At 70.8% G+C, this 108,995-nt stretch carries 116 protein-coding genes, 1 tRNA gene and 3 pseudogenes (1 of these 120 only partly in view); 58 read left to right on the top strand and 62 right to left on the bottom strand.

Annotated elements, in window-relative coordinates; genetic code table 11:
- Positions 1-1,025, bottom strand: the 5' portion of a protein-coding gene (locus AVL59_RS45100; RefSeq protein ID WP_067316049.1) for a M1 family metallopeptidase. Its footprint begins 370 nt before the window's first position; only the first 1,025 of its 1,395 coding nucleotides appear in the window; its start codon is at positions 1,023-1,025; its stop codon lies off the left edge, out of view.
- 70 nt (positions 1,026-1,095) lie between these two features.
- Between AVL59_RS45100 and AVL59_RS45105 the strand changes: the two genes are divergently transcribed.
- Complete coding sequence (locus AVL59_RS45105) at positions 1,096-1,596, top strand: hypothetical protein (RefSeq protein ID WP_067316051.1); 501 nt, start codon at positions 1,096-1,098, stop codon at positions 1,594-1,596.
- Between the two features lie 161 nt (positions 1,597-1,757).
- Here the strand turns inward: AVL59_RS45105 and AVL59_RS45110 are convergent, their stop codons facing one another.
- Complete coding sequence (locus tag AVL59_RS45110) at positions 1,758-3,314, bottom strand: M4 family metallopeptidase (RefSeq protein ID WP_208870662.1); 1,557 nt, start codon at positions 3,312-3,314, stop codon at positions 1,758-1,760.
- Positions 3,315-3,768: 454 nt separating this feature from the next.
- Between AVL59_RS45110 and AVL59_RS55405 the strand changes: the two genes are divergently transcribed.
- On the top strand, positions 3,769-3,906 hold the full coding sequence (locus AVL59_RS55405) for a hypothetical protein (protein ID WP_237281822.1): 138 nt from the start codon (positions 3,769-3,771) through the stop codon (positions 3,904-3,906).
- Positions 3,906-4,199, top strand: a complete 294-nt coding sequence (locus AVL59_RS45115) for a hypothetical protein (protein WP_067316054.1) — start codon at positions 3,906-3,908, stop codon at positions 4,197-4,199. Before AVL59_RS55405 ends, AVL59_RS45115 begins: the two co-directional genes overlap by 1 nt.
- A 39-nt stretch (positions 4,200-4,238) precedes the next feature.
- Here AVL59_RS45115 and AVL59_RS45120 read toward each other — a convergent pair whose 3' ends face one another.
- Complete coding sequence (locus tag AVL59_RS45120; protein ID WP_067316056.1) at positions 4,239-4,913, bottom strand: pentapeptide repeat-containing protein; 675 nt, start codon at positions 4,911-4,913, stop codon at positions 4,239-4,241.
- Positions 4,914-5,041: 128 nt separating this feature from the next.
- On the opposite strand from AVL59_RS45120, the gene AVL59_RS45125 reads away from it, so the two are divergent.
- The 3 genes and pseudogenes from AVL59_RS45125 to AVL59_RS45135 all read left to right on the top strand — a co-directional run bounded on the left by AVL59_RS45125 (position 5,042) and on the right by AVL59_RS45135 (position 8,810).
- Positions 5,042-6,202, top strand: coding sequence for an NAD(P)-binding protein (locus AVL59_RS45125; RefSeq protein ID WP_067316057.1), 1,161 nt, complete (start codon positions 5,042-5,044; stop codon positions 6,200-6,202).
- 49 nt (positions 6,203-6,251) lie between these two features.
- Complete coding sequence (locus tag AVL59_RS45130) at positions 6,252-7,235, top strand: zinc-binding dehydrogenase (protein ID WP_067316059.1); 984 nt, start codon at positions 6,252-6,254, stop codon at positions 7,233-7,235.
- 67 nt (positions 7,236-7,302) lie between these two features.
- Positions 7,303-8,810 (top strand): annotated as a pseudogene (locus tag AVL59_RS45135) (MFS transporter).
- A gap of 28 nt (positions 8,811-8,838) precedes the next feature.
- Here the strand turns inward: AVL59_RS45135 and AVL59_RS45140 are convergent.
- Entirely contained in the window at positions 8,839-10,245 is a 1,407-nt protein-coding gene (locus tag AVL59_RS45140; protein ID WP_067316061.1) for an NAD(P)/FAD-dependent oxidoreductase, read from the bottom strand.
- Positions 10,242-10,919, bottom strand: coding sequence for a rhomboid-like protein (locus tag AVL59_RS45145; protein ID WP_237281823.1), 678 nt, complete (start codon positions 10,917-10,919; stop codon positions 10,242-10,244). The genes AVL59_RS45140 and AVL59_RS45145 overlap by 4 nt, the downstream gene beginning before the upstream one ends.
- Positions 10,920-10,929: 10 nt before the next feature.
- Between AVL59_RS45145 and AVL59_RS45150 the strand changes: the two genes are divergently transcribed.
- From AVL59_RS45150 to AVL59_RS45160, 3 genes are read left to right on the top strand one after another with little or no spacing between them, the layout of a single operon-like run.
- Complete coding sequence (locus tag AVL59_RS45150; protein WP_372450412.1) at positions 10,930-11,823, top strand: aminoglycoside phosphotransferase family protein; 894 nt, start codon at positions 10,930-10,932, stop codon at positions 11,821-11,823.
- A 60-nt stretch (positions 11,824-11,883) separates the two neighbouring features.
- A complete protein-coding gene (locus AVL59_RS45155; protein WP_067316063.1) occupies positions 11,884-13,014 on the top strand; it encodes a right-handed parallel beta-helix repeat-containing protein in 1,131 nt (376 codons plus the stop codon).
- A gap of 59 nt (positions 13,015-13,073) precedes the next feature.
- Positions 13,074-14,102, top strand: coding sequence for a methyltransferase (locus tag AVL59_RS45160; RefSeq protein ID WP_067316064.1), 1,029 nt, complete (start codon positions 13,074-13,076; stop codon positions 14,100-14,102).
- 89 nt (positions 14,103-14,191) lie between these two features.
- Here the strand turns inward: AVL59_RS45160 and AVL59_RS45165 are convergent, their stop codons facing one another.
- The 7 genes from AVL59_RS45165 to AVL59_RS45195 form a co-directional block, all read right to left on the bottom strand.
- Positions 14,192-14,515 carry a TcmI family type II polyketide cyclase gene (locus AVL59_RS45165; protein WP_067316066.1) on the bottom strand — a complete coding sequence of 108 codons (324 nt, stop codon included), beginning with the start codon at positions 14,513-14,515 and terminating at the stop codon, positions 14,192-14,194.
- A 22-nt stretch (positions 14,516-14,537) separates the two neighbouring features.
- A complete protein-coding gene (locus AVL59_RS45170; protein ID WP_067316067.1) occupies positions 14,538-15,017 on the bottom strand; it encodes an SRPBCC family protein in 480 nt (159 codons plus the stop codon).
- A gap of 1 nt (position 15,018) precedes the next feature.
- Entirely contained in the window at positions 15,019-15,276 is a 258-nt protein-coding gene (locus AVL59_RS45175) for an acyl carrier protein (RefSeq protein WP_067316069.1), read from the bottom strand.
- Between the two features lie 19 nt (positions 15,277-15,295).
- Entirely contained in the window at positions 15,296-16,543 is a 1,248-nt protein-coding gene (locus AVL59_RS45180; protein WP_067316070.1) for a beta-ketoacyl synthase N-terminal-like domain-containing protein, read from the bottom strand.
- Positions 16,540-17,820 carry a beta-ketoacyl-[acyl-carrier-protein] synthase family protein gene (locus tag AVL59_RS45185; RefSeq protein ID WP_067316072.1) on the bottom strand — a complete coding sequence of 427 codons (1,281 nt, stop codon included), beginning with the start codon at positions 17,818-17,820 and terminating at the stop codon, positions 16,540-16,542. Before AVL59_RS45185 ends, AVL59_RS45180 begins: the two co-directional genes overlap by 4 nt.
- Positions 17,817-18,257 (bottom strand): cupin domain-containing protein, encoded by a 441-nt coding sequence (locus tag AVL59_RS45190; protein WP_067316074.1) that lies wholly within the window; start codon positions 18,255-18,257, stop codon positions 17,817-17,819. The genes AVL59_RS45185 and AVL59_RS45190 overlap by 4 nt, the downstream gene beginning before the upstream one ends.
- An 87-nt stretch (positions 18,258-18,344) precedes the next feature.
- Complete coding sequence (locus tag AVL59_RS45195) at positions 18,345-19,430, bottom strand: SchA/CurD-like domain-containing protein (protein WP_067316075.1); 1,086 nt, start codon at positions 19,428-19,430, stop codon at positions 18,345-18,347.
- 200 nt (positions 19,431-19,630) lie between these two features.
- Here AVL59_RS45195 and AVL59_RS45200 point away from each other — a divergent pair, with 200 nt between their 5' ends.
- On the top strand, positions 19,631-21,280 hold the full coding sequence (locus AVL59_RS45200) for an FAD-dependent monooxygenase (protein ID WP_067316077.1): 1,650 nt from the start codon (positions 19,631-19,633) through the stop codon (positions 21,278-21,280).
- Positions 21,281-21,352: 72 nt separating this feature from the next.
- Here the strand turns inward: AVL59_RS45200 and AVL59_RS45205 are convergent.
- A tRNA-Thr gene (locus AVL59_RS45205) sits at positions 21,353-21,426 on the bottom strand.
- 216 nt (positions 21,427-21,642) lie between these two features.
- Here AVL59_RS45205 and AVL59_RS45210 point away from each other — a divergent pair.
- From AVL59_RS45210 to AVL59_RS45220, 3 genes are all read left to right on the top strand, one after another.
- On the top strand, positions 21,643-22,779 hold the full coding sequence (locus AVL59_RS45210; RefSeq protein ID WP_067316084.1) for an ABC transporter ATP-binding protein: 1,137 nt from the start codon (positions 21,643-21,645) through the stop codon (positions 22,777-22,779).
- Positions 22,780-23,031: 252 nt separating this feature from the next.
- Complete coding sequence (locus tag AVL59_RS45215; protein ID WP_067316085.1) at positions 23,032-23,493, top strand: hypothetical protein; 462 nt, start codon at positions 23,032-23,034, stop codon at positions 23,491-23,493.
- An 84-nt stretch (positions 23,494-23,577) separates the two neighbouring features.
- Positions 23,578-24,309, top strand: coding sequence for a nucleotidyltransferase family protein (locus AVL59_RS45220; RefSeq protein WP_067316087.1), 732 nt, complete (start codon positions 23,578-23,580; stop codon positions 24,307-24,309).
- A 74-nt stretch (positions 24,310-24,383) separates the two neighbouring features.
- On the opposite strand, the gene AVL59_RS45225 is transcribed toward AVL59_RS45220, so the two are convergent.
- The 6 genes from AVL59_RS45225 to AVL59_RS45250 all read right to left on the bottom strand — a co-directional run bounded on the left by AVL59_RS45225 (position 24,384) and on the right by AVL59_RS45250 (position 30,757).
- On the bottom strand, positions 24,384-26,039 hold the full coding sequence (locus AVL59_RS45225; RefSeq protein ID WP_099053236.1) for a DoxX family membrane protein: 1,656 nt from the start codon (positions 26,037-26,039) through the stop codon (positions 24,384-24,386).
- 123 nt (positions 26,040-26,162) lie between these two features.
- Positions 26,163-27,104, bottom strand: a complete 942-nt coding sequence (gene rlmB, locus AVL59_RS45230; RefSeq protein ID WP_067316091.1) for a 23S rRNA (guanosine(2251)-2'-O)-methyltransferase RlmB — start codon at positions 27,102-27,104, stop codon at positions 26,163-26,165.
- A gap of 89 nt (positions 27,105-27,193) precedes the next feature.
- On the bottom strand, positions 27,194-28,597 hold the full coding sequence (gene cysS, locus AVL59_RS45235; RefSeq protein ID WP_067316092.1) for a cysteine--tRNA ligase: 1,404 nt from the start codon (positions 28,595-28,597) through the stop codon (positions 27,194-27,196).
- 71 nt (positions 28,598-28,668) lie between these two features.
- A complete protein-coding gene (gene ispF, locus AVL59_RS45240) occupies positions 28,669-29,193 on the bottom strand; it encodes a 2-C-methyl-D-erythritol 2,4-cyclodiphosphate synthase (protein ID WP_067316094.1) in 525 nt (174 codons plus the stop codon).
- Positions 29,183-29,935, bottom strand: a complete 753-nt coding sequence (ispD, locus tag AVL59_RS45245) for a 2-C-methyl-D-erythritol 4-phosphate cytidylyltransferase (protein ID WP_067316095.1) — start codon at positions 29,933-29,935, stop codon at positions 29,183-29,185. The genes ispF and ispD overlap by 11 nt, the downstream gene beginning before the upstream one ends.
- Before the next feature lie 339 nt (positions 29,936-30,274).
- Entirely contained in the window at positions 30,275-30,757 is a 483-nt protein-coding gene (locus AVL59_RS45250) for a CarD family transcriptional regulator (protein WP_003953493.1), read from the bottom strand.
- Between the two features lie 639 nt (positions 30,758-31,396).
- Here AVL59_RS45250 and AVL59_RS45255 point away from each other — a divergent pair.
- Entirely contained in the window at positions 31,397-32,104 is a 708-nt protein-coding gene (locus tag AVL59_RS45255) for a DUF461 domain-containing protein (protein ID WP_067316097.1), read from the top strand.
- Between the two features lie 112 nt (positions 32,105-32,216).
- Here the strand turns inward: AVL59_RS45255 and phoP are convergent, their stop codons facing one another.
- Together phoP and phoR are read right to left on the bottom strand one after the other, a co-directional pair.
- Entirely contained in the window at positions 32,217-32,888 is a 672-nt protein-coding gene (gene phoP / locus AVL59_RS45260) for a two-component system response regulator PhoP (protein WP_018568744.1), read from the bottom strand.
- A 5-nt stretch (positions 32,889-32,893) separates the two neighbouring features.
- A complete protein-coding gene (gene phoR / locus AVL59_RS45265) occupies positions 32,894-34,147 on the bottom strand; it encodes a two-component system sensor histidine kinase PhoR (protein ID WP_067316099.1) in 1,254 nt (417 codons plus the stop codon).
- 233 nt (positions 34,148-34,380) lie between these two features.
- Between phoR and phoU the strand changes: the two genes are divergently transcribed.
- Together phoU and AVL59_RS55410 are read left to right on the top strand one after the other, a co-directional pair.
- On the top strand, positions 34,381-35,070 hold the full coding sequence (gene phoU / locus AVL59_RS45270; RefSeq protein WP_067316101.1) for a phosphate signaling complex protein PhoU: 690 nt from the start codon (positions 34,381-34,383) through the stop codon (positions 35,068-35,070).
- Positions 35,071-35,258: 188 nt separating this feature from the next.
- Positions 35,259-35,414 (top strand): hypothetical protein, encoded by a 156-nt coding sequence (locus tag AVL59_RS55410; protein ID WP_237281824.1) that lies wholly within the window; start codon positions 35,259-35,261, stop codon positions 35,412-35,414.
- A 76-nt stretch (positions 35,415-35,490) separates the two neighbouring features.
- Here AVL59_RS55410 and AVL59_RS55415 read toward each other — a convergent pair.
- The 4 genes and pseudogenes from AVL59_RS55415 to AVL59_RS45290 all read right to left on the bottom strand — a co-directional run.
- Positions 35,491-35,773 (bottom strand): annotated as a pseudogene (locus AVL59_RS55415) (SDR family oxidoreductase); the annotation flags it as partial.
- Between the two features lie 60 nt (positions 35,774-35,833).
- Positions 35,834-36,280, bottom strand: coding sequence for a PaaI family thioesterase (locus AVL59_RS45280; protein ID WP_067318533.1), 447 nt, complete (start codon positions 36,278-36,280; stop codon positions 35,834-35,836).
- Positions 36,281-36,401: 121 nt separating this feature from the next.
- Entirely contained in the window at positions 36,402-37,031 is a 630-nt protein-coding gene (locus AVL59_RS45285; RefSeq protein ID WP_159400220.1) for a hypothetical protein, read from the bottom strand.
- 23 nt (positions 37,032-37,054) lie between these two features.
- The gene (locus AVL59_RS45290) at positions 37,055-37,375 is read right to left on the bottom strand and encodes a GYD domain-containing protein (RefSeq protein ID WP_067316106.1); all 321 of its coding nucleotides are present in this window, start codon (positions 37,373-37,375) and stop codon (positions 37,055-37,057) included.
- Positions 37,376-37,675: 300 nt separating this feature from the next.
- Here AVL59_RS45290 and AVL59_RS45295 point away from each other — a divergent pair, with 300 nt between their 5' ends.
- The gene (locus AVL59_RS45295) at positions 37,676-38,191 is read left to right on the top strand and encodes a hypothetical protein (RefSeq protein ID WP_159400221.1); all 516 of its coding nucleotides are present in this window, start codon (positions 37,676-37,678) and stop codon (positions 38,189-38,191) included.
- A gap of 93 nt (positions 38,192-38,284) precedes the next feature.
- A complete protein-coding gene (locus AVL59_RS45300) occupies positions 38,285-38,674 on the top strand; it encodes a hypothetical protein (RefSeq protein WP_067316110.1) in 390 nt (129 codons plus the stop codon).
- A gap of 778 nt (positions 38,675-39,452) precedes the next feature.
- Here the strand turns inward: AVL59_RS45300 and AVL59_RS45305 are convergent.
- A complete protein-coding gene (locus AVL59_RS45305; protein WP_067316111.1) occupies positions 39,453-39,674 on the bottom strand; it encodes a hypothetical protein in 222 nt (73 codons plus the stop codon).
- Between the two features lie 897 nt (positions 39,675-40,571).
- Positions 40,572-41,333, bottom strand: a complete 762-nt coding sequence (locus AVL59_RS45315; protein WP_067316114.1) for a phosphoglyceromutase — start codon at positions 41,331-41,333, stop codon at positions 40,572-40,574.
- 163 nt (positions 41,334-41,496) lie between these two features.
- Here AVL59_RS45315 and AVL59_RS45320 point away from each other — a divergent pair, with 163 nt between their 5' ends.
- Entirely contained in the window at positions 41,497-42,750 is a 1,254-nt protein-coding gene (locus tag AVL59_RS45320) for an MDR family MFS transporter (RefSeq protein WP_067316116.1), read from the top strand.
- A gap of 86 nt (positions 42,751-42,836) precedes the next feature.
- Here AVL59_RS45320 and AVL59_RS45325 read toward each other — a convergent pair whose 3' ends face one another.
- Together AVL59_RS45325 and AVL59_RS52900 are read right to left on the bottom strand one after the other, a co-directional pair.
- Positions 42,837-43,046, bottom strand: a complete 210-nt coding sequence (locus tag AVL59_RS45325; protein ID WP_067316117.1) for a hypothetical protein — start codon at positions 43,044-43,046, stop codon at positions 42,837-42,839.
- A 795-nt stretch (positions 43,047-43,841) separates the two neighbouring features.
- Positions 43,842-44,261 (bottom strand): hypothetical protein, encoded by a 420-nt coding sequence (locus AVL59_RS52900; protein WP_159400222.1) that lies wholly within the window; start codon positions 44,259-44,261, stop codon positions 43,842-43,844.
- A 51-nt stretch (positions 44,262-44,312) separates the two neighbouring features.
- Here AVL59_RS52900 and AVL59_RS52905 point away from each other — a divergent pair, with 51 nt between their 5' ends.
- On the top strand, positions 44,313-44,492 hold the full coding sequence (locus AVL59_RS52905; RefSeq protein WP_159400223.1) for a hypothetical protein: 180 nt from the start codon (positions 44,313-44,315) through the stop codon (positions 44,490-44,492).
- 31 nt (positions 44,493-44,523) lie between these two features.
- Positions 44,524-45,216 carry a DUF2637 domain-containing protein gene (locus AVL59_RS45335; protein ID WP_067316121.1) on the top strand — a complete coding sequence of 231 codons (693 nt, stop codon included), beginning with the start codon at positions 44,524-44,526 and terminating at the stop codon, positions 45,214-45,216.
- Between the two features lie 48 nt (positions 45,217-45,264).
- On the opposite strand, the gene AVL59_RS45340 is transcribed toward AVL59_RS45335, so the two are convergent.
- The gene (locus AVL59_RS45340; RefSeq protein WP_067316122.1) at positions 45,265-45,714 is read right to left on the bottom strand and encodes a DUF2000 domain-containing protein; all 450 of its coding nucleotides are present in this window, start codon (positions 45,712-45,714) and stop codon (positions 45,265-45,267) included.
- A gap of 49 nt (positions 45,715-45,763) precedes the next feature.
- Between AVL59_RS45340 and AVL59_RS45345 the strand changes: the two genes are divergently transcribed.
- The gene (locus tag AVL59_RS45345; protein WP_067316124.1) at positions 45,764-46,573 is read left to right on the top strand and encodes an AraC family transcriptional regulator; all 810 of its coding nucleotides are present in this window, start codon (positions 45,764-45,766) and stop codon (positions 46,571-46,573) included.
- On the opposite strand, the gene AVL59_RS45350 is transcribed toward AVL59_RS45345, so the two are convergent.
- From AVL59_RS45350 to mshA, 3 genes are all read right to left on the bottom strand, one after another.
- Complete coding sequence (locus tag AVL59_RS45350) at positions 46,543-48,186, bottom strand: glycosyl hydrolase family 28-related protein (protein ID WP_208870557.1); 1,644 nt, start codon at positions 48,184-48,186, stop codon at positions 46,543-46,545. The two genes, AVL59_RS45345 and AVL59_RS45350, sit on opposite strands and share 31 nt — an antisense overlap.
- Positions 48,187-48,298: 112 nt before the next feature.
- Positions 48,299-48,823: a type III secretion system chaperone family protein gene (locus AVL59_RS45355; RefSeq protein ID WP_067316126.1), complete on the bottom strand. Its 525-nt coding sequence runs from the start codon at positions 48,821-48,823 to the stop codon at positions 48,299-48,301.
- Positions 48,816-50,153, bottom strand: coding sequence for a D-inositol-3-phosphate glycosyltransferase (gene mshA, locus AVL59_RS45360; RefSeq protein WP_067318536.1), 1,338 nt, complete (start codon positions 50,151-50,153; stop codon positions 48,816-48,818). The genes AVL59_RS45355 and mshA overlap by 8 nt, the downstream gene beginning before the upstream one ends.
- Positions 50,154-50,335: 182 nt before the next feature.
- Between mshA and AVL59_RS45365 the strand changes: the two genes are divergently transcribed.
- From AVL59_RS45365 to AVL59_RS45375, 3 genes are all read left to right on the top strand, one after another.
- Positions 50,336-51,187 carry a class I SAM-dependent methyltransferase gene (locus tag AVL59_RS45365; RefSeq protein WP_372450410.1) on the top strand — a complete coding sequence of 284 codons (852 nt, stop codon included), beginning with the start codon at positions 50,336-50,338 and terminating at the stop codon, positions 51,185-51,187.
- Positions 51,188-51,447: 260 nt separating this feature from the next.
- Positions 51,448-52,533 (top strand): C40 family peptidase, encoded by a 1,086-nt coding sequence (locus AVL59_RS45370; protein WP_067316128.1) that lies wholly within the window; start codon positions 51,448-51,450, stop codon positions 52,531-52,533.
- 399 nt (positions 52,534-52,932) lie between these two features.
- On the top strand, positions 52,933-54,231 hold the full coding sequence (locus tag AVL59_RS45375; protein WP_067316130.1) for a PP2C family protein-serine/threonine phosphatase: 1,299 nt from the start codon (positions 52,933-52,935) through the stop codon (positions 54,229-54,231).
- Positions 54,232-54,291: 60 nt separating this feature from the next.
- On the opposite strand, the gene AVL59_RS45380 is transcribed toward AVL59_RS45375, so the two are convergent.
- The 4 genes from AVL59_RS45380 to AVL59_RS55805 all read right to left on the bottom strand — a co-directional run bounded on the left by AVL59_RS45380 (position 54,292) and on the right by AVL59_RS55805 (position 56,223).
- Entirely contained in the window at positions 54,292-54,639 is a 348-nt protein-coding gene (locus AVL59_RS45380) for a DUF2516 family protein (protein ID WP_067318540.1), read from the bottom strand.
- Positions 54,640-54,745: 106 nt separating this feature from the next.
- On the bottom strand, positions 54,746-55,339 hold the full coding sequence (locus AVL59_RS45385; RefSeq protein WP_067316132.1) for a hypothetical protein: 594 nt from the start codon (positions 55,337-55,339) through the stop codon (positions 54,746-54,748).
- An 86-nt stretch (positions 55,340-55,425) separates the two neighbouring features.
- Positions 55,426-55,917, bottom strand: coding sequence for a helix-turn-helix domain-containing protein (locus tag AVL59_RS45390; protein WP_067316134.1), 492 nt, complete (start codon positions 55,915-55,917; stop codon positions 55,426-55,428).
- A 174-nt stretch (positions 55,918-56,091) separates the two neighbouring features.
- The gene (locus tag AVL59_RS55805) at positions 56,092-56,223 is read right to left on the bottom strand and encodes a hypothetical protein (protein ID WP_257785116.1); all 132 of its coding nucleotides are present in this window, start codon (positions 56,221-56,223) and stop codon (positions 56,092-56,094) included.
- A gap of 156 nt (positions 56,224-56,379) precedes the next feature.
- Here AVL59_RS55805 and AVL59_RS45395 point away from each other — a divergent pair, with 156 nt between their 5' ends.
- A complete protein-coding gene (locus tag AVL59_RS45395) occupies positions 56,380-57,228 on the top strand; it encodes a nitroreductase family deazaflavin-dependent oxidoreductase (protein WP_067316135.1) in 849 nt (282 codons plus the stop codon).
- On the opposite strand, the gene AVL59_RS45400 is transcribed toward AVL59_RS45395, so the two are convergent.
- From AVL59_RS45400 to AVL59_RS45420, 5 genes are all read right to left on the bottom strand, one after another.
- Positions 57,225-59,264, bottom strand: a complete 2,040-nt coding sequence (locus tag AVL59_RS45400) for a HelD family protein (RefSeq protein WP_067316137.1) — start codon at positions 59,262-59,264, stop codon at positions 57,225-57,227. The two genes, AVL59_RS45395 and AVL59_RS45400, sit on opposite strands and share 4 nt — an antisense overlap.
- Positions 59,265-59,304: 40 nt before the next feature.
- Positions 59,305-59,931: a TetR family transcriptional regulator gene (locus AVL59_RS45405; RefSeq protein ID WP_067316139.1), complete on the bottom strand. Its 627-nt coding sequence runs from the start codon at positions 59,929-59,931 to the stop codon at positions 59,305-59,307.
- 195 nt (positions 59,932-60,126) lie between these two features.
- The gene (locus AVL59_RS45410; protein ID WP_079147301.1) at positions 60,127-60,834 is read right to left on the bottom strand and encodes an HAD family hydrolase; all 708 of its coding nucleotides are present in this window, start codon (positions 60,832-60,834) and stop codon (positions 60,127-60,129) included.
- A gap of 49 nt (positions 60,835-60,883) precedes the next feature.
- Positions 60,884-62,122 carry a GNAT family N-acetyltransferase gene (locus AVL59_RS45415; protein ID WP_067316140.1) on the bottom strand — a complete coding sequence of 413 codons (1,239 nt, stop codon included), beginning with the start codon at positions 62,120-62,122 and terminating at the stop codon, positions 60,884-60,886.
- Between the two features lie 71 nt (positions 62,123-62,193).
- On the bottom strand, positions 62,194-62,787 hold the full coding sequence (locus AVL59_RS45420; protein WP_067316142.1) for an RsiG family protein: 594 nt from the start codon (positions 62,785-62,787) through the stop codon (positions 62,194-62,196).
- A gap of 160 nt (positions 62,788-62,947) precedes the next feature.
- On the opposite strand from AVL59_RS45420, the gene dtd reads away from it, so the two are divergent.
- The gene (gene dtd / locus AVL59_RS45425; RefSeq protein WP_067318544.1) at positions 62,948-63,373 is read left to right on the top strand and encodes a D-aminoacyl-tRNA deacylase; all 426 of its coding nucleotides are present in this window, start codon (positions 62,948-62,950) and stop codon (positions 63,371-63,373) included.
- A gap of 44 nt (positions 63,374-63,417) precedes the next feature.
- On the opposite strand, the gene ygfZ is transcribed toward dtd, so the two are convergent.
- From ygfZ to AVL59_RS45440, 3 genes are read right to left on the bottom strand one after another with little or no spacing between them, the layout of a single operon-like run.
- Positions 63,418-64,383: a CAF17-like 4Fe-4S cluster assembly/insertion protein YgfZ gene (gene ygfZ, locus AVL59_RS45430; RefSeq protein ID WP_067316143.1), complete on the bottom strand. Its 966-nt coding sequence runs from the start codon at positions 64,381-64,383 to the stop codon at positions 63,418-63,420.
- A gap of 10 nt (positions 64,384-64,393) precedes the next feature.
- Positions 64,394-64,831: a Fur family transcriptional regulator gene (locus AVL59_RS45435; RefSeq protein ID WP_067318546.1), complete on the bottom strand. Its 438-nt coding sequence runs from the start codon at positions 64,829-64,831 to the stop codon at positions 64,394-64,396.
- 16 nt (positions 64,832-64,847) lie between these two features.
- Positions 64,848-65,423: a heme-binding beta-barrel domain-containing protein gene (locus tag AVL59_RS45440; protein ID WP_067316145.1), complete on the bottom strand. Its 576-nt coding sequence runs from the start codon at positions 65,421-65,423 to the stop codon at positions 64,848-64,850.
- Between the two features lie 288 nt (positions 65,424-65,711).
- Between AVL59_RS45440 and AVL59_RS45445 the strand changes: the two genes are divergently transcribed.
- Positions 65,712-66,074, top strand: a complete 363-nt coding sequence (locus AVL59_RS45445) for a DsrE family protein (protein ID WP_067316147.1) — start codon at positions 65,712-65,714, stop codon at positions 66,072-66,074.
- A gap of 18 nt (positions 66,075-66,092) precedes the next feature.
- On the opposite strand, the gene AVL59_RS45450 is transcribed toward AVL59_RS45445, so the two are convergent.
- Positions 66,093-66,356, bottom strand: coding sequence for a DUF3099 domain-containing protein (locus AVL59_RS45450; protein ID WP_067316149.1), 264 nt, complete (start codon positions 66,354-66,356; stop codon positions 66,093-66,095).
- 217 nt (positions 66,357-66,573) lie between these two features.
- Between AVL59_RS45450 and AVL59_RS45455 the strand changes: the two genes are divergently transcribed.
- From AVL59_RS45455 to AVL59_RS45470, 4 genes are all read left to right on the top strand, one after another.
- The gene (locus AVL59_RS45455) at positions 66,574-67,311 is read left to right on the top strand and encodes an LmeA family phospholipid-binding protein (protein WP_067316150.1); all 738 of its coding nucleotides are present in this window, start codon (positions 66,574-66,576) and stop codon (positions 67,309-67,311) included.
- 413 nt (positions 67,312-67,724) lie between these two features.
- Entirely contained in the window at positions 67,725-68,564 is an 840-nt protein-coding gene (locus AVL59_RS45460) for a sulfurtransferase (RefSeq protein ID WP_067316152.1), read from the top strand.
- Positions 68,565-68,608: 44 nt separating this feature from the next.
- On the top strand, positions 68,609-68,896 hold the full coding sequence (locus tag AVL59_RS45465) for a DUF1416 domain-containing protein (protein WP_028421436.1): 288 nt from the start codon (positions 68,609-68,611) through the stop codon (positions 68,894-68,896).
- 519 nt (positions 68,897-69,415) lie between these two features.
- Complete coding sequence (locus AVL59_RS45470; protein ID WP_159400224.1) at positions 69,416-72,055, top strand: hypothetical protein; 2,640 nt, start codon at positions 69,416-69,418, stop codon at positions 72,053-72,055.
- A 34-nt stretch (positions 72,056-72,089) separates the two neighbouring features.
- On the opposite strand, the gene AVL59_RS45475 is transcribed toward AVL59_RS45470, so the two are convergent.
- The 3 genes from AVL59_RS45475 to AVL59_RS45485 are packed head-to-tail and all read right to left on the bottom strand — an operon-like array spanning position 72,090 to position 74,470.
- Positions 72,090-73,313 (bottom strand): hypothetical protein, encoded by a 1,224-nt coding sequence (locus tag AVL59_RS45475; protein ID WP_067316156.1) that lies wholly within the window; start codon positions 73,311-73,313, stop codon positions 72,090-72,092.
- A gap of 4 nt (positions 73,314-73,317) precedes the next feature.
- A complete protein-coding gene (locus tag AVL59_RS45480) occupies positions 73,318-73,572 on the bottom strand; it encodes a MoaD/ThiS family protein (protein ID WP_067316158.1) in 255 nt (84 codons plus the stop codon).
- 46 nt (positions 73,573-73,618) lie between these two features.
- On the bottom strand, positions 73,619-74,470 hold the full coding sequence (locus AVL59_RS45485) for an alpha/beta hydrolase (protein ID WP_079147302.1): 852 nt from the start codon (positions 74,468-74,470) through the stop codon (positions 73,619-73,621).
- A gap of 170 nt (positions 74,471-74,640) precedes the next feature.
- Between AVL59_RS45485 and AVL59_RS45490 the strand changes: the two genes are divergently transcribed.
- From AVL59_RS45490 to AVL59_RS45550, 12 genes and pseudogenes are all read left to right on the top strand, one after another.
- Positions 74,641-75,420 (top strand): winged helix-turn-helix transcriptional regulator, encoded by a 780-nt coding sequence (locus AVL59_RS45490; protein ID WP_067316161.1) that lies wholly within the window; start codon positions 74,641-74,643, stop codon positions 75,418-75,420.
- A gap of 97 nt (positions 75,421-75,517) precedes the next feature.
- On the top strand, positions 75,518-76,540 hold the full coding sequence (locus tag AVL59_RS45495; protein ID WP_079147303.1) for a LacI family DNA-binding transcriptional regulator: 1,023 nt from the start codon (positions 75,518-75,520) through the stop codon (positions 76,538-76,540).
- 112 nt (positions 76,541-76,652) lie between these two features.
- Positions 76,653-77,678, top strand: a complete 1,026-nt coding sequence (locus tag AVL59_RS45500; protein ID WP_067316165.1) for a S1C family serine protease — start codon at positions 76,653-76,655, stop codon at positions 77,676-77,678.
- A gap of 31 nt (positions 77,679-77,709) precedes the next feature.
- The gene (locus AVL59_RS45505) at positions 77,710-77,958 is read left to right on the top strand and encodes a hypothetical protein (protein ID WP_067316167.1); all 249 of its coding nucleotides are present in this window, start codon (positions 77,710-77,712) and stop codon (positions 77,956-77,958) included.
- A gap of 106 nt (positions 77,959-78,064) precedes the next feature.
- Positions 78,065-78,799 (top strand): response regulator transcription factor, encoded by a 735-nt coding sequence (locus AVL59_RS45510; protein WP_067316169.1) that lies wholly within the window; start codon positions 78,065-78,067, stop codon positions 78,797-78,799.
- Complete coding sequence (locus tag AVL59_RS45515) at positions 78,796-80,259, top strand: sensor histidine kinase (RefSeq protein ID WP_067316171.1); 1,464 nt, start codon at positions 78,796-78,798, stop codon at positions 80,257-80,259. The genes AVL59_RS45510 and AVL59_RS45515 overlap by 4 nt, the downstream gene beginning before the upstream one ends.
- Before the next feature lie 253 nt (positions 80,260-80,512).
- A pseudogene (locus tag AVL59_RS50170) lies at positions 80,513-80,812 on the top strand (hypothetical protein); the annotation flags it as partial.
- Between the two features lie 739 nt (positions 80,813-81,551).
- On the top strand, positions 81,552-82,274 hold the full coding sequence (locus tag AVL59_RS45530) for a hypothetical protein (RefSeq protein WP_067316176.1): 723 nt from the start codon (positions 81,552-81,554) through the stop codon (positions 82,272-82,274).
- A 126-nt stretch (positions 82,275-82,400) separates the two neighbouring features.
- Positions 82,401-82,832, top strand: coding sequence for a DUF2690 domain-containing protein (locus tag AVL59_RS45535; RefSeq protein ID WP_067316178.1), 432 nt, complete (start codon positions 82,401-82,403; stop codon positions 82,830-82,832).
- Between the two features lie 26 nt (positions 82,833-82,858).
- Entirely contained in the window at positions 82,859-83,278 is a 420-nt protein-coding gene (locus tag AVL59_RS45540) for a DUF2690 domain-containing protein (protein WP_067316180.1), read from the top strand.
- Positions 83,279-83,297: 19 nt separating this feature from the next.
- Positions 83,298-83,675 (top strand): hypothetical protein, encoded by a 378-nt coding sequence (locus tag AVL59_RS45545; RefSeq protein WP_067316182.1) that lies wholly within the window; start codon positions 83,298-83,300, stop codon positions 83,673-83,675.
- The gene (locus AVL59_RS45550; protein WP_067316184.1) at positions 83,675-84,742 is read left to right on the top strand and encodes a peptidoglycan recognition protein family protein; all 1,068 of its coding nucleotides are present in this window, start codon (positions 83,675-83,677) and stop codon (positions 84,740-84,742) included. The genes AVL59_RS45545 and AVL59_RS45550 overlap by 1 nt, the downstream gene beginning before the upstream one ends.
- A gap of 78 nt (positions 84,743-84,820) precedes the next feature.
- Here AVL59_RS45550 and AVL59_RS45555 read toward each other — a convergent pair whose 3' ends face one another.
- Entirely contained in the window at positions 84,821-85,588 is a 768-nt protein-coding gene (locus tag AVL59_RS45555; protein ID WP_067316186.1) for a D-Ala-D-Ala carboxypeptidase family metallohydrolase, read from the bottom strand.
- A gap of 255 nt (positions 85,589-85,843) precedes the next feature.
- Here AVL59_RS45555 and AVL59_RS45560 point away from each other — a divergent pair, with 255 nt between their 5' ends.
- The 5 genes from AVL59_RS45560 to AVL59_RS45580 all read left to right on the top strand — a co-directional run bounded on the left by AVL59_RS45560 (position 85,844) and on the right by AVL59_RS45580 (position 92,013).
- On the top strand, positions 85,844-86,662 hold the full coding sequence (locus tag AVL59_RS45560) for a helix-turn-helix domain-containing protein (protein WP_079147305.1): 819 nt from the start codon (positions 85,844-85,846) through the stop codon (positions 86,660-86,662).
- A gap of 338 nt (positions 86,663-87,000) precedes the next feature.
- Positions 87,001-87,927 carry a mycothiol synthase gene (mshD, locus tag AVL59_RS45565; RefSeq protein WP_067316190.1) on the top strand — a complete coding sequence of 309 codons (927 nt, stop codon included), beginning with the start codon at positions 87,001-87,003 and terminating at the stop codon, positions 87,925-87,927.
- A gap of 293 nt (positions 87,928-88,220) precedes the next feature.
- On the top strand, positions 88,221-90,452 hold the full coding sequence (locus tag AVL59_RS45570) for an RNA degradosome polyphosphate kinase (RefSeq protein ID WP_067316192.1): 2,232 nt from the start codon (positions 88,221-88,223) through the stop codon (positions 90,450-90,452).
- A complete protein-coding gene (locus tag AVL59_RS45575; RefSeq protein ID WP_067316193.1) occupies positions 90,433-91,581 on the top strand; it encodes a CHAD domain-containing protein in 1,149 nt (382 codons plus the stop codon). Before AVL59_RS45570 ends, AVL59_RS45575 begins: the two co-directional genes overlap by 20 nt.
- A gap of 18 nt (positions 91,582-91,599) precedes the next feature.
- Positions 91,600-92,013, top strand: coding sequence for an NUDIX hydrolase (locus AVL59_RS45580; protein ID WP_067316195.1), 414 nt, complete (start codon positions 91,600-91,602; stop codon positions 92,011-92,013).
- Between the two features lie 64 nt (positions 92,014-92,077).
- Here AVL59_RS45580 and AVL59_RS53415 read toward each other — a convergent pair whose 3' ends face one another.
- Entirely contained in the window at positions 92,078-92,251 is a 174-nt protein-coding gene (locus AVL59_RS53415) for a hypothetical protein (protein ID WP_167549317.1), read from the bottom strand.
- Positions 92,252-92,406: 155 nt separating this feature from the next.
- On the opposite strand from AVL59_RS53415, the gene AVL59_RS45585 reads away from it, so the two are divergent.
- Entirely contained in the window at positions 92,407-93,288 is an 882-nt protein-coding gene (locus AVL59_RS45585) for an SCO4651 family lipoprotein (protein WP_067316196.1), read from the top strand.
- 95 nt (positions 93,289-93,383) lie between these two features.
- Positions 93,384-93,548, top strand: coding sequence for a hypothetical protein (locus AVL59_RS52910; protein ID WP_208870559.1), 165 nt, complete (start codon positions 93,384-93,386; stop codon positions 93,546-93,548).
- 9 nt (positions 93,549-93,557) lie between these two features.
- On the opposite strand, the gene AVL59_RS45590 is transcribed toward AVL59_RS52910, so the two are convergent.
- A complete protein-coding gene (locus AVL59_RS45590) occupies positions 93,558-93,863 on the bottom strand; it encodes a metal-sensitive transcriptional regulator (RefSeq protein WP_067005312.1) in 306 nt (101 codons plus the stop codon).
- A gap of 206 nt (positions 93,864-94,069) precedes the next feature.
- On the opposite strand from AVL59_RS45590, the gene AVL59_RS45595 reads away from it, so the two are divergent.
- Genes AVL59_RS45595 through AVL59_RS45605 form a run of 3 tightly spaced genes read left to right on the top strand, consistent with a single transcriptional unit; the run spans position 94,070 to position 95,950 of the window.
- Positions 94,070-94,690, top strand: coding sequence for a DUF47 domain-containing protein (locus tag AVL59_RS45595; RefSeq protein ID WP_067316198.1), 621 nt, complete (start codon positions 94,070-94,072; stop codon positions 94,688-94,690).
- Positions 94,691-94,697: 7 nt separating this feature from the next.
- Complete coding sequence (locus AVL59_RS45600) at positions 94,698-95,696, top strand: inorganic phosphate transporter (RefSeq protein WP_067316200.1); 999 nt, start codon at positions 94,698-94,700, stop codon at positions 95,694-95,696.
- 53 nt (positions 95,697-95,749) lie between these two features.
- A complete protein-coding gene (locus AVL59_RS45605; protein WP_067316202.1) occupies positions 95,750-95,950 on the top strand; it encodes a DUF5988 family protein in 201 nt (66 codons plus the stop codon).
- 106 nt (positions 95,951-96,056) lie between these two features.
- On the opposite strand, the gene pstB is transcribed toward AVL59_RS45605, so the two are convergent.
- The 4 genes from pstB to pstS all read right to left on the bottom strand — a co-directional run bounded on the left by pstB (position 96,057) and on the right by pstS (position 100,218).
- On the bottom strand, positions 96,057-96,833 hold the full coding sequence (gene pstB, locus AVL59_RS45610) for a phosphate ABC transporter ATP-binding protein PstB (RefSeq protein WP_067316204.1): 777 nt from the start codon (positions 96,831-96,833) through the stop codon (positions 96,057-96,059).
- Between the two features lie 49 nt (positions 96,834-96,882).
- Positions 96,883-97,944, bottom strand: a complete 1,062-nt coding sequence (pstA, locus tag AVL59_RS45615) for a phosphate ABC transporter permease PstA (RefSeq protein WP_067316206.1) — start codon at positions 97,942-97,944, stop codon at positions 96,883-96,885.
- On the bottom strand, positions 97,941-98,948 hold the full coding sequence (gene pstC / locus AVL59_RS45620) for a phosphate ABC transporter permease subunit PstC (protein ID WP_067316207.1): 1,008 nt from the start codon (positions 98,946-98,948) through the stop codon (positions 97,941-97,943). The genes pstA and pstC overlap by 4 nt, the downstream gene beginning before the upstream one ends.
- Before the next feature lie 139 nt (positions 98,949-99,087).
- Entirely contained in the window at positions 99,088-100,218 is a 1,131-nt protein-coding gene (gene pstS, locus AVL59_RS45625; protein ID WP_067318548.1) for a phosphate ABC transporter substrate-binding protein PstS, read from the bottom strand.
- Positions 100,219-100,540: 322 nt separating this feature from the next.
- On the opposite strand from pstS, the gene AVL59_RS45630 reads away from it, so the two are divergent.
- Entirely contained in the window at positions 100,541-102,100 is a 1,560-nt protein-coding gene (locus AVL59_RS45630; protein ID WP_067316209.1) for an FAD-binding oxidoreductase, read from the top strand.
- A gap of 35 nt (positions 102,101-102,135) precedes the next feature.
- Here the strand turns inward: AVL59_RS45630 and AVL59_RS45635 are convergent, their stop codons facing one another.
- From AVL59_RS45635 to AVL59_RS55420, 5 genes are all read right to left on the bottom strand, one after another.
- Positions 102,136-102,876: a hypothetical protein gene (locus AVL59_RS45635; protein WP_067316211.1), complete on the bottom strand. Its 741-nt coding sequence runs from the start codon at positions 102,874-102,876 to the stop codon at positions 102,136-102,138.
- Between the two features lie 16 nt (positions 102,877-102,892).
- Positions 102,893-103,597, bottom strand: a complete 705-nt coding sequence (locus AVL59_RS45640; protein ID WP_067316212.1) for a phosphatase PAP2 family protein — start codon at positions 103,595-103,597, stop codon at positions 102,893-102,895.
- 228 nt (positions 103,598-103,825) lie between these two features.
- The gene (locus AVL59_RS45645; RefSeq protein WP_067316214.1) at positions 103,826-104,827 is read right to left on the bottom strand and encodes a C40 family peptidase; all 1,002 of its coding nucleotides are present in this window, start codon (positions 104,825-104,827) and stop codon (positions 103,826-103,828) included.
- A gap of 92 nt (positions 104,828-104,919) precedes the next feature.
- Entirely contained in the window at positions 104,920-105,690 is a 771-nt protein-coding gene (locus AVL59_RS45650; RefSeq protein ID WP_067316216.1) for a trypsin-like serine peptidase, read from the bottom strand.
- Between the two features lie 173 nt (positions 105,691-105,863).
- Complete coding sequence (locus AVL59_RS55420) at positions 105,864-106,073, bottom strand: hypothetical protein (protein WP_237281977.1); 210 nt, start codon at positions 106,071-106,073, stop codon at positions 105,864-105,866.
- 318 nt (positions 106,074-106,391) lie between these two features.
- Here AVL59_RS55420 and AVL59_RS52915 point away from each other — a divergent pair, with 318 nt between their 5' ends.
- Together AVL59_RS52915 and AVL59_RS45665 are read left to right on the top strand one after the other, a co-directional pair.
- On the top strand, positions 106,392-106,592 hold the full coding sequence (locus AVL59_RS52915) for a hypothetical protein (RefSeq protein ID WP_159400227.1): 201 nt from the start codon (positions 106,392-106,394) through the stop codon (positions 106,590-106,592).
- Between the two features lie 109 nt (positions 106,593-106,701).
- Complete coding sequence (locus tag AVL59_RS45665) at positions 106,702-107,214, top strand: hypothetical protein (RefSeq protein ID WP_067316220.1); 513 nt, start codon at positions 106,702-106,704, stop codon at positions 107,212-107,214.
- A 79-nt stretch (positions 107,215-107,293) separates the two neighbouring features.
- On the opposite strand, the gene AVL59_RS45670 is transcribed toward AVL59_RS45665, so the two are convergent.
- On the bottom strand, positions 107,294-108,007 hold the full coding sequence (locus AVL59_RS45670) for a hypothetical protein (RefSeq protein ID WP_067316222.1): 714 nt from the start codon (positions 108,005-108,007) through the stop codon (positions 107,294-107,296).
- 251 nt (positions 108,008-108,258) lie between these two features.
- Here AVL59_RS45670 and AVL59_RS45675 point away from each other — a divergent pair, with 251 nt between their 5' ends.
- Positions 108,259-108,909: an FMN-dependent NADH-azoreductase gene (locus tag AVL59_RS45675; protein ID WP_067316224.1), complete on the top strand. Its 651-nt coding sequence runs from the start codon at positions 108,259-108,261 to the stop codon at positions 108,907-108,909.
- Positions 108,910-108,995: the final 86 nt, after the last annotated feature.

A 108,995-nucleotide genomic window follows, 5' to 3' on the forward strand; every position in this document is an offset into this window, starting at 1 on the left:
AAGCCCTCGTTGAGCCACATGTCCCGCCAGGACTTCGGGGTGACCGAGTCGCCGTACCACTGATGGGCGAGCTCGTGCACGAGCGTGCTGGTGTCGAACTGGTCGGCGGGGAAGACGGGCCGGTTCTGGGTCTCCAGGGCGTAGTCGGCGTCGCCCGGGCGGTCGACGATCGCGCCGGTGGAGGAGAAGGGGTACGGCCCGAAGTTGGTCTCCTCCCAGTCGATGATGTCGGGGATCTTCGCGAGCACCTTCGCGCTCGCCTTGGCCTGGGTGGGGTCGACGGCGGTGACGATCGGCAGGCCGTGGGGGCCCTTGGTGCTGGTGATGTCGTAGTGGCCGATGGCGACCGTAGCGACGTAGCTCGCCATCGGCTGGGCGGTGTGCCAGGCGAAGGTCGTACGGCCCCCCTTGGTGCTCTGGCTCGTCAACTCGCCGTTGGAGACGGCCTGGAGGCCCTCCGGGACGGTGACCGTGATGTCGTAGGTCGCCTTGTCGGAGGGGTGGTGGTTGCCGGGGAACCAGGCCATGGAGCCGACCGGCTCGCCGAGGCCGAGCGCGCCGTCGGCGGTGGGCAGCCAGCCCTCCTTGGCACCGTCGGAGTCGGTGAGGGTCTTCGGGGTGCCCGAGTAGCGGACGGTGGCGCTGAAGGTCTCGCCCTTGCGGAGGTCGTCGTGAGGACGGACGGTGAGCTCCTGGCCCGTGCGGTTCCAGAGGGCGGGCCTGCCCTCGACGGTGACCGAGTCGACGTCCAGTCCGGCGAGGTCGAGGTCGAAGGCGGTCAGGTCCTTGGTGGCGCGGGCGGTGATGACCGCCTTGCCGGTGAGGTGCCGGCTGCCGGGGGTGTAGTCGAGGGTGAGGGCGTAATGGCCGACGTCGTAGCCGCCGTTGCCCGCCTTCGGGAAGTACGGGTCGTATACACCGGCGCTGCCCGGGGTGCCGTGGACTCCGCCGTCGCACGCGGTGCCGGTGAGGGCGAGGGCGAGCAGGGCGGCGGCGGAGGGGACAAGGCGCGCGGATCTGGACATGTCAGTGATCTTAGGCGGGCCGGGTACACCGTGGCGGGGCCGGGCCGGTCGGCGTGACACCATCTCCTGCGTGCTCGACATCGGCTACGCCCTCTCCAACCGCTTCCCGGACCCGCCGCAGACCGACTACCGCCGTGCGGACGTCCACGCGCTGCGGCACGACCTGTTCTGCGGGGACGTCTATCTCGCGGACACCGAGACGGACCGGGAGCTGTCCACAGCCTGGGGATGGGTGCCGGTGCTGGACTTCGCGTGGGCGCTGTGCGACATCGTGGAGCGGCTGGACCGGGATCCCCTGGGCTCGCGTGCCTCGCGGCCGCAGCTGGCGGAGCTGGACTTCACCGAGTCCACCGACCGGATGCTCTTCGAGCGCCGCTTCGGCTGGGTGGACGTCGAGGCCGACTGGATGCCGGCCGAGGAGTCCCCGCTCACCTTCCCCCACGCCGAGCTCCGCCGTGAGTCCCGCGACTTCCTGCACGACCTGCTCGCCGACCTGACCGACCTGCACGAGGACCTGGCGGAGAACCCGGCGATCTGGACGCTTCAGGCCCGCTTTCCGCGGGTGGCCTGAGCGCGCGATCAGGACTCCGCCCGGCGGTGGAGGAGAGGGGGCTCCGACTCCGCTCCTGCCAGGGTCATGGAGCTGGTGCCGTGATCCTTTCGCCGGAACGCGACGGTGTGCCGGCCCACCCGTGACGGGCGGCCGGCCACCGCAGTGCCGTGGGCGCGGGGCTACTTGACGTTGACCGCCTTCCAGGCCGCCGCCACCGCGTTGTACTCCGCGCTGCCCGACCCGTACAGGTCGGCCGCGGCCTGCAGGGTGCCGGTGCGGGCGCCCGCGTAGTTGGTCGTCGAGGTGAAGTACGTGGTCAGGGCCTTGTACCAGATCTGGTCGGCCTTGGCCCGGCCGATGCCGGTGACCGTGGAGCCGTCATAGGTCGGCGAGTTGTAGGAGACCCCGTTGATCGTCTTCGCGCCGCTGCCCTCGCTCAGCAGGTAGAAGAAGTGGTTGGCGACGCCCGACGAGTAGTGCACGTCGAGGCGGCCGACCGACTTCGACCAGTAGTCGGCGGAGCCGCCGTCCTTGCTGGGCTTGTCCATGTAGCGCAGCGGGGTGCCGTCGCCGTTGATGTCGATCTTCTCGCCGATGAGGTAGTCACCGACGTCGGAGGAGTTGTTCGCGAAGAACTCCACCGACGTGCCGAAGATGTCGGAGGTGGCCTCGTTCAGGCCGCCGGACTCACGGCTGTAGTTGAGCTTCGCCGTGGCCGCGGTCAGGCCGTGGCTCATCTCGTGGCCGGCCACGTCGAGCGAGGTGAGCGGGTCGGTGTTGTTCGTGCCGTCGCCGTACGTCATGCAGAAGCAGCTGTCGTCCCAGAAGGCGTTGACGTAGGCGTTGCCGTAGTGGACACGTGAGTAGGCGGCCTTGCCGTCTCCCGCGATGCCGTTGCGGTTGAACGCGCTCTTGTAGAAGTCCCAGGTGACGGCGGCGCCGTAGGCGGCGTCGACGCCGGCGGTCTGGCGGTTGTTCACGGTGCCGTCGCCCCAGACGTCGTCGGCGTCGTGGAAGAGGGTGCCGGTGCCGGACGTACCGCCGTTCAGGTCGTAGGTCTTGTGGCCGCCGCGGCCGCCGTCGACGAGGTCGTAGCCTCCGGAGGCGGAAGCGGTGGTGCCGAGCGTGACCGTGCCGCTGTACCGGCTGGTGCCGGTGCCGGTGTCGATCGCCTCGTAGGAGTAGATCTTCTTGCCGGTCTGCGCGTCGGTGATGACGTGCAGCTCGCTCGGGGTGCCGTCGTGCTGGACGCCCTTGACGACGGACTCGTAGGCGAGGACCGGTTTGCTGCCGGTCGCCCAGATGACCTTGCGCGAGGTGGCGGCGGTGGCCCTGGCGGAGTCGGAGGCCTTGAGGGCGGTCTTCTTCGCGCTCGCGGGGGAAACGGCCGCGGCGGTGGTCGGCACGGATATCCGGGCCTTGGCCGCCTTGTCGACGCCCTTGAGCGAACCGTTCTTCGCCACATGGGTGACCAGGTCGCCGCCGAGGACGGGCAGACCGGCGTACGTGCGCTCGTAACGGGTGTGGACCGTGCCGTCGGCGTCCTTGACCACGTCCCGGACGACCAGCTTCTCCTTGGCACCGAGGCCGAGTTCGCGCGCCGCCGCACCGGCGTTGTGCTGGGCCGACGCGAGGGCCGTGGCACGGGCCGACGCGCTGAGCGGGAGGGCGGCGGCGCCGGGGGTGTGCGTGGGGGCGGCGGTGGCGGCGCCGTTCTGCAGCGCGAGCACGACCATCGCGGCCGAGCCGACCAGGGCGGCGGCGCGGACGGCGGTCTTGCGGGAGGTGCGGGGAGCGTGGGGCTGCTGTCTCACTCGATCTCCTTCGGGCTGGTCTCCGTGGGGTTGGAGACACAGGCGGGACACAGGGGATGCACAGAGTTGCGGCGGCGAGGAGAGAGTGACATCGAGAACGGCCTGTTTGACAGGGCGCCGACAAGACTTTACGTGTTTGTATCCGAAAGACGTACCGCGGAATCCGTTATACGGACGCCAGGGTTGCGCTCAACTTCCTTTTAAAACAGCGCACTTGAGCCCCATGGCGCCACTCGCACGCCACTCCGCCCGCACCACGGCCCGCGCCGCCCACACGGCCTGCCCATGCCGGAGCCGGCGCTCCTGGAACAAATGCGCGTGGTGCGAACTTTCGGCGGCCCAGCTCGTTGATCACGTCGGACAGAAAGGAGAGCTGATGGTCGGCTCGTCGCATGAGGCGCTGCACCGGATCTTCCAGAAGGACCCGGCGCTGCTGACCCGCGCGTTACAGAGTGTGCTGCAGGTGCCGTTTCCCGAACCGCGGGAGATCGCGGCGCTGTGTGGAGGGATTTGATGACGGCGATCCAGTACTTCTGGCGGCACCCGCTGGCCGAACAGGTACGCGAGGAAGGCCGTGAAGAAGGCCGCGAGGAAGGCCGCGAAGAAGGCGGCGAAGAAGGCCGTGAACAGGGGCGGGCCGAGGCCAAGGCCGAGATGATCCTCCACATTCTGGAGTGGCGCGGCATTGAGGTGACCGACGCTGTCCGTGAGCGAGTGGAGGCCTGTGCGGACCTGGGCCGGCTTGAGGTCTGGGCACAGCGGGCGGTGCACGCCACGGACGCGGCAGAGCTCCTGGCCGGGGAGTAGGCCGAACCTGCTGCCCCAAGCCGAGGACGGCGGCGGACGTCACATCACCCGGATCCCCAGCTCCGCCGCCAGCACCGGTGCCAGGTCCAGCAGTTGCCCCGTGCTGATCACCGCGCCCGAGAGCCGGTCGAGACCGCGCACGATCTCCAGCGGAGCGGCCCCGCGCAGGTCCACGTCCTTCAGTGTCGCGCCGCCGAAGTCGGCCTCCTTCAGGGCGCAGTCGACGAACTCCACCCGCTCCAGGCGGGCACCGGCGAAGTCCGGCTCGACCAGGACGCAGGACTCGAAGACGACGTCCTTGAGCTGAGCCTCGCGGAGATTGAGATAGTCGATCTTGCCGCCCCGGATCACCACCCGCTCCAGGACGGCGCCGTGCAACTGGGTGCCGCCCAGGCGGGGGTCGACCAGCTCGACGTCGCGGAACGTGGACTCGGCCAGATTCGTGCCGACACCCCGCAGGCCGGTGAGGACCGAGTCCAGCACCCGGGCCCGGCCCAGGGCCGTCTCGTCCACCGCGCAGCCCGTCAGCGCGCAGTCCATGAAGCGGGCGCCCGCGCCGTCCTGCCCGGCCAGGTCCGCCTCCTGGAACTCCATCCCGTCGTAGTCGCCGTCCGGCTCCAACTCGCCGTCCGCCCACGGTTCCAGCGGCGGCAGCCGCACCTCCGGCCGCCGCGCCGACCGTACGCCTGCCTCGCCCGTCGCTCTCCTCGCCATGCCCCCATGCTGCACCCCGCCACTGACAATCGGCCCTGACCTGCGAACACGCCAGCGATGTCACATTCCGGGGCCCTCCAGCGGTCGTACCTGGGAAACATCCGCACAGCCGAGGGAGACACTCACCCATGCACCACATCACCGTCGTCGGCGGCGGCTTCGCCGGACTCACCGCCGCCATCACCGCCGCCGAGGCAGGCGCCAAGGTCGCGGTGTACGAGGCGCACCACACCCTGGGCGGCCGGGCCCGCACCGCCGAGGGGCCGTACCGCGCGAACGAAGGACCGCACGCCCTCTACAACGGCGGCCCGCACTGGACCTGGCTCAAGCGGCGGAATCTGATCGGGCCGCTCGCCCCGATCCCGCCGCTGGAGGCGACCCGGCTGCGGCTGCGCCATCACGGCGTCCTGCGCCGCACCCCGCCCTTCGCCATGCTCAAACTGCTGCGCCCCGGCGGCCGCCAGGCCCCGGTCGACGCCGACTTCCTGAGCTGGGCGACCGGCATCGCCGGCGAGGAGGGTGCCCGCGCGGCCGCCCACTACGCCGCTGTCGCCCTCTTCCACCACGATCCCGGCGCCCTGTCCGCCGCGTTCGTGCAGGAACGCCTGCGCCGGGCCACCAAGCTGCCGCCGGAGGCGCACTACCCGCGCGGCGGCTGGGCGAGCATCATCGGCCGGATGGCCGCGCGGGCCTGGAAGCTCGGCGTCAGGATCGAGACGGCGTCACGGGTCGACGAACTGCCCGCCGGCGCGCCCGTGGTCGTCGCCACCTCTCTTCCCGCCGCCCGCCGGCTGCTCGGCGACGACTCGCTGACCTGGCCCGGCGGCCGCACCGTGCTGCTCGACCTCGCGCTGCGCACCCGGCGCGGTGACCCCTACATCATCTCCGACCTGGACGCGACCGGCTGGCTGGAACGGTTCACCGGACCGGACCGAACCCTCGCGCCCGTCGGCGAGCAGCTGATCCAGGGTCACTTCCCGATCGGGCCGGGCCACAGGCGCGCCGACGGGCTCGCCCGGGCGGAGGAGTTGCTCGACCTGGGCTTCGAGGGCTGGCGGGACCGGGTCACCTGGCGGCGGGAGGCCGTGGCGGACGGCCGTACGGGAGCCGTGGACCTGCCGGGCCGCAGCTGGCGGGACCGGCCCGCCGTGGACCGCGGCGACGGTGTCTACCTCGCCGGCGACCAGGTCGCGGCGCCGGGCGTGCTGTCGGAGGTGTCCTTCAACAGCGCGATCACCGCGGTGGCACTGATCCTCGGCCGGCCCGCCCTTGACCTCAAGCACGCTTGAGGTCGAAGAGTGGGCCTCCTAGGACACGGACACGACCACGGGGGATCCCATGCATGCCGTCCGCCTGTACGCCTTCGGGCCCGCCGAGAACCTGACCTACGAGGAGACGGAGGATCCTGTCCCGGGGCCCGGTGAGGTGCGGATCGCGGTCGCCGCGGCCGGGGTGCATCTCCTCGACACCGCCCTGCGCGAGGGGCAGCGGGGCCCGCTGCCCGAACCGCCCGTCCTGCCCACCGTCCCCGGCCGCGAGGTCGCCGGGGTCGTGGACGCCCTCGGCGACGGCACGGACGGGGCCTGGCTCGGCAAACGGGTGGTGGCCCATCTGGGCTTCGCGCCCGGAGGCTACGCCGGACTCGCCGTCACCGGCGCCGAACGCCTGCACGAGATTCCGGAGAGCCTGGACTTCGCCGAGGCCGTGGCCATGATCGGCACGGGGCGCACGGCGCTGGGCATCGTGTCCTTCGCCGAGCCGGGCGAGGACGACGTGGTCGTCGTACCGGCGGCCGCGGGCGGCATCGGCACGCTGCTCGTGCAGTACGCGAAGAACGCCGGAGCCATGGTCGTCGGCCTGGCGGGCGGGCCGGAGAAGACCGCCCGGGTGCGCGCGAACGGCGCCGACCTCGCCGTCGACTACACCGGCTCCGGCTGGCCCGCCGAGGTCCGCGCCCGTCTGGGCGCGCGGGAAAAGGGGCACGCCACGATCGTCTACGACGGCGTCGGGGGCGACATCGCCCGGGAGGCGGTCGCCCTGCTCGGGCCCGGCGGCCGCCACCTCGTCTTCGGCTGGTCGGCGGAGGGGATCGGGGAAGACAGGCAGGGGTACTTCGCCGAAGGCGTCTCGGAGTCGGTCCTCGGCCCGGCCATGCTCCAGCGGGCGGGCGGTCTGCGCGCGCTCGAACTGCGCGCCCTCACCGAGGCCGGCGCGGGCCGCCTGCGCCCGGCCGTCACCCGCTTCCCGCTCGCCGAGGCGGCGAGGGCACACCGCGCGCTGCAGACGCGCGGCACGACCGGGAAGGTGGTGCTGGAGCCATGAGGCACGAAAAAGCCCCGCACACCCGGATGCGATACGCCCCGATCCATGGTCTTCTGTCCAGGTGAGCATGGGCCGAAAGGGTGAGCCTCCGCCGGTGCCGCCCGGAGCCGAAGTCGCCGATCCCCGCCGCTGGTGGGGCCTGGTCGTGATCGCCCTCGCCCAGCTGATGGTCGTGCTGGACGCGACGATCGTGAACATCGCGCTGCCGTCGGCACAGCACGCCCTCGGCATGTCCGACGGCAGCCGGCAGTGGGTCATCACCGCCTACACGCTGGCCTTCGGCGGGCTTCTGCTGCTGGGCGGCCGGATCGCCGATCTCGTCGGCCGTAAACGGACCTTCGTCACCGGGCTCATCGGCTTCGCCGCCGCCTCCGCGCTCGGCGGCGCGGCGACCAGCCCGGGCATGCTCTTCGGCGCCCGTGCCCTGCAAGGTGCCTTCGCCGCCGTCCTCGCGCCCTCCGCACTCTCCCTGCTGACCACGACGTTCACCGATCCCCGGGAGCGCGGCAAGGCCTTCGGCATCTACGGCGCCCTCGCCGGCAGCGGCTCGGCGATCGGGTTCATCGTCGGCGGTCTGCTCACCGAGTATCTGAACTGGCGCTGGTGCCTGTACGTCAACGTGCCCATCGCCGCCCTCGCGGTCCTCGGCGCCCTCGCCCTGTTGCGCGACCGCCCCGGCCACGGCGGGGCCCGCCTCGACATACCCGGCGCGGCGCTCGGCTGCGGCGGACTCGTGGCGATCGTCTACGGCTTCAGCGAGGCCGAGCCGCGCGGCTGGACCGACCCGCTGGTGCTCGCCCTGTTCGCGGCAGGAGTGACCCTGCTCGTCGCCTTCGTATGGTGGCAGACCCGGGCCCCGAGCCCGCTGCTGCCGCTGCACATCCTCGGGGACCGCGATCGCGCGGGCTGCGTCCTGACCATGATGCTCGCGGTCATCGGCATGTTCGGGCTGTTCCTGTTCATGACCTACTACTTGCAGGTCATCCTCGGCTACTCGCCGGTCCGGGCCGGCCTGGCCTTCCTGCCGCTCACCGCCGCGATCGTCGTCGGCTCCACCCAGATCTCGGCGCGCCTGCTGAGCCATGTGGCCCCGCGCACGCTCATGGTGCCCGGCATGCTCCTCGCCGCGTCCGGACTGCTGCTGCTCACCCGGATGACGGTCCACTCCTCCTACTCCGCCGAGATCCTGCCCGCCCTGCTGCTGATGGGCCTCGGCATGGGGCTGACCTTCATGCCGGTGTTCGCCACCGCCACCTCGGGCGTCGCCCCGCGGGACTCCGGCGTCACCTCGGCCACCGTCAACACCGCCCAGCAGGTGGGCGGTTCGATCGGTACGGCGCTGCTCAACACCGTCGCCACCACGAGCAGCGCCGCCTACATCACCGCCCACCTGCGCAGCCCGTCCGAGAAGGCCACGGTGATCCCGGCGGGCGTGGTGCACGGCTACACGGTCGCCATCTGGTGGGCGGCCGGCGTCATGCTGCTGGCCGGACTGGTCGCGGGCCTGATGGTGACGGCCCGGGCCCCGGGCACGGCGCACGGGCCGGGGCACCGGTACCGGAGTCGGTCGGCTGACCCGCCCGGCCCGGCGCCCGACGGTGCCTCAGTGGCGTCCCGCCACCCGGTCCGCGACCCGCGCCAGCCGTGAGGACTCCCCGCCGGGGTGGAGGCGTTCGCGCTGGTCCGCCGCGCGATAGGTGGCGTACATGCCCTGCACGCCGAGCCAGCGGAAGGGTTCGGGCTCCCACTTGCGGACCTTGTGGTTCACCCAGGGCAGTTCCGTCAGTTCGGTGCGCCCTCCCTGGCCGGAGTCCTGCTGGACCAGGTCGCGCAAGGTGCGGGCGGCCAGGTTGGTGGTGGCGACGCCCGAGCCGACGTAACCGCCCGCCCAGCCGAGGCCGGTGGCCCGGTCGAGGGTGACCGTGGCGCACCAGTCGCGCGGCACGCCGAGGACGCCGGACCAGGCGTGCTCGACGCGCAGGCCCGCGAGGGCGGGGAAGAAGCGGGTCAGGATCTCGCGCAGGGCCTCGATCGTCTCCGGCTGGGTGCGGCCGTCGTTGTCGGTGCGTGAGCCGAAGCGGTACGGCACCCCGCGCCCGCCGAGCGCGATCCGCCCGTCGGCCGTGCGCTGCGCGTACATGTAGGCGTGCGCCATGTCGCCGAGCGTCTCGCGGCCGTCCCAGCCGATCGCGGCCCACTGCTCACCGGTGAGCGGCTCGGTGGCGATCATCGAGGAGTTCATCGGCAGCCAGGTCCGCCGCTGGCCCTTCAGGGAGGCCGTGAAGCCCTCCGTGCAGCGCAGGATGTAGGGGGCGCGGACCGTGCCGTAGGGGGTCACGGCGTGCTTGGGGCGGATCTCGGTCACCGGCGTGGACTCGTGGATGGTCACGCCGAGCGCCTCCACGGCCGCCGCGAGGCCCTTGACCAGCTTCACCGGGTGCAGCCGGGCGCCGTGCGGGGTCCAGGTCGAGCCGACCGCGCCGGCCACCCTGATCCGCTCGGCGGTCTGCCGGGCGCCGTAGAGCTCGCGGTCCTTCTCGCCGTAGGACAGCTCGTGCTCGTGGAACGCCTTGAGCCGGGCGAGCTGCGCGGGTGTGGTCGCCACCTCCAGCACCCCGCCCCGGTGCACGTCGGCGTCGATGCCCTCCGCCTCGGTGACCGCGACGACCTCGGCGACGGTGTCGTTCATCGCCTTCTGCAGGCGCACGGCGGCCTCGTGGCCGTGCAGTTTCGCGTACCGGTCCCGGCCCGCGATGCCGTTGTACAGCCAGCCGCCGTTGCGGCCGGAGGCGCCGTAGCCGCAGAACTTCTGCTCCAGGACGGTGATACGGAGGAAGGGGGCGGCCTTCTTCAGGTAGTACGCGGTCCACAGTCCCGTGTACCCGCCGCCGACGATCACGACGTCGGCCGACGCGTCCCCGGACAGCGGCTCCCGTTCCGCCGGGAGGCCGTCGTCCGCGTACCAGAAGGAGATGCCGCCGTTGACGACACTGCTTGCCGAGCTGCTCATGCGCGGACGTTAACCCACAGCGTGGCCAGTGTCTCCTTCGGATTCCATGCTTTTCCGCGGCCTCTGACCAGGGGGTAACACGCCAGCCCGATCAGTACGGACAGGAAGTGCCCGAAGTCGGTGAAGGTGCGGCTGGTGGTCAACGGGACCGTGTAGAACGCGAGCAGGGCCACCAGGTACGGATAGCGCCAGGGCGCGGCGATCCGGTAGGCGAGCACCGCCATCACGCCCGCCAGCGCGTAACTCACCCCGATGTCCAGGGTGTTGACCGCCGCGTGCGGGGCATGGCCGTTGCGGATCGCCATGAGCAGGGCCAGCTCGCTGATCAGCGTGGCGAACACATGCGCGGCCGCGCACACCGCGAGCCATCGCGGGGTGCCGAGCCAGCGCTCGGCCTGGGCGTGGAAGAGGGTGTACAGGACGGCGTACGGCACCCAGTGTCCGCCGTCGATCCACATCGCGCTGGTGAACAGCACCCGGACGGGGTTCCGTGACAGTTCGTGGATGTTGGTGGAACGCCGCCGCAGGAAGTGCTGCTCGAACTCCGGCGACATGTGGTGCAGGGCGACGGTGGTGAGGAACAGGATCAGCAGCCACACATAGGTGCCCGGCGCGCTGCGGACGTACGCCGCCGCGGCCCGCGGCCCCTGTCGAAATCCGATGATCCGGTTCACAGATGTCAGTATGGTCGGCAAGATGATCGAGGTGCCCGGCGAGCTGTCCGCTTCTCACGAGAAATTCAACGGCGACGCGGGACGGGCCTTCGTCGCCGACCTGCCCCGGCGGGCCGAGGAGTTCCTTTCGCGCTGGAAGCTGCGGGTGGACGGGCCCGTGATGTACGGGCGGGCCTCGCTGGTCCTGCCGGTCACCCGGGCCGACGGCGGCCGGGCCGCGCTGAAGCTGCAGTTGCTGGACGAGGAGAGCGCCGGCGAGCCGCCGGCCCTGCGGGTGTGGAACGGGGACGGCGCCGTACGGCTGCTGGAACACGACGAGCCGACCTGCACCCTGCTGCTCGAACGGCTCGACGAGAGCCGCGCGCTGTCCGGGCTGCCGGACGCGCGCGAGGCCGTTCTGGTCATCGCCGGACTGCTGGCCCGGCTGACGTCCGTACCGGCCCCGGCGGGACTGCGCGGGCTGGACGGCATCGCGCGGGCGATGCTGGAGCAGGTGCCCTGGGCACTCGGGAGGATCCCGGACGCGGACGGGCGCCGTGTGGTCGCGGACTGCGCGGCGGCGGTGCGCGAGGTGGTGTCCGAGCCCGGCGACCGGCTGCTGCACTGGGACCTGCACTACGACAACGTGCTGGCCGCGGACCGGGAGAAGTGGCTGGCCATCGACCCCAAGCCGCTGGCCGGCGACCCCGGCTTCGACCTGCTCCCCGCGATCCACAACCGCTACGATCCCGCCGAGACCGGCTGGCGCTTCGACGCGCTGACGGACTCACTGGGCCTGGACCGGGAGCGGGCGCGGGCGTGGACGCTCGGGCGGGTGCTGCAGAACTGCCTGTGGGACCTGAAGGACGGCGACCCCCTGAGCGCCGTGCAGCTGGAGATCGGGCGGACGCTGCGCGGCCGCTGACACGCCGCCGGATGGCCTATCCGGCCTACCAAGGGATTAATCGGTCATAGCGTACGAGATATGAAGAGATGTCACATCGCATATCTCGCGTGCACCGCTGCCCTGGTCGGCTCGGGACTGGGTGCGGCCCCCGCGGCGGCCGCCCAGAGGATGCTGGTGGTCCGGCCGGGAGAGTCGATCCAGAAGGCGGTGGACGCCGCACAGCCCGGGGACACCGTTCTGGTGCTCGCCGGCACCTACCACGAGAGCGTCAAGATCAGCACCCCCTGGGTGACGCTGCGGGGCGTGGGCTCCGCGACGGTGATCGAGCCGGACGCGACGAAGGCCCCGGCGAAGGCCCCGGCGAAGACCTCGACGAAGACCTCGGCAAAGGACTCGGCAAAGGACTCGACGAAGGACGCCGACAGCTGCGCCGAGGGCGGCAACGGCATCTGTGTGGTGGGCACCAAGACCAAGAACATCGAGGGCGTCACCGTCGCCGACCTGATGGTGACCGGCTTCAGCCGGACCGGTGTGTTCGGCATGGCGACGGACCGCATGCGGGTGCACGGGGTGTACGCCTACAAGAACGGCGTGTGGGGCATCGCCCAGGAGCGGTCGGTGCGCGGGGTCCTGCGGTACAACTACGCGCGCGACAACGGCGACGCGGGCCTGTTCCTCGCCAACACCGTCAAGGAGGAGGCGGGCGCCTACGACTCCGGGCAGACCCGGGTCGAGTACAACCGCCTCGAGGACAACCGGATCGGGATCACCGTCCGCAGGCTGCGCAACCTCACCGTGGCGGGCAACTACGTGACCGGCAACTGCGCCGGGGTGTTCGTCGTCGGCGACGAGAACCAGCCCAAGGCCGGCGACCTGACCGTGGCGAGGAACCGGGTCACCGGCAACAACAAGTCCTGCCCGAAGACCGAGCGGCTGCCCGCGCTGCAGGGCTCCGGCATCGTCCTGACGGGCACCGAGAAGACCCGGGTGACCCGGAACCTGGTCGCCGACAACTCGGGCACGTCCCCGCTGTCCGGCGGCATCGTGCTCTTCAAGAGCTTCGTGGGCGTGACCAGCGACCAGAACCGGATCGACACGAACGCGATGGAGAACAACTCCCCCGCCGACCTGGTGAACACGGACACGGGCAAGAACAACGCCTTCGAACGCAACTCCTGCCGGGCCTCCAAGCCCGCGGGCCTTTGCTGACCGCCCGACCACTGCCCCTGCTGGACCGACGCAGGCCGAAAGAGAAGAGAGGGCGGCAGATGAAGTCCGCCGAAACAGCCCCACCGCCACCCATGCGGCTGCGCGAACTCGTGTTCGGCGCCGCCTGTGCCGCCGCCGTCCGGGCCACCGCCCGGCTGGGCGTCGCCGACGCCCTCGGGGACGCCCCGATGACCGTCGAGGACCTCGCGGCCGCGGTGAAGACCGAACCGAAGCCGCTGCGGCGGCTGCTGCGGGCCCTGTCCTGCAACGGCGTCTTCGCCGAGCAGCGGGACGGAACGTTCACGCACACCGACATGTCCCGGCTGCTGCGCGAGGACGACCCCGACAGCCTGCGCGCCATCGCCCTGTGGTGCACCGAACCATGGACCTGGGACGCCTGGCCGCGCCTCGACGAGGCCGTGCGCACCGGAAAGAACGTCGTGGAGGACCTCTACGGCAAGGAGTTCTTCGCCTACCTCAACGAGGACGCCCCGCAGTCCGCGGACGTCTTCAACCGCGCGATGACCCGCTCCAGCGAGCAGTCGGCGCGGGAGGTCGCGGCCCTGCTGGACCTGTCCGGGGCCAAGTCGGTCGCGGACATCGGCGGCGGCCAGGGGCACGTGGTGGCCTGTCTGCTGGACAAGTACCCGATGATGCGGGGCAGTCTGCTCGATCTGCCCCGGGTGGTGGAGAACGCGCTGCCCAGACTGCGCGAGGGCGGCGATCTCGCCGACCGCATGCGGATCGTGCCCGGCGACGTCCGCGAGGCGATCCCGGTCGAGGCCGACGTCTACATCATCAAGAACATCCTGGAGTGGGACGACGAGAGCACGTCCCGCACGCTGCGGGGCGTCGTCGAGGCGGGCGGCCCCGGCACCCGGGTCGTCGTCATCGAGAACCTGGTGGACGACACCCCCTCGATGCGCTTCAGCACCGCCATGGACCTGCTGCTCCTCCTCAACGTCGGCGGGGCCAAGCACACCACCGAGTCCATGGTGAGCAGGCTGACCTCGGCGGGCCTGCTGGTGGACGACGTGCGGCCGGTCAACCCGTATCTGCACGCGTTCGACTGCCACGTGCCCGGGTGACGGGGTACCCGGGCCGCAGTGCACCGGCCGCCGGGCCCGCAGTGTCGCGGGCCCGGCGGCCGGTGGCCGTCCGGGGGATGCCGTACGGCTCAGTCGCGCTCCCAGACGTAGAAGCGGTGTGCCATCGCGTCCTTGGGAGACTTCCAGGTCTCGGGGTCGTACGCGCTGACGTACGCCGACAGGCGCTCGCTGATGTCCCGGAACTCGGGGTGATTCGTCACCTTGGCGATGGCGGGTCCGGGCTCGCGCTCGGACTCGACGAGGTGCATGTACACATCGCCGAACTGGAAGAGGCTGCGCCGGGTGACCCCGACGAGGCGGGGCAGCTCTCCGCGGTCGGACTCCGCGAACACCTTGGCGATGTCGGGGGCGGAGCCCGGTGCCATACGGGCGACGATCAGGGCCTGGTGCATGGGACTCGCTCCTTCGTCCGACTCAGTCGGCCAGGGCCGGCGCGGGCCGGTGACCGGCGGCCGCCTTCTCGATCTTGTCCCGGATGAGGGCCATCTGGACCTTGGAGTTCCGGTTGATGTTGTCGGTCATCCAGTCGTCGTCGACCGGGGCGTCCGGCTTCATCGCGAAGTCCTGCGTCCAGAGCATCCGGACGCCGGCGGGCACCTCCTCGTACTGCCACACGATGTCCATGTGGGCGAAGGGGCCGGTCTCGACGCGGCGGGCCTTGACGGTGAGCTTGTCGCGGTCGGGCTCGCGCTCGGAGACCCAGCTCCAGACGGTGCCGTTGTCGTCCGGGTGCATGGTCAGCCGGAACGTCGTCTTCATCCCCTCCCGGGAGAGGACCTCGACGGACGCGTACTCGCTGAACAGCTGGGGCCAGCGCTCCAGGTCGTTGGTCATGTCCCAGACCAGGTCCAGCGGTGCGGCGATGGTGATCTCGTTCTGGGTGTGTCCTGCCATCTCAGGCTCCTGCCATCAGTGTGCTGTTGACGAGGTCGAGGAACTGCCGGGGCGTCTTGCAGCGCTCCGCGTCCGGGGGCATCGGGGTACCGTGCGCGTTCTCCAGCTCGCCCACGATGCCGAGCAGGCCGAGCGAGTCGACGCCGAGCGAGTCGAAGCCGGACTCGCCCAGCTCCAGCAGCGCGTCCGGGACGACGGTGACCCCGGCGGCCTTCTTCATCAGCGCGGCCAGTTCTTCCACGGTGATCTGTGCGGTCATGCGATTACCTCCTGTGCTGCTAGGCGTTGCCGGCGCCGCGCCGCAGCACGAGCGCCGAGTTCGACCCCATGAGCCCCCGGCTCAGCACCAGCGCCGTACGCAGCTCGGCGACGCGGGCGCGGCCGGTCACGAGGTCGAGGTCGTGGCAGACGTCGAAGACGTTCGGCGTGGGCGGGATCAGTCCGTGCTCCATCGCGAGCACGGCCGCCGCGGCATCCAGCACGGGCGCCGCGCAATAGCCGCGGCCGATACCGGTCTTCGGCGCCGTGACCGGCACCCGGGTGCCGTGCGCGCCCAGGGCGTCGGCGAGCGCGAGTGCCTCGGCCCGGTCCGCCTCCACCACCCCGAGGGCGTCGGCGAAGACGACGTCGACCTCCTCGGGCGCGCAGCCGGCGTCCTCCAGCGCCTGCCGGATGGCGTGGGCGAGGCCCTCCCGGGACTCCGTCCAGCGGGAGGCCCCGGTGAAGGTGGCCGCATGCCCGGCGACCAGGGCGCGGATGCCCGCGCCGCGCTCCCGGGCGACCTGTTCCGCCTCCACCACGAGCATCGCGCCGCCCTCGGCGGGCACGAAGCCGCAGGCGGCCTCCGTGAACGGGCGGTAGGCGCGGGCCGGGTCGTCCGCACCGCTCAGCTCCTCGTAGCCGAGCTGGCAGACCACCGAGTACGGGGCCAGCGGGGCCTCGGTGGAGCCGGCCACGATCACATCGGTGCCGCGCCGCACCGCCCGGGCCGCGTGCGCGAGGGCGTCCAGGCCGCCGGCCTCGTCGGAGGCGACGACCGAGCAGGGGCCCTTGAACCCCCGGCGGATGGAGACCTGGCCGGTGCTCGCCGCGTAGAACCAGGCGATGGACTGGTACGGCCCGACGAACCGGCTGCCCTTGCCCCACAGCCGCTGGAGCTCGCGCTGGCCGAACGCGCCGCCGCCGGACCCTGCCGCGGTGACCACCCCGATGGAGTACGGCTCCCCGGAGGTGTCGGCCTGACCGAGCCGGGCGTCCTCCAGCGCGAAGTCGGCCGCCGCCATGGCGAAGTGCGTGAACCGGTCGGTCTGGACGAGGAACCGCTCCTCGATCGTCGCCGCCGGATCGAAGGCGCGTACCTCGCCGGCCACCTTCAGCGGAAGGTGCTCGCAGCCCTCGCGGGTGACCCGGTCGAGGACGCTGAGGCCTTCCTGGGTGGCTTTCCAGAAGGTGTCGGTGCTGGTGCCGTTGGGCGCGACCACCCCGATGCCGGTGACGGCCGCGCGTCGGTCATGCGGTTCGCTCATCGTGTCCTCTCCCTCGTCCGGTCCCTCGTTCTGGTCAGGACCACCGCGGACTGGAAGCCCCCGAAGCCGCTGCCCACGGACAGGACGCTGGTCAGCTTCCGTTCACGGGCGACACGCGGGACGTAGTCCAGGTCGCACTCGGGGTCGGGGGTCTCGTAGTTCGCGGTCGGGGGTACGGCCTGCTTGGCGAGGGCCAGCACACAGGCGACCACCTCGATCGCCCCGATCGCCCCGAGGGAGTGCCCCACCATCGACTTGATGGAGCTCATGGGGGTGTCGTAGGCGTGGTGGCCGAGCGCCCGCTTCACGGCCGCCGTCTCGTGACGGTCGTTCTGCCGGGTGCCGGAGCCGTGCGCGTTGACGTAGTCGATGGCCGTCGGGTCGAGGCGGGCGTGGTCGAGCGCCAGGCCTATCGCCCGGGCCATCTCCAGGCCCTCGCTGGTCAGGCCGGTCATGTGGTAGGCGTTGCCGAAGGTGGCGTAGCCGCCCAGTTCGCAGTACACGTGCGCGCCGCGGGCCCGCGCGTGTTCCAGCTCCTCCAGGACGAGCACCGCACCGCCCTCGCCCATGACGAAGCCGTCACGGTGGTTGTCGAAGGGCCGGGAGGCGTGTGCGGGGTCGTCGTTGTTCGGGGAGGTGGCCTTGATCGCGTCGAAGCACGCCATGGTGATCGGGGAGATCGGCGAGTCCGACGCGCCGGCTATGCAGATGTCGGCACGGCCCTCCTCGACCGTGTGGAAGGCGTATCCGACGGCGTCCAGGCCCGAGGTGCAGCCGGTGGAGACGGTCTGCACCGGACCCTGGGCGCCGAATCGTTCCGCCACCGCGGAGGCGACCGTACTGGGCGAGAACGCCCGGTGCAGATGCGGCTCCGCCTCCCGGTGGTCGACGTCCCAGCGCTCCCCGCGATGGCTCACCAGGACGTAGTCGTGCTCCAGGCGTGTGGTGCCGCCGACCGCGGTGCCCAGCGACACCCCGACCCGCCAGGGATCCTCCCGGCCCAGGTCGAGACCCGAGTCCAGGACCGCCTCCTCCCCGGCGACCAGGGCGAACTGGATGTACCGGTCCGCCCGGGCTACCTGGTCCGCGTCCAGGCCGTGCCTCGCCGGGTCGAAGTCGCACTCGGCCGCGATCCGCGACCGGAGCCCTGTGGGATCGAAGAAGGTTATGCCCCGCGTCGCGGTCCGGCCATCGGCGAGCAGATCCCAGAATGCCGGTACGCCGATGCCGCCCGGAGCAACGATGCCTATGCCAGTGACCGCCACGCGCCGGGTCATGACAGAACCTGACCTCGGTCGTGGGCGGCACCCGCCGGCGCCGGTTCGGTGACCACCGCGGCGGCGCCGATCACCTCGGTCTCCTCGGTGTCGACATGGCCGAGCTGGGGCCGCGGGGCCAGCGGGCCCAGGTGGAAGACGATCCGCGCCTCCACCTTGCCGACGTTGCGGAACCGGTGCCGCATGTGGGCCGGGATCATCAGGCCCTGCTCGGGCCGCAGCGTGTGCGGCTCATCGTCCAGGTCCACCTCCAGCTGCCCGCAGACGACGTAGACGAACTCCTCGGAGTAGGGGTGGTAGTGCTCACCGATGCGGTCACCGGGCTGCACGATGGCCACGCCCATGAAGCCGCTCGTGGAGCCGACCGTGGCCGGGGTGAGCATGGCGCGCAGGTCGCCACCTCGCCGGACGTTGGGCTCGACCTCGCTGAGGTCCACGATTTTCGGACGGGGTTTGATGGACAACGTTTCCTCCGTTGAGTGTGTCGCGCTGACGCTTGGCGGTTGGGGGACCCGGCCGCCGGATCAGGCGTCCGGCGAACGGCGGTCGGTGATCAGGTCCATTCGGGCGGGCTCGGCGTCGAGCAGCTCCCGCACCTGTGCGGCCACCCGGGCGTCCCGCGGCAGCGCCTCGATGTCCCGCCCGCCGCGCACGTCGACCAGCCGCATCACGATGTCGTCGCGCTGGAAGACCGTGCTGCGCAGGATCGGGCTCGCCGGCTCGTCCGCGGCCGCCGAGTCGGCCTGGGCCAGCAGCTCGGCCAGCCGCATGCCACCGCCGGGCCGGGCCGGGTAGCACAGCGCCTGCCGCATCCCCTCCGGCTCGTCGTGCGCGCTCACGTGGTGCACGGCCGGCAGCGCCGCCCGGGTGAAGAAGACCCGCGCCGACTCCTGGTCGTTCAGATCCCGCTCCTGCTCCAGGTACGGGTTGATCGCCTCCTCCACGGCCCGCACCTCCGGCTGCCGGGCCACGTGCCGCAGCGCCGCCAGCAGGTCACCGCGCACCTCGATGGCCCGCACCACCCGGTTGCCGTGCATGAACAGCGAGGTCCGGCACAGCCGCGTCGTGTCGTCCACCCGGGCCTCGGGCGAGGCGTACTCCGAGAGGATCTTCGCGACCTTCTGCTCGCTGCCCGGCCTGACCGTGAAGGTCAGCGCGTGCCGGATCACGCCGTCGCCGATGCGCGGATGAGCCTGCAGCCGGCGGTCGTCGGACCGTGTGTGCGCGGCGGCGCCGCCGGTCTCCCGCACGATGTGGAAACGCAGTGACCGGGTGTCACGCACACACGAGTGCAGCGGCTGCACCATCTGCACGTGCTCCTCGCTGTTCACCCAGGTGAGGAACGGCGGAGCACTCTCCCACTCGCTCGTGATGAGCCATTGGGATGGATTCTCGATGGACTGGCAGAGTTGGTCGCTGACATGGCCGGGTACGGACGCAACCTGGTTGCAGAGCTGCTCGTACGCCTCCAGGAACTGCTGCTGCGCGCCGTCGTACACGTCGACCAGCAGCACGACCCTGAGCCGGGAGCCGTCGAACACGGACTGGGAGACACGCTTCGACACCTCACGGGCCGGCGTTCCTGAAAGACGTTCAGACGTCGTGGTCATCCTGCACACATCTCCTTCGCGGGGGCTGAGGCGCCGCCGGCCGCGCGTGACGCGACGCGGCGTTCCTTGATCCTGTGCCGGTCCCCACAAGCCCGCGACTCGTATGAACCACGCGGGTGATTGGGCACGCGGGGCACGCGCCACCGGGCAAGAGAACTCACAGGCGCCCCACACGCTCACCCATGCCTCTGGAGACTTCGATGCATCAAAAAGCCGACCACCGGGTCCCCGTCCTCATCGTGGGCGGCTCCCTGGTGGGCCTGTCCATGTCCGTGTTCCTGGGCCGTCTCGGTGTGCGGCACATGCTCGTCGAGCGGCACTCCGGGACCTCGATCCACCCCCGCGGGCGGGGCAACAACGTGCGGACGATGGAACTGTTCCGGGGGGCCGGCATCGAGCCGGACATCAGGGCGGCGGCCTCACTGCTCGCGGACAACCACGGCATCCTGCAGACCCCGACCCTCGTCGGCGACGCGGGCGAATGGCTGTTCAAACACATCGACCCCGGCGGCGGACTGGCCCGCTTCAGCCCCACCGGCTGGTGCCTGTGCAGCCAGAACGACCTCGAACCCGTCCTCCTCGACAGCGCCCGGGAACTCGGCGCCGACCTGCGCTACTTCCACCAGATGGAGTCCTTCGCCCAGGACGCCGACGGAGTGACGGCGACCGTCCTGGACCGTGCCACCGAGGAGCGCTACACCGTCCGCGCGGACTACCTCGTCGCCGCCGACGGCCCCCGCAGCCCCGTCCGGCAGGCCCTCGGCATCGGCCAGACGGGCCCCGGCGACCTCTTCGCCAACGTCAGCGTCACCTTCCGCTCCGCCGCTCTCGCCGAGGTCGTCGGCGACCGCCGCTTCATCTGCTGCTACCTCACCCATCCGGACGCCGACGGCGCCCTGCTCCCCGTCGACAACAAGGAACGCTGGGTCTTCCACGCCCCCTGGCACCCCGAGCACGGCGAGACCCTGGAGGAGTTCACCGAGGAACGCCTCCAGAGCCACATCGGCCGGGCCGTGGGCGTCCCCGGCCTCGACGTGGAAATCACCGGAAAGGCGTCCTGGCGCGCCGCCGAACGGGTAGCGGACCGGTACGGGTCCGGCAGGGTCTTCCTGGCCGGCGACTCCGCCCACGAGATGTCACCCACCGGCGCCTTCGGCTCCAACACCGGCATCCAGGACGCCCACAACCTGGCCTGGAAACTCGCCGCCGTCCTGGACGGCTGGGCGGGCCCCGGCCTGCTGTCGAGCTACGAGGCCGAGCGCCGCCCGGTCGCCCTCGCCACCAGTGCCCGTGCCTCCGCCCGCTCCGTCGAACACAGCCACCCCGGATTCGCCCCCGCCCCCGGCATCGGAGCCGGAAACCGCGGCGGCATCCTCAACGTCGTCCTCGGCTACCGCTACCTCCAGGGCGCCGTCCTCGACGCCGACCGCGATCAGCCGATCGTCCCCGACAGCCTGGACCTGACCGGCCGGCCCGGCACCCGCGCCCCGCACCTGTGGCTGCGCCGGGCCGCGCACCGCCTGTCCACTCTCGACCTGTACGAACGCTCCCTGGTCCTGCTCACCGACGCCCCGGACGACGCGGGCTGGCACGCGGCGGCCCGCCGCATCGCCGACACGGACGGCGTACGCCTGGACGCGTACCGCATCGGCCCGGGCGCCGACGCGGACCTGACCTACGACACCGAGAACGCCGAGGACGCCGACTGGGCCGACCTCCACGGCACCACCGCCGACGGGGCGGTCCTGGTACGGCCGGACGGGTTCGTGGCATGGCGGGCGCGCGGAGCCGTACCGGATCCGGAAAGGACCCTGCGGCAGGTGCTGGGGACGCTTCTGGGCACCAGCTGACCTGCGGAGACGATGCGCGAAGACACGGAAGGCCACCCGCGTGCCGAGGTGCGGGTGGCCTTTTTCGTGGGGAGCCCCCTGTCGGATTCGAACCGACGACCTTCGCTTTACAAGAGCGGCGCTCTGACCAGCTGAGCTAAGGAGGCATGCGCACACCGGGGGTGTGTGCCTGTGCAGTGTACCCACGTCCGGGACGGCCCCTGTCGAAAATTTCCGCGAAGTTCACAGGGCTCCGGGTACTGACATACGAGGTGAACGCCAGGTACCGTCCTGACCCAGTTCACTCGCGTGGACTACGCCAACCACCTTCCTACAACGGATCGTCCGGCACGTTCCTGCCGGTAGAAGGGGGCCCATTCGCCATGGCCACTGTCACGTTCGACAAGGCGACCCGGATCTACCCGGGTTCCACCAAGCCCGCCGTCGACCAGCTCGACATCGCGATCGAGGACGGCGAGTTCCTCGTCCTGGTCGGCCCGTCCGGCTGCGGAAAGTCCACCTCCCTGCGCATGCTCGCGGGCCTGGAGGACGTCAACGGCGGCGCCATCCGCATCGGTGACCGCGACGTCACGCACCTGCCGCCCAAGGACCGGGACATCGCCATGGTGTTCCAGAACTACGCGCTCTACCCGCACATGACGGTCGCCGACAACATGGGCTTCGCGCTCAAGATCGCCGGCGTCAACAAGGCGGAGATCCGGCAGAAGGTCGAGGAGGCCGCGAAGATCCTCGACCTCACCGAGTACCTGGACCGCAAGCCGAAGGCCCTCTCCGGCGGTCAGCGCCAGCGTGTCGCGATGGGCCGCGCGATCGTCCGCGAGCCCCAGGTCTTCCTCATGGACGAGCCGCTGTCCAACCTGGACGCCAAGCTGCGTGTGTCGACGCGTACGCAGATCGCGTCCCTCCAGCGCCGCCTCGGCATCACCACCGTCTACGTCACCCACGACCAGGTCGAGGCCATGACCATGGGCGACCGGGTGGCCGTGCTCAAGGACGGCCTGCTCCAGCAGGTCGACTCGCCGCGGAACATGTACGACAAGCCCGCGAACCTCTTCGTCGCCGGCTTCATCGGCTCCCCGGCCATGAACCTGGTCGAGGTCCCGGTCACCGACGGCGGCGTGAAGTTCGGCAACAGCGTCGTCCCCGTCAACCGGGACGCCCTGAAGGCCGCCACCGACAAGGGTGACCGCACGGTGACCGTGGGTGTCCGGCCCGAGCACTTCGACGTGGTCGAGCTGGGCGGCGGTGCCGCCGCGTCCCTCTCCAAGGACAGCGAGGACGCCCCGGCCGGTCTCGCGGTCTCCGTGAACGTGGTCGAGGAGCTGGGCGCCGACGGCTACGTCTACGGCACCGCCGAGGTCAGCGGCGAGGTCAAGGACCTGGTCGTCCGGGTCAACGGCCGCCAGGTGCCGGAGAAGGGCTCCACCCTGCACGTCGTGCCGCGGCCGGGCGAGACCCACGTCTTCTCGACCTCCACGGGCGAGCGACTCTCCGACTGACCTGCCCGATCCACCCGATCTGCCCGATCTACCCGATCCGGCTGATCCGCCTGACCAGCGCGCATGCGCCAGGTTGACGAAAGGGGCCCCGCGAACCACCGCGGGGCCCCTTTCGCTGCCGACCCATACCCCGGCACAGCGATCATTTCGGGCGGCACACGTCAACCCCTTACCCAGAAAAGGACGAAGCTTCATCCCCCATAAGGGTGACTAAATGTCGCCAAATCATCACCGGGCGCTACCCTCACACGCGTGAAGCACTCCACCAACCCTCAGACGCGACGCGGCCATCGGGGCGGCCCTGCCCGCCGGATCGGCCGCACTCTCGCCCTTGTCCTGCCCGTCGTCCTGGTGCTCTCGGGAACCCTCGCGGTCACCCGGGTCAACTGGACGGGCAGCCCCTCCAGCTCGGTGCTCACCGCCTCGGACGTCTCCTCGGCGGAGGTCTCCTCCAAGGCGGCCTCCCGCGCCCCGCAGGACGTGCTGCGCGACCAGCTGATGACCGAGCTGCAGGAAAAGAACCCCGGGGTGGTCCTCACCGACCTCCAGCGGGAGATCAACGGACGCCCGTCGCTCGCGAAGCACTGCTCCTCCATCGCCCGAGCCCTGGGCAGGGCCGCGGTGCGCATGTACGGCGCCTCGCGGGCCCAGTCCTACGCCCGCCCCGTCTGCGACACGTCCTTCGCCTCCGGGGTGCTGGCCGCACACAGCTAAGCGCGGTTGGGAAGTAGGTAACGGCTCCTTAAGGAGCCTGTTGCGGTCGGAATCCCGGCAGGGGCGCCACGTACAGTTCGGGGCATGACCCATCCGAACGCCGCGTTGCGCCCCACGCAAGCCGTCGTCCTGGCCGGTGGCCAGGGCTCACGGCTGCGTCCCTACACCGACGACCGGCCCAAGCCGATGGTCGAGATCCCCGGTACGGGCACTCCGATCATCGGCCACCAGTTGGCCTGGCTCGCCGAAGAGGGCGTGACGGACGTGGTGGTCTCCTGCGGCCACCTCGCCGAGGTCCTGCAGAAGTGGCTGGACTCGGCCGATCTGCCCCTGTCCGTCACCACCGTGGTGGAGACGGAGCCCCTCGGCCGCGGCGGCGGCCTCAAGTACGCCGCCGCGCATCTCCCCCGCCCAGACCGGCCCTGGTACGCCACCAACGGCGACATCTGGACCCGCTTCTCCCTGCGGGACATGGCCGACTTCCACACCGAGCGGGACGCCGTCGCCACGTTGGCGCTGGCCCGCCCGCGCATTCCCTGGGGTGCGGTGAAGACCGACGGGTTCGGGCACATCACCGACTTCATCGAGGCGCCTCCGTCCACGTCCGAGATCAACGCCGGCGTGTACGTCTTCTCGCCCGAGTTCGCCTCGATGCTGCCCGAGCGGGGGGATCATGAGCGGACCACGTTTCCCCGGCTGGCCCGGGAGCGGAAGCTTGCGGGGTTCCCGATTCCGCAGGGGGCTTACTGGCGGGCCATCGACACGGCGAAGGACCTGACCGAAGCGGCCAAGGAACTGGCGGCTTCGGGGCGGTAGGCAGGTCACACCCTCCGAACGCCAAAGGGCCCCGTACCTTCCGTGGTACGGGGCCCTTTGATGCCTTGCCCGGGCTAGCCCAGCAAACCGCCGACCAGTCCCTCCTGGCCGGACGAGGTGCTGCCGCCCGATGAGGTGCTGCCGGTGCCGCCGGTGCCGCTGCCGGTGCTGGACGGGCCCGCGGTCGTGCTGGGGGCGCCGCCGCCCGACGGGGTGGAGCGGCGGGGCGGGACCTGGCCCACGGTGCCCTGGGTCTGGCTGGGCGTCGTGGTGGTGGCACCGGCGCCGTGGCTGGCGCCCGGCGTGGTGACCGCCCCGGAGGGGCTCGCGCCCGCCGTGGCGCCGCCCGTGGGCGCGCTGGAGGCCGACGGGACCTCGCTGTGCCGCCGGCCGGACTTCTCGGGCGCCGGCGAGCCCGGCAGGTTGTTGCGGGGAGCCTCGCCGGGGCCGGGGACGACCACGCGGCTGGAGTCGCGTACCGCGCCGCCCAGCAGGGAGCCGACGAGCAGGGTGAGACCGACGGTGACCGCCGTGATCAGGGCGCCGCGGCGCAGGACGTAGCGGCGCAGTTCCCAGATGTCGGAGCGGGGGCCGAGCGTGCGCCAGGCGCTGCCCGCGAGGCGGCCGTCGACGGAGTAGACGGGGGCACCGGCGATGATCAGCGGGGACCAGGCGGCCAGGTAGATGATGTCGGGGGCGTCGTAGGCGGGGACCGTCTTCCAGCTGACGGTGACGATGAGGGCGGCCGAGAGCAGGGCGCCGACGACCGCGGCGACGCGCTGCCAGCAGCCGAGGACCGTCAGGACGCCGACGACGACCTGGAGGAAGGCGATGACCAGGCCGGAGCCGACCGGGTGGTGCAGGGCCCACTGGCGCAGCGGCTCGGCGACCTCCCACGGGTGCAGCGTGTTGAGCCACTTGACCATGGAGCCGCGCTTGCCGCCGTCGAAGTAGACGGGGTCGCACAGCTTGCCCATGCCGGCGTAGATGGAGATGAAGCCGAGGAAGACGCGCAGGGGGAGGAGGACCACGCCGAGGTTGAGACGGCGGCCCGGGTAGTAGGCGTGCCGGGCCGGGTCGTCGCCGTGCCGGGTCGCCGCGCGTTCGCGGGGCTCCTCCAGGGGGTCGTCGTACTCGTCGTACTCGTCGTACCCGTCGTACGGCTCGAACCCGTCGGCCGGGTGGGCCGGTTCGTCGTAGGCGTCGGAGACCGTGCGCATGTGCGGCAGCAGCCGGGTGCCGTCGTCGGAGGCGGTGCGCTGGTGGCCGACGACGGGGGTCTCGACGGTCTGGTCGAAGGCGTCGTAGCCGTCGCCGTATCCGGGCTCGACGCGCGGGATGACCTGGGTGGCGCCGGACTCGGCGGGCTCGTCGGCGTGGCGGACGCTACTGCCCCGTACGGCCTGGAGGAGGCGGTGGGCGCCGGTGTCGTCGGGGGCGGACTTGCCGCTCCACACGACGGGACGGCGGCGGCCGGGCGCGGCGGCACCGGCCCGGCCCGCCGTGCCCACGACCGGCATGCGGGCGGTGTCCTGGGTGGCGCTCAGATGTCGGGCGATCCGCGGGGATTGGCTCCGCTTGGCCGTCGCGCCCAGCTGCACGCGGAAGCTGGCGTGATTGACGATGACCTGCGCCGGATCGCTCGGCACCTTCACCATGCTCAGCGCGGGAGCGTCGTCGTATCCCGACGAGCGGTCCCCCGTGGGTGTGCGGGGTGTTCTGGTGTCCACACGTCTCTAACCGAGTGATGTGGAGTTAGGACACTGCTTTGACCGGGCGGATGTGTCCGGACCGCGTCAAAGCCGCCCAGAGCGCCAGAATTACCCCGCACGGGTGAGGTTACGGACGTGTGTTCAAGCCCGTCGGCGCGCCGCCTCGTAGAGCACGATCCCCGCCGCCACACCGGCGTTGAGCGACTCGGCGCCGCCCGGCATCGGGATGCGTACCCGAACGTCGCACGTCTCGCCGACCAGGCGGGACAGGCCCTTGCCCTCGCTGCCGACCACGATGACGACGGGGCCCCCGAGGGCGTCCAGCTCGCCGAGTTCGGCCTCGCCGTCGGCGGCCAGGCCGACGACCGTGATACCGGCCTTCTTGTACGCCTCCAGGGCCCGGGTCAGGTTGGTGGCGCGGGCGACCGGGGTGCGGGCGGCGGTACCGGCGGAGGTCTTCCAGGCGCCGGCGGTCATGCCCGCCGAGCGGCGCTCGGGGACGACGACGCCGTGGCCGCCGAAGGCGGAGACGGAGCGGACCACCGCGCCGAGGTTGCGCGGGTCGGTGACCCCGTCGAGCGCGACGATCAGCGGGTCCTCGCCCTCGTCGTAGGCGGCCGCGGTGAGGTCCTCCGGGTGCGCGTACTCGTACGGCGGGACCTGCAGGACCAGGCCCTGGTGGTTCAGGCCGTTCGTCATGCGGTCCAGCTCGGGGCGCGGGGCCTCCATGAGGTTGATGCCGCCGCGCTCGCCGGCGAGCTGGAGGGCCTCGCGGACGCGCTCGTCGTTGTCGATGAACTGCTGGACGTAGAGGGTGCTCGCGGGCACGCCCTCGCGCAGCGCCTCGACCACCGGGTTGCGGCCGACGACCAGCTCGGAGGACGACTTGCCGCCGCGGCCCCGGGCCACGGGGCGGCGTACGGCCTGCTTCGCCTTGGCGTTGGCGATGCGGTTCTTCTTGTGGCCCTTGCGCATCTCGGCGGGCGGGGTCGGACCCTTGCCCTCCAGGCCCTTGCGTCGCTGGCCGCCACTGCCGACCTGCGCGCCCTTCTTGCCGGACATGCGGCGGTTGTTCGCGGCCATGACCTACCTGTCTTCGTGAGCTTTCGTACGTACGTCTTATGCAGTGTGCCGCCCGGAGGGCCGGGCGGCACAATCGATCAAGAGGGGAGCTAGCGGGAGCCGAGGGTCCAGCGCGGTCCCTGGGGGCTGTCCTCGATGACGAGTCCGGCCTGGCCCAGCTGATCGCGGATGGCGTCGGCCGTGGCCCAGTCCTTGCGGGCGCGGGCGGACTCGCGCTGGTCGAGAACCAGGCGTACGAGGCTGTCGACCACGCCGTGCAGGTCCTCGCTCCGGTCGGCGCCGCCGCCGGCCCAGAACTCGTCGAACGGGTCGAGGCCGAGGACGCCGAGCATGGCCCGCACCTCAGCGAGCCGGGCTACGGCGGCCTCCTTGTCGTCGGCGGCCAGCGCGCTGTTGCCCTGCCGGACGGTGGTGTGGACGACGGCGAGCGCCTGCGGGACGCCCAGGTCGTCGTCCATCGCCTCGGCGAAGGCGGGCGGCACCTCGGGCGAGGGGTCCACGACTCCCCCGGCCAGCTCCGCCACCCGCTGCGCGAAGCCCTCGATGCGCGCGAACGCCGACTCGGCCTCGCGCAGGGCTTCCTCGCTGTACTCGATCATCGAGCGGTAGTGCGGGGTGCCGAGGTAGTAGCGCAGCACGATCGGGCGCCACACCTTGACCATCTCGCTCACGAGGACCGAGTTGCCCAGCGACTTGGACATCTTCTCGCCGCTCATGGTGACCCAGGCGTTGTGCACCCAGTACCGGGCGAAGTCGTCGCCGAACGCCTTGGCCTGGGCGATCTCGTTCTCGTGGTGCGGGAAGATCAGGTCGAGGCCGCCGCCGTGGATGTCGAAGGCGCTGCCCAGGTACTTGTGCGCCATGGCCGAACACTCCAGGTGCCAGCCCGGACGCCCCCGGCCCCACGGGGTCTCCCAGGCGGGCTCGCCCGGCTTGACCGCCTTCCACATGGCGAAGTCGCGCGGGTCCCGCTTGCCGGTGATGCCCTCCTCGGCGGGCTGGCGCATCTCCTCCAGGTCCTGCTTGGACAGCTCCAGGTAGGACGGCCAGGAGCGGACGTCGAAGTACACGCTGCCGTCGGCCTCGTAGGCGTGTCCGCGCTCGATGAGGCCGCGCATCATCTCGATCATCTCGGTGACGTGGCCGGTGGCGCGGGGCTCGTAGCTGGGCGGGAGGCAGCCGAGGGCGGTGTAGCCGTCGTCGAAGGCGCGCTCGTTCTCGTAGCCGATGGACCACCAGGGGCGGCCCTGGTCGGCCGCCTTCCAGATGATCTTGTCGTCGATGTCCGTCACGTTGCGGATGAACGTGACGTCGTAGCCGCGGTAGGCGAACCAGCGGCGCATGATGTCGAAGTTGAGTCCCGAGCGGATGTGCCCGATGTGCGGTGCGGCCTGCACGGTGGCGCCACACAGGTAGATCGAAACACAACCCGGCTTGATCGGGGTGAAGTCACGGATCTGCCGGGCGCTGGTGTCGTACAGGCGAATGGTCACCACTCCAGAGTAGTGGGCAGAGGGCGGTGGGTTGCACCGGTCCGGGTCAATCCGGTTCCGGCCTCGGGCCTTCAGGCGGTCCGGGCCACCAGCGCGGTGGCGACGGCCATCAGTCCTTCGCCCCTGCCGGGGAACCCGAGTCCGTCGGTGGTGGCACCGGAGACCGACACCGGGGCGCCGGCCGCCTCGGTGAGGATCTTCTGTGCCTCGTCCCGGCGCTTGCCGATCTTCGGGCGGGGGCCGACGACCTGGACCGCGATGTTGCCGATGGTGAACCCGGCCTCGCGGACGATCCGGGCGGCCTCGGTGAGCAGGGTGACCCCGGAGGCGCCGGACCACTCGGGGCGCCCGGTGCCGAAGTGCTGGCCGAGGTCGCCGAGCCCGGCGGCGGAGAAGAGCGCGTTGCAGGCCGCGTGGGCGACGACGTCGGCGTCGGAGTGCCCGGCCAGGCCGGGTCCCTCGCCCTCCCACTTCAGGCCGGCGCACCACAGCTCGCGGCCTTCCTCGAAGGCGTGGATGTCGGTGCCGATGCCGACCTGGGGCAGCGGCGGGAGGCCATCCGGCGGCAGCCGGAGACCGGATGCCTCAGAAGCCATCGTTGAGCCTCCTGCGGGCCAGGACCGCCTCGGCGAGGACCAGGTCGAGGGGGCGGGTGACCTTGAAGGCCTCCTCGTGGCCGGGGACGGTGACGACGCCGAGGCCCAGCTGCTCGACCATGCTCGCGTCGTCGGTGACGTCCTCGGTGACGGTCGCATGGGCGCGGACCAGGGTCTCCCGGTCGAAGCCCTGGGGCGTCTGCACGGCGCGCAGCCGGGCCCGCTCGGGCGTGGCCACGACCGGCTCGGGCTCGCCGGGTCCGGCCGCGGGCTCGACCTCCTTGACGGTGTCGGCGAGCGGCAGCGCGGGGACGACGGCGGGGGCGCCCTCGCGGACGGCCTCGATGACCGCGTCGACCGTGTCGACGGGAACGAGCGGGCGGGCCGCGTCGTGGACGAGGACGATGCCGTACTCGGGCGGCAGGGCGTCCAGGCCGAACCGGACCGACTCCTGGCGGCTGTCCCCGCCGGGGACGACCAGGAAGTCGGTGCGCTCGGGCAGTGCGTGCGCGTCGAGCAGGGACTTGACCTCGGCGGTGCCGTCGGGCGGGGCCACGACGACGACCAGGGAGACGTGGCGGGAGGCGGCGAGGGCGCGGACCGCGTGGATCAGCATGGGCGTGCCGTTCAGCGCGCGGAGCGCCTTGGGGGCGCCCGGGCCGAGACGTACGCCCCGGCCGGCGGCGGGAATCACGGCGGCGACGGGGATCTGCGCGGGTGAAGGGCGCGAATCGTCAGACATCGGTTCCTGTCAGGTTTGTGTGCTCGACCTACGTGGGTATGGCCTGGGGGAGTGCCGGGCGCGACGCCCTGACCGGACCCTTCCGTGACCCTGGTCGAGCCAATTGCCCGGGCCCGGCACACCAAGTATCGGGGGACTTCCCCCGAGGTGAACGGCAGGCGTTACGGCGGCCCGTCGAGGCGGCCGTACGGCAACCGGAAATCCGGCAACCGCTATTCCACCGGCATTTCCGGGGACGAACATGCCGCAGCGCCCGGCGACAGGGTCAGTGTCATCGGGCACCGCGGCATTTTCACTGTGCTGAGCGCGCTGCGGGCAGCGAATGCCGCCTGTCGCGCGTCAGGAGGCGAGCACCTCGTCGAGCAGGGCCTCGGCCTTGTCCTCGTTGGTGTTCTCCGCGAGAGCGAGCTCGCTCACCAGGATCTGACGGGCCTTGGCGAGCATGCGCTTCTCACCGGCGGACAGTCCGCGCTCGCGCTCGCGACGCCACAGGTCACGCACCACTTCCGCGACCTTGATGACATCGCCGGAGGCAAGCTTCTCCAGGTTTGCCTTGTAGCGACGGGACCAGTTCGTGGGCTCCTCTGCATACGGTGCGCGCAGCACCTCGAAGACCCGGTCGAGCCCGTCCTGACCGACCACATCACGCACGCCCACGAACTCAGCATTGTCCGCCGGCACACGCACCGTCAGATCACCCTGGGCGACCTTCAGCACCAAGTAGGTCTTGTCCACGCCTTTGATCTGGCGAGTTTCGATGGCCTCGATCAGCGCGGCCCCGTGATGGGGATAGACCACGGTGTCGCCAACCTTGAACGTCATGTGACAGGTACCCCTTCCGTGGCTATCCAGGGTAACACGGATACGGCGTCTTCTGAATGGCGTTTTCGCAGGTCAGGGCATATCTCGGGGCTTGACAACAGCGACTCGAACGTGCTTCGAGGGGCCTGCGGAAGCAGGAATTCGCAGGTCGGAGGGGCTCTTCGGGCGAGGTGAAACGCGTACGTTACACGCCTGCAGAACCGTCCCCAAGTGGATGAACGTCCCGATTTGTCCGCTTCCAAGCGTACGACTTCCGCTACTCCGTTCGGTGACGCCGAGCCGGACTCGAGACGATTCCAGAATTGATCACAGGAGCCCGGAAGGGCGGTGGGTGATCAATATCCGGGGTGGCCGCGCATTCCTTCACGGAAATTTTGCGGGGCGTGTTGCGGGGATGCCGACTGCGGCCTTGCGGGCGCGTTATGTGAATGGACGACGAGTGCCCGGGCAAAGTGACTCATGGGTCACTTGTGGCGGGCGGGGTACGGGCGATGTACGCCCAGCCGGAGGGAAGCCAGGGGCTTGGGGGAGGGTCGGGTGCGGACGCTCGGGAACGGCTCGGTAACCTAAGGCCGCTGACAGACACTTAGGGTGGCTTTATAGAGGAGCCGCCCCTGCGTTCAAGGAGTTGCCGCCGCCGTGAGCAGCAGCCTTCGACGCGGCGCCCTCGCCGCCTCCGCCATCGTCTTCTCGATCGCCTCGCTCGCCGCCTGCGGCGCCGGCAACAACTCCCAGACCCTGGAGATCACGCCGGACAACGCGGCGACCAGCGTCGGCGCCATCAAGATCCAGAACGCCACGATCATCACACAGCCCGATCCGAAGGCGTCCGGCCCGGCCGTCATCTCCGCGACCGTCTTCAACACGGGCACGACGTCCGAGACCCTGCAGTCGGTCGCCGTCGCCGGCAGCGGCGAGACCGTCAAGCTCTCCCCCGCCAAGGGCCAGAGCTTCACCATCCCGGCGCACAGCTCGCTGATCATCGGCGGCAAGGACAACGCCGCCGCCGTGATCGCCAGCGGCCGTGAGGCGGTCCAGGACGGCAACGCCCAGCAGGTCACGTTCACCTTCAGCCAGACCGGTCCGGTGAACCTGCGCGCCTTCGTGGTCCCCGCCGCCGGCTACTTCACCGGCTGGGGCCCGAGCGAGATCCCGTCCGCCCCGGCCACCACCTCCGCGAGCCCGGGCTCGGCCGGGGCCGGCAACGGCAAGCCGGGCAAGGGCGACAAGCACTCCCCCTCGGCGAGCGCGACCGCAACCGCGACCGCAACCGCGACCGCCGGCGACAAGGCGACCACCGGCGCCACCCCGAGCGACTCGGCGTCCCAGTCGGCCGCCGGCCACTGAGCATCCGCGAAGCGGCCTCACGCACGAGGGCGGCACCCCACACGGGGTGCCGCCCTTCGTCGTGAACCGTGCGCTCGGGCCTGCGGCCCGACGCGGACCCGGTTTCGTCGGCCTACGGCTCGAACTTGTAGCCGAGACCGCGGACCGTCACCAGGTAGCGCGGCGCGCCCGGATCCGGCTCGATCTTGGCGCGCAGGCGCTTGACGTGAACGTCGAGGGTCTTGGTGTCGCCCACGTAGTCGGCGCCCCAGACACGGTCGATCAGCTGCATACGGGTCAGGACACGGCCCGCGTTGCGCAGCAGCATCTCCAGGAGGTCGAACTCCTTGAGGGGGAGGTCGACCTTGGAGCCGGAGACCGTCACGACGTGCCGGTCGACGTCCATGCGGACCGGACCCGCCTCCAGCGCGGCCGGCGTCACCTCCTCCGGCTCACCGCGGCGGCGCAGGACGGCCCGGATGCGGGCGACCAGCTCGCGGGACGAGAACGGCTTGGTGACATAGTCGTCGGCTCCTATTTCGAGGCCGACGACCTTGTCGATCTCGCTGTCCTTGGCCGTCACCATGATCACGGGGACGTTGGAGCGGCCACGCAGCTGGCGGCACACCTCCGTGCCGGGCAGCCCCGGCAGCATCAGGTCGAGGAGGACGAGGTCGGCGCCGTTGCGCTCGAACTCGTCGAGTCCGTCGGGGCCGGTCGCCGCCACGGCGACCTCGAAGCCCTCCTTGCGGAGCATGTACGACAGGGCGTCGGAGAAGGACTCCTCGTCCTCGACGACGAGCACTCGGGTCACGGAAGGACCTCCGGGGCGGGAAGCGGTTCGTACGGGGATGTCTCGGTGGGGCCGCCCGCCTCGTCGTCGAGGTCGGGGTGCTGCTGTGCGCGGTCGCGGGCGACACCCGCCTCCGGCAGTCTGAGGGTGAAGGTGGAGCCCTGGCCTTCGGCGCTCCACACCGTGACCTCCCCGCCGTGCGAGGCGACCACGTGCTTGACGATCGCGAGACCCAGACCGGTGCCTCCGGTGGCCCTGGAACGGGCCGGGTCGACGCGGTAGAAGCGCTCGAAGATGCGCTCCTTGTCCTTGTCGGTGATGCCGATGCCCTGGTCCGTGACGGCGAGTTCGATCATGTCGCCGCCGGACGCGCTGATCCGGCGGGCGGCTATGCCGACGCGGGTGCGGGCCGGGGAGTAGTTCACGGCGTTCTCGACGAGGTTGCCGAGGGCTGCGGCCAGCTGGCCGCGGTTGCCCCAGACGTGCAGGTCGGCGGTACCGCCGGCGGCCATGGTGATCTGCTTCGTACCGGCCTGGTGACGGCAGCGGTCGATGGCCTCGGCGACCAGCTCGTCCACCCGGACGGGCTCGGCGTCCTCCAGCGGGTCGTCGTTCTGCACCCGCGAGAGGTCGATCAGTTCCTGGACCAGGTTGGTCAGCCGGGTCGCCTCGATCTGCATACGGCCCGCGAAGCGCTGTACCGCCTCGGGGTCGTCGGAGGCGTCCATGACGGCCTCCGAGAGCAGGGAGAGCGCGCCGACGGGTGTCTTCAGCTCATGGCTCACATTGGCCACGAAGTCACGCCGTACGGCCTCGATCCGGCGGGCCTCGGTGAGGTCCTCGACCAGCAGCAGGACCAGGCGGGAGCCGAGCGGGGCCACGCGCGCGGAGACGGCGAGGGCCTCGCCCCGTCCGGTGCCGCGCCGGGGCAGATCCAGCTCGACCTGGCGTATCTCGCCGTCACGTCTGGTGTCCCGGGCCATCTGGAGCATGGGCTCGATGGCGAGCTTGCCGCCGCGCACCAGCCCGAGGGCGTAGGCGGCGGAGCTGGCCTTGACGACGGCGTCGGCCTCGTCGAGGACGACGGCCGAGGAGCGGAGCACCGACAGAACGGTGTCCACTCCGGGCGGGAGTACGGGATCGGTGTGCAAAGAAGTCCTGGTCGGTCGCTTCTGGTCGCGTTCGCTCCAGCGGAACGCCAGCATGGCGATGACGCCGGTGAGCACCCCGGCGATCGCTGCCGCTGCGGCGACCGCCGCGTTCACGTCCATGCATCCAGGTTAGGCATGGGGTACGACATGACCACAGCCGTCGAGGTGCGACCTCGGACACTCGTCGCCCAGAGTTCACCTTGGAGCCAGTATTGGTTCATTTGGGGTGGCAGAAACGGTCGCGTCCGGAGCGGAACGTGGGAGCGTGGGGTTCGCACCGCTGGTTTGGCCACGGGGCGCGTGGTGTCACGGCCCCCGGAACCCCGAAGCACAACGTACGAGAGGGAACCCTGATGCGGGACGCGTACCACGAGGAACTTGACTCGATCGGCGACGGTCTGGTGGAGATGGCCCGGCTCGTCGGGTCGGCGATCGGACGCGCCACGACCGCCATCCTCGACGCCGACCTGAAACTGGCCGAGAGCGTGATCGAGGCGGACCAGAAGGTCGACGAGCTCCAGCACGACCTGGAGGCGCGGGCCATAGCCCTGCTCGCCCGCCAGCAGCCGGTGGCGACGGACCTGCGTATCGTCGTCACGTCGCTGCGCATGTCCGCCGACCTGGAGCGCTCCGGCGACCTCGCCCAGCACGTGGCGAAGCTCGCCCGGCTGCGCTTCCCCCAGCGCGGCGTCCCGCAGGACCTGCACGCCACGATCCTGGAGATGGGCCAGCTCGCGCAGCGCCTGATGGCGAAGGCCGCCGAGGTGATCATCACGAAGGACGTCGACCTCGCCCTCCAGCTGGAGCAGGACGACGACGCGATGGACCTCCTCCACCGCACCCTCTTCCAGCACCTGATCGACGACCGCTGGAAGCACGGCATCGAGACGGCCGTCGACGTGACCCTGCTGGGCCGCTACTACGAGCGGTACGCCGACCACGCGGTGGCCGTCGCCAAGCGCGTCGTCTTCCTGGTCACGGGTGAGCACGCGGACGAGCTGCAGGCGGACATCCACCCGGTCACCGGGGTCGACGGCGCCTGACCGGCCCTCCGGACCGACCGGCCTCCGGGTCCCCCCCCGGCTCAGAAGTCCCGCGAGCCCTCCGAGCCCTCGGGGGGCTCGCGGAATTCCGGTCGGGGCGCGCGGGCGCATCGATGCGCCGTTGATGCGCCCAGCGGAACGGGCATGCAATGGGCGAGGGCACCAGCCCCCGTGTCGAGGAGGGACCCATGGCCGAATCCCCCAGCACCACGCCCGACCCCGCCCAGGACCGCCAGACCGACCAGCTCACCGAGATCAGGAGCCTGCCGCTCGTAGGCGCGTGCGGCTGCGGCTCCGGCTGCAGCTGCGGGTGCCAGTCGGGCGCGCCCTGCCAGTGCGGCTGACCGTACGAAGGCCGGGGGCCGGTGTGGACGCGACACGGTTCACACCGGCCCTCGTCGTCGCGCGCCCCCTCGGCCAGGCGGCGATGACGGCCACCGTGGTGCGCCCGCCGTCCACGTCGGGCACGGCACCGTGGACGAAGGCGGCCTCCTCGCTCGCGAGAGGGACCGCGGCGTGCCCGACGGCCCGCGGCGTGCCCATGCCCCCCGGCCGGGGTGCCGTTCACCATCACCTCTCCGGGGTGCGCCCGGCCCGGCACCCGCTCCTGGATCACGCCGGGAGAGACGGCGTTGACGCGCACACCCCGCGGGCCGAACTCGGCGGCCCAGGCCCGGGTGAGGGTCTCCACCGCGCCCTTGGACCGGACTTCCGGGTCCAGGCTACGGGGGGGGCGGCGCCGCTCACAGCGGGGCGAATGACGTCAGGCCGCGGTTTCCGCGCCGTCGAGGGGGATGACCCGGGCCGTGGCGCTGGCGGTCGCGACCACCACATCGTCCGCGTCGGACAACGAGGCCTCCAGGAACGCGATGTCCCCTACCCGGTGCACCACGCGGCCCCTGCCGAGGATCCGGCCGGGCCGCACCGGCCGGAGGAAGGACGCGTTGAGCTCCATGGTGGACTGGAACTGGTCCGGCCCGAGCGTGGCGAGCAGGGCGGGGCCGACGGTGTCGTAGAGCATCGCGGAGAGAAAGGCCCCGAGGACGTTACCCGTGGGGTTGGTGCACTCCTCGCTCGCGGTGAAGGCCACCTGGACCGTGCCGTTCTCCACGTCCGTCTCGAGGAGTTCCGTCCCCAGGGCGACAGCGGCGCGGGGCAAGGGGACGCGTCCCTGCAGCGCGTCCCAGAAAGACGGGCATCGTCCGTTCATCACGCCTCCCTGGACGCGGTCCGACACCACCGATCCCTCCCCTCCTTCGCCCACGGGCTGCCGGTCACCGACCGGATACCACCCGAATGACCGGCGGCCCGCCCGGGGACGGCGACCGCCGTCAGGCGTGGTCGTGACCGCCCGCCGTCTTGGTCACCGCGCCGATGAGCGGCTGGAGTCCGCCGACCAGCGACTGGTAGTCCTTGGCGCGACCGTCCGACCACTGGGCCAGGCCGACCACCGCCAATCTGCCCGTCCCCGCGAAGGACTGCACCAGCCCGCTGTCCGCCGGCAGCGGGCGCAGACCGGATCCGGCGGGCGGCAGCAGCACACCGACCTCGTAGTCCATGGGGTTCGACCCCAGCGTGGTGACCAGATGGACGGCGTCCCGAGGGTCCTTCATCCCGAACACGACGATCGTGTACTCGTTGTTCGCCGCGTCCTTGTACAGCGCCCCTACGACACCCCGGCAGCCCTTGCTCCGCCGGATCAGCGCGGTCAGGTTCGGGCCGACCATGCCCGAGCCCGTGCAGTTCGGGCCGCCGGACTGCTTGACCGTGGTGAAACCGTCGATGCGTGCGGGGAACGCCTGATCAGCGGTCACCATGCGCTGCGTGGACGGCTTCGCCGCCCGGGAAGCGGTGGTCGCCGTCGGCCGGACCGAGGGCGCGGCCGACGTATGCGCTGCGGCCCGGTGCCCCGCGCTCAGCCAGAAACCCGCCCCTGCCACCACGGCCACGGCACCGAACACGGCCGCCACCTAACGGGACGGGTTCACGCACCGGGAGCCCGGAAGGCGACCTGCCGACGAACCGCCTCGTCGATCTCATCGAGCGTCAGGAGCGGGGTGGCCCGGGTGTGGAGAGCGCCGCTGGCTTTGACGGTGAGACTGACGGCCGCCATGGTGACCGCGTCGGGGAAGTCGACGATCAGCACGATGTCGTCCTCCCCGAAGGCGAAGTACATGGCCTCGACCTCCCCGCCGAGGTCGGCGACGATCTGGTCGACGGCGGCACTGCGGCCACTCGCGCCTTCCCTGAGCAGCCCCTTCGTGCCCTCGGGCGTGTAGGAGGCCTGGATGAGGAACTTCGGCATAGGGATGCTTCCTGCCCGTCACTTGTCCGGTACGCACAAGGGCCTTCCCGCTGCCGCGCCGGGCGCCTCTCCCCGAACGGACGAATTCACTCGTTGGAAGCCGAGCCCCGGACCTGAGCAGGGGCATGAGCCTCGGCCTGCGTTCCGCGCCGGCTACGCCTCGGGAATTCCGCGGCCGCATGGCTCATGATCGAAATGCGGGCGGCGTCGCACGCCTCGACGATGGCGGTGAAGGGCGGAGCGCGAAGCTTGTGACAGCCGAGCACTCCGCCGAGTCATGCGTCAAAGAAAGAGGAAACCATGACGGCAGCGACGGAGACTCCCACTCGAGAAAAGGCCGGTGTGGGCCAGGAAGAGTTCGGGGAGGAATCCGCCTTCGGTCCGCTCCTGTTGGCAGCGATGCTGTCCCGCCGCGAGGAACGCGGTGAGGAGCCGATCATCGAACACCCGCTCCTTCTCGCCGCGCTCATGCGCCACCGCCGTGAGGAGCGCGGTGAAGAGCCGATCATCGAGAACCCGCTTCTCCTCGCGGCGCTCATGCACCACCGCCGTGAGGAGCGCGGTGAAGAGTCCATCATCGAACACCCCATCCTCCTCGCCACGCTGATGCGCCGCCGCCGTGAGGAGCGCGGCGAATCAGTGATCCAGAACCCCCTCCTGCTCGCAGCGCTCATGCGCCGCCGTGAGGAGCGCGGTGACGAGTCCATCATCGAGAACCCGCTTCTCCTCGCCGCGCTCATGCGCCACCGCCGCGAGGAGCGCGGCGAATCAGTGATCCAGAACCCCCTCCTCCTCGCCGCGCTCATGCGCCGCTAATGGGAAATGGCGACACCCCTGCCCTCCGATGCTCGCAGTCGTCGGCATCGGGGGGCAGGACCCATAGGGCAACCGAAGACTTGAGGAACCACAATGGCAGCTGAGTCCGGCGGACAATCGGAACGGGATCCCCTGGAGGCCTTCATCGACGAGGTCTTCGAGGAAATGGTGCGCGATGCCGGATTCCCGCATACCGGCAGCGGTGTCAAGCTTGGCAAGGACCCACTGGCGGGAGCCCTGATGGAAGCGGCCGTGGCGTCCCTGTCCCGGCCGCCCTCCCATTCCTCCGAACTGGAGAGGATGCTCTTCGCGCAGACCCTCGCGACCGCGCTGGCCGACTCCCTCGCACCCGCTCTGGCAGAAGTGCTGGCCTCGGAGATCATGAAGGTGCTGACCCACCACGCGGCCGCCCAGAGCGGCACCCATGAATCCGTCGGCGGATCCGGCCGCGGCCACCGCTCTTCCGGCGGCGAACATTCCTGACCGAACCACCACCCCGCCAACTGACGCCCCTGCCCAGCGACAAGCCCCCTGCCAGCGGAGAGACCGCGGGCAGGGGGCTTGGTCAGGCAGGCCGGCGGCAGCGCCGCTCGACTCGCTCCGAGCGGTTGTCATGGGTCGTTGTCGGGCGCTGTCGTAAGGCGATGAAAGGCACGTCGCGCCGCTACGTCCATCAAGGTGAGTGGACCGAGCGCGGCCGGCGTGCGCGACCTTGCGCGCGGAGGACAGGGCGCATGAGCGGCGGCATCCGCGCCCGACGCGCACGCGGGTCAGTACATCCGGCGCGCTTCCCGTGCACGCCCAAGTCTGCCGGCGCCTGCTCGGGGGCGCGTACAAGCCCGTTCCGGTCTCGTCACGGGAAGACCCCGGCACACACTCTGCGTCTCGTCTCGTCTCGTCCGAACGACGATGAACGGGGCTGGCTGAGACGGAAACTGAGACGGCCGCACTCCTCTGCGGCACGGAATACGGCCCGCGGCCAGTTGCCGGAGCCACCGTCATTCGTGGAGCTAAGCCGCCTTGGGCCGCGCCGCACGTATGCCCGGGGCGACGTCCTGCGCGTCCTCGAGCGGCAAGGTCTCGTCCTCCCCGAAGTCAGGGGCCTGGAAGGGGTTGGTCGTCGGAGGCGGCGATGCCGCGGTGGAGCGGCGGGGTTGCACATCCGGGGCGGAGAACAGCGACGTCAGATCGATGGGAGGACTCTCTTTCGTGTCAGGTCCCGGAAGGGGCCTGGGTGTGCCGTGACCCGGGCACAGCGGTCCTACAGCTTGGTCATCTTGGCGTACGGGCTCAAGATCCGCATCTGCGCCGAGCCGAAATCCACGAGCGCCGCGATTCCGTCCTCGATGCCGATCACTCGGCCGAGGCCGTACACGTCGTGGGTGACCTGGTCGCCCACGGCGAAGTGCTTGGGAGCCGGTGTGACCGGGGCCTTGAAGGGGCTGGTGGGCAGATGACGCTTCGGCGCAGCAGGCTTTGTCATGGTTCAGTATGAGCCTACGTGCATCCCGTTCGCTGTGGCCGTCGGCACAGATCCAGACGGCGACAGCCGCTGCATGCCACTGACCTGGGGTTTCGAGACCCGGTGGGGCGAAACTGGACCGTAAGTCTCCTTCCCTGACCGTGGCTGACAAGCCCCGACGACCGGCCCGTGCCGGCCAGGAGCTTCCTGGACCTCACCTTGGGAAGCCTGGGTGCCTCACCCCTGGAGCCGGCCGACGAGGTGTACCGCCGCGGGCGGCACGCCGCGGGACGTCCCGCTCCCCGGACCGGTCGCCGATGCCGGGAGGTGCGGAGGCGGGCTCTTCCAGTTGCCGTTGGGGTGTGCTCAGCGCTTTCTAGAAGAGCGGGTGGAACGGCCCGTTCTTCCAGGAGGAGCGCACCATGGCGCAACCGGTAAGTCGGCCGACGATCAGCGCGGAACAATTCAGCCGAGTGTGTGACGAGATCAGGAACATGGCGGCGCCCGAGAAGGACGCTCAGTCCATCCGGGACTGTGCTCTGCGCGTCGTGCAGACTCTGGGGCTGGCGCTGTCCACGGATGACCTGAGCGGGCTCCTCGCCGAACTCATGGCCCCTGGGGCGGCCCCACGCCCACGGAGCCCTCAGTACACCCGAGAGGCCATCCTGGACATGCCTGACGAACAGCCGGGAGAGGATGAAGGTCCGGTCAGGTAGGGGGACGTCACGGCCGACTGGACCCTCGGCTCGCCGGAGGGCGGGTGAAGAAGAGCAGCAGCGACGTCGCGGACGACAACCCGGTCGGCCGGCTCCTCGAATACGTGTAACAGCCCGGAGCATCAGCTTGCGACGGCCCCAGCACAGCGACAAGCCCCCCACCCGCAGAGAACCCGCAGGCGGGGGGCTTGATCAGTGGGGCTTACTTCTTCTTGCCCTGGTTCTTGACCGCCTCGATCGCCGCCGCGGCAGCCTCGGGGTCGAGGTACTTGCCGCCGGGGGTGACCGGCTTGAAGTCGGCGTCGAGTTCGTAGTACAGCGGGATGCCCGTCGGGATGTTCAGGCCCGCGATGTCCGCGTCCGAGATGCCGTCCAGGTGCTTGACCAGGGCGCGCAGGCTGTTGCCGTGGGCCGCGACCAGGACCGTGCGGCCGGTCAGCAGGTCGGGGACGATGCCGTCGTACCAGTACGGGAGCATGCGGACGACGACGTCCTTCAGGCACTCCGTGCGCGGGCGCAGCTCCGGCGGGATGGAGGAGTAACGCGCGTCGGCGGCCTGGGAGAACTCGGAGTCGTCGGCGAGCGGGGGCGGCGGGGTGTCGTAGGAGCGGCGCCAGAGCATGAACTGCTCCTCGCCGAACTCGGCCAGCGTCGCCGCCTTGTCCTTGCCCTGCAGGGCGCCGTAGTGGCGCTCGTTCAGACGCCAGGAGCGGTGGACCGGGATCCAGTGGCGGTCCGCGGCCTCCAGGGCCAGCTGGGCCGTGCGGATCGCGCGCTTCTGGAGCGAGGTGTGGACCACATCGGGCAGCAGGCCGGCGTCCTTGAGCAGCTCACCGCCGCGGACCGCCTCCTTCTCGCCCTTCTCGTTGAGGTTGACGTCCACCCAGCCGGTGAACAGGTTCTTCGCGTTCCACTCGCTCTCGCCGTGGCGGAGGAGGATCAGCTTGTACGGTGCGTCGGCCATGCCCAAGAGCGTAATCCACGCATTCGGCCCCCCAGAGGCCACGCCCATCAGCCGGACAGTTGACGGCATCTGTTAATTGAGTGGCCGCGGTCAACCACATGATCGTAAGGTGCGCATGCCGCTTGAGCCGCTTACGTCACCGTGCATCCGTGGGGGTCCCGTCATGTCCGTCGCCCGTCTTCGACGAGCCGCCCGGGAGAGCGTCTCCGGGCTCCCCCGTGAGTTCTGGTGGCTGTGGACCAGCACCCTCGTCAACCGTCTCGGCGCCTTCGTCGCCACCTTCATGGCGCTCTATCTGACGCTCGACCGCGGATACTCGGCCTCGTACGCCGGTCTCGTCGCCTCCCTGCACGGGCTCGGCGGGGTCGTCTCCGCGCTGGGGGGCGGGGTGATGGCCGACCGGCTCGGCAGGCGGCCCACCCTGCTGATCGCGCAGACCTCGACCGCCGTCTCCGTCGCGGCGCTCGGCTTCGTGCACGACCCCGTCGCCATCGCCGCCGTCGCCTTCCTCGTCGGCATGGCCTCCAACGCCTCCCGGCCCGCCGTGCAGGCGATGATGGCCGACATCGTCCGGCCCGAGGACCGGGTGCGGGCCTTCTCCCTGAACTACTGGGCCATCAACCTCGGCTTCGCCGTCTCCTCCATGGCCGCCGGGTTCATCGCCGAGTTCAGCTATCTCGCGGGGTTCCTGATCGAGGCGGGGATGACGCTGGTCTGCGCGGTCGTCGTCTTCCTCAAGCTGCCCGAGTCGCGGCCCACGGCCACCGCCGAGCAGGCGGAGGCCGGCATCGGCCTCGGGACCGTGCTGCGTGACGGGCGGTACATGGCCGTCGTCGCGCTGTCCTTCCTCGTCGCCCTGGTCTTCCAGCAGGGCTCGGTCGGACTGCCGGTGGCCATGGGGCGGGCCGGGTTCTCACCGGCCGACTACGGTCTGGCCATCGCCGTGAACGGCATCCTGATCGTCGCCCTGCAGATCCCGGTCACGCGCTTCATCGAGCACCGCGACCCGCGCACCCTGCTGGTCGCCTCCTCGCTGCTCGCGGGCTACGGCTTCGGGCTCACCGCCTTCGCCGGGTCGGTCGGCGTCTTCGCGCTCACCGTGTGCGTGTGGACGCTCGCCGAGATCGTCAACGCTCCGACACAGACCGGGCTCGTCGTCCGGCTGTCGCCCGTGCACGGGCGCGGCCGCTATCAGGGCATGTACACGCTGTCGTGGTCCGTCGCCTCGCTGGTCGCGCCGTTGATGTCCGGCGCCGTGATCGACCGGTTCGGGGCGGAGTGGCTGTGGGCGATGTGCGCGGTGGTGGGGACGGTCGCGGGCGTCGGATACGGGGTGCTCATGCGGCGGCTGCCGACGGAACCCTCGACCCCGGCCGCCCCGAAGGCCGACGCCGAGCCCGAGGTCCGCGCCGCCTGAGAAGCCAGGGCGTCCATGGGGCATGGCCGAGCCCCCTACCGGGGAATTCTCCGTCGGTAGGGGGCTCGGTGCGGCGATCGGAGTGATCAGAAGGAGGCGCTGACGCCGACCTGGTGGAACTGGCCGAGGGTTCCCAGCGCCTCGCCCTTGACGGCGTCCAGCTGGGAGAGCAGGCCGGCGCTGCTGAGGGTCGTGGACCCGGCCACGACACTGGCCTCGGGGCTCAGGCCGCCGGAGACGTTGTCGAGTTCGGCCTCGGAGATCTCGAGGGTCTGAACCTGGTGAGCGGAGTTCATGGGGAAACTGCCCTTCGCATGGATGGTTCACAAGGGGAGCGGCCCCGCTGGGGACAGACGGTGGGCCGCGACCGCGGGCGGGCGCCAGCCCTTTCAGGACACCTTGGCGTGATCCCTGCGGCGCGAGCGATCAAATCACGGAGCGCGCCCGGCATCCAGGCAACCGCCGTTCACACCTGCCCGGTTGACAGCGTCGGTGACTCACCCGTGCGGGCGCGGTCACGCGTTGGGGGCAGTTTCTCCACACGCCGTGCCACACAGGCAGGCCACAGGTATTGCCACTGCCACGCCGACCAGGACAACTCCGTACCAACGGAACCCACCCTGCGCGCAGTTGCGTACACGCTGTGCAGATTCCGTTCACGGATGGATCCGCGCCCCCTTCTGCACCTCTTCCACCCCATGGGAGGTGACACCGCGGCGTCGAGCGTCACGTTCCCGCGCCCCACCGCGCGGCGCGGCTCCACCGGCCCGCAGACCGTCCGGCGGTACGGCCCGGCGCCTGTGGGACGAAGTGGGGGCGGTCTACGCGTGGCCGACCGAGAGGGGGCGTCCCCCTGTCGAGCGGTCGGCTCCATTCCGGGCGCCGAGAGGGCGGCAACCGGCGCGCACGCCGGCTCCGGCTCGGCGGCTGTCCGCCTCGGGACCGGAGTCCGTGCCTCGGGAGGCGGCCCGAGGGGAGCGGCACCGCTCCGGCGCTTGTGTGGTCAGTGATCGATTCCGGAGTGAGGATCCCTCGGCCCCGCACCGAGAGCATCACGGCGCGGGGCAGGGAATGGAGGCATGGCCCGGTCGTCAGCGGCCGATGGCCTTGTCGAAAACGGAACCCGATTGGCCGAAAACAGACCCGGACTGGCCGCCGCCAGGCGCGCTGTGGCCGTCAGGCGTGGCCTGAGGGCTGCTCCCGAATTCAGCTCCGAAATTACCCATACCCATGTCGTCGTTGTCGTCGGCCAGGGCGTGGCCCGCGCCTCCGAGCAGAACGGTCCCGGCGAACGCGACGGCGGCCAGCACGGTACGTGCACGCATGCGCATCTCCTTTTCAGTCGGTGTGTACTCGCCCAGAGGTATGCCGCCGGCCCACTTGCGAGAAGCACCGACATGCATATAAGCACCCGAATAGGCCACGGCGGCGTGAGCGGAGTGCGCGGTGCCGAGTGCGCGCCGCCGCACAACGCGCGCCCTCGGGACCGACCATTTGATTTCGATATTCATGGAATGTTCCCCCGAATGCCCGACACCCCGGCGTCCGGTCCGCTTCGTTAGGTGACCGTGACGCGACTGGACTGGCACGCAGCAGAAGATCATCCGACGACCGCACTTCACTGGGACGGAGATGCGGGCCTCAAGTCATGCTCCGACCTGCTCCACGATTTCCTGAATAAAATCAACAGAATGGAAACCGAATATCGGCGGGCGATGGCCGATTTGTACGGAGCCTCCTGAGGGAGAGCGCGGAGGATCCGGAGGATTATCGATGGACAGGATTTACGACGAGACCGGTCTGTACGACACCACCGGTCTCTACGACCCGGTCTGGAACGTCCCCGAACCGGACATCGCGCCGCCGAGCGACTGGGACCCGGTCGAGGAGCTGGCCCAGATACTGTCCACGACGTCCAGTGTGAGCCCCGCGCCCACCCCGCCGGACATTCACTCGGACACTCACTCGGACACTCCCTCCCGCCACCGCAGCAGCCGCCGGCGACTCCGTCAGGAATCCCATCTGCACGACAGCGGCCGGCGCGCCACGCACGTCACGCTGCTGATCACCATGGTCTCGCTGTGCGCGGTGTGCATGCTGGGATGGTCCGTCTCCTATTCCTATGGGCAACTGCGCGGGATCGCCTCGACCGTGCTGCCCGTGAGATTGGCGCAATGCTGGCCGCTGACGGTGTACGGGCCGTGGTTCGTGGCCGCTCTCTCGGTTCTGCGGGCCACCGTCCAGCGGCGCAGTGCGCGACGTTCCTGGTGCGTTGTGGTGACCGCCTCCGCGATGGCCGTGGCGTTGTGCGTCAGTAACGCCTCGCACGCCGTGCTTTCGTCGGTGATCTACGGAATTCCACCGGTCACCGCTCTGGTGTGCTTCGGGGAACTCGTCGGCCAGATCTCGGCCAAGAGCCGGCCCCGGCACGCCACGCATACCGAGCGCCCGATTTCCAAGCCGTGAAAGCCGTGAGGGCGTGAAAGCCGCGGAGAAGCGACGGCTTTCATGGCCTCACGGATGCATCCGCGCCCCCTTCAGCACCTTGCCCACCCCGTTCCGCGGCCCGTACACCGCCAGCCCGACCAAGTCCAGACCGGCCGTGGTCACCGCCCGCACCGCGGCGCGGTTGTCGCGGTCGTTGCCCGTCGCGAAGAGGTCGGAAGTGAACACCGCGCACGGCAGGGCCCGCGTCAGTGCCCGGCCGTGCGCCGCCGTCAGGATCTCCTTCGTGCCCTCGAAGACCAGCACCGGCTGGCGGAACATCGGGAGGTAGGAGACGCCGTCCGCGTCCTCGTAGGGGGCGCCGATCACCTCGGGGACCTGGCTGCCCAGGCCGCTGACCAGGAACGCCGTCACGTTCAGGCGCTGCCAGGGCTCCAGGTCCTCGCGCAGCAGCACGGCGATCTTGGTGTCGAAACGGATCGGCTCGGCCGGGGTGTCAGGGCGCTGTTCGGTGTTCATGGAGTGAGACTGCCGGTCGTCGTACGCCGTCGTCTTGTACGTTTTTTGCGTGGCCGCCGCAGTCCAGCCCGAGGTCTCCGCCTGGCGCCCGCGCATCCCGGGTGTCGTGGAGGTCTTCCACGCCCACTTCACCGAGTACGCCTACCCGATGCACGTCCACGACGCCTGGACGCTGCTCATCGTCGACGACGGGGCCGTACGGTACGACCTGGACCGGCACGAGCACGGGACCCCGCACGACACCGTCTCGCTGCTGCCGCCGCACATCCCGCACAACGGCTCCCCCGCCACCCCGCACGGCTTCCGCAAGCGGGTGCTGTACCTCGACGGCAGTCATCTCGGGGACGAGCTGATCGGTCCCGCCGTCGACGGGCCCGACCTCCGGGACCCCGTACTGCGGCAGCGGGTCGGGCAGGTGCACGCCGCGCTCGGGCGGCCCGGTGACGAGCTGGAGGCGGAGAGCAGGCTGGTCCTCGTCGGGGAGCGGCTCAGGGACCATCTGCGGCGCCGGGAGAGCGGCACCGGCCGCCCCGACCCCGCCCTCGCCCGTTCCCTGCGCGAACTGCTCGACGCGCAGGTCACCGAGGGGCTCGCGCTCGCCGACGCCGCGCGGCTGCTGCACGCCCATCCCGCCCATCTGGTCAGGGCGTTCAGCGCGGCGTACGGCATCGCGCCGCACCAGTACCTGACCTCCCGCCGGGTCGGCCGGGCCCGCCGGCTGCTGCTGGACGGGCTGGCGCCGGGCGAGGTGGCGGCGGCGACCGGGTTCTGCGACCAGGCCCATCTCACCCGGCACTTCAAGAAGCTGGTGGGGGTGACTCCCGGGCGCTACCGGAACAGTGCGCGCTGGGCGTCGTAGAGGTTGCGCGGGCGTACGGCGTCCGTGGCGCCGTACAGCTCCAGGCGGGAGTGCAGATCGCCGGTGAAGTCGGGGACGTCGGTCTGGTCGAACTCCCGGACCTCGTTCAGGCCCACCGTCGCCGACCAGGGCGCCAGGCCGTCGATCTTCATCAGGCCCGCGCGGCCGTTGGTGACCCTGATGTTCCAGTGGGTGAAGCGGGCGCCGAACAGGGGGCCCGCGCTTGCGTCTCCGCCGTGGCGGCCGTCGTTGTTCACCGTGATGTCGGTGCGCACGTCGGCGAAGGGCAGGCCGCGGTGCGAGTCGAAGGTGCCCGTCCGCATGTCGCCGCGGGACCAGACGTTGTGGGAGGACAGGCCCTCCACGTTGATGCCGTGGAGCTGGGTGTTCGGCGGCGCGGGGACCGTGCGCTCCTCGATCGTGAAGTCCTCGACCAGGTTGTCGTGGGAGCCCTCGCGGCAGAAGTAGGGGTGGTGGGAGCCCCGCCCGGCGACGCGGGTGCGGCGCAGGGTGCAGGCGGAGGCGGCGACCAGGCCGAAGCCGTTGTCGACGTGACGGACCGTGACGTCGTCCACCCAGCAGTCGTAGGCGCATTGGAGGACGACACCGTTGTAGCCCTTGTCGAGCAGGTGCGGGGACTGCGGGGTCTGAACCGCCTCCAGGGTGAGGCCCTCCACGCCCGAGCCCGTCAGTTCCTGGACGTGCGTGGTCAGCCGGGGGTCCCACTCCGGGCGCGCATCGAGCGGGAGCGGGCGTTCGAGGGTGACGCGGCGGCCGTGGACGCGGGTGACGCGGACGGGCCATTCGTAGGGGACGTAGGAGGTCAGCTTCGTCTTGTCGTCCCAGGAGTAGGCCGCGGGGCCGGGGCCGCCGCCCGCCATGTGCTGGAGGAGGGTGTGGGCCCTGTCGTCGTCCAGGCGCAGCAGGATCAGCTGTCCCGGCTTCAGCGCGGCCGCGTCGGCGACCGTGACCGTCCATGAGCCCTGGCGGGCCGGCTCGACGGTCGTGAGGGTCGTCCACTCGTCCCGCTTGTTGCCGGTCCAGCCCTCGAAGGGCCAGGACCTGGCGCGGATCGCCGCCACCAGGGAGTCCAGGCGGGCCCTCGGAGCGAGCCAGATCAGACCGCCGGCCCAGGACCAGGACGACTTGTCGCCGCCGTAGCGGGAGCCGTAGACGCCGATCAGCTCGGTGAGGTTCTTCGTGGCGTACAGGGTCGTACGGCCGCTGCCGGCGCCCCGCAGGACGACGTTCGAGTCGCCGACGCGGATCAGGTCGTCGATGAGGAAGGTGCCGGGCGGGATGGTGACCGTGCCACCGCCGGCCCTTCCGGCGGCGGCGATGGCACGGTTGATCGCGGGGGCGCAGTCCGTGGCGCCGTCGGGCACGGCGCCGAAGTCGGTGACGTCGGCGACGACCCGGCCGCGGCCCGTGGTGCGGCAGCCCGCCCGGCCGACGTAGGGGATCTGCGGGTGGGTGAACGGGGTGCGGGTGAACTCCCGCCACAGGGACGGCACTCGCGTTGTCGCCGCTGCCGCCGGACCGGTCGCCGCGCCCAGGGCCACGGCGGTGGCGCCGGCGAGGAGTGTCCGTCTGCTGATGCGCCCGTGGTTCATGTCCAGCCGCCCCTTCATATTCATGGATATGAACGACGTTCAGGAATGCGTTGGCGGCGAGCATGCCACCACCCCGGGGCGGAGGGAAGGGGTCGTACGAGCAGACGTCCGGTCAGTCGGCCGGTCGTTCAGCCGGGCGGTCAGCCGGACGCTCGATCAGATGCTTGAACGCATCCAGGTTCCGCGTCGGCTCCCCCCGGGACACCCGCCACGCGTACTCCCGGCGGATCGCGGAGGCGAAACCCAGCTCCAGCAGGGTGTTGAAGGCGCCGTCGGCCGCCTCCAGGACCTGGCCGAGGAGCCGGTCGATCTCCTCGGCGGTGACGGCGGCGAGGGGCAGACGGGCGGTGACGTAGATGTCGCCGAGGCGGTCGACGGCGTAACTCACGCCGTACAGCTTGAGATTGCGCTCCAGCAGCCAGCGGTGGACGCCCGCCTCGTTCTCGTCGGGGTGGCGGATGACGAAGGCGTTGAGGGAGAGGGTGTGGCGGCCCACGAGGAGGCTGACGGTCGTGGAGAGCTTGCGGGTGCCGGGGAGTCTGACGACGTAGTTGCCGGGCTCCGGGCTCTCCCACTCCAGTTCGGCGTCCTTCAGGACACCCTCGACGACCTGCGCGCCCTTGTCCACGTCACCCATGCTGGGAGCGTACGCGACGGCGGTGCGCCTGGGTCGCGGCCGTGTACGCGTCGGCGGTGGCGGCCGCCGACGCGTCCCAGCCGAAGGACCGCGCGTGCCGGGCGGCGGCCGCGCCCATGCTCGCCGGCAGGGACGGCTCGTCGGCGAACCGGCGCAGCACGCGCGCGTAGTCCGCCGGATCGTGGCCCTCCACGAGGAAACCGGTGACGCCGTCGCGCACGGCCACCGGCAGGCCGCCGACCGCCGCGGCGAGCACCGGCGTCCCGGCCGCCTGCGCCTCTATGGCGACCAGGCCGAAGGACTCGCTGTAGGAGGGCATGACGAGGACGGACGCGGCCCGGAACCAGTCGGCGAGCTGCTCCTGGCCGACCGGCGGGCGGAACCGTACGACGTCGGCGACGCCGAGCCGGGCGGCCAGCTTCTGCAGGCCCTCGGGCTTGGCGAGGCCGCTGCCGCTCGGGCCGCCGACGACGGGAACGACGATCCGGGAGCGCAGCTCGGGACGCTCGTCCAGCAGGACGGCCACGGCCCTGAGCAGGATGTCCGGGGCCTTCAGGGGCTGTATGCGGCCCGCGAAGAGCGGGATCAGGGCGTCCTGCGGGAGGCCGAGGCGGTGGCGGGCGGCGGCGCGGCCGTCGGCGGGGCGGAAACGGTCGAGGTTCACGCCGGGATGGACCACGGCGACCTTGGCCGGGTCGGCCCGGTAGTGCCGGACGAGTTCGCCGGCCTCTTCGGCGGTGTTGGCGATGAGCCGGTCGGCGGCGGCGACGATCTGGGTCTCGCCGATGACGCGGGCGGCGGGCTCGGGGGTGTCACCGTCGGCCAGGTTGGCGTTCTTGACCTTGGCCATGGTGTGCATGGCGTGCACGAGCGGGACGCCCCAGCGCTGGGCGGCGAGCCAGCCGACGTGGCCGGAGAGCCAGTAGTGGGAGTGGACGAGGTCGTAGTAGCCGGGGCGGTGGCCGGCCCAGGCCTGCATCACGCCGTGGGTGAAGGCGCACAGCTGGGCCGGGAGGTCCTCCTTGGCGAGACCCTCGTAGGGGCCCGCGTCGACGTGCCGGACCAGGACGCCGGGGGCGAGCTGGACCGTGGGCGCGAGGCCGCCCGCCGTGGCCCGGGTGAAGATCTCGACCTCGATGTTGATCGCGGCCAGACGCTGGGCCAGCTCCACGATGTAGACGTTCATGCCGCCGGCGTCCCCGGTACCGGGCTGGTGGAGCGGCGAGGTGTGCACGGAGAGCATGGCGACGCGGCGGGGCCTGCGGTGCAGCCTGAGCCGCGAGGGAGCCACCGGAGAGCGTCGCCCGAGCCTGCTGACGTACTGGCTCACGTGGCGTTCCTCCTTGCTGCGGGCAAGCCGACCGGAGGACCGTCCACGCCCTCCGAGCAGGTCCAACAGCGAGCGGGTGGCCTCCATTTCCCCCGTAAGCGGTTTTACCAAATCATGACCATGTATCGCTCAACCGTTCGACACCGAACGTGTGTATCCGGCCCCCGCATACCCTCGTAGGCATGACAGCCCGCGCGACGCCCCTCCCCCATTCTCGGCCTCGCTCGACCGGGGGGACCCCCGTCGTGGGAACGGTGACGCGCGGGACGACCAACCCCAATCGACTGCGGCGCATGGACCGCTGGATCGCGGCCGTGCACGGCGCCGAGCTGCGGCGCGCCGAGGATCCGGTGGCGGTCGACCTCGGCTACGGGGCGGCGCCCTGGACCGCCGTCGAACTGCTCGGCCGGCTGCGCACGGTCGCCCCGCGCGCGCGGGTGGTCGGCATCGAGATCGAGCCGGAGCGGGTCGCGGGGGCGAGGCCGTACGAGCGGGAAGGGCTGACCTTCCGGCACGGCGGCTTCGAGATGCCCGTGACCGGGAGCCCGGTGCTCGTGCGGGCCGCCAATGTGCTGCGGCAGTACGACGAGGACGAGGTCGCCGCCGTGTGGCAGCGGTTGTGCGCGCGGCTCGCCCCGGCCACGGGCGCCTCGCGCGGGGGGCTGCTGGTCGAGGGGACGTGCGACGAGATCGGGCGGCGGCACGTGTGGGTGGCGCTCGGCCCGGAGGGACCGCGGACGGTGACCTTCGCGACCCGTCTCGGCTCCCTGGAACGCCCCTCGGACCTCGCCGAACGGCTGCCGAAGGCGCTGATCCACCGCAATGTCCCCGGCGAGCCGGTGCACGCCTTCCTGCGCGACTTCGACCGCGCCTGGGCCGCCGCCGCGCCCTACGCCTCCTACGGCGCCCGTCAGCGCTGGATCCGCGCGGTGCGGGACCTGCGGGCCGACTGGCCGGTGACGGACTCCCCGGCGCGCTGGCGGCAGGGGGAAGTGACCGTGGCGTGGGGGGCGTTGGCACCGGGCGTCCGCTGAGCGGCCGGCCGACGGGAACGGTACGCGCCCGTCGTACGTCACATGGGCGAGGTGATCGCCGCGGGCGGCGGGGGTAGGGACAAGCGCGCACGGAGGACGGCTGGAAGGGCGAGGGAAGCGCACGGAAAGGGCGGGGGCGGCGCGCCGTGGGGACAGGGCGAAAATCCGACTTCCGACGACCTCTGTCGCTTTGCGCCCGTCCGTGGCACGATCCCTCAGGCGACCGTAAGTTACTGACGGTAAATCAGTTTGGGGGACGTATGGGTACGGGCAAGCGTGGCCTGCTCGCGGCTGCCGTGACCGTCGTGTGCGCGGTGACCGTGCTGGCCGCGCCCGGCGCGGCGTTCGCCGCCCCGAAGCCCACGCCGAGCACGAGCGCGACGCCGGACCCGTCCGCGACTCCCCCGCCCGGCAAGGACCTTGAGAAGGTCCGCGAGAAGCTCGACAAGCTGTACCACGACGCGGCCGTGGCCACCGACGCCTACAACGCGGCGGAGGAGGCGGCGAAACAGCAGTCGGCCCGGATCGTCGAGCTGGCGAAGAAGATCGTCGAGGGCCAGAAGAAGCTGGACGGGCTCAAGGACCAGGCGGGCGCGGCGGCCCGGGCGCAGTACCGCGACGGCGGACTGCCGCCCACGGCCCAGTTCCTGCTCAGCGACGACCCGCAGCAGTTCATCGACGGCGCCGGGACGGTGCTCAACGGCCAGCGGGCGACCAGCAAGCTGATCACCGAAATGACCCGCACCCAGAAGGACTTGCAGGACTACGCCGACGACGCCTCCACCCAGTGGCAGAAGCTGGAGGCGGGCCGCAAGGCCAAGGCGGCCGCCAAGAAGAAGATCACGCAGCAGATCACCGAGGCGGAGCAGCTCGAATCCCGGCTGGAGAAGAAGGAGAAGGAGCGGCTCGCCGAACTGGAGCAGGAGGCCGCCCACAAGGCGCAGACCGCCTGGCTGGACACGGGCATCCTCAAGGAGATCAACGGCAAGGCCTCCGAGCAGGGCAAGAAGGCGGTCGAGTTCGCCACGGCCCAGCTGGGCAAGCCGTATGTGTGGGGCGCCGAGGGGCCCCGGTCCTACGACTGCTCGGGCCTGACCTCCCAGGCCTGGGACGCGGCCGGACACCCCATCCCGCGCACCTCGCAGGAGCAGTGGAAGCAGCTCAAGCACGTCGACATCGAGGACATGCGCCCCGGCGACCTCATCATCTACTTCGACGACGCCAGCCATGTCGCGATGTACGTGGGCGACGGCGCGATCATCCACGCCCCGCGACCGGGTCGGACGGTCACGGTCGCGGGCGCGGGCTCGATGCCGATCCTGGGGGTTGTACGGCCGGACGCGTGAGGCCGTCGTACGGCCGAACGCATGAGGCTGTCGTACGGCCGAACGCATGAGGCTGTCGTACGGCCGAACGCATGAGGCGTCATACGGCCGGACGCGTGAGCCAGGTCATGTGACGCCCCGCACCACCGGCTCCGCGCGCCGCCGAAGCCCCCGCCGTGTGACCCACCGCACGCCCAACCCCCGGCCCAAACCGGGGCGGTACGTGAGCTTCGTCATCCCCGATCCCGCGGCGGCCTGTCCAACTGCGGTATAGAACGCGGCATATGACAGGGGCCTGCACCGGAGCGACGCGGCTCACACCATTCCATCGGGGCGGGCACTACCGCTATGGTCCCGGTCGGTGGGTCGAGGTCCCTCGCCCCCACCATGCCCTCGGGGGGAGGGAAGGAACCCAAGACGATGCCCGTACCCGTACCGCGGCAGAGAGCTATCCCGGCCGTGGAAGGTGGTCAGGCGCAGGCCGCTGTCCAAGGCGGCCCCCTCAAGGAAGAGGCTCACCGCAAAGCCACGGCCACCGGCGCGAACAGCGCCGCTCTCACCCTGCTGCTGATCGAGGACGATCCGGCCGGTTCGCCGATCGTGCCCGAACTGCTGGACTCCTCCGGCAAGCCGATCCGCGTGCGCACCGCCCGCAACCTCACCGAGGCCGAGCGGCTGCTCACCGACGACGTCCACTGCATCCTGCTGGACCTCGCGCTCCCGGCGCCCGGCGGCAGCGGGGACGACGACGAGCTGGCCGTGCTCAAGCACGTGCTGGAGCTCGCGCCCCGGCACGCCGTGCTCGCGCTGACCGCCTCCGGCGACGCCGAGCGTGCGGCCGAGGCCGTGCGCGTGGGCGCCCAGGACTACCTGTTCCGGGACGAACTGGACGGCCGGCTGCTCAGCCGCGCCATCCGCTACGCGGTGGAGCGGAAGCGTTCCGACACCGCCGAGCGGCGGCTGGCCGAGGGCCGGCTGCGCGCCCAGGAGAACCGCCGCCTCGAGCGCGGGCTGCTGCCCACGCCGCTGCTGGAGGGCTCCTCGCTGCGCTTCGCCGCCCGCTACCGCCCCGGCCGCTCCCGGGCCCTGCTCGGCGGCGACTTCTACGACGCCGTCCGCACCCCGGACGGCACCGTGCACGCCATGATCGGCGACGTCTGCGGCCACGGCCCGGACGAGGCCGCGCTCGGCGTGGAGCTGCGCATCGCCTGGCGGGCGCTGACGCTGGCCGGGCTGTGCGGGGACGAACTGCTGAGCACGCTCCAGGAGGTGCTGGAGCACGAGCGCGCGGACGAGGAGATCTTCGCGACGCTGTGCACGGTGGACATAGCCCCCGACGGCCGCCGGGCGGGCCTGTGCCTGGCCGGCCACCCGTCCCCGCTGGTCGCCCGCCCGGGCCGCACCGCCAGGCTGCTGCCGTACGACAAGAACGGCCCCGCCCTCGGCCTGCTCCCCGGTGCCCGCTGGCCGCGGATGCAGGTGGAGCTGGGGTCCGAGTGGAGCCTGATGCTCTACACCGACGGCCTGATCGAGGGCCGGGTCGGCACGGAAGGGGACCGTCTGGGCCAGGACGGCATGGTGGACATGATCCGCCGCCAGCTCTCCGAAGGGCTGCGGGGTGAGGATCTGCTGCGGGCCGCGGTGAGTGAGGTGCGCAACCTCAACGGGGGCGAGCTGACCGACGACGTGGCGGTGGTTCTGCTGGACCGGACGTCCTGAGCCGGGGCTCGCCACACGCCCGCACCCGGCGATCGACGAGCAACCCCACGGCGGGAGCCGCTAGCGGCCGCCGTTCCACGGCCCGTAGGGGCCGTCGCTGCTGCTTCCGCCGCGGCGGCGGCCGAAGCCGCTGCCGCCGCCGACCTGCTTGAGCGCGGGGCGCACGTCCACGATGTAGACGATGCTCGCGACCACGCCGGCGATCGGCAGGATGGACAGGAGCGAGAACAGATAGCTGACGATCAGCGCGATGCCGAGGATGATCAGCCAGAAGACCTTGTTCTGCTTGTCGGCCGCGCGGAAGGCGTCCTCGCGCCGGAACGCGGCGTCGAAGAGCCCGAAGGCGGCCAGGGCCATCATGACGATCTTCAAGATCCCCATGAACCCCGCGAAGCCCAACATCAGCATGCTGTCCACCGCCCGCTCTCTCCCGGTCCGTACGCCGCCACGGTACCCGTAGAACGGGCCGGCCACCCCAAAGGTGCCCGGCCCGTATCCGCCTGGTCCGCCGTGCTCACTTGGCCGGCGGGGTCGTCTTCTTCGCGCCGGTCGCCTTGCGAGGCGCCGGGGCCTTCTTCGCCACGGGCTTCTTGTCCGCGGGCTCGGCCTTGGCCTCGGCCGGCTTCGGCTGCTCCTTGGCCTCGGCCGGCTCGGGCTTGCCCTCGACGGCGATGGCCAGCTCCTCGATCTCCTCGGCGGTCTCGCCGCGCCAGGACTTCACGGCCTGCTCGCCGTGCTCGGCGACCTTCTCGTAGGTCTCACGGGCCTTGACGGCGTACTCGGCGGCGACGCCGACACCGCGCAGCGCGAGGTCCTGGGCGTTCTCGCCGAACTTCTTCAGGTCGACGTCGAGGGTGCCGATGAACTCGTTGACCTTGGTCTGGAGGGTCGCCTGAGCCTCCTTGGCCCGGGCGGCGGCCTTCTCCTGCACGGCCTTCGGGTCGGTGTGGCGCACGGCCTCGATCCGGGCCGGGGCCTCGGCGCGCAGCTGCTCGACCAGAGCCGGCACCTTCTTGGCCTGCTGCAGGGCGAGGTCGGCGGTGCCGGCGGCGAAGTAGAGCGGGGTCGGGTCGCTGAGGGTCTTGCGCAGGTCGTCGGTGATGGCCATGGTGATGGTCCTCCCGGATTCGCGTTCGGCTGAGGTTGGTGTGGTCCGCGGTGTCGGCGGCCGGGGCTGAATGGTCCAGATCCGGCTTATCCGGCCGTCCGCCGCGGACCGGCATCACTGCCGCCGGCCGTGCGGGTGCCGCGTACGACGGTGTCGCTCGGGACATCGGTGTCGTCGGGCGCTTCCTCCGCGGCCCCTTCACCGAGGTCCTCCACCGCTTCGCCGACCCCGAATCCGTTCTCTTTGCGGAAGGACTCGTAGATCTGGAGCAGCACCTGCTTCTGCCGCTCGTTGAGCGTGGGATCGGCGAGGATGACCGCTCTGGTCTCCACCTCGTCCCGGTCCCGTTCGGCGTCGAGGATGCCGGCGCGGACGTACAGCGTCTCGGCGGAGATGCGCAGCGCCTTGGCGACCTGCTGGAGCACCTCCGCGCTGGGCTTGCGCAGCCCGCGCTCGATCTGGCTCAGGTACGGATTGGACACCCCGGCGGCATCGGCGAGCTGCCGCAGCGAGAGCTGGGCGTTGCGCCGCTGCTCGCGCAGGTACTCACCGAGATTGCCGACGTTGAGCGATGCCATGTCTCCACCTTGCACCATCGCCGCTAACTATTGCAAGCACATGCTTGCAATAGTGCGCCACGCCACGCGAGGGATTCACCCGCTCGCCGCAGGCCCCGCCGTCCGTCGCGGGTCATGGCGTCGGTGACGGCGCCGTGGATCGCCGCGTGCAGCATGAGGTTGTCGGCGGGCAGCTCACGGTGAAGGCGGGACCGGCGACAGACGGTGCCGTAGCGGCCGGATGCCGATGTCCATGACCTGCTCACGGCCGAGCAGATCGGCGAGGGTGGGGGTGGGGATCTCCTGGAACCCGGTGGCGTCAGCCATGAGGGGGACGGTAGCGTCACGGCATGACTGCCGGGTCGGCCATGGGCCGTGAGCGAGTTGGGTGCCCGGCCTCTGAGTGAGGTCCGCGCGGGCGAGGAGCCCGCCGCTTTCTCTGCGCACTGAAGCAAGCGACCAGCCGCAGAGAGAGAAGACAGAGTGCCCAACGCGTTCAATCAGAAGATCATCGACGAGTTCCGCGCCCACCACGGCCGTATGAGCGGCTACTTCGAAGGCGCCCGCCTCATCCTGCTCACCACCACCGGCGCTCGCACCGGCACCCCGCACACCACCCCGGTCGGATATCTGCCCGACGGCGGCGACCGGATCCTGGTCATCGCCTCGGCCGGCGGCTCGCCCCGCCACCCCGACTGGTACCGCAACCTCCTCGTCCGCCCCGAAGCGACCGTCGAGAGCGGCGTGTTCACCTACCGGGCCCGCGCCGAGGTGCTGGCCGGCGAGGAGCGCGAGCGGGCCTTCGCACGGGCGGTGGAGACCGACCCGGGCTGGCAGGCGTACCAGGAGAAGGCGGGCGGCCGGGTGATACCCGTCGTCGCGCTGTACGAGATCGCGCAGGGCGGGCCGCCCGACATCGCCGCGGACTCGCCCGGCGAGGCGATCCGGCTCGTCCACGACGTGTTCCGGCGCGAACTCGACCTGATCCGCAAGGAGATGGCCGCGGGCGACGGCTCCACCCTCGGCGCCCAGCTCCGTGTCAACTGCCTCACCCTCTGCCAGGGACTCCACAACCACCACACCGGCGAGGACACCGTCCTGTTCCCCTTCCTCGCCGACCGGCATCCGCGTCTCGCGCCCACCCTGGAGCGGCTGCGCGAGGAGCACGTCCGTATCGCCGATCTCGTGGCGGAGCTGCGCCGCGCGGTGTCCGGCGCGCACCCCGACCCGGCCGCCGCCCGCGCCGAGGTGGACCGGCTCACGGCCGAACTGGAGGCCCATCTGACCTACGAGGAGGAGCAGTTGGTGCCCCTGCTGGACCGAGGCCGCTAGAACGGCAGCGGCCGCCCGTGGACGACGTCCAGCCGGGAGACGGCGCGCGTCAGCACCACGTACAGCCGGTGCGCGCCCCGCTCCTCCGCCTCGGCGACGGCGGCCGGTTCCACGGCGACGACGTGGTCGTACTCCAGGCCCTTGGCCAGACTCGCCGGCACCACGGCCACCCGGGCGCCCAGGTCCTCGGGTCCGGCCGTCCGGATGCCGGCCGCGGTGAGCGCGTCCCGCACCCGGGCCACGTCCGCGTCCGCGGCGACCACACCGACCGATCCCTCGCGTTCCAGCGCGTCCCGTACGGCCGTCACGGTCGTGCCGGGCACGTCGTCGGTCGGCCGGATGCTCAGTTCGCCGTCCGGGCGCAGGGACCGGGCGGCGGGCACGGCCACGTCCAGCCGTGCCAGCAGCCGGTTGGCCAGCTCGACCACCGCGGCGGGCACCCGGAACCCGATGGTCAGCGGCACCACGGCCGCGTCCGGCTTGCCGAGGTGGCGCAGCTGGACGTCCCAGTCGCGGGCGGCCCACGGGGTGGTGCCCTGGGCGAGGTCGCCGAGCACGGTCAGCGAGCCGAAGGCGGCTCGGCGGGCGATCGCCCGGCACTCCATCGGCGAGAGGTCCTGCGCCTCGTCCACGACGATGTGGCCGTACCCCTCGGGGTGTTCGATCAGCCCCGACAGCTCGTCCAGGAGCACGAGGTCGGCGGCCGACCAGCGGGCGGACTTGTACGAGCGCGGCGGGCGCGGCCACCGCAGCGCGGCCTGCTCACCGGCGTCCAGCAGTCCGTCGGCGACCCGCGCCAGCGCCTCGCCGTCGCCGAGGAGTTCGGCGAGGACCTCCTCGGGCCGGACCTTCGGCCACACCACGTCGAGCCGGGCGGTGAGCGGCCGCATCCGCTCGACCTGGCGCAGCCAGGCGTTCGGCGGCGGCCCCGACCGCCGCTCCACCTGCTCCTGCAGCAGTCGCACCACCCGGGCACGGACCCGCTCGCGCCCGATCGCGTACGGCGGCTCCTGAGCACGCACCTCGTCGACGATGCCGGCCAGCTGCCCGGCGGTGACCCGCAGCCAGTAGGAGCCGTCCCGTACGGCGAGGTCGGTCACCCCCTCGGCGCTCACGCGCGCGTACAGCGCCCGGCGCAGCACCTCGGCCATGCGGGCGTCGTGCTTGACGGTGGCCGCGGGGACGGGGTCGGTACCGGTGGCCGGGTGGCGGGCGATCTCGTCCAGGAGGGTGGACTGGCGGACCCCGGTCTCGCCGAGGGAGGGCAGCACCTCGGCGATATAGGTGAGGAAGGTGCGGTTGGGGCCGAGGATCAGCAGGCCGGAGCGCTGGATGCGCTTGGGGTGGGTGTAGAGCAGATAGGCGGCGCGGTGCAGGCCGACGGCCGTCTTTCCGGTGCCCGGGGCGCCCTGGACGCACACGGAGACGGTGAGGTCGCCGCGCACGAGGTCGTCCTGCTCGGGCTGGATGGTGGCGGCGATGTCCCGCATCGGTCCGACGCGGGGCCGCTCGATCTCCCGCGCCACGATGTCGCTCGCGCACGACTCGCCCCGGCCCAGGCGCTCGTCCTCGAACCCGGTGAGGTCGGCGGACTCGCCCCGGCTGCCGGGCGCCCAGCCGAAGCGCCGGCGGACCTCGACGCCCTGCGGCTCGCGCGCGCTCGCCTGGTAGAAGGCACGGGAGACGGGGGCCCGCCAGTCGACGACGAGCGGCGGGGCGGCCGGGTGCTCGGTGATCCGGAGCCGGCCGACGTGGTAGTTCTGCCCGCCGTGCCCGGGGTCCGCGTCGGCGAAGTCCAGACGGCCGAAGAACAGCGGTCCCTCGGGCAGTTCGCGCAGCGCTTTGGCCTGGCTGCGCAGCCGGTGGCCGAGGACCTCGGCGTCGGCGCCGGAGGCGGAGACGTCCTCGCCGATGACGACCTGTTCGGCGGCGCCGTCGACCATGGCGGCGAGGGCGGCGCGGCAGGTGTCGTGATGGGCGCGTTCGCCGTGGAGGGTGGCCTGGATGTCCTCGGGGGCGGGGTGGAGTGACGTCATGACCCCACCGTACCCAGAAAACGTAACCAGGTTAAATTTATTACCGGGTATCACCTGCTCGGCCCGTGAGCCCGGGGAGCCCCGCCGCCAACCGCCCGAAGGCCCGCTCGGCCGCCTCCACCGCGTCCGGCCGTACGCCCTCCACGTCCTCCCCCGCCGCGATCCGCCGCCAGTTCTCCAGCGCGAGGATCCGCTGCACGGCGATGATCTGCCCCGCGGCCAGCCGTGCGTCCAGACCGCCGCCGAGGGCCTCGGCGAGCGCCTCCTCCGACCGCTCCAGATACCCGTACAGCCGCGCCACCAGGGCGGGCGTGCCGTACAGCAGGGTGTGGAAGGCGAGCACCGCCGGATGGCTGTTCAGGCCGGTGACCGGATCGCACTCGTCCAGCCCGGCGAGGAAGTTCCGGCGCAGCGCGTCCAGCGGCTCGGCCGCTCCCGCCACCACCCGCGCGGCCTCCGTCTCGTGGTCCGCGAACCGGTACAGGACCAGGTCCTCCTTGGCGGGGAAGTACCGGAAGAGGGTCGGCTTGGAGATCCCGGCCGCGGCGGCGACCTCCGCGACCGACACCGCGTCGAAGCCCCGCTCCAGGAACAGCCGCACGGCGGTGTCCGACACGTCCTGGTACATCCGCTGCTTCTTACGCTCACGCAGGCCCATCTCTCCCATAGGGCGAGCCTACGCAGGGGCGGGCCGCACCCCGGCAGGCGCCGGAGGCGAGCGGGGCCCGGACGACCACCGCTCCAAGGCGTGCGCCGCTCGTCGGGCGGCAGACCGCCCAGCTCGACCTCGTCCCCGTTCAGCAGCGCGTTCCGGAACTCCGCCACCAGCTCGTTCGGAGTACGGCGCACGCCAGGCCCCCGGTCAGAGGTTCCCTGACGGGGTCCGGCCGGAGCGGGTCGCCCTGAGGGCCGACAGAACCGGCTCGAACGATCTCACGATCGCCGAGGCACCGGCCTGCCGCAGGAGGTTCTCCTCGTCCTGGTTGCGCGCGTGGCCCAGGAACGGCACACCTGCCGTCTGCGCGGCGCGCAGGTCCGCCGGTGTGCCACCGATGACCAGCGCATCCGCGGGCGCGGTGCCCATCGCGTCCAGTGCGCGATCGAGGCGATACGGGGCGTCCTGGGTGCGGCCGTGGATGTGCGGGCCGAAACAGGAGATCAGACCACGGCTGTCGAGATAGGCCCGGACCGCCCGTGCAGAGGTGTCGGTGGCTATGGCCATGCGGGCGCCGATAGCCGTCCAGGTGCGGATCAGGGGATCGGCGTAGGCGGTCGGCATCGCCGAGGACACGGCCCGCAGCTCCTCCCGGGCGAGCAGTTCCTCCAGCTCGGCCCGCAGGTCGGTGCCCGGCGGGAGACGGTGCGCGGCGCGCAGCACCACCCGGGGGTCGCGCGTCTCCCGTTCGGCGTCGGTCAGCAGGCCGGACAGGCCCTGCCGCTCCAGCGGCGCCACCAGCGCGGCGGCCGCCCGCTCCGCTTCGTGCCCGGCGAACAGGCGGCAGATCGGCCCGTCGAAGTCCCATACGACGACACGAGCCGGTGCGATCAGTTCGGTCAGCTCAGGGGTCACCAGGAAAGTGTCGGGTCCGTGGTGACGATTTCCCAGAGGGCGTCGAACGCTAGAACACGTCCGGGCACCAAGGGCGCCTGGAGCCGCGCAGCAGCGCGTCCGCCGTGCGGACGGCGCCCGCCCGCTCCTCCCGTACCCGGCCGAGCGCGGCCAGCCGCGACGCGGACTCGTCGCCCAGCCACAGCGCCGCCAGCTCGGACACGTCGAGGACCAGATCGGCGTCCCGGGTGGTCACGGCGCAGGAGGCCCCGTCGGGGGACGCCTCCAGCAGATACCGGCCCTGGGCGAGACCGGCCCCGTCCACGACCTCCAGCACCAGCGAGCCCGTCGCCTCGTACGCACGCGCCTGAAGGGCCCGTACGACGTCCAGGATCCGCACCCACAGCCAGTCCGCGTGGTCGGTGACGCGGGCCGCGCGCGGGTCGGGCAGGAAGAAGGGCAGCAGGTCGTCCGGGCCGCGCCAGCCGCTCTTGACCTTGGTGATCCAGTCGATGGAGCACAGATACCGCCACAGGGCGCGCTCGGCCTCCGGGGTCGCGGCGATCAGCCAGTTGACCTCGGCGGTGTCGTGCGGCTGCTTGTGGTGCCAGGTGTCGTCCGACTCGTACGACACCATGCCCTGCACCTCGCCGGAGGCCGAGCGGTAGACGGCGTAGAACGGCTCTTTCCAGGTGCCGCCGAAACGCACGACGCCGGTGTTCACCTGCCACCACAGCTCGTTGCGGCTGACCGCCCCGGGCTGTGCGCGGCGCACCCGCTCATACAGCTCGGGGCCGAGCTTGCGCACGTCCTCGCCGTCCACGAGGTCGATCCGGCTGCCGTCCTCGGGACCGGACCAGCGGGGGTCGAGGCCCGCGCGGGGGACCTCGACGGACCACTGGGTCGTCCAGGTCGCCGGGCCGAAGCCGAAGCGGCCGTAGATCGGGTACTCGGCGGCGATCAGGGTCGCGACGACGTCACCGCGCTCCTTCGCCGCCGCCAGGTCCCGGCCCATCATCCGGCTCAGCAGGCCGCGGCGGCGGTGCGTGGCGGTGACCGTGACATTGGATATGGCGTTCGCGGCGACGGAGGTGCCGCCCACCGCGGTCAGCTCCTGGGCGAAGGAGCGGAAGGTCGCCACACAGCGGCCGCCGTCGAAGGCGCCGAGCAGACGCCCCTCGACGAACTGCCGGCGGCGCGCTTCCAACTGCTCGGCCGTCAGCACCGGCTCCTGCAGGAATCCGGTGCACAGCGCACGGTGCCAGTCCTCGAACTCGGCCTCGGTGACGGTGCGGACGTCGATCGTCATGGGGTCACCGTAGGCGCGCGGACAGAGGCGTGTCGCGCGGATTTCGCCCGCCCCGCCCGTCCGCCGCCCCCTCAGGTCAGCAGGTCGTCCACCTGCGCCTCGCCGACCCGGTAGCGGCGCGCGATCTCCCCGCTGCACTCGTCGGTGGTGCCCTGCAGCCGCTGGCGGCGCCGGGAGACCTCCTGCTCATAGCCGACCAGGCGGCCCATCGCGGTGGTCAGTTCGAGGTCGGTGCGGGCCTCGAGGTCCGACAGCTCGACCTCGGCGAGCATCTCCGCGGCCAGCCGCCGGTACTCCTCGTTGTGCGGGGTGCCGAGCGTGACATGGCGGGCCGAGGAGCGGTTGCGGGCCGGGGCGTCGGTGAGGATCTCCGGGAGCCGCTCCACCACGGAGGCGTCCGCGGGCGCCGGCACCGACGCCCGGCCCCGCCGTGCCAGTTCCGCGCGCAGGATGTCGATCCGGCCCTGCAACAGCCGCCGCACATAACTGAGATCCGCCTCGTCGCGCTGGGCGTCACGGCGCAGCGCCCGCAGTTCCGGCAGGCTCAGCCGGGCCAGGTCGTGCGCGGGCGGCTCCGCGGGCAGCGACGGCCCGGACGGGCTGTCGCCGCGCTGTGCGGGCGGCCGGTGGGTCTCCAGCCGCCCGCTGGTGCTCGGTGTGCTCATGTTGCTTGTGACCGTCCCCTCGACCGGCGTGTGGAAGCATCGTGCCACCCCAAGTGGCCACTATGTGACCGAGTGCCCCCGAACGGCCCCAGATGGGGGGTTAAGGATCAATAATGGGCCCCTGGTGAGGGCGTACGGGCCACCCGGCATGATGGTCCGCATGCGAGCGGTGGTGCAGAGAGTGGACGGCGCGAGCGTCGTCGTGGACGGCGCGACGGTGGGCGCGATCGAGGGCGAGGGGCTGTGCGTCCTCGTCGGCGTCACCCACGAGGACACCAAGGAGAAGGCGGCCCAACTGGCCCGCAAACTCTGGTCGATCCGGATGCTCCAGGACGAGAAGTCGTGCAGCGACATCGACGCCCCGCTGCTCGTCATCAGCCAGTTCACCCTTTACGGCGACGCCCGCAAGGGCCGCCGCCCCACCTGGAACGCGGCCGCCCCCGGCGAGAGCGCCGAACCGCTGGTGGACGAGGTGGTCGCCCAGCTGCGCGCACTGGGTGCCACGGTGGCCACGGGCCGGTTCGGGGCGAAGATGCGGGTGTCCCTGACGAACGACGGCCCGTTCACCGTGCTTCTGGAGATCTGAGATCCCCCCGAGTGGGGGCGATCAGACCCGAGTCGCACCGCGCCTCAGGGCTCCACGACGACTTCCTGGGCGGCGGCCGTGTTCCCGGCGACCAGGGGCTCGTCCACGGGGACGTTCCGCTTGACCAGCGCCAGTGCCACCGGACCCAGCTCGTAGTGACGCACCGAGGTCGTCACGAAGCCGATCTTGCGTCCGTCCGGGCCCTCACCGGCGACCCGGATCTCCGTGCCCGGCGCGGGCAGATGGACCTCACTGCCGTCCAGGTGCAGAAAGACCAGCCTCCGAGGCGGCTTGCCCAGGTTCTGCACGCGGGCGACCGTCTCCTGCCCCCGGTAGCAGCCCTTCTGGAGGTGGACCGCGGTGCCGATCCAGCCCAGCTCGTGCGGGATGGTGCGGTGGTCGGTCTCGAAGCCGAGGCGGGGGCGGTGATGCTCGACCCGCAGCGCCTCGTGGGCGAGCAGGCCGACGGCGGGTCCCGCCTTCGCCGCGAAGTCCTCCAGCTGCGCCCGCGGCAGGAACACATCACGGCCGTACGCCGTCTCGCGCACGACGACGCCCTCCGGCACCTCGGCGATCGACCCGGCCGGCAGATACACCACGGCGACATCGGCCGTGCGGTCGGCGACATCGACGCGGTAGAAGAACTTCATGGACTCCAGGTACGCGATCAGCGCCTCCTGGGTGCCGGGCTCCACATGGGCCCAGACCGTCGTACCGTCGTCCACCAGGTACAGGGCGTGCTCGATGTGCCCGTGCGCGGAGAGGATCAGCGCCTCGGTGGCCTCGCCCGCGGGCAGATCGCTGACGTGCTGGGTGAGCAGCAGATGCAGCCAGCTCAGACGGTCCTCGCCGGTGACGGTGACCACCCCGCGGTGGGAGAGGTCGACGAAGCCGGTGCCGTCGGCGAGGGCGCGCTGCTCGCGGAACAGGTCGCCGTAGTGGGCGGCGACGCCTTCGTCCACGCCCTCGGCGGGGACGGCGCCGGGCAGGGACAGCAGAGGGCTCTTCATACGGGTAAGCCTACGACTTGGTACTTGAACCCTTGAGCGAACAGGCCTGACAGCGGCCGAAGATCGCGAAGTGCTTCATGTCGGTGTCGAAGCCGAACTGGTCCCGCAGCTTGGCCGTGAAGTCCGCGGCCACCTCGACGTCCGCCTCGATGACGTTCTCGCAGTCGCGGCACACCAGGTGGAGATGGTGGTGGCGGTCGGCGAGGTGGTAGGTGGGCGCCCCGTGGCCGAGGTGGGCGTGACTGACCAGGCCCAGCTCCTCCAGCAGCTCCAGCGTGCGGTAGACGGTGGAAATGTTGACCCCCGACGCCGTCTTCCTCACCTCGCCGAGGATGTCGTCGGGGGTCGCGTGCTCCAGGGTGTCCACGGCTTCGAGCACGAGTTGCCGCTGCGGCGTCAGCCGGTAGCCGCGCTGCCTGAGGTCGCTCTTCCAGTCGGTGCTCACCACACCACAGAGCATAGGACTACTTGAAGAATGCGATCCCGTCGTCCGGCATGTCGTCCGGCAGGGCCTTGGCCCAGCGCTCGACGTCCTCCGGGGTGACGACCTTCTTCAGGTGGGCCGACATGTAGGGGCGCAGCTCGACCTCGGGGGTCTGCTTCTCGCCGACCCACATCAGGTCGCTCTTGACGTAGCCGTACAGGCGCTGGCCGCCGCTGTACGGGCCGGAGGCTGCCGTGCGCGCCACGGTGTCCGTGACCAGGTCGATCTGCGGCTTCTTGGCGGCCAGCTCGCCGTACCAGATCTCCACGACGCCGTCGTCGCGCGTCATCGTGACCTCGACCTTGCGGTCGGCGTCGATCCGCCAGAAGCCGGACTCCGACTCCAGCGGGCGGACCTTGTTGCCGTCGTTGTCCAGCACCCAGGTGCGGGAGTGGTACTCCAGGAAGTCCCGGCCGTCGTGGCTGAAGGTGACTTCCTGCCCGAAGTTGCACTTCTCCGAGCCGGGGAAGTCGTGCACGCCCGCGCCGGCCCAGTTACCGAGCAGGAAGGCGAGCGGGACGAGGTCCTTGTGCAGGTCGGACGGGATCTCGATCATGAGGGGCGGTTCCTAGGTGGGGGTCAGCGCTGGCCCTGGTACAGCTTCTTCACGGTCAGTCCGGCGAAGGCGAGGACGCCGACGCAGACCAGGACCAGCAGGGTTTCGAAGAAGATCTCCACGGGTGCTCCTTGAGCGAGGGTGGGCGTACGACAGAGCCGGGGCCCAGCTTACGCGGCCGGGGCCCTGCCCTCCTGACGAGGGCCCGTCGGCAGACCGGGCCGGCTCCGGCCGACGGCGCCCGGCCGGCACGGGTGGGCGGAGCCCTGTGCGGGCTACGCTTCCGGCATGGCGAAGAAGCTCGTGATCAAGGTGACTGCCGGCTCCGATGCCCCCGAGCGCTGCTCGCAGGCGTTCACGGTGGCGGCGGTGGCCGTGGCCAGCGGGGTCGATGTCTCCCTGTGGCTGACCGGTGAGTCGTCCTGGTTCGCGCTGCCGGGGCGCGCCGCCGAGTTCGAGCTGCCGCACGCGGCGCCGCTGCCGGACCTGATCGACTCGATCCTCGCGGCCGGCCGCGTCACGCTGTGCACGCAGTGCGCCGCCCGGCGCGAGATCACCGAGAAGGACGTCCTCGAGGGCGTACGGATCGCGGGCGCGCAGGTCTTCGTACAGGAGTCACTGGCGGACGACACCCAGGCGCTCGTGTACTGAACAGTCCCTGCCACGACGCTACGACCTGGGCCGCTTCTTGCCGTCCAGCTCGTCCCACCACTCGTCGGACTGCGGGTCCCCGGAGGGATCGTCCCACCAGCGGTCCTCCGGCCCCCGCCGGTTGGCCATCACCGCGGCGACCGGCGGGATGACCATGGCCACCACGCACATCCCGACGGCCGCGGGAACCGACCAGAGGCGCACGACTGCCCACGCCAGGACGAAGAGGACGATGCACGTCCCCATCATGGCGAAGTACACGTGACGTCGCCGTGCGTACATGGTTCCAGAGTAGGTCTCCGCGTACGGTTCAGCCGTAGCGGCGATCGGCGGCACACCGGGGAAGGCGGCCACAGGAGAGGGCCGTGGAGAGACGACGGGCGGAGTCCGGCAGGCCCGGGCCCCCTGTCACAAGTGATCCACAATCGGCTGCCCGGCGGGCCGTACGGAGCTACCGTTGCGTAGCCGTACACGTCAACGACCCGGGGGACACACCACCATGCGCGCCCTGCGAATAATTCTGATTCTCGTCGTGATTCTGGGCGGGCTCTTCGTGATCGTGGACCGGGTCGCCGTGCACTTCGCCGAGAGCGAGGCCGCGGACAAGCTGAAGGCGACGCAGAACCTGGCCTCGACGCCGGACGTGAGCATCAAGGGCTTCCCGTTCCTGACCCAGGTGGCGGGCGGCTCCCTGGACGATGTCGAGGTCGGCATCAAGGACTACCAGGCGACCACCGGTACGGCGGGCAAGACGATCCGTGTGGACGACCTGAAGGCCGACATGAAGGGCGTCGACTTCTCCGGCGACTACAGCTCCGCCACCGCGGCCACCGCCACCGGCACCGCGACGATCTCCTACGACGAGCTGCTGAAGACCGCCAAGGCCGAGCCGACCCAGGTCGCCCCGGGCGTCACCGCCGAGGTCGTCGGCCTCTCCGACGGCGGCAACGGCAAGATCAAGGTCGCGGTGGCGGCCACCGTCTTCGGCGCCAAGCTGCCCGAGCCGGTCTATGTGCTCAGCTCGGTCGCGGTGGAGAACGACAAGGTGAAGGTGCACGCCGACGCCCTGCCGAGGCTCGGCGGCGCCGACATCGCCGAGGGCCGCATCCGGCAGATCACCGACTTCCAGCAGGCCGTCGACCACCTCCCCGGCGGCATCAAGCTGGACAAGGTGCAGGCCGCCAAGGACGGCGTGGAGATCAGCGTGAAGGGTTCGGACGTCAAGCTGGCGGGGTAGGACGACCGATCGAGCCTCGGTGTCCGAGTGGCGAGACGCCTCGTCCGTACCGCAGATGCATGGAGCGACCCCAGCGCCCGGAAGCCGTGGAACGCGGCTCCGGGCGCGTCTCATGTCCCGCTATACGGACGATCGCGTCTCAGCATGCGACACACCGGTGACATGCCCACCGGACGTCCCTACGATCGGGGCCATGAAGCGACAGGCGGTTCTCACAAAGCGGCGGGCAGTGGACCTGTGCCGCGTTGCCGCCATGCTCTGTCGCCCCTTCTGAGCGAAATTCCGCGGGGAATCCCGTGGATGCCGCATTCTCAGCCGCCCTGTCTGGAAGGGCACCCGTGCGCCGCTCGGGCCTGAGCGCGCACCCTCGCTATACGCACCCCCCGCCGTAACTGCCCCGGAGGAGATTGAGCATGAGCCGCAGCGACGTCCTGGTCGACGCCGACTGGCTCCAGGAGCACCTGGACGACCCGACCATCGCCATCGTCGAGGTGGACGAGGACACGTCCGCCTACGAGAAGAACCACATCAGGAACGCGATCCGCATCGACTGGACCAAGGACCTCCAGGACCCGGTGCGCCGCGACTTCGTCGACCAGGCGGGCTTCGAGAAGCTCCTCTCGTCGAAGGGCATCGGCAACGACACCCTGGTGATCCTCTACGGCGGCAACAACAACTGGTTCGCCTCCTACGCCTACTGGTACTTCAAGCTGTACGGCCACGAGAACGTCAAGCTCCTCGACGGCGGCCGCAAGAAGTGGGAGCTGGACGCCCGCGAGCTGGTCGAGGAGGTGCCCGAGCGCGCCGGTACCGCTTACAAGGCCCAGCCGCAGAACACCTCGATCCGGGCCTTCCGCGACGACGTCGTGGCGGCCATCGGCTCGTACAACCTGGTCGACGTCCGCTCGCCCGACGAGTTCTCCGGCAAGCTGCTCGCGCCGGCCCACCTCCCGCAGGAGCAGTCGCAGCGCCCGGGCCACGTCCCGACCGCGAAGAACATCCCGTGGTCGAAGAACGCCAACGACGACGGCACCTTCAAGTCGGACGACGACCTGAAGGAGCTGTACGCCACCGAGAACGTGGACCTCGCCAGGGACACGATCGCCTACTGCCGCATCGGTGAGCGTTCGGCCCTGACCTGGTTCGTGCTGCACGAGCTGCTGGGCGTCCAGAACGTCAAGAACTACGACGGCTCCTGGACCGAGTACGGCTCCCTCGTCGGCGTGCCGATCGAGCTCGGCGCCGGCAAGTAATCCCACCCGACCGACCTTCTGGTCAGACCCCTCTGGAGAAAGACATGTGTGGAGCGAAGGCCGGCGGCCCCGACGCCTCGACGATCAAGCCCGGTGAGACCACGATCCAGGGTCAGGTGACCCGCGACGGCGAGCCGGTGACGGGCTACGTGCGTCTCCTGGACTCGACCGGAGAGTTCACCGCGGAGGTGCCCACCTCCGCCACGGGCCAGTTCCGCTTCTACGCGGCCGAGGGCACCTGGACCGTGCGGGCTCTCGTTCCCGGCGCCACGGCCGACCGTACGGTCGTCGCCCAGAAGGGCGGGCTGGCGGAGGTCGCCATCGCGGTCTGAACGGACCGGACGGGCTCAGTGACGGGCTCTCAGTGACGGGCCGAAGGGCCGTACCCCCTGGGTTGGACGCCAGTGGGGGTACGGCCCTTCGGCTTCCCGCCGCCTCATGGGCGCGCCCCCTCCGCCCCGCCGACGCACACCCGCGTGCCGTGCTTCGGGAGGTAGCAGGCGGTGACGCGGTCCGGCGTCCGCGTGGTGAGCATCGGTGTGGAGAGGTAGCCGCCGGTCTTCGCCGGGCGACGGGGCGCCCATGTACCGGACCTCGACGGGCAACGTCTATGCCAACGAGGGCAGCCACTGGGACATCACGTTCAAGTGACCGCCCGCGCGAAGAGGGCCGCATTCCCCTGCCGGGGGGGTGCGACTCTTCGGCCTGAGGTGCGGGGGCGTCATGTGTGCCGCGCGCACCGGGACGAAAACACCTGAGCGGCTTTCATGGACGAAATCAAGTCAAAGCCGGTTATATGACCTTGAGTTGGGGCGTAGCGCCGCCTTCTGGGTCTCTCCTATTCTCATTTCATGGCATCCGTGATCGCCAATGTCCGGGATTTCGGCGCTGTGCCTGGCCCGGACGGCTCCACCACGTGTTCGGACGCGTTCCAGCGGGCGGTGGACTCACTGGACGAGAACATCGGCGGGATCGTCTTCGTACCTGCCGACTCCCAGCCCTACGAACTCCGGCGGTCGGTGATGGTCGACCGCAACAAGGTCCGCGTCGTCGGTGAAGGCAGTACCGCGAGCACGCTGCACAGCGCGGGGGCCACGCCCGCGCTGACCTTCGGTCTCCGGCGCATCACCCATGGGCGGCCGTTGAGCGACGGGCACTGGGCCGATCTGCGCGGCATGCTCGACGCCTCCGTCACCGACCGGCGGTGGGGCTGCCGCTCGCGCGTCCCCTCCCCGGTGGAGGGGGAGCCGACGAGCGAGGCCACGGTGACCTTTCCCTGCTCCCCTTTCCAGTTCGGCCCGCCGGACGGCAACTACTGGTCCGACGTCCGCCGGCTGACGCTCGACTTCGTGGTGCGCAACGACGCCATGCCGTGGTCCGCACAGCCGCTGTTCGGCATGGCCGACGCGTTCTACCGGCCGTCGCCCTTCTGCGCGTACGTCGAAGCGAACTCCGGCGTGGTCGTCTTCAGGTTCCGGACGGCCGACGGACTGCAGCGCGACGTCCGGATCCCCTTCGACCCCGCACAGCCCGTGCTGCGCTGCTCTCTCCAACTCGACCTGGACGCACGCACGGTGGCGGCCTGGACGAACAGACAGCAGGCGACGCAGCGGATCCAGGTGCGGCCGGACCTCGCATTGGTCAACGACGGATGGGCGCCCGGGGAATCCGGCGGCGAACTCGCCTTCGTGCCCAACTGGTACGCCCCGTTCAGGATCGCCGCCGTGGGGCCGGAGTCGTCCGGCTGGGGCGGCGGTGGCGAACTGCCCGGCGGGCCGAAACAGCCCGTCGATCTCACCTTCGGCGCGCTGCGGTTCTCCGACACCCTCCGCTACCGGGACCTCGGGGAGGGCCAGGAGCAGCAGGACGCGCACGGCAAGGTCGACGACCTGCGCTGCCTGACCGTCGAACCCCATGTCTTCGGGGCCCTGACGATGCGGGAGGAGGTGCACAAGAGCGCCGCGGGCGTGCCCGACCTCCAGATCCTGTGGGAGGGAATCGGAACGTTCGGGCACGGCTTCTTCGTACCGCACGACCTTGTCGAATACGTGGAGGGAAACGGGTGCGAGAAGCTGAACGTCAGGGGCTTCTCATTCGCCCCCAGGCCCGCCAACTACGGCCAGGTCATCGGGCTGGGGCTCCTGTACAACATGTCGCTGAACGACCTGAAGGTGGAATTCGGCGCACAGGGGCTGAGCACGCACCACTTCGGCGCCAACTACCCGGTCTCCCTGCGTTCCTGCCGGTTCGAGCACCAGAGCGACTGCGCGGTCTACAGCTACTTCCAGAACACCACCGCCGACTACATGGGCCTGGGCTATTACGGGCGCTCCGCGTTCAAGGCCCTCAGGTCCCGCGTGGACCTGCGCAACGTCTACTGCACCGACTCCAAGGTCTGTGAATCGGCCGTCAGGCTGTTCCAGACCCAGGCGGTACTCGACAACTGGCAGATCGACTTCGAGGGATTCACCGAGGATCTGCCCCGCGACAGCTACATCTGGGCGAGCATCGCCGACGACATCGGCGGACCGACCCAGCTGTGCCTGCGCGACTGCGTCGGGAGCGCCGGGGGCGAACACACGGTGGCGATCCGGCTGGTCAGCAACGAACGCGGGGCCGGGTTGCCGGACATCTCCAGGCAGGCCGGCTGGTGCACCATCGAAAGGTCCTTCAACCACTTCTCGGACCCCCGCATGCCCGCGCTCGTGGCGGTCGACGGCCCGCTGTGGCAGGGCCTCTACGAAGGCATCCCGCCCACGGACAAACCTCTGGTGATCAACACCGCCACGCCGGGCGCGTCCGCCAGGATCGGCATCGGGACGGTCCCGCCCCCGGCCACCGTCCCCTTCGTACCCCCCGCCGGCGACCCGCTGCTCGGGCTGCCGGGCCTGATCGGCTACTACCGCGCCGACGCGCTCGGCCTGCGGGACGGCGCCCCGGTGACCAGCCTCACCGACCTCAGCCCCGCCGGCCACCACGGCACCCCCGTGGGCAGCCCGGCCGTGCTCGACAGCTCGGCGGCAGGCGGCCTCGCGGCCCTGCGCTTCGCCGGCGGCCGGTACGAGTTCGCCGGGACGGCGGGCACGACAGGTGCCGCGACCTGGTTCTTCGTCGCGAAACGGCTGCCGTTCTTCGAGTCGGCCCCCGGCCGTCGCGGTTCGCTCCGCACATACGGGCAGGGCTTTCTGATCGACCCCCACCTCCTGACGTACTGCGCCGAATCCGACACGGACTGGGCGGTGTACGCCGTCCGCTGCACCGCCGGACCCGCCCGCCGGCTCCAGACCTACGTCAACAGCTACCCGTACGACCTCCGCAGGGACGACCGGGCCAGCACCGTCGCGTGGGCCACTCCGGTCCTGTCCCATCGCGACGACGTGAAGTTCCGGGGGCTCCTGGCCGCCGCGGTCATCTGCGACGCGGCACTGGACGACGAGCAGGTGACCGACACCTGCCGGTACCTGCTGCACCGCTACCGCATCCCGGTCTGACGCCGACCGGCCAGGAAGGAGACCCGAACGGCGACTAGCCCAGCGCCCGCCCCAGCACCCACACCACCGGCGCGGCCGCCGACAGCGGCAGGGCCACGCCCGCCGTGAAGTGGACGAAGCGGGACGGATAGTCGTAGCTGGCGACCCGGTGGCCGACCAGGGCGCAGACACCCGCCGCCGCCCCCAGCGCGGCGCCCTTCGCGCCGAAGCCCGTCATACCGCCCACCGCGATGCCCGCGCCGGCGGCGGCCAGCACGGAGGCCACGACCGAGGCCGGGCCGGGCAGGGGCAGGGCGCGGGCCAGGACGGCCACCGCGACCGCCGCCGCGCCCACCGACACCGCGTCCGGATCGGCGGCCAGGTAGCCCGTCGCGAGGACCGTGAGGGCCGCGGAGACGACCGTCGCCATCAGGCCGTACATCCGCTCGTCGGGCGAGGCGTGCGAGCGCAGCTGGAGCACCAGCGACAGCAGGACCCAGACGCCGAGCGGGCCGAGGATCGCGACCGGCGCGTGGTCGCGGCCGGCGGCGAGGACCGCGACATCCGCGGTGAGCCCGCCCGCGAAGGCCAGCGCGATGCCCTGCCGGGCGGGCCACATGCCGTTCAGCCGGAACCAGCCGGCGGCCGTGACGGCCTGCAGCAGCACCAGGGGCACGACGAGCGCGTACGAGGCGACGGGCGCCGTGGCGGCGAGCAGCACGCCCAGCAGCGCGGTGAGCGCCGCCGGCTGCATGCCGGGCGCGATGATCGGCGAGCGGCCCTCCGACCGGGCCCGCTGGGCGTCGGTGACCCGGGTGTTGCCGGCGAGGGTGGCGGGGCCGTAGGAGGGGTCCGCCTCGTCGGCGTGCTCCGGTTCGGGGGCCGCGGACGGCTGGGGCTGCGGCGCGGGCGCGGAAGCGGGTTCGGGCGCGGGTGTGGGTGTGGGTGTGGGCTGTGCGTACGGCTGCTGGTACTGCTGCTGGTACGCCTGCTGGTGGTACTGCTGCTGGTGGGCCTCCTGCGGCGGGTACGCCGTCCCCTCCGCCGGCATCGACGCGTGCGTCTGCGTCTCCCAGGTCTGGCCCTGCCACTGCTGGGTGTCCTGCGGGTCGTAGCCGGTCTGCTCGTACTGGCCTGCCTGCCCCGCGTACTGGTCGTACCCGGACCAGGCCTGCTGTGCCTGGTGCTGCTGGTGCTCTTGGTGCTGCTGGTGCTGCTGGTGCTGCTGGTAGGGGTCGTAGCCCTCGTAGGGGCCGCCCTGATACGGCTGGTCGCTCATCGCCTCACCCTCCTGCGAACGGCGGGAGCACCTCGACCGTGCCGCCCTCGGCCAGCCGTACCGTCTCATGTGCGCGGGTCCCGACGGGGTCACCGTCGACGAGGAAGGAGCATCGCTGCAGGACGCGCGTGAGTTCACCGGGGTGTCGCGCACGCACGGCGGCGAGCGCGTCGGCGAGGGTGGCCGCGTCGTACGGCTCCTCGGCGACCTGGGCCGCGGCCTTGGCAGCGGCCCAGTAGCGGACCGTGACCTTGGGCATCTGGTTCCTCAATCGACGGCAAGAAAGAAACAAAGACGGGGCCAGGCTAGCCCGCCCGTGCGACCGACCAGTGCCCGATCCGGGCCAGCAGTCCGTCGTCGGCCGCGTGTTCGGCGTGGCCCATGCCGGGCTCCAGCCAGAGTTCTCCGTGGCCACCGGCCGCCTCGGCGAGCATCCGGGGATGGTCGAGGGGGAAGTAGCCGTCGCGGTCGCCGTGCACGATGAGGAGCGGGGTGGGAGCGATGCGCGGGACCGCTTCCGCCGGGGACAGCGGCACCGGATTCCAGTCCCGGTGGTGGATGCGGGTGCGCAGGCCGTAGCGGCCGACCAGGCGGCCCTCGGGGCGGGTGACCAGCCAGTGCAGGCGGCGCATGGGGGCCGTGCCCCGGTAGTACCAGCGCGCGGGGGCGCTGACCGAGACCACCGCGTCGACCGTGCCGGGGTGCAGGGCCGCGTGCCGCAGCACCACCGAGCCGCCCATGGAGAAGCCGACGCTCACCACGCGCGCGTGCCCGAAGCCGCGCGCCCACCCCACCGCCGCGGCCAGGTCCAGCACCTCCCGGTCGCCGACCGTGGAGCGGCCGCCGGAGGCGCCGTGCCCGCGGAAGGAGAAGGTGACGACGGAGCCGTAACGGGCCAGCGCGTCCGCCACCCTTCGCACATGCGGGCGGTCCACGTCCCCGGTGAAACCGTGGGCGATCACGAACACGAGGTCGCCGGAGAATGGACGGGAGGTGTCCGGCGCCGCTTTGTATACGACCGTGCCCGGGTTGTATACGGAATCGACCGGGATCCCGTCGGCGGTGCGCAGAAACGTCCGGATAGGCCCCCCTCTGCCTGTCTCGGCATTCGGACGAACGGTGGAACGTGCCGCATGACCTGCCGGACGATTGCTCATGTGGGCTATTCTGCTGGGCAGAGGACTCGGGCAGCGTAGCCCCCGGGTCCTTTTGTGCTTTCGGAAGCGTTGTATACGAAGCGGGAAACCGCGGGTGTACGGGGCCCCCGGGATCGCAGAGCAGTGCCCGTCCGCACAGCCCTCGCAGGGACCGAGGAGGAACCAGACGTATGAGTTCTCTGCTGCTCCTGACCAACGCCCTCCAGCCGTCGACGGAGGTGCTGCCCGCGCTCGGACTGCTGCTGCACAACGTGCGGGTGGCCCCGGCGGAGGGCCCCGCCCTCGTCGACACCCCTGGCGCCGACGTCATCCTCGTCGACGGGCGCCGCGACCTGCCGCAGGTGCGCAGCCTGTGCCAGCTGCTGCGCTCCACCGGCCCCGGCTGCCCCCTCCTGCTCGTCGTCACCGAGGGCGGCCTGGCCGCCGTCACCGCCGACTGGGGCGTCGACGACGTACTGCTCGACACCGCCGGCCCGGCGGAGGTCGAGGCCCGGCTGCGGCTGGCCATGGGCCGGCAGCAGATCGTCAACGACGACTCCCCCATGGAGATCCGCAACGGCGACCTGTCCGTCGACGAGGCCACCTACTCCGCCAAGCTCAAGGGCCGGGTCCTCGACCTCACCTTCAAGGAGTTCGAGCTCCTGAAGTACCTCGCCCAGCACCCGGGCCGCGTCTTCACCCGCGCCCAGCTGCTGCAGGAGGTCTGGGGCTACGACTACTTCGGCGGCACCCGGACCGTGGACGTGCACGTACGGCGGCTGCGCGCCAAGCTCGGCCCCGAGCACGAGTCGCTGATCGGAACCGTCCGGAACGTCGGTTATCGATTCGTTACGCCCGAGAAGGGCGACCGGTCCGGCGACGAGGCCAAGGCCAAGGGGAGCCGGGCAAAGACGGAAGATGCGGACGCCTCGGCCGTCCTGGACGCCTCCGAACTCCACGCGGACGCCTAGCGCAGGCATGGACACCGCTCCGGCTGGGCATTGCTTCCGCACAGCCGGGATGCGATACGCCCTGCCCAGAGCGGGTCCATCCGCGTAGACTCCGCGCGTGGCCAAGGTGACTCGGGATGACGTGGCACGGCTGGCTGGGACCTCCACCGCCGTCGTCAGTTATGTCATCAACAACGGACCCCGGCCGGTCGCCCCGGCCACGCGCGAGCGTGTCCTCGCGGCGATCAAGGAACTGGGGTACCGGCCCGACCGGGTCGCCCAGGCGATGGCGTCCCGGCGCACCGACCTCATAGGCCTGATCATCCCGGACGCCCGCCAGCCGTTCTTCGGCGAGATGGCGCACGCGGTCGAGCAGGCCGCCTCCGAGCGCGGGAAGATGGTGCTCGTCGGCAACACCGATTACATCGGCGAACGCGAGGTTCACTATCTGCGCGCGTTCCTCGGTATGCGGGTCTCCGGCATGATCCTCGTCTCGCACGCCCTGAACGACCTCGCGGCGGCCGAGATCGAGGCCTGGGACGCCCGGGTGGTGCTGCTGCACGAGCGCCCGGAGGCCATCGACGACGTCGCCGTCGTCACCGACGACCTGGGCGGCGCCCAGCTCGCCGTACGCCATCTGCTGGAGCACGGCTACGACTACGTCGCCTGTATGGGCGGTACGGCGGAGACGCCGGCCGTGGGCGACCCGGTCTCCGACCACGTCGAGGGCTGGCGGCGGGCCATGGCCGAGGCGGGCGTCTCCACCGAGGGCCGCCTGTTCGAGGCGCCGTACAACCGCTACGACGCCTACCGGGTGGCCCTGGAGGTGCTCTCGGGCCCCGACCGGCCGCCGGCGGTCTTCTGTTCCACCGACGACCAGGCGATCGGCCTGCTGCGAGCCGCGCGCGAGCTGCGCATCGACGTCCCCCGGGAGCTGGCGGTGGCGGGCTTCGACGACATCAAGGAGGCGGCGCTCGCCGACCCGCCGCTGACGACGGTCGCCTCGGACCGTTCGGCGATGGCCCGGGCGGCGGTCGACCTCGTCCTGGACGACGGGCTCAGGGTGGCGGGCTCCCGGCGCGAGCGGCTGAAGACGTTCCCGTCCCGGCTGGTCGTACGCACCAGCTGCGGCTGCGGCTGAGCCGCCGCCTTCAGAGCCGGGCCACCGCCTTTATATCGGGCAAACACGGTTCTGCCGGGCTTCTCAGGGAGCACTCAGGAAGCTCTCATGGTCGCAGGGAAGGCTGTTTGTCATGACCGAGAGCATCCGCCGCAGCGGCGAGTACGACGAGAACCCCCAGGGTCCCTACGCTCCGCAGCACGCCTACTCCGCTCCCGTGAACCCCGAGTGGCCGCCCCCGCCCTCGTACCAGCCGGCGGCGGCCCCGGACCCCGGGCCCGCGCCGCGCAGGAAGCGCGCCCGCGGCCCGGTCGGGCTGCTCGCCGCGGTGGCGATCGTCGCGGCCGCCGTCGGCGGTGGCACGGCCTACGCCTTCCAGCAGCTGACCGGGAAGGACACGGCCGCCTCGGCCGGTACCACCACCAACGTGGTGCCCACCGGCAAGAAGGGCGACGTCGCCGCGATCGCCTCCGCGGTCAGCCCGAGCGTGGTCGAGGTCCAGGCGACCCTCGGCAACGGCTCGTCCACCGGCTCCGGCGTGATCATCACCGGCAACGGCGAGATCGTCACCAACAACCACGTCATCTCCGGCGCCTCCTCCGTCAAGGTGCGCACCAGCGACGGCAGGGTCTACCCGGCCGAGGTCGTCGGCACCGACAGCTCCAAGGACCTCGCGCTGATCAAGCTGAAGGGCGCCTCGGGCCTGAAGCCCGCCGCGCTCGGCAGCTCCTCTTCCGTCCAGGTCGGTGACGCGGTCGTCGCGATCGGCTCCCCCGAGGGCCTGACCGGCACCGTCACCAGCGGCATCGTCTCCGCGCTCAACCGTGACGTGACGGTCTCCACGGACGAGAGCCAGGGCCAGGGAGGCGACGGACAGTGGCCGTTCCAGTTCGGCGGCCGACAGTTCAACGGCGACACGGGCTCGTCCACGACGACCTACAAGGCGATCCAGACGGACGCCTCGCTCAACCCCGGCAACTCCGGCGGCGCGCTGATCGACGCGGCCGGCCGCGTCATCGGCATCAACTCCGCGATGTACTCGTCGAGTTCACAGGCCTCGTCCTCCTCGGACGCGGGCAGCATCGGCCTCGGCTTCGCGATCCCCATCAACACCGTCAAGTCCGACCTGGCGAAGTTGCGGGCCGGCTCCACCAGCTGACCGATCCACCCGGCACATCAGGGAGCACGTCATGATCAGGAAGGTTTCCCACCAGGCCGCCGGCACCGGCCCGGCCGCCCTCGCACTGGCCCTCTCGGTCGCGTACGAACTGCACGCGCCGACCGCGGCGACCCGGCCCGCCCCGGCCCCCCGGCCCCCGCAGATCGCCCACGTCCCCGAGATGATGGGCCTGCGCACCTCGGCCGACCGCCCGCACCGCCGCAAGGTGCCGCTGCGCCGCCTGAACACGGTCCGCGGCCTGGCGGTGCTCCAGGCCTAGCCCGGTCCGCGTGCCCGGCGGGCCGGAAACATGCGACGCTGAGAGACGCTCCCGCCGAGAGACACTCCGTCCACACGCCCCACCGCACCCCGAGGAATCGCGAGCGATGAGTCCCGCCGAAGGCGACCGTGACCCCCTGCGCATTCTGATCGTCGACGACGAGCCCGCCGTCCGCGAGGCACTCCAGCGCAGCCTCGCCTTCGAGGGGTACGACACCGAGGTCGCGGTCGACGGCGCGGACGCGCTGGAGAAGGCCACGGCCTACCGGCCGGACCTGGTCGTCCTGGACATCCAGATGCCCCGCATGGACGGTCTGACGGCGGCGCGGCGCATCCGGGGCACCGGGGACACGACCCCGATCCTCATGCTCACGGCCCGCGACACGGTCGGCGACCGGGTGACGGGACTGGACGCCGGGGCCGACGACTACCTGGTCAAACCCTTCGAACTGGACGAACTCTTCGCCCGCATCCGTGCACTCCTGCGCCGCAGCTCCTACGCGGCGGCGGTCTCCCCCGAGGCCCAGCAGGACGAGGCGCTCACCTTCGCCGATCTGCGCATGGACCTCGCGACACGGGAGGTCACGCGCGGCGCGCGGCAGGTGGAGCTGACCCGCACGGAGTTCACGCTCCTGGAGATGTTCATGGCCCATCCCCGCCAGGTACTCACCCGCGAGCAGATCCTCAAGGCCGTTTGGGGCTTCGACTTCGAGCCCTCCTCGAACTCACTGGACGTCTACGTCATGTACCTGCGCCGCAAGACGGAGGCCGGGGGCGAGCCGCGGCTCGTGCACACGGTCCGGGGCGTGGGGTATGTCCTGCGGCAGGGCGGCGCGGAGTGAGGAGGCTGGTACGCCGGTACCGGGCACTGCCGATCCGGGCACGCCTGGCGATGCTGGTCGCGGCCGCGGTGGCGTTCGCGGTGGCGGCGGTCTCGGTCACGTGCTGGTTCATCGTGCAGCGGAAGCTGTACGACCAGGTCGATGCCGACCTGCGCAAGGCCTGGCAGCCTCAGCACCTGAACGACGTGGTGGGCGCGCTCGCAACGTGTCCGCAGAAGCCCAGCCAGTCCAACCTCGGCATCCTCCGCAACAACGGCAACTACTACTACGTCGAGCTGGTCAAGCGGAACGGCACCGCCTGCGTGTCCTCCAGCTCCGCGGGGCGGGTGCTGACCACCTCTTCGGACACCGGTGTCATCGCTTCGTCCTCCGACGACGCCGTACAGCGCAACGGCACCGACTCCGACGGCCACGCCGTACGCGTCCTGACCGCGCCCCTCACCGTCACCCAGGGTTTCGGCAATCCGCCGGAGCTGTATCCGGGCACGGCCCTGCTCGTCGCCATCCCGCTGAGGAACACCCAGAACACGCTCAACGATCTCGCGCTGATCCTGCTTCTCGTCTCCGGCATCGGAGTGGTGGGTGCCGGCGCGGCCGGGCTCGCGGTGGCTCGTGCGGGTCTGCGTCCGGTCGACAAGCTCACGGATGCCGTCGAACACGTGGCGCGGACGGAGGACTTGAGCGTCCGCATCCCCGTGGACGAAGACAGCGAGGACGAGGTCGCCCGCCTCTCCCGGTCCTTCAACTCGATGACCACCGCGCTGGCCAGCTCCCGCGACATGCAGCAGCAGCTGATCGCGGACGCCGGTCACGAGCTCCGCACCCCCCTCACCTCCCTGCGCACCAACATCGAACTGCTCACCCGCAGCGAGGAGACGGGCCGCCCCCTCCCCCCGGAGGACCGCAAGGCGCTCCTCGCCTCCGTGAAGGCGCAGATGTCGGAACTGGCCTCGCTGATCGGCGACTTGCAGGAGCTGTCCCGCTCCGAGGGCCAGCGCGGCGAACGAGTCGAGGTGGTCTCCTTCCAGGACGCCGTGGAGTCGGCCCTGCACCGGGCCCGGCTGCGCGGCCCCGAGCTGACGATCGCGGCGGACCTGAAGCCCTGGTTCGTCCGCGCGGAGCCCTCCGCGCTGGAGCGGGCGGTCGTCAACATCCTCGACAACGCGGTGAAGTTCAGCCCCGAGGGCGGCACGGTCGAGGTGCAGCTGAGCGAGGGAGTGCTGACGGTCCGTGACCACGGCCGCGGCATCCCCGCCGACGAGCTCCCCTACGTCTTCGACCGCTTCTGGCGCTCACCGAGCGCACGTGCACTGCCGGGTTCCGGCCTGGGCCTGTCCATCGTGGCCCGCACGATCCAGCAGGCGGGCGGCGAGGTGACGCTGGCGTGGGCGGAGGGCGGCGGGACCGTGGCGACGGTGCGGTTGCCGGGGGCGGCTACGGCTCCGCCGGAGGCGGTGTAAGAGGTTCGCTTCGACCATTCAGCCAGCCGTAGCTCGAACATCAGACCTTCCGGCATACGTCACCCGAACGTGCGCGGACCCGCCTCACCCTCGAGCGAGCGTTGCTGCCCGCCCGGGGACGCCACCGAGCGGCTGTGGCCCAACCACCGTTCGCCGAACCACTGTTGACCGCACCCCCCGGTCACCGCATCGACGTATGCCCCTTTGAATGGGACACCCCTCTCGTACGCCCCTACCTCCTGGAGGTGTCCGCGTGAACGCCGCCGAAGGGCCGCAGGCCCCGCCCCCGGACACGCTCCGCCTCCTGCCCTGGACCACGCCCGAGGGCAAGCCCTGCCATCTCAGCGCCGACAGCGATAACAGCAGGCTCTCCCTGCTCGCTGACGACGTGGAAGATGCCCAGCTCGGCTCGGGTGAACAGGTGCTCGTCGGTGCCCGGGCCGTCCTGGCCGACGCCGGGGCGGGCGAACACGCGGTGCGCTTCGCGCTCACGAGGGCCGTGGAGTCACTGAGCGATGTGCCGCGCATCGCGGTCAGCCGCGGCCGGCGTATGCCCGGAAGCGGATTCCGAGCCGGTCTGACGGTGGGTCACCCGCCCGGATGCGCTCGGCGCGCGCGTGGTCGCGAGGGTGTGCATGGTGAGCATATGAACACCACATCTCGCCCCCAGAAGACTGTTTCCCGGATTCCGCGAGTGTTCGCGGTGAGCGCCGCCCTGAGCATCGCCTGTGCGGCAGGGCTGGCAACTGCCACCTCCGCAGTGGCGGCAACCCCCGCCACGCACGTCGCCGCAAAGGCCACCCCGGCATACGGCCACGGCGGAGGCGGCGACGGCTACGGCGACGTAAACAAGTGCGGCAACGGCATCCTCGACCTCCTCAACTTCTGCAACTGACATACACCCGGCGGCAGTTCCTGTCCGCCGACCGCACAACCACGCAGTGAAGAAGTCCACCCACCCGTCCCAGGGCGGTCAGGAGCAGGGCCAGGACCCCGCTCCCTGACCGCCCTGCCGACCGTGCCCGAAGGGCTATACGCCCGCTGCTCCGGCCGGGGCGGCAGCCAGGGCATCAACAACTCCGTGATCAGGGCCAGTACGGCCACCCGGTCACTGGAAGTCGGCCGCTTCCCTGCCGCTCCCCCTGAGCCGACGCCGCCGGCCCCGCATCGTCCTGGGCCAGGCCGCCCGGGCGATGCTCCGCGCCCTGCCGCTCTCCCAGGTCTCGTGGACCGCGACGCTCCGCCCTATGATCCCTCCGCACAGATGTACGGACAGGGGCGGTGGGCGGGGCATGGACGGGTACGGGAGCGGGATCGAGCGGGAGTACCGCAAGCGGAGACGGATACCGCTGCTCATGTCCTTCAGCATCGGGCTGCTGGGCCTGAACGGCCTCCACCACATGTGGGAGCACCACACCCTGCCCCACTGGGTTCCGTTGTCACTCCTCGCGCTCTACCTCGCGCTGTTCGCGAAGATGGCGCTGTACACCCGGCGTGGCCGCACGCTCGTCACGGCCCACGGGATCACCGCACGGCGGGCACTGACCGAGCGCGGCCGGGCCTGGCACGACATCTACGACATCCGGGTCGAACAGGTGCCGAACGCCGCCAAGTCCGCCCGTAAGTGGATCACCTACCTGTACGACACCGAGGGCCGCCGGTTCGTGCTGCCGCACATGGACGACCTGCAGCTGGACGACCCGCGCCGGGAAGTCGCCGCGCTGCGCGAGGCCGCCGCACCGCACCGCGGCGCCGCCTGGGAGCGGCGGCCGCAGGTGGAGGCCCTGATCCGGCGGCGGGCCGGACACCGCAAGGCATGGGAGCGGGCCGTCACCGGCGGGCTCATCGCCCTCCTGTGCGGCTTCCTGCTGTGGGTGGCGCTGCTGTTCACCGATCCCCACCCGCCCACACTCCTGCTGCTCCTGGGGCTTCCGCTGGCCACGTTCGCGGTGCTCGCCGCGCTGCTGCACCGGCGCTGGGAGTCCCAGGTCCCCGCGGCGCCGTGGGAGCCGTAGCCGAGCGCCTGTCTCTGGGACGTCCCTTGGACGCGGGACGGTTACCGGGACGCGGGGCGGCGGGGGAGATTGGGCGGGCTCGACATCCGAGCCTCCCCATCTCCTGCGAAGACAACGGAGTTCCCCATGCCTTCCCTGACCCGCCGTCTCGGTACGACGGGCGCCGTCATGGCGCTCGCCGCCTCCGGCCTGCTGTTCGGCACCGCCTCGCCCGCCTCCGCCGCGGCCGGCTGCTACGGGCCCGAATGCAACGGCCGCAACCCGGCCGACACGTCCTGCGCGAACGACGCGAGAACCATCGACACCACCTGGACCCAGGTCGAGCTGCGTTACAGCCCCTCCTGCCGTGCCGCCTGGGCACGACGGGTCGGCGGGATCAACGGCGGCACGGACACGCTCTGGGTCGAGAACTCGAAGGGCACGGCGTACTCGGTGGACGTCCCGAGCAACGCGAGCGGGAACTACTTCACCGCGATGGTCGACGACAAGGATCTGTGGGCCCGGGCCTGCGACAACCTCGGCAGCGACGGCGGCTACAACTGCACCTCCAAGTACTGACGGCCGCCGGAATGATCCCCGCACCCATGCGCGCCCTTGCCCGACGGCTCGTCCCGCTCGGCGCCTCGCTGCTGCTCGCCGCCTCCGGGCTGGTCCTCGGCTCCGCCTCGCCCTCGTCCGCGGCCACCTGGTGCCGGATGGACCTGTGCGACGGTCTGGACCCCGCCACCACCGTCTGCCAGGACGACGCGGAGACCGTGCACACCACGTACACCGGTGTCGAACTGCGCTACAGCCCGTACTGCCGTACCGCCTGGGCCCGGGTGAAGAACCCCGTGCCCTTCGACAAGTACGAGGTCATGAACAACCGGTACTTCGGCTACTCCTTCATCCCCACCGGCACGTACACGCAGTGGACGGCCATGATCCAGGACGCCGATCTCAAGTCCCACGCCTGCCAGTACGACGACCACGGCAACAACCCGATCTGCACGGACTGGTTCTGAACCCCTCTTGGAGTTGAACATGCGTTTCTTCAGCAAGGCGGGCACTGTCGCCGCCTCCCTCACCCTCACCCTCGCCGCGACGGCCGCACTCACCGTCGCCGCGCCGTCGGCCCAGGCGTACGACTTTCAGCACTACTCGATGGACGCCAACTCGCGCCTGCGGAACGGCCCTTCGACCTCCAGCTCGACGCGTGGGATCTCCACCCAGGAGCTGGACTTCTGGATCTACTGCTACACCCGCGGCACGTACGTGGACGACGGGCACTACCACACGGACATCTGGTACAAGGGCAACGTCCATGACCCCGGCACCAGCACGCAGTACTACGACGTCTACTCGTGGGGCGGCAACGTCAACACCCCCTCCGACCCGCCCGCGGGACTGGAGGCCTGCTGATGCGGACGCCCGCACCCCGCCGCCGTACCGTCCTCACCGGGGCGCTCGCCATCGGCGCCGGCACCCTGATGGCGTCCGGACCGGCCGCCGGTACCGCGCGGGCCGCGAGCGGTCCGACGATCGCCGGGACGGACACATGGGGCGCCCGGCCGCCCTCGAAGCCGCTCAACGTCATCGGCGGCGCCCCGGACAAGGTCATCGTCCACCACACCGCGACCGACAACGTCACCGACTACTCGCAGGCGCACTCCTACGCGCTGGCCCGCGCGATGCAGACGTACCAGATGGACACCGAGGGCTGGATCGACACCGGCCAGCACTTCACGATCAGCCGGGGCGGCTACATCACGGAGGGCCGCCACAGCAGCCTGTCCACACTGCAGTCGGGCACCCAGCACGTGGAGTCCGCGCACTGCACGGGGCAGAACACGGTGGCGATCGGCATCGAGAACGAGGGCACGTACAGCAGCGTCGATCCGCTCGGCACGCAGTACGCGGCACTCGTGGACCTCATCACCCACATCTGCCGGCAGTACGGGCTGCGCGCCTACCAGGTGTACGGGCACCGGGACTTCAACAACACCGAATGCCCCGGCGACCGCCTCTACGCGCTCATCCCGCAGATACGCAGGGACGTCGCCGCCCGTATCGGCGGCGATCCGACCGGCCCCGTCTGGCCGGTGCTGGCGAGCGGCTCCACCGGCGAACAGGTGCGGACGCTGCAGTACCTGCTGGTGCAGCGCGGGCAGACGCTCACCGTCGACGGCTCCTACGGGCCGGCGACGCAGGCCGCGGTCACCGCCTTCCAGAACACCACGCACGCCGCCGCCGACGGCATCGCGGGCAACCAGACCTGGAGCCAGGCGGTGGCGCCGCTGGCCGCCGGCGCCTCGGGCAGCGCCGTGAAGGCCGTGCAGAGCCAGCTCACCGCGCACGGCACCGCTACGACGGTGGACGGTGCCTTCGGGCCCGGCACCGCGGCCGGGGTGAGGTCCTTCCAGTCCGCGGCGGGCCTGCCCGCCGACGGCGTCGTGGACGCCCGGACCTGGAGCCGTCTGGTGGCCTGAACCCCCGTCGCCGGCGCATGAGGGTGCCCCCGCAGATCCTGTTCTGCGGGGGCACCCTCATGTCGTCGTGCGGCCTGCTTACGCCACGCCGTCCTGCCACCACCAGAAGCCCGACCCGTAGTTCGAGTGCTCGACCCGGCTGTCCACGTGCTGCCAGGACACGGTGTACGTCTCCAGGCCCGAGAAGCCGCACGTCTCGGCGATCCGGTACACCTGCAGCGTGGAGTGGCCGGCGACGGCGAGGTCGGCGGCGACACCGTAGACGTGCATCGAGTTCGACGCGCCGCCCACCGAGGAGTTGTACGCGACGCTGCGGAAGCCCGAGTTGATGGTGACCGCGCTGCCTCCGGCCTTCTTCCGCAGGGCCTCCAGCTTGTACATGGTCCGCCGTACGTTCTCCTTCACCTCGCTCGCGCCGACCTTGCCGCCGCCGAAGCCGGAGCCGTCGTGGCTGGTGAACTCCGAGAAGTCGAAGTGCGCGGTGGAACCGTCGGACTTCTCCAGGCTGTTGAGCACGGAGAACGTCTGCGGCCCGGCGACGCCGTCGGCCGACAGCCCGTACGCCGACTGGAAGCGCCGCAGCGCCGCGTCGGTACCCGGCCCGAACGAGCCGTCGACGGCCACGTAGCTCTGCGACGCGGAGTCGGCGGCCCAGCCCGCGATCCGGATCTGCAGTTCGGCGACGTCGCTGCCGGAGGACCCCTGCGAGAGATTGCCGCCCCAGCTGTGGGCGGAGGCCTGGCCGGCCAGGCCGAGGTCGACGGCGACGGCGAGTGAGGCCGCGGCGGCGACGGTGCGGGTGCCGAGGCGGAGGAAACCACGGCGGTCGAGGGAGGAATGGGTCACGTCACGCTCCTGAACGAGAGGTGGGAAACGTCCACCAGCGTGGTCCGCGGAGCCGCCGTCCCACCAGGGTTCAGGGGATCCCAGAGACGTCTGGGACGTCCCGTGACGCACGTCACCGGCGAGCCGGTCTCGGCCGGTCCTGGAGTGGCCGCAAAATGCTCTTGACTGGGGGAAAACTAGGGGGATTCTGTGACCGTTACGGTCAGTGGCGCGAGCAGTGCGCCTGTAGATGGTAGAGAGCGGCTGCTCGCCGAGATGCGCCGGATGAAGGACGCCTCCGGACTCAGCTACGGACGCCTCGCCGGCCGCACGCACTACAGCCGCTCCTCCTGGGAGCGGTTCCTGAACGGCAAGCAACTGCCCACCCGGGTCGCGGTGGAGCAACTGGCCGCCGCCGTGGGCGAGGACCCCTCCCCGTTGCTCGCCCTCTGGGACGCCCTCGACACCACGTCCCGCGAGCTCGCCGAGACACCGCGGGACGCGCTCGCGGCCCCCGCCGACAGCCAGGAGACCGGTGCTCCCCGCACCACCGGCGGGAGCCGGGGCCGCGTCGGCCTGCTGCTGCGCCGGCTCCTGCCCCTGGGCTACGTCGCCTCCGGCGCCCTCCTGGGCGCACTCGGCGCGGTCCTGCTCATGGACGACGGCCACTCGGCCACCGCCACGCCCCCGGCGCTCCCGTCCCGCGAGGTCGCCGCCCGTGCCACGGCCACCGCCCCGAGGCCCGGCTGCCGGGGCGACAGCTGTCTCGAGGCAGAGCCCCAGGCCAGGAACTGCCAGTGGGACGCCGTCACCGCCCGCCAGACCTGGCTGAGAGGACTGCAGATACAGCTCCGCTACAGCCCCCGGTGCAAGGCCGTCTGGGGCCGCGTGGAGAACGGCACCGTCGGCGACGCCGTCTCCATCACCGACCGCTGGGGCCGCACCGAGGACGCCACCATCCGCGTCGGCACCGACACCTACACCCGCATGCTCTCCACCGCCGATGCACCCGCCTCCACCATCACCATCTGCGGCAAGATCCCCAGCCAGCACGAACGGGAGTGCACGCCGACCGACCAGCCGCCCGCGCCCTGACCTCGGCGGTTCACGGCCGGCGACCGCCTCCGGCGGGCGCGCCGCGACGGTCCGGGCGGCCGGCGAATCGCCGAGGTCAGGGCGCGGCCGGCGCGGGAGCGGGCTTCTCCGGCGCCGGCCAGGTCTTGCTTCACGACCGTGATCCGGCGCGCCGGAGCGCGGCTGGCATCGAACCCCCCGGTGGGTCGGCTGTGGCGCGTGGCCGTTCCGGCGCAGCCCAGAGTCAATGCGCGTAGCGCAACGGGAGGTTCATGGTCATACCCTGGTTTCCCTCTGCCCCTTCCTTTACCCGCTGCGGTGCCGCCCCTTCGCCCCGGCCGCGCCGTACCCTCATACGCATGAGCAGCGACGACGCCGTACGGCCCTTCCCCTCCCGTTCCATCGAGACCCAGGCCGAACTCGGACCGGGCCAGGCCGAGGCCGTGCTCGGACTGCTCGCCGAGGCCGCCCGTGTCGACGGGCAGCAGCCGGTGTCCGAGCAGGGGCGCCTGCAGCTGCGCGGCGGTCCCCGCGCGGGCGTGTCGCATCTGCTGCTGTCCGTCGGGGACGAACTCGTCGGCTACGCCCAGCTGGAGGACACCGACCCGGTGGAGGCGCCGGCCGCCGAACTGGTCATCCACCCGGCGCACCGCGGGCACGGACACGGGCGGGCGCTGGGCGCGGCGCTGCTGGCCGCCTCCGGCAAGCGGCTGCGGGTGTGGGCGCACGGCGGGCACTCCGCCGCCCGGCACCTCGCCCAGGTGCTGGGGCTGACCCTGTTCCGTGAACTGCGGCAGATGCGGCGGCCGTTGACCGGCCTGGAGCTGGCCGACCCTCGGCTGCCGGAGGGCGTGAGCGTGCGCTCCTTCGTGCCCGGCAAGGACGACACGGCCTGGCTCGCGGTGAACGCGGCCGCCTTCGCGCACCACCCCGAGCAGGGCTCGCTCACCCAGCGCGACCTGGACGACCGCAAGGGCCAGCCGTGGTTCGACCCGGCCGGGTTCTTCCTCGCCGAGCGAGCCGGGGAGCTGGTCGGCTTCCACTGGACCAAGGTGCACGCCGAGGAGGGGCTCGGCGAGGTGTACGTGCTCGGGGTGCGGCCGGGCGAGCAGGGCGGCGGCCTCGGCAAGGCCCTGACCACGATCGGCCTGCGCCATCTGGCCGGGCAGGGCCTGCCGACGGCCATGCTCTATGTGGACGCCGACAACAATGCGGCGGTCTCGGTGTACGAGCGGCTGGGCTTCACCACCCACGAGACCGACCTGATGTACCGCACCGAGACATGACATAAGCCCAGGTGGGGGGGCGGCCGTAGGCCGGCCGGGGGGCAGCCGTCGGGATGACCGCCCCGTTCTGGCCCCACACCACGACAGGTACGCCGTCGAGCCGCCCTGCGATATCCCGCACGTCATGTCGCCGTAACCATTGATTCAGCCGGGCTTGCGAGGCTCGGCCAATGCAGCCCGCCGTGCCAGCACCTTCGCCGCCTCCCGTGGGGCCCGGGAGAAACGGGGTCGTGGCCCTCCCACCCGCACGTTCCGACGCGCCCGTATCGCCTCCGGCGCGGAAGAATGGGGTCATGAGTCAGCAAGACACCCAGGCAGAGGTCCAGCACCCACAGCCCTCCGTGGGCTCCATAGCGGCGCACCGGTCGCACGCCGTCGCGGCGAACGTCTCCGACCTGGAACCCGACATCGATGCCGACCTCGACGCGTACGAGGAGGCACCGGGGGAGGGTGCCCCCCTGCCGCTCGGCCGCTTCCTCGACCGGGAGCGCAGCTGGCTCGCGTTCAACGAGCGGGTCCTGGAGCTGGCCGAGGACCCGGACACACCCCTGCTGGAGCGCGCGAACTTCCTGGCGATCTTCGCCAGCAACCTGGACGAGTTCTTCATGGTCCGGGTGGCCGGTCTGAAGCGCCGCATCGCGACCGGCGTCGCCACCCGGTCGGCCTCGGGCCTGCAGCCCCGCGAGGTGCTGGAGATGATCTGGGCCCGCTCGCGCGAGCTCATGGCCCGGCACGCCGCCTGCTACCACGAGGACGTCGCCCCCGCCCTCGCGGAGGAGGGCATCCACCTGGTCCGCTGGAGCGAGCTGACCGACAAGGAGCAGGCGCGGCTCTTCACGCTGTTCCGGCACCAGATCTTCCCGGTCCTCACCCCGCTGGCCGTGGACCCCGCGCACCCGTTCCCGTACATCTCCGGCCTGTCCCTGAACCTGGCCGTCGTCGTACGCAACCCGGTCAGCGGCCACAAGCACTTCGCCCGGGTGAAGGTGCCGCCGCTGCTGTCCCGCTTCCTGGAGGCCGCGCCCGGCCGGTACGTCCCCATCGAGGACGTCATCGCCGCGCACCTGGAGGAGCTGTTCCCGGGCATGGAGGTGGTCGAGCACCACGCCTTCCGCCTGACCAGGAACGAGGACCTGGAGGTCGAGGAGGACGACGCCGAGAACCTGCTCCAGGCCCTGGAGAAGGAACTCATGCGGCGCCGCTTCGGCCCGCCGGTGCGCCTGGAGGTCGAGGAATCGATCGACCGCGAGGTCCTCGACCTGCTCGTGCGCGAGCTGAAGATCTCCGAGGCCGAGGTGTACCCGCTGCCGGGTCCGCTCGACCTCACCGGACTGTTCCGCATCCACGGCCTGGACCGCCCGGAGCTGAAGTACCCGAAGTTCGTCGCGGGCACCCACCGCGACCTGGCCGAGGTCGAGTCCGCCTCCGCGCCCGACATCTTCGCGGCCCTGCGCAGCCGGGACGTCCTGCTGCACCACCCGTACGACTCCTTCTCGACGTCCGTGCAGGCATTCATCGAGCAGGCGGCCGAGGACCCGGACGTCCTCGCGATCAAGCAGACCCTGTACCGGACCTCCGGCGACTCCCCGATCGTCAACGCGCTCATCGACGCCGCCGAGGCCGGCAAGCAGGTCCTCGTCCTGGTCGAGATCAAGGCCCGCTTCGACGAGCACGCCAACATCAAGTGGGCCAAGCGGCTGGAGGAGGCCGGCTGCCATGTCGTGTACGGCCTGGTCGGTCTGAAGACCCACTGCAAGCTGTCCCTGGTGGTCCGCCAGGAGGGCGAGACGCTGCGCCGCTACAGCCATGTCGGCACGGGCAACTACCACCCGAAGACGGCGCGCCTGTACGAGGACCTCGGCCTGCTCACCGCCGACCCGCAGGTCGGCGCCGACCTCTCCGACCTCTTCAACCGCCTGTCCGGCTACTCCCGCCGCGAGACGTACCGCCGCCTCCTGGTCGCCCCCAAGTCCCTGCGGGACGGCCTGATCTCGCGGATCAACAAGGAGGTCCAGCACCACCAGGCGGGCCGCCCGGCCTTCGTCCGCATCAAGGTCAACTCGATGGTCGACGAGGCGATCATCGACGCGCTCTACCGGGCGTCCCAGGCCGACGTGCCGGTCGACATCTGGGTGCGGGGCATCTGCGCGATCCGCCCGGGTGTCCCGGGCATGTCGGAGAACATCCGGGTCCGCTCGATACTCGGCCGCTTCCTCGAACACTCCCGGGTGTTCGCCTTCGGCAACGGCGGCGAGCCCGAGGTGTGGATCGGGAGCGCCGACATGATGCACCGCAACCTCGACCGCCGGATAGAGGCCCTGGTCCGGGTCACCGACCCCGGCCACCGGGCGGCCCTGAACCGGCTGCTCGACACCGGCATGTCCGACAGCACCGCCTCCTGGCACCTCGGCCCCGACGGCGAGTGGACCCGGCACGCGACCGACGCGGACGGACAGCCCCTGCGAAACGTTCAGGAGATGCTCATAGACGCCCGGAGGCGCCGGCGTGGCACAGCAACACCTTGACCCGATGGACCCCACGGCCGAGGCGGTCACCGGGGAGGCTCTCGCCGGCTACCTGCGCGCCCAGGCCACGGAGTTCCTCCGCGCGCTGCGCCTGCACCGGGAGACGGGTGGCGGTCCGGCGGCGAACGGCACGGAGGAGTCCGTCGACGCCGCCCGGGCCCTGCGCCACTCGGCCCGCCGCATCAGCGGCAGCCTGCACACGTTCCGCCCGCTCCTGGACGCGGACTGGTCGGAGGAGATGCGCCCCGAACTCGCGTGGCTCTCCGGCACGTTGGGCCTTGAACTCGCCTACGGGTCCCGCCTGGAAAGGCTGTTGCTGGCGCTGCACCGCCTGTCTGGTTCCACACCCGTGCCCGCGCAGTCCGTTCCGGCGGTGGCCGTCGTCGACGCGGGCGGCGCGTCCGCCGCCGCGGCGGGCGGTCGTGCCGCCGGGGCGGCACGGGTGGGCGCAGCCGCGCTCACCGACACCAGTGGCCCTGCCGGCCCGAGGTCCGTACCGGAACGCGGCAACCTCACAGTGGGCGCGGCGAAAGCGGGCGCCCTGCTGGAGCGGCAGCTGACCCTGGCCCGCACCAGGGCCCACTCCACAGCTCTCCAGGCCCTCGGCTCAAGCCGCTTCCACGCGGTCGCCGACAAGGTCGCCGTACTCGCCAGCGAAGTCCCCCTCACCGCCACCGCCCCCACCACCGACCTGCGCCCCCTGGCCGCCGCCGCCGAGGAGCGCCTCACGGACGCCATCGCCGCCCTCCCCCTGGTCACCGCCGGGCACCCCTACAACGCTCAGGCCCTGGTCCACGGCCTGTCCCCGGACCCGTCCCCGCACCCCCAGGACGGCCCCTGGCACCAGGTCCGCCTGCTGCTGCGCCTGCACCGGTACGCCCGTGAGGTGCTGTACGCGGGCGACGCACCGGTGGACGTACGGCTGCTGGCGGCGGGGCAGGCGCTGAACCGGCACCGGGACGCCTCGGAGGCGGCGGCAGCGGCCGCGCAGGCGGCCCGTACCCCCCGTATCGCCCCGGCGACGGCGTACGCCCTCGGCGTGCTCCACGCCGACCAGCGGCACGAGGTGGAGGCGGCCAGGTTCGCGTTCCAGCAGGCGTGGCAGAAGCAGACGGTCAGCGCACCCTGAACCTCCCGAGGAGGCGGTGTGAACGACACCACGGTCCAGGCGGCGGGCTGCGTGCTGTGGCGCCGCTCGCCGGTGCACGGCGGGCTGGAGATCTGTCTGGTCCACCGGCCCAAGTACGACGACTGGTCGCATCCGAAGGGCAAGCTCAAGCGGGGTGAGGACCCGCTCGCCGGCGCCCTGCGGGAGGTCTCCGAGGAGACGGGGTACGGGGCCGAGCCGGGACCCGAGCTGCCGACCATTCGCTATCTGGCCAACGGCCGCCCGAAGCAAGTGCGTTACTGGGCGGCCGAAGCGACACAGGGGCACTTCACCCCGAACGCCGAAGTGGACCGCATCCTGTGGCTCTCCCCCGCCGCGGCCCGCGAACGGCTGACCCAGCCCCGCGACCGCGACCTCGTGGACGCCCTCGTCCGCCCCATCGAACACAGATGAGCGGGCCGGCGCCGGACCCGGCGCCCCCGCGTCGGCCGGTCCTGGCAGATGCCCCCTGGGCCCCTCACAGGGCCGTCGTGTGCCCCTCCGCGTCCGTGCGGGCCTGACTGCGGGCCCGGCGGGCGGGGCCGCGCCAGCCGCAGCTGCAGCGGGCCGTACAGAACCGGCCCTGCTCGATGGTCGTAGTGAGGTGCTCCTGCCCCTGCCGGACTCGCTCCGGCCCCTCCTGCTGCGCCACGGTGACAACGTTACCGGTCCCGTGGTTAAAGGGCTTGTATGGCCTTTGCCCGCCTTCGGTACAGCCCACGCCGCGCGTGACGGCACCCCTTACTCGTCGTTAACCGAAACGACAGGGGGCCCGTGACGGACGTACCGGCTGGGGGTAGGCAGGCGATGGATCGGCGGCAGCACAGACGCGCAGGCAAGACGGTCGTCGCGGTGGGGATCATGGTCGGCCTCGGCGCCGCCGCCACGGGATGTTCCGTCAGCGGGACGGCGGCGGAGGGCGTGAGCGGCGCGGCGGGCGATCCGGTGGCCGCCTTGCACCGGGCCGCCGACACACTGCGCGGGGCGGGCACCTCCAAGGCCACCACCTCCATGGAGATGGCGACCGGCGGCACCCGGGTCACCATCCGCGGCAAGGGCGTCTACGACTTCCGGCACCGGATCGGCCGGCTGACCGTCGTGCTGCCACAGGATCCCGCGGGCGACTTCGAGCACCGGCCCATCACCGAACTCCTCGCCCCGGGCGCCCTGTTCATGAAGAACCGGGGCGCGGGAGTGCCCGCCGACAAGTGGGTGCGGGTGGAGACGGCGAGCCTGTCCGACGGCAACCTCGTCACCGGCGGCGCGACCGACCCGTACGCCGCCGCCGAGGTGCTGCGCGGGACCCGTACGGCGGCCTACGTGGGGCGGACCGAGGTCGCCGGGACGCCCGTGCGGCACTACCGGGGCACCGCCGATCTGACGAGCGCGGCGAGATCCGCCTCGGCGGACGACAAGGCACCCTTGCGGGCGGCGGCGAAAGGGTTCGCCACGGCCGAGGTTCCGTTCGACGCCTATCTGGACGACGAGGGCCGCATCCGCAAGCTGCGCCAGCGCTTCAGCTTCGTCAACGGCCCGGAGAAGGCCGCCGTGGCCGTCGCCTCGACGACGCTGCTGTACGGCTTCGGCGCCCCCGTGGACGTACGCCTGCCGCGTCCGCAGGACATCTACGCGGGCCGGATCGCCGAGGGCGAGGGCCAGAGCCGGGGCGGGACCCCGTCCGCGCACTAGTCCGGGACGTCACCCGCGGACTAGCCCGTCCGTGCCATGCGCGGTGTGTAGACCACTCCCTACTCTAGGAAGTGGGTGACGGCAGAGAAGAGGTGATGCACGTGGCTCCGGCCGGCGGTACGGCAGTTCAGGACCACGTGGCCCTCGCCGAGATCGAACTGTGCGGAGAGCTGATCATCGCCGCCTCGGCCGCCGAGGACCGGCTCAGTCTGGAAAGCATCGACGAGGTGCTGCGGGTGGCCGAGGAGCGGCAGGACTGAGTCGCGCGCTCAGGTGCGCAGCAGCCGGCCGATCGCCTTCGTGGCCTCCTCCACCTTCGCGTCGACCTCGTCGCCGCCCTTGAGGGCCGCGTCGGCGACACAGTGCCGCAGGTGCTCCTCCAGCAGCTGCAGGGCGAAGGACTGCAGGGCCTTCGTGGAGGCGGAGACCTGGGTGAGTATGTCGATGCAGTAGGTGTCCTCGTCCACCATGCGCTGCAGACCGCGGATCTGGCCCTCGATCCGGCGCAGCCGCTTGAGGTGTTCGTCCTTCTGCTTGTGGTAACCGTGCGTGGCGCCGGCCTCGGTCGTCGTCATCGCGGGCCTCCATCTCCGGACGAACTGCGGATACATACCCCTGGCGGGTATATGGTAACGAATTTCGCTGGGTAAAGGGCCCTTGGTACGCCCCTGTGCTGATCACCGTGCCCCATGGGCGACACTGGGGGACGGCCCGATAGCCGTGGCCGGATGTTGCGCCTAGCATCAGCCTGACCGAAACCGAAGCACCCCGAGGACCACACGTGCGCTTTCGTCTGACCCCCAGGGAGACGAGCTTCTACGACATGTTCGCCGCATCCGCGGACAACATCGTCACCGGCTCGAAACTCCTGATGGAACTGCTCGGGGCGGACGCGTCTGCCCGGGCCGAGATCGCAGAGCGTATGCGGGCCGCGGAACACGCAGGTGACGACGCCACGCACGCGATCTTCCACCAGCTGAACTCCTCGTTCATCACGCCCTTCGACCGCGAGGACATCTACTCCCTCGCCGGGTCCCTGGACGACATCATGGACTTCATGGAGGAGGCCGTCGACCTGGTCGTCCTCTACAACATCGAGGAACTGCCCAAGGGCGTCGAGCAGCAGATCGAGGTGCTGGCCCGGGCCGCCGAGCTGACCGCGGAGGCGATGCCGAACCTGCGCACGCTGGACAACCTCACCGAGTACTGGATCGAGGTCAACCGGCTGGAGAACCAGGCGGACCAGATCCACCGCAAGCTGCTGGCCCACCTCTTCAACGGCAAGTACGACGCGATCGAGGTGCTCAAGCTCAAGCAGATCGTGGACGTCCTGGAAGAGGCGGCGGACGCGTTCGAGCACGTGGCGAACACGGTGGAGACCATCGCCGTCAAGGAGTCCTGAGGCGTCGATGGACACCTTCGCCCTGGTCGTGACCATCGCGGTCGCGCTCTTCTTCACGTATACGAACGGCTTCCACGACTCCGCGAACGCGATCGCGACGTCGGTGTCGACGCGGGCGCTGACCCCGCGCGCGGCGCTCGCCATGGCCGCGGCGATGAACCTGCTGGGTGCCTTCCTGGGCTCCGGGGTCGCCAAGACGGTCAGCGAGGGCCTGATCGAGACGCCCGCGGGCTCCAAGGGGATGGGCATCCTCTTCGCCGCCCTCCTCGGCGCGATCATCTGGAACCTGGTCACCTGGTACTTCGGCCTGCCCTCCTCGTCCTCCCACGCCCTCTTCGGCGGCCTGGTGGGCGCGGCTCTGGCGGGCGGCACGACCGTGCTCTGGAACGGCGTGCTCGACAAGGTCATCCTGCCGATGTTCATCTCGCCGATGGTCGGCCTGATCGTCGGCTACCTGGTGATGACGGCCATCCTGTGGCTGTTCCGCCGCTCCAACCCGCACAAGGCCAAGCGGGGCTTCCGCATCGCCCAGACCGTCTCCGCGGCCGGCATGGCCCTCGGCCACGGTCTCCAGGACGCCCAGAAGACGATGGGCGTCGTGGTGATGGCACTGGTGATTTCCGGCCACGAGACCTACGGCGACCCGATCCCGGTCTGGGTGAAGATCGTCTGCGCGCTGATGCTGTCGCTGGGCACCTACGCGGGCGGCTGGCGCATCATGCGCACCCTGGGCCGCAAGATCATCGAACTCGACCCGCCGCAGGGCTTCGCCGCCGAGACCACCGGCGCGTCGATCATGTTCACCACGGCCTACCTCTTCAAGGCGCCGATCTCCACCACCCATGTGATCACCTCGGCGATCATGGGCGTGGGCGCCACCAAGCGCGTCAACGCCGTCCGCTGGGGCGTCGCCAAGAACATCGTCATGGGCTGGTTCATCACCATGCCGGCAGCCGCCCTGGTCGCGGCCCTGGCCTTCGGAATCGTGAAACTGACGGTGCTGTAGCGGGCCGGGTGGCCTCAAGATGCGGTAGTCGCCCCAGTGGCAAGACTGGACATATGACTACCAAGGCACTCCTCGAAGGCGGGCCGGACGATCTGGCGGGCACCACCGTGCCGATCGTTCCCCCCGGCCAAGAGCTGAAGATTCCGCACACCGGCGGCTACGAGCACTACAAGGTCACCACACGGCACGAGGACACCACGGAGGGACGGGTCACCGTCTACCGGTGGTGGGAACGGACCGAAGTGGCCGAATGAACGAAGTGGGCCCGCCCCCGGGAGCCAGGGGCGGGCCCTTTTTCGTCCTCGCGGTGGCACCGCCATGCAGCACCGCGAGGGGTCCTGGAGGAGGACCGGCGCCGGCTCAGCCGAAGCGGCCGGAGATGTAGTCCTCCGTGGCCTGGACCGAGGGGTTCGAGAAGATCCGCTCGGTGTCGTCGATCTCGATCAGCCGGCCCGGCTGACCGACGGCGGCCAGGTTGAAGAAGGCGGTACGGTCCGAGACACGGGCCGCCTGCTGCATGTTGTGCGTCACGATGACGATCGTGAACCGTTCCTTCAGCTCACCGATCAGGTCCTCGATCGCCAGCGTCGAGATCGGGTCCAGGGCCGAGCAGGGCTCGTCCATGAGCAGGACCTTCGGCTCGACCGCGATGGCACGGGCGATGCACAGACGCTGCTGCTGACCACCCGAAAGGCCGGAGCCGGGCTTGTTCAGCCGGTCCTTGACCTCGTTCCAGAGGTTGGCGCCCTTGAGGGACTTCTCGACGATGTCGCCGAGCTCGGACTTCCTGTAGTTGCCGTTCAGGCGCAGGCCCGCGGCCACGTTGTCGAAGATCGACATCGTGGGGAACGGGTTCGGGCGCTGGAAGACCATGCCCACCTCGCGCCGCACCGACACCGGGTCGACACCGGCGCCGTAGAGGTCCTCGTCGTCCAGGAGCACCTTGCCCTCGACGCGGCCGCCGGGGGTGACCTCGTGCATACGGTTCAGCGTGCGCAGGAACGTCGACTTGCCGCAGCCGGAGGGGCCGATGAACGCCGTCACCGAGCGCGGCTCGACGGTCATCGAGATGTCCTCGATCGCCTTGTGGGAGCCGTAGTACGCGGTGAGTCCGCTGACGTCGATTCGCTTGGCCATTGTCTACTTCACTTCCAGATAAGTCTTGGTCAGTCGCCGATTGGCCGCGTCAGCGACCGGACTTGGGGGCCTTCCAGCGGGCGATGCCGCGGGCCACCAGGTTCAGGATCATCACGAAGGCGATCAGTGTGAGGGACGCCGCCCAGGCGCGGTCGTAGGCCGCGTTGGCGCCCGCACTCTGCGAGTACTGCTGATAGATGTACAGCGGCAGCGACGCCTGCGCACCCTCGAAGGGGTTGTTGTTGATGAACGGGTTGCCGAACACCAGCAGCAGCACGGGAGCGGTCTCGCCCGCGATACGGGCGATGGCCAGCATGACACCCGTGGTGATGCCGCCGATGGAGGTCGGCAGGACCACCTTCAGAATGGTCCGCCACTTCGGCACACCGAGCGCCAGCGAGGCCTCGCGCAGCTCGTTCGGGACGAGCTTGAGCATCTCCTCCGTGGAGCGGACGACGACCGGCATCATCAGGATGGCCAGGGCCAGCGAACCGGCGAAGCCGAACGGCTGCATCTTGAAGATGAGCATCAGGCTGAGGATGAACAGACCCGCGACGATCGACGGGATACCCGTCATGACGTCGACGAAGAAGGTGATCGACGACGCGAGGCGACCGCGCCCGTACTCGACCAGGTAGATCGCGGTCATCACACCGATCGGGGCGCCGATCAGCGTGGCGAGACCGACCTGCTCCAGGCTGCCGATGATGGCGTGGTAGATGCCACCGCCCGGCTCGGAGTCGGCGACGACACCCATGGAGTGCGTGAGGAAGTAGACGTTCAGGACCTTCACACCGCGCGAGATGGTCACCCAGACCAGGGAGACCAGCGGGATGACGGCGACCACGAAGGCGACCCACACGAGCGAGGTGGCGACCCGGTCCTTGGCCTGGCGGCGGCCCTCCACCTTGGCGGCGATGCCGTAGGTGCCGAGGATGAAGAGGACCGCGGCGATCAGACCCCACTGGATCTTGCTCTGCAGGCCGGCCGCGGCGCTGATGCCGATCCCGAGAGCGAGGGAGCCGGCCGCGATGACCCACGGCGTCCACTTCGGAAGGCTTGCGGCCCGCAGCGTGCTGGGACGCTTGTCGGTGACGGCTGCGTGGCTCATGCGTTGGCCCCCGAGTACTCCTTGCGGCGGGCGATGATCGCACGGGCCGCGCCGTTGACCAGCAGCGTGATGACGAAGAGCACCAGACCGGAGGCGATCAGCGCGTCCCGGCCCTGCTCGGTGGCCTCACCGAACTTGCTGGCGATGTTCTGGGCGAAGGTGCCGCCGCCCGGGTCGAGCAGGCTGGCCTGGATGTCGTAGCTCGGGGAGAGCACGGTGGCCACGGCCATGGTCTCGCCGAGGGCGCGGCCGAGGCCCAGCATCGAGGCGGAGATCACGCCGGAGCGGCCGAAGGGCAGCACCGCCATGCGGACGACCTCCCAGCGGGTGGCGCCGAGGGCCAGGGCGGCCTCCTCGTGCATCCGCGGGACCTGGCGGAACACCTCGCGGCTCACGTTGGTGATGATCGGCAGGATCATGATCGCCAGCAGGATGCCGACGGTGAGCATGGCGCGGGGAGCGCCGCCGTCCCAGGAGAAGATGCCGGTCCAGCCGAGGTAGTCGTTCAGCCAGCCGTACAGGCCCTGCATGTGCGGGACGAGGATCAGGGCGCCCCACAGGCCGTAGACGATGGACGGCACCGCGGCGAGCAGGTCGATCACGTAGGCGATGGGACCGCTCAGCTTGCGCGGGGCGTAGTGCGTGAGGAACAGCGCGATCGCGACGGCGACCGGGACCGCGAGCGCCATGGCGATGATCGAGGAGACGATCGTGCCGAAGGCGAGCACCGCGATACCGAAGCTCGGCGGCGTGAGGTTGGTGTTCCACTCGAAGGTGGTCAGGAAGTTGCCGTGGTCCTTGCTGATCGCGAGGGAGGCACGGTAGGTGAGGAAGACCGCGATCGCGGCCATGATCACCAGCAGCAGGATGCCGGAGCCACGGGAAAGGCCGAGGAAGATGCGGTCGCCGGGGCGGGTCGCGCCGCGGGCGTTGCGCTTCGACTGGGCCACGTCCGGCTCGGGCGCGGGCGGGGATGCGTCAGTGGTCTTTGTTGATATGTCCATCAGGGGTCTCCGGTCTGCGGAGCCACCGAGTGGGCGGCTCCATGGAGGCGATCCCCTTTCGGGGGCCGGCTCCGGGCGGCGGTGCACCGGACGGTGCGGCCCGGGTCTGGGAAGAACCGGGCCGCACTCTGGGATCAGGTCAGCTCAGGCCGGCGATGGTGGTGCGGACCTTGGCGATGATCTCGTCGGGGATCGGCGCGTAGCTGTTGTCCGACAGCACCTTCTGGCCGTCCTCGGAGGCGATGTAGTTCAGGAACGCCTTGGTGGCGGGCAGGGTGTCCGCCTTGTTGCCCTTGTCACAGACGATCTCGTACGTGACCAGGGTGATCGGGTAGGCACCCTCGGCCTTGGTCGCGTAGTCGAGCTTCAGCGTCAGGTCCTTGCCGGTGCCGACGACCTTGGCGGCCGCGATGTCGGCGGTGGCGCTCTCCACGGAGGGCTTGACCGGGGCCTTGGCGCCGGTGGCGATGGAGACGGTGCTCATGTCCTTGGCGTAGGACAGCTCGAAGTAGCCGATCGCGCCGGAGTTCTGCTTGACGCCCTGGGCCACACCCGCGGAGCCGGAGGCCGCCTGGCCGCCCTGCGCCTGCCAGGCCTTGCCGCCGGAGTACTTCCAGTTGGCCGGGGTGGTGGCGAGCAGGTACTTGGTGAAGTTGTCCGTGGTGCCGGAGTCCTCGGAGCGGTGGAAGGCCTGGATCTTCAGGTCCGGGAGCTTCGCGCCCTTGTTCAGGGCCTTGATCGCCGGGTCGTTCCAGTTCTTGATCTTGCTGTCGAAGATCTTGGCGATCGTCGGGGCGTCCAGGACCAGGTTGTCGACACCCGGGACGTTGTAACCGAGGGCGATCGGGCCGCCGACCATCGGGAGGTCGATGCCCTGGCCGCCGGAGCAGACCTGCTTGGAGGCCTTGACCTCTTCGGGCTTCAGCGCCGAGTCGGAACCGGCGAACGCGAGCTGGCCCTGGTTGAAGGAGGTGACACCGGCACCGGAGCCGCCACCCTTGTAGTTGATCTGCACGCCACAGGCCTGCGAGAACTGCTTCACCCACGCGTCGATCGCGTTCTTCTGCGCGGAGGAGCCATCGGCGAGCAGCTGGCCCTTGGCGTTGTCACACTTGACGGAGCCCGCGCTGGCCGGCGCCGAGGACTTGCCGCCACCGGCGTTGTTGTTGCCGTTGTCGTCCGAGCCGCACGCCGTCAGGGCCAGGGCACCGGAGACCGCGATCGCACCGAGAGACAGGGCGCGCAGCCGGTTCTTGCGCTGAAGCTTCACTTTCGGGAGTTCCTTCCAGGAGCCGCCGCGATGGGCGGCGTGCGAGGTGAGCAAGAGTGCGCGAGCGCGTTCATGACCGCCCCCGCATCGGGTAGGGCCGAAATTAGGCAGATCAGGTGAAGCGGCCGATGGCCATAAATGAACGGAGGGTGAACCCCTGCCATCGGCCTGGTTAGGTCACGGAATGCTTACGGGGAGGGCACATGGAGATTCCGACAGTCGGGTTGCTCGGACACACATTCGCCGTCCGTTCCCGCGTCGTGGGAACCCTTGTGCGCGTGCCGTCGTCTCGTCCCAGGAGAGCCGAGGAAGGGCGACGGACATGGAACGGCGAACGTTCATATCGGGCGGCGCGGCCGCACTGGCGGCGACCGCGCTGACGGGATGCAGTTCTGGTTCGGGCACGTCCACCGGGTCCTCGACGCGCGCCTTCTCATCCTCCGGTACGGCTCTGAAGACCACCAGTCAGGCCGCCGCCGCGAACTGGGCAGCCCTCGCCCGCGACCTCGACGGCCCCCTGCTGCGCCCCGGGGACACCACGTGGAAGACGGCCCACCAGCTGTACAACACCCGCTTCGACGGTCTGAAGCCGGCCGCGGTCGCCTATGTCGCCCATGCCGACGACATCCGTACGACCCTGGCGTACGCCCAGGCCCACCGGATCCGGGTGTCCATACGCAATGGCGGACACTCCTACGCGGGCTACTCCTCCGGCGACAACCGCCTGATCCTCGACGTGTCCAAGCTGAACCGGATCCGGGCCGGCGGCGGACAGGCGGTGGTCGGCGCGGGCTCCAAGCTGATCGACGTCTACCGGGCGCTGGGCGCGAAGGGCGTGACCATACCCGCGGGCTCCTGCCCCACGGTCGGCGTCTCCGGCCTGGTCCTCGGCGGCGGCCACGGTGTCGCCTCCCGCGCCTACGGCCTGACCTGCGACAGCCTCACCCAGGCGACGCTCATCACCGCCGACGGCACCCAGGTGACCGCCGACGCGAACAACCACTCCGACCTCTTCTGGGCGCTGCGCGGCGCGGGCAACGGCAACTTCGGCGTCGTCACCGAACTGCACTTCAAGACCCATGCGGCGCCGCAGGCGGTGACCGCGTACATGACGTGGTCGTGGTCCAAGGCGGCCGCGGTGATCAAGGCCTGGCAGGAGTGGGGCCCGTCCCAGCCCGACGAGATCTGGTCCTCCCTCCACCTGTCGAACACCCCGGGCGGCACCCCGTCGATCTCCGTGGCCTGCTTCTCCCTCGGCACCTACGGCGAGCTCCAGAACGCGGTGGACCAGCTGGCGCACAAGGCCGGCGCCGACGCCCGCTCCGTGACCCTGCGCCGCCGGGGCTACGAGGAGGCGATGGAGATCTACGCCGGCTGCTCCTCCTTCTCCACGGACGCCCAGTGCCACCTCCCGGGCTCCACGCCCGGCCGCTCTCCCCAGGGCCGCCTGGGCCGCGAGACCTACGCGGCCCGCTCCGACTTCTTCGACCGCTCCCTGTCCTCGGCGGGCATCCAGACCCTGCTGAGGCAGCTCGGCTCGGTCCGGGGCGGCGCGGGCAGCATCGCGTTCACCGCCCTGGGCGGCGCGGTCAACCGCGTCAGCCCCACGGCGACGGCCTTCGTCCACCGCCGCTCCCGCATGCTGGCGCAGTACATCGCGTCCTGGGGCGCGGGCGCCTCCGGCAGCTCGGCCCAGGCCTGGCTCACGTCGGCCCACACCGCGATGAAGCCGTACGCCTCCGGCGCGGCCTACCAGAACTACACGGACTCGACCCTGCCGGACTGGCGCAAGGCGTACTACGGCGATGCCGCCCCGCGCCTGGCCAAGGTGAAGAAGCAGTACGACCCGCAGAGGTTCTTCTCCTACGCGCAGGGCCTCTGACTCAGCAGGGCCTCTGACTCAGCAGGGCCTCTGGCTCAGCAGTGGCACAGCACGTCCACCACGACGGCCTCGGGATCGAGGTCGTCGAGGTAGGCGTTGGCCCGGTCCCCATAACCCTCGCCGTCCGCGTCCCACCAGCTGCCGTCCAGGGTGAGCAGGGCGTAGCCGGGCACCGCGGTGCGCAGCACGCCCTGCCGGAGCGCCTCGTGCTCCCGCGCGAAGTAGGCGACCGGGTCGTCGGTCAGGAACGACATGCCGAAGTGCGGGTCTCCCGCGACGGCCCGCTGGGCCACCTCCTGCACCAGGGGCTGGAGCAGGTGGTCCTCCTTGGCCTGCGCCAGGGCGTAGCCCTCGGGGTCGGACTCGTGGCGGGCGAGGAACTCGGCGAGCGGGCGGGCCGGCGGGTGCCGTTCGGCCAGTTCGTCCCATGCGGCGGACAGGGCGTCGTGCCGCCGTACGGCCCGGCGCCGCATGGCTGCGAGGTCGAGCAGGCCGCGGGGGCCGCCGTAGCACTTCCCCGGGCCGAGGGGCGCCAGCTCGGCCTTCCGGCGCGGGATTGTGGAGGCCGTGACGAGTCTGCGGTCGCCGTCGTGCGCGGGCAGGGCGAGGTAGGGGGTCCTGGCGGAGACGTGGACGCGCCACCAGTCCCATTCGCCGGCCGGGTTCCACCTCGCGGTGCCGTTGATGTCGTACGGCGCCATCGCGGCCGCTATCGCGTCGGGCAGCCTGCGCGGCTTGGTGGGCGGCAGGCACACGGTGGCGGAGAACTTGGTCACGCGCGGGAGCGTACGGTCACGCCGCCAGGTCGCGCTCCTCGGCCTCCAGGGACTTGCGGGCACCGGGGACCACCGCGTCCGGCCGCTCGGCCGATGCCGGGCCACGGCGCACGATCCACCCGGCCCGCGGCGACCGCTCCACGGCCTTCATCAGCGGGGTGAGCAGGGCCGTCGCAAGCGGCGACAGAAGCAGCACGACCGCCGTGCCCAGCGCGAAGCCTCCGACGACATCGGTCGGATAGTGCACGCCCATGTACACCCGGCAGAAGCCCTCCACCAGCGCCAGCCCGATGCCCGCGATGCCGAAGCGGCGGTTGGCGACGAACAGGCCGACGCCGAGCGCCATGGTGATCGTCGCGTGGTCGCTGACGAAGGAGAAGTCGGTCTTGCCGGAGACGAGGACGTCCAGTCCCTGATGGGCGTTGAAGGGACGGGGCCGGGCGACGAAGCCTCTGATCGGTACGTTCACCAGGACCGCGAGTCCGGCCGCGAGCGGCGCCCACACCAGCGCGGCCACCGACGACGCGGCATCCTCATCGGCCCGGCGCCGCACCGACCACCAGCACCAGAGCACGAGCAGCACCATCGCGAGCGGCAGTCCGTACTCGCCCACGAACTCCATGACCCGGTCGAACCAGTGCGGTGCGTCCTTGGCCAGGCCATTGATGTCGTAGAGCAGGTCGACGTCGGGGTTCGATCCGGATTCGGCGAGTACAGCCATGGTGCTGCGGCCCCTTCGTCGTCTACCGGACGCACCTCGTGTGCGCCGCGCCTACCCCCGTGGTTCGTAGATCCGCTTCCGCTGTACTGCCGTACTGCCGTCCGCTCGGCTACGTCAACAGGAACGCACGGCCCCCATCAATACGTTCCACTCTCCACGGAATGATCACGCAGACGTTATCGAAGAGAGACTCATTACCGCAGCTCAGGGGGTAGGTTCACAGCCCGTTCACACCGCCGTGGGGAGCGCTTTTGCGCCATCCTCGGTGACCCGGGTGGCACCGAAATAGTCAGGAGTGTCGATCGGGTCGAACCGGATCACGGCGCCCGGCCGCGGCGCGTCGATCATGTACCCGCCGCCCACATAGATCCCCACGTGCCGGATGGCCCGCGAGTCGGTGAGGTTGTCGGAGAAGAAGACCAGGTCGCCGGGGAGCAGTTGGTCCCGTGAGGGGTGCGGTCCGGCGTTGTACTGGTCGTTGGCCACCCGGGGAAGGCTGATCCCCACCGTGTCGTACGCGGCCTTGGTCAGACCCGAGCAGTCGAAGCGGCCCCCCTGGTCGGCGGTGCCGTTGCCGCCCCACAGATAGGCGGTGCCGAGCTTGCTCTGGGCGAAGCCGATCGCGCCCGCGGCCTGCCGGGTGGGATCGATCCGCTTGACCGGCGCGGCGAAGCTCTTCTCCAGACTGCGGATGCGCAGGACGTAGTTCTGTGTCTCGCTGATACCCGGTACACCGCCCGCCCTTATGACCCGGTCGGCACCCGCGTTGTAGGCGGCGAGCATGTTGTCGGTGGTGTTCCCGGGGACGGTCTTCACATACCTGGCCAGCTCGCAGTCGTACGAAGCGGCCGATGGAATCGCGTCGTTCGGGTCCCAGATGTCGCGCTTGCCGTCGCCGTTGCCGTCGATGCCGTGCGTCGCCCAGGTACTCGGGATGAACTGGGCGATGCCGCGCGCGTCGGCCGGGCTGACGACCGTCGGGTTCCAACCGCTCTCCTGATACAGCTGGGCGGCGAGCAGCGCCGGGCTGAGCGCGGGGCACAGGTTGCCCCACCGCTGCACGAGCTGCTTGTAGGCGGCCGGCACGGCTCCCTTGGCGAGCCCACGACCGCCCGAGGTCACGCCGTTGACGAGGTTCCCGGCGACGACGTACACCCCGACGACGAGCAGCATGACGAAGCTGAGCCCGAGCCCGACGGCCGCCCCACCGATCACCCATACCTTCCGCACGGTTCAACTTTCCCCCATGCGGACGCTGTTCAAGGCCATTTGGACAGAGAGTGGCGCCATTTCACAGGTTGGCGCGTGCGAGTGAGGTGCTGTCAGCGACCTGCGGTCGCCGCCTGGTAGAGCTTGGCCGCGTCGCCCCGGAGCACCACGCTGTACGACGTGTCCGCCGTCGTCCCGCCCTTGTCGTGGCCGCCGAGGATGCCGACGACCTGGTCGTTGCCGTTGATCCAGGGGCTGCCGCTGGTGCCGCCGGTGAACTCGGGGCAGTCGATGCGCTGTTGTGTGCGGCCGCGCTGGGTCGGCTTGTTGGTGCAGGTGACGGGCTCGTCGCGGGTGTCGGGGTAGCCGGTGACGGTCACGGCGGTGGCTCCGGTGGCCACGCCGGGGACGAACCGGTTCCCGCCGAGCACGTCCTGGATCCGCTTGCCGTCCAGCTCCTCCACATACGCGAAGGCGATGTCGCTGTCCTCGCTCTGCTCCTTGGCCCACTCGTCGGGCAGGAACCGCTTCCCCACCTTCCAGACCCCGTAGGGCGCCTTCCCGTCCCGGTATCCCGGTACGAAGACGAGGTCCTCGTCATCGTCGTCCACACAGTGCGCGGCGGTGGCGATCAGCATGTGCTGGGGGCTGCGCACGACCGAGGCGCTGCAGAAGTGCCCGCCGGCCAGCTTGCCGACCCGGCTCGCATCGAACAGCGCGCCCACCCGCTTGTTCTGGACGGTCACGTCGGCAACGGCCGTGACCCCGAAGGGTCCCGGCCCGTCGGAGGCGGCCGCCACGGACGCGGACGTCAGGGCAAGCGTCACCACAGCACACAGCAACGTGGGACGCGAGGTGAGCCAGATGCGTGAGATGCGCTTCATCAGGCACTACTCTCCCCCACGAAGGTGAGAAACCCGCCCCGACTTAACTGAGATTTTCCTGTGAAACCTTCCTACGGGCGCGAGGCTTCACCGTAGACCGGGAAGCCGCCGGTGGCGAGACCGCTGCCGAGCGGCTCGGGCAGTACGTCCTGGTAGGCGCCGTGGCGGCTCCTTCACGTTGGGCCGTCCGACTGACCCTCCGCCCACAGCAGCTTCCCTCCCCTCGACGCGCCCAGCCCGCGCAGCACGGAGGCGCCCCAGGAGTCGGCACACGCCCGTACGAGGTGCGGCCCGCCTCCGGTTTCGGCGTCGTCCGGCACCACGGCCGCCTCCCCGGCGGCGAAGCCGGGCGGGACGCGGGGATCCGTCTCCCAGACGGCCACGCACAGCCACCCTCCTTCTCTGCCGGAGGCGCAGGGCGTAGGGCCCGGTGGTGTGCAGATGCGCGTTGGCGAGCAGCTCGGCGGCCGGGAGTTCGGCGGTGGGCGCGAGGGGAGAGAGGTCGCGCGCGGCGAGGACGGCAATCGATCCACTCCGCGCACGGCCCGGTACCGCAGCTGGACACCGTCTACCTCGACCAGGCCCACGGCCTCGCCTTCCTCGACGCCGAGGCGCAGCTGCACAAGTACCGCACGCTGTTCCACCGGGTCACGGCGTCGCACTCAGGCCCGAGAAGGCACCTGGCCGCGGACGACATCGTCGTGGCGGGCAGTCCTGGCATGCTGGTCGGCCACGCGAGCGGCGGCTACATCCAGACGGTTCCGTCCGACGAAGCGTTCGGTGCGCATCGCATGGCTGTCGACACAGGAGGTCACAGCGGCTACTGGGACGAGGATTCGTACAGCCTCCTGAACCAGGCTGCCGTGGTCAGCGGACGGTACGACCAAGTAGTGGATCCGTAAGGTGATGCCGATGCACAGCCCAGTAAGGAACCGGTACCGAGGGGCCTCCATCGGCCTTGCCGCCGCCGCAGTTGCGGCTTCCCTCCTCACGGCAGGATGTTCAAGGACCGTGGACGACAACGGACACTCGCCCTCGCCGGAGCACTCCTCCGGCTCGGAGACAGCCTCCGGGCACCCCACGCTGGACGTGGACAAGGCCCGCGACAAGGCCAAGGCCGCCTCCAGCGAAATCTACGAGATGATCGACATACGCAAAGGCAAGGTCACAGAGCCGGGCCCCAGCATCCAGACCTGCGCCGAGGACCCCGGGCACCTCTACAAGACCTTTCATCCCTGGTCGGTCTACGGCGTCTCCGAGGACGAGCTGAAGGCGGGCTTCCAGCGGCTGCACGAGGAGCTGCCGAAGAAGGGCTGGAAGATCGTCGACTACGGCCCCAACAAGAGCAAGGCCAAGTCGCTCTCTCTCACGGCGGACTCGGGGCACGACCGCTTCTCGGTGAACGCCGTGCTCATGGTGTCCACCCCGACCCACCCTCACGAGAAGGAGCCACTGCTCCTGGTAAACGTCGTCTCCGGCTGCTGGCGGGCTCCCAAGGGCACGGACCTCAACACCCAGTACTGAGGAACCGGCCCACCCGCCACAAGTGGAACGCCTTCGTCCTCGGCGTGCAGGCAGGCGAGTTCGACCACTTTCTGAGCCTCTATGAGGCCAAGAGGGCGGGGGGCCGCTCGTCGGCCTCGGACGGGCCGACGTCGCCGTCCTTCCACGCGGGGTCGTAGGCACAGGGCACGGCGGCGAAGCCGGTGAAGTACTGCCGGTCCGGGAACCAGATGAAGGTCATCCGCTCGTCCCCGTCGCCCCGCCGGACGTACAGCTCCCAGTCCTTGCCCTTCCCGCCCTCACGGTAGGACGTGACCTCCCAGCCGCTGTCCTCCAGGTGCCGGTGCAGCCGGCGGAGGCCGGAGACGGCCTGGCTCGCGGGCACGTGGTCCAGCCCCCACTCGTGGTTCATCCGGTAGGCGCCGTCGACGGTCTTGTCCTCCATCCCCAGCGGGCCCCCGTCGTAGCAGAACTCGGAGCCGAATGTGTTCACCGCTCCGACGCCGACGTTCCCGCCTCCTGGTTCCACGGTGCGCTTGAACCCCAGGACGTCGTACGCCTCCTGGGACCGCTGGAAGGCGCGGCTCGCCATGTCCTCGGGCGCGACGCGGGGAAAGTCCGTCGACCCCGATGACTGCGACGCGAGCAGGGCGACCAGAACAAGTACGCATACGAGTACGACTCCGACGAGTGCGGAACAGCCGCATCCGAGCGTCCTGAGAACGGAAGAGGGGGAGGACCCGGACTCGGTCGGCGCGGTGCTGTCGGTGTCGGTGTCGGTGTCGGTGTCGGTTCGTGCGGTCTCCTCGGGCATACGAGGACGGTAGGTCTGCGGGAAGGCGCGGCGGATGGGTACGGGGACCCGACAGGGAGTGGGTACGCGTACTCAATTGATCTGTTTCACGAAGTCTTCGTCCGGCCGTTCTTGAACAGCTCGTAGTAACTGCCGAAATCGAGTTCCAGGGATCACATCCACTGGACCTCAACCATGCTTGAGGTAGCAGGGTGTTGCGCACAGAGGGCGGCCGCACCAAGGCAGCTCTCCCTTCACGCAGGAGAACTCTCATGGCCACGCTGCTGCACATCGACACCTCCCTCAACGGCGGGAACTCCCACTCCCGCGCCGTCACCGCCGCCTTCCGCAGGGCGTGGGAGGGCGAGCATCCGCAGGGCAGGGTGATCCACCGCGACCTCGACGCCGATCCGGTGCCCCACTTGAGGGCCGCCGCCTACTACGCCGGCTACACCGCCCCCGCCGACCAGTCCCCCGAACAGCGGGCCGCCTTCGCTCTGCGCGCCGAGCTGATCGAAGAGGCGGAGGCGGCGGACGTGATCCTGCTCAGCGCCCCGATGTACAACTACTCGATCCCCTCGACGTTGAAGGCCTGGATCGACCACGTCTTCGCGGTGGGCCGCACCGCGATGACCGAGAACCCCTCGCTCGCGGGCAAGCCCGCCGTCGTCGTGACCAGCCGCGGCGGGTCGTTCCGGGAGGGCACACCCCAGCACGGCAACGACTATGTGCAGAGCTATCTGCGGCAGGCCCTCGGCGCCGGTCTCGGCATGGACGTCACCTTCATCGTCCCCGAACTGACCCTGGCCCCGGTCGTTCCCGCCATGGCCGGCCTGGTCCCGCTCTTCGAGGCCTCCCGCGCCGAGTCCCTCGCAGCCGCCGAGTCCCACGCCAGGGAACTGGCGATACGTCTCGCCGCGTAGTCCGGCACCGAGTTCAGTCGGGCGCGGGAGTTCTCGCAGCCGGTGATCTTCCAGCCGCGCCGCGTCGGTTCCGTACGATCACCGCC

Source organism: Streptomyces griseochromogenes, assembly GCF_001542625.1.
Classification (GTDB): domain Bacteria; phylum Actinomycetota; class Actinomycetes; order Streptomycetales; family Streptomycetaceae; genus Streptomyces; species Streptomyces griseochromogenes.

What these genes read in the sequence shown, in the direction of transcription:
- AVL59_RS45110 (WP_208870662.1), bottom strand. Translation starts at nt 3,314, where the DNA reads ATGGTCGTGCTCGCGCTGCAGAACGGCGCCGCCACCGCCGCCCCCACG.
- AVL59_RS55405 (WP_237281822.1), top strand. Translation starts at nt 3,769, where the DNA reads ATGGTCGGCTCGTCGCATGAGGCGCTGCACCGGATCTTCCAGAAGGAC.
- AVL59_RS45115 (WP_067316054.1), top strand. Translation starts at nt 3,906, where the DNA reads ATGACGGCGATCCAGTACTTCTGGCGGCACCCGCTGGCCGAACAGGTA.
- AVL59_RS45120 (WP_067316056.1), bottom strand. Translation starts at nt 4,913, where the DNA reads ATGGCGAGGAGAGCGACGGGCGAGGCAGGCGTACGGTCGGCGCGGCGG.
- AVL59_RS45125 (WP_067316057.1), top strand. Translation starts at nt 5,042, where the DNA reads ATGCACCACATCACCGTCGTCGGCGGCGGCTTCGCCGGACTCACCGCC.
- AVL59_RS45130 (WP_067316059.1), top strand. Translation starts at nt 6,252, where the DNA reads ATGCATGCCGTCCGCCTGTACGCCTTCGGGCCCGCCGAGAACCTGACC.
- AVL59_RS45140 (WP_067316061.1), bottom strand. Translation starts at nt 10,245, where the DNA reads ATGAGCAGCTCGGCAAGCAGTGTCGTCAACGGCGGCATCTCCTTCTGG.
- AVL59_RS45150 (WP_372450412.1), top strand. Translation starts at nt 10,930, where the DNA reads ATGGTCGGCAAGATGATCGAGGTGCCCGGCGAGCTGTCCGCTTCTCAC.
- AVL59_RS45155 (WP_067316063.1), top strand. Translation starts at nt 11,884, where the DNA reads ATGAAGAGATGTCACATCGCATATCTCGCGTGCACCGCTGCCCTGGTC.
- AVL59_RS45160 (WP_067316064.1), top strand. Translation starts at nt 13,074, where the DNA reads ATGAAGTCCGCCGAAACAGCCCCACCGCCACCCATGCGGCTGCGCGAA.
- AVL59_RS45165 (WP_067316066.1), bottom strand. Translation starts at nt 14,515, where the DNA reads ATGCACCAGGCCCTGATCGTCGCCCGTATGGCACCGGGCTCCGCCCCC.
- AVL59_RS45170 (WP_067316067.1), bottom strand. Translation starts at nt 15,017, where the DNA reads ATGGCAGGACACACCCAGAACGAGATCACCATCGCCGCACCGCTGGAC.
- AVL59_RS45175 (WP_067316069.1), bottom strand. Translation starts at nt 15,276, where the DNA reads ATGACCGCACAGATCACCGTGGAAGAACTGGCCGCGCTGATGAAGAAG.
- AVL59_RS45180 (WP_067316070.1), bottom strand. Translation starts at nt 16,543, where the DNA reads ATGAGCGAACCGCATGACCGACGCGCGGCCGTCACCGGCATCGGGGTG.
- AVL59_RS45185 (WP_067316072.1), bottom strand. Translation starts at nt 17,820, where the DNA reads ATGACCCGGCGCGTGGCGGTCACTGGCATAGGCATCGTTGCTCCGGGC.
- AVL59_RS45195 (WP_067316075.1), bottom strand. Translation starts at nt 19,430, where the DNA reads ATGACCACGACGTCTGAACGTCTTTCAGGAACGCCGGCCCGTGAGGTG.
- AVL59_RS45200 (WP_067316077.1), top strand. Translation starts at nt 19,631, where the DNA reads ATGCATCAAAAAGCCGACCACCGGGTCCCCGTCCTCATCGTGGGCGGC.
- AVL59_RS45210 (WP_067316084.1), top strand. Translation starts at nt 21,643, where the DNA reads ATGGCCACTGTCACGTTCGACAAGGCGACCCGGATCTACCCGGGTTCC.
- AVL59_RS45220 (WP_067316087.1), top strand. Translation starts at nt 23,578, where the DNA reads ATGACCCATCCGAACGCCGCGTTGCGCCCCACGCAAGCCGTCGTCCTG.
- rlmB (WP_067316091.1), bottom strand. Translation starts at nt 27,104, where the DNA reads ATGGCCGCGAACAACCGCCGCATGTCCGGCAAGAAGGGCGCGCAGGTC.
- ispF (WP_067316094.1), bottom strand. Translation starts at nt 29,193, where the DNA reads ATGGCTTCTGAGGCATCCGGTCTCCGGCTGCCGCCGGATGGCCTCCCG.
- ispD (WP_067316095.1), bottom strand. Translation starts at nt 29,935, where the DNA reads ATGTCTGACGATTCGCGCCCTTCACCCGCGCAGATCCCCGTCGCCGCC.
- AVL59_RS45250 (WP_003953493.1), bottom strand. Translation starts at nt 30,757, where the DNA reads ATGACGTTCAAGGTTGGCGACACCGTGGTCTATCCCCATCACGGGGCC.
- phoR (WP_067316099.1), bottom strand. Translation starts at nt 34,147, where the DNA reads ATGGACGTGAACGCGGCGGTCGCCGCAGCGGCAGCGATCGCCGGGGTG.
- phoU (WP_067316101.1), top strand. Translation starts at nt 34,381, where the DNA reads ATGCGGGACGCGTACCACGAGGAACTTGACTCGATCGGCGACGGTCTG.
- AVL59_RS55410 (WP_237281824.1), top strand. Translation starts at nt 35,259, where the DNA reads ATGGCCGAATCCCCCAGCACCACGCCCGACCCCGCCCAGGACCGCCAG.
- AVL59_RS45280 (WP_067318533.1), bottom strand. Translation starts at nt 36,280, where the DNA reads ATGAACGGACGATGCCCGTCTTTCTGGGACGCGCTGCAGGGACGCGTC.
- AVL59_RS45290 (WP_067316106.1), bottom strand. Translation starts at nt 37,375, where the DNA reads ATGCCGAAGTTCCTCATCCAGGCCTCCTACACGCCCGAGGGCACGAAG.
- AVL59_RS45295 (WP_159400221.1), top strand. Translation starts at nt 37,676, where the DNA reads ATGACGGCAGCGACGGAGACTCCCACTCGAGAAAAGGCCGGTGTGGGC.
- AVL59_RS45300 (WP_067316110.1), top strand. Translation starts at nt 38,285, where the DNA reads ATGGCAGCTGAGTCCGGCGGACAATCGGAACGGGATCCCCTGGAGGCC.
- AVL59_RS45305 (WP_067316111.1), bottom strand. Translation starts at nt 39,674, where the DNA reads ATGACAAAGCCTGCTGCGCCGAAGCGTCATCTGCCCACCAGCCCCTTC.
- AVL59_RS45315 (WP_067316114.1), bottom strand. Translation starts at nt 41,333, where the DNA reads ATGGCCGACGCACCGTACAAGCTGATCCTCCTCCGCCACGGCGAGAGC.
- AVL59_RS45320 (WP_067316116.1), top strand. Translation starts at nt 41,497, where the DNA reads ATGTCCGTCGCCCGTCTTCGACGAGCCGCCCGGGAGAGCGTCTCCGGG.
- AVL59_RS45325 (WP_067316117.1), bottom strand. Translation starts at nt 43,046, where the DNA reads ATGAACTCCGCTCACCAGGTTCAGACCCTCGAGATCTCCGAGGCCGAA.
- AVL59_RS52900 (WP_159400222.1), bottom strand. Translation starts at nt 44,261, where the DNA reads ATGAATATCGAAATCAAATGGTCGGTCCCGAGGGCGCGCGTTGTGCGG.
- AVL59_RS45335 (WP_067316121.1), top strand. Translation starts at nt 44,524, where the DNA reads ATGGACAGGATTTACGACGAGACCGGTCTGTACGACACCACCGGTCTC.
- AVL59_RS45340 (WP_067316122.1), bottom strand. Translation starts at nt 45,714, where the DNA reads ATGAACACCGAACAGCGCCCTGACACCCCGGCCGAGCCGATCCGTTTC.
- AVL59_RS45350 (WP_208870557.1), bottom strand. Translation starts at nt 48,186, where the DNA reads ATGAACCACGGGCGCATCAGCAGACGGACACTCCTCGCCGGCGCCACC.
- AVL59_RS45355 (WP_067316126.1), bottom strand. Translation starts at nt 48,823, where the DNA reads ATGGGTGACGTGGACAAGGGCGCGCAGGTCGTCGAGGGTGTCCTGAAG.
- AVL59_RS45365 (WP_372450410.1), top strand. Translation starts at nt 50,336, where the DNA reads ATGACAGCCCGCGCGACGCCCCTCCCCCATTCTCGGCCTCGCTCGACC.
- AVL59_RS45370 (WP_067316128.1), top strand. Translation starts at nt 51,448, where the DNA reads ATGGGTACGGGCAAGCGTGGCCTGCTCGCGGCTGCCGTGACCGTCGTG.
- AVL59_RS45375 (WP_067316130.1), top strand. Translation starts at nt 52,933, where the DNA reads ATGCCCGTACCCGTACCGCGGCAGAGAGCTATCCCGGCCGTGGAAGGT.
- AVL59_RS45380 (WP_067318540.1), bottom strand. Translation starts at nt 54,639, where the DNA reads ATGCTGATGTTGGGCTTCGCGGGGTTCATGGGGATCTTGAAGATCGTC.
- AVL59_RS45385 (WP_067316132.1), bottom strand. Translation starts at nt 55,339, where the DNA reads ATGGCCATCACCGACGACCTGCGCAAGACCCTCAGCGACCCGACCCCG.
- AVL59_RS45390 (WP_067316134.1), bottom strand. Translation starts at nt 55,917, where the DNA reads ATGGCATCGCTCAACGTCGGCAATCTCGGTGAGTACCTGCGCGAGCAG.
- AVL59_RS55805 (WP_257785116.1), bottom strand. Translation starts at nt 56,223, where the DNA reads ATGGCTGACGCCACCGGGTTCCAGGAGATCCCCACCCCCACCCTCGCC.
- AVL59_RS45400 (WP_067316137.1), bottom strand. Translation starts at nt 59,264, where the DNA reads ATGACGTCACTCCACCCCGCCCCCGAGGACATCCAGGCCACCCTCCAC.
- AVL59_RS45405 (WP_067316139.1), bottom strand. Translation starts at nt 59,931, where the DNA reads ATGGGAGAGATGGGCCTGCGTGAGCGTAAGAAGCAGCGGATGTACCAG.
- AVL59_RS45415 (WP_067316140.1), bottom strand. Translation starts at nt 62,122, where the DNA reads ATGACGATCGACGTCCGCACCGTCACCGAGGCCGAGTTCGAGGACTGG.
- AVL59_RS45420 (WP_067316142.1), bottom strand. Translation starts at nt 62,787, where the DNA reads ATGAGCACACCGAGCACCAGCGGGCGGCTGGAGACCCACCGGCCGCCC.
- dtd (WP_067318544.1), top strand. Translation starts at nt 62,948, where the DNA reads ATGCGAGCGGTGGTGCAGAGAGTGGACGGCGCGAGCGTCGTCGTGGAC.
- ygfZ (WP_067316143.1), bottom strand. Translation starts at nt 64,383, where the DNA reads ATGAAGAGCCCTCTGCTGTCCCTGCCCGGCGCCGTCCCCGCCGAGGGC.
- AVL59_RS45440 (WP_067316145.1), bottom strand. Translation starts at nt 65,423, where the DNA reads ATGATCGAGATCCCGTCCGACCTGCACAAGGACCTCGTCCCGCTCGCC.
- AVL59_RS45445 (WP_067316147.1), top strand. Translation starts at nt 65,712, where the DNA reads ATGGCGAAGAAGCTCGTGATCAAGGTGACTGCCGGCTCCGATGCCCCC.
- AVL59_RS45450 (WP_067316149.1), bottom strand. Translation starts at nt 66,356, where the DNA reads ATGTACGCACGGCGACGTCACGTGTACTTCGCCATGATGGGGACGTGC.
- AVL59_RS45455 (WP_067316150.1), top strand. Translation starts at nt 66,574, where the DNA reads ATGCGCGCCCTGCGAATAATTCTGATTCTCGTCGTGATTCTGGGCGGG.
- AVL59_RS45460 (WP_067316152.1), top strand. Translation starts at nt 67,725, where the DNA reads ATGAGCCGCAGCGACGTCCTGGTCGACGCCGACTGGCTCCAGGAGCAC.
- AVL59_RS45465 (WP_028421436.1), top strand. Translation starts at nt 68,609, where the DNA reads ATGTGTGGAGCGAAGGCCGGCGGCCCCGACGCCTCGACGATCAAGCCC.
- AVL59_RS45470 (WP_159400224.1), top strand. Translation starts at nt 69,416, where the DNA reads ATGGCATCCGTGATCGCCAATGTCCGGGATTTCGGCGCTGTGCCTGGC.
- AVL59_RS45475 (WP_067316156.1), bottom strand. Translation starts at nt 73,313, where the DNA reads ATGAGCGACCAGCCGTATCAGGGCGGCCCCTACGAGGGCTACGACCCC.
- AVL59_RS45480 (WP_067316158.1), bottom strand. Translation starts at nt 73,572, where the DNA reads ATGCCCAAGGTCACGGTCCGCTACTGGGCCGCTGCCAAGGCCGCGGCC.
- AVL59_RS45485 (WP_079147302.1), bottom strand. Translation starts at nt 74,470, where the DNA reads ATGAGCAATCGTCCGGCAGGTCATGCGGCACGTTCCACCGTTCGTCCG.
- AVL59_RS45490 (WP_067316161.1), top strand. Translation starts at nt 74,641, where the DNA reads ATGAGTTCTCTGCTGCTCCTGACCAACGCCCTCCAGCCGTCGACGGAG.
- AVL59_RS45500 (WP_067316165.1), top strand. Translation starts at nt 76,653, where the DNA reads ATGACCGAGAGCATCCGCCGCAGCGGCGAGTACGACGAGAACCCCCAG.
- AVL59_RS45505 (WP_067316167.1), top strand. Translation starts at nt 77,710, where the DNA reads ATGATCAGGAAGGTTTCCCACCAGGCCGCCGGCACCGGCCCGGCCGCC.
- AVL59_RS45510 (WP_067316169.1), top strand. Translation starts at nt 78,065, where the DNA reads ATGAGTCCCGCCGAAGGCGACCGTGACCCCCTGCGCATTCTGATCGTC.
- AVL59_RS45530 (WP_067316176.1), top strand. Translation starts at nt 81,552, where the DNA reads ATGGACGGGTACGGGAGCGGGATCGAGCGGGAGTACCGCAAGCGGAGA.
- AVL59_RS45535 (WP_067316178.1), top strand. Translation starts at nt 82,401, where the DNA reads ATGCCTTCCCTGACCCGCCGTCTCGGTACGACGGGCGCCGTCATGGCG.
- AVL59_RS45540 (WP_067316180.1), top strand. Translation starts at nt 82,859, where the DNA reads ATGCGCGCCCTTGCCCGACGGCTCGTCCCGCTCGGCGCCTCGCTGCTG.
- AVL59_RS45545 (WP_067316182.1), top strand. Translation starts at nt 83,298, where the DNA reads ATGCGTTTCTTCAGCAAGGCGGGCACTGTCGCCGCCTCCCTCACCCTC.
- AVL59_RS45550 (WP_067316184.1), top strand. Translation starts at nt 83,675, where the DNA reads ATGCGGACGCCCGCACCCCGCCGCCGTACCGTCCTCACCGGGGCGCTC.
- AVL59_RS45560 (WP_079147305.1), top strand. Translation starts at nt 85,844, where the DNA reads ATGCGCCGGATGAAGGACGCCTCCGGACTCAGCTACGGACGCCTCGCC.
- mshD (WP_067316190.1), top strand. Translation starts at nt 87,001, where the DNA reads ATGAGCAGCGACGACGCCGTACGGCCCTTCCCCTCCCGTTCCATCGAG.
- AVL59_RS45570 (WP_067316192.1), top strand. Translation starts at nt 88,221, where the DNA reads ATGAGTCAGCAAGACACCCAGGCAGAGGTCCAGCACCCACAGCCCTCC.
- AVL59_RS45585 (WP_067316196.1), top strand. Translation starts at nt 92,407, where the DNA reads ATGGATCGGCGGCAGCACAGACGCGCAGGCAAGACGGTCGTCGCGGTG.
- AVL59_RS52910 (WP_208870559.1), top strand. Translation starts at nt 93,384, where the DNA reads ATGCACGTGGCTCCGGCCGGCGGTACGGCAGTTCAGGACCACGTGGCC.
- AVL59_RS45590 (WP_067005312.1), bottom strand. Translation starts at nt 93,863, where the DNA reads ATGACGACGACCGAGGCCGGCGCCACGCACGGTTACCACAAGCAGAAG.
- AVL59_RS45600 (WP_067316200.1), top strand. Translation starts at nt 94,698, where the DNA reads ATGGACACCTTCGCCCTGGTCGTGACCATCGCGGTCGCGCTCTTCTTC.
- AVL59_RS45605 (WP_067316202.1), top strand. Translation starts at nt 95,750, where the DNA reads ATGACTACCAAGGCACTCCTCGAAGGCGGGCCGGACGATCTGGCGGGC.
- pstB (WP_067316204.1), bottom strand. Translation starts at nt 96,833, where the DNA reads ATGGCCAAGCGAATCGACGTCAGCGGACTCACCGCGTACTACGGCTCC.
- pstA (WP_067316206.1), bottom strand. Translation starts at nt 97,944, where the DNA reads ATGAGCCACGCAGCCGTCACCGACAAGCGTCCCAGCACGCTGCGGGCC.
- pstC (WP_067316207.1), bottom strand. Translation starts at nt 98,948, where the DNA reads ATGGACATATCAACAAAGACCACTGACGCATCCCCGCCCGCGCCCGAG.
- AVL59_RS45630 (WP_067316209.1), top strand. Translation starts at nt 100,541, where the DNA reads ATGGAACGGCGAACGTTCATATCGGGCGGCGCGGCCGCACTGGCGGCG.
- AVL59_RS45640 (WP_067316212.1), bottom strand. Translation starts at nt 103,597, where the DNA reads ATGGCTGTACTCGCCGAATCCGGATCGAACCCCGACGTCGACCTGCTC.
- AVL59_RS45650 (WP_067316216.1), bottom strand. Translation starts at nt 105,690, where the DNA reads ATGAAGCGCATCTCACGCATCTGGCTCACCTCGCGTCCCACGTTGCTG.
- AVL59_RS45670 (WP_067316222.1), bottom strand. Translation starts at nt 108,007, where the DNA reads ATGCCCGAGGAGACCGCACGAACCGACACCGACACCGACACCGACACC.
- AVL59_RS45675 (WP_067316224.1), top strand. Translation starts at nt 108,259, where the DNA reads ATGGCCACGCTGCTGCACATCGACACCTCCCTCAACGGCGGGAACTCC.